The 101,937-nt window shown below is 73.0% G+C and carries 116 protein-coding genes and 1 riboswitch (1 of these 117 only partly in view); of the genes, 28 read left to right on the top strand and 88 right to left on the bottom strand.

Annotation, left to right across the window (positions count from 1 at the left end; translation table 11 throughout):
* Window positions 1-645 precede the first annotated feature (645 nt).
* Both QWY29_RS15055 and QWY29_RS15050 read right to left on the bottom strand, forming a co-directional pair.
* Window positions 646-1,959 (bottom strand): HNH endonuclease, encoded by a 1,314-nt coding sequence (locus QWY29_RS15055; RefSeq protein ID WP_300961828.1) that lies wholly within the window; start codon window positions 1,957-1,959, stop codon window positions 646-648.
* Between the two features lie 286 nt (window positions 1,960-2,245).
* Window positions 2,246-3,478, bottom strand: coding sequence for a PucR family transcriptional regulator (locus QWY29_RS15050; protein WP_300961827.1), 1,233 nt, complete (start codon window positions 3,476-3,478; stop codon window positions 2,246-2,248).
* A gap of 173 nt (window positions 3,479-3,651) precedes the next feature.
* Between QWY29_RS15050 and QWY29_RS15045 the strand changes: the two genes are divergently transcribed.
* The 5 genes from QWY29_RS15045 to QWY29_RS15025 are packed head-to-tail and all read left to right on the top strand — an operon-like array spanning window position 3,652 to window position 8,641.
* Window positions 3,652-4,464, top strand: coding sequence for an ABC transporter ATP-binding protein (locus QWY29_RS15045; RefSeq protein ID WP_300961826.1), 813 nt, complete (start codon window positions 3,652-3,654; stop codon window positions 4,462-4,464).
* Between the two features lie 12 nt (window positions 4,465-4,476).
* On the top strand, window positions 4,477-5,181 hold the full coding sequence (locus QWY29_RS15040) for an ABC transporter ATP-binding protein (RefSeq protein WP_300961851.1): 705 nt from the start codon (window positions 4,477-4,479) through the stop codon (window positions 5,179-5,181).
* A 12-nt stretch (window positions 5,182-5,193) separates the two neighbouring features.
* A complete protein-coding gene (locus tag QWY29_RS15035; protein WP_300961825.1) occupies window positions 5,194-6,072 on the top strand; it encodes a branched-chain amino acid ABC transporter permease in 879 nt (292 codons plus the stop codon).
* Window positions 6,072-7,286 (top strand): branched-chain amino acid ABC transporter permease, encoded by a 1,215-nt coding sequence (locus QWY29_RS15030; RefSeq protein ID WP_300961824.1) that lies wholly within the window; start codon window positions 6,072-6,074, stop codon window positions 7,284-7,286. Before QWY29_RS15035 ends, QWY29_RS15030 begins: the two co-directional genes overlap by 1 nt.
* Window positions 7,283-8,641, top strand: coding sequence for an ABC transporter substrate-binding protein (locus QWY29_RS15025; RefSeq protein ID WP_300961823.1), 1,359 nt, complete (start codon window positions 7,283-7,285; stop codon window positions 8,639-8,641). Before QWY29_RS15030 ends, QWY29_RS15025 begins: the two co-directional genes overlap by 4 nt.
* 84 nt (window positions 8,642-8,725) lie before the next feature.
* On the opposite strand, the gene QWY29_RS15020 is transcribed toward QWY29_RS15025, so the two are convergent.
* The 3 genes from QWY29_RS15020 to truA are packed head-to-tail and all read right to left on the bottom strand — an operon-like array spanning window position 8,726 to window position 11,187.
* Window positions 8,726-9,724 carry an exonuclease/endonuclease/phosphatase family protein gene (locus QWY29_RS15020; protein WP_300961822.1) on the bottom strand — a complete coding sequence of 333 codons (999 nt, stop codon included), beginning with the start codon at window positions 9,722-9,724 and terminating at the stop codon, window positions 8,726-8,728.
* Window positions 9,725-9,748: 24 nt separating this feature from the next.
* Window positions 9,749-10,360: a class I SAM-dependent methyltransferase gene (locus QWY29_RS15015; protein ID WP_300961821.1), complete on the bottom strand. Its 612-nt coding sequence runs from the start codon at window positions 10,358-10,360 to the stop codon at window positions 9,749-9,751.
* Window positions 10,357-11,187: a tRNA pseudouridine(38-40) synthase TruA gene (truA, locus tag QWY29_RS15010; protein ID WP_300961820.1), complete on the bottom strand. Its 831-nt coding sequence runs from the start codon at window positions 11,185-11,187 to the stop codon at window positions 10,357-10,359. Before truA ends, QWY29_RS15015 begins: the two co-directional genes overlap by 4 nt.
* Window positions 11,188-11,252: 65 nt before the next feature.
* Here truA and QWY29_RS15005 point away from each other — a divergent pair, with 65 nt between their 5' ends.
* Window positions 11,253-12,938 carry an NAD(P)/FAD-dependent oxidoreductase gene (locus tag QWY29_RS15005; protein WP_300961819.1) on the top strand — a complete coding sequence of 562 codons (1,686 nt, stop codon included), beginning with the start codon at window positions 11,253-11,255 and terminating at the stop codon, window positions 12,936-12,938.
* Here the strand turns inward: QWY29_RS15005 and QWY29_RS15000 are convergent.
* On the bottom strand, window positions 12,935-13,879 hold the full coding sequence (locus QWY29_RS15000; RefSeq protein WP_300961818.1) for a carbohydrate kinase family protein: 945 nt from the start codon (window positions 13,877-13,879) through the stop codon (window positions 12,935-12,937). The two genes, QWY29_RS15005 and QWY29_RS15000, sit on opposite strands and share 4 nt — an antisense overlap.
* Before the next feature lie 22 nt (window positions 13,880-13,901).
* Here QWY29_RS15000 and QWY29_RS14995 point away from each other — a divergent pair, with 22 nt between their 5' ends.
* Complete coding sequence (locus QWY29_RS14995; protein WP_300961817.1) at window positions 13,902-14,279, top strand: GntR family transcriptional regulator; 378 nt, start codon at window positions 13,902-13,904, stop codon at window positions 14,277-14,279.
* Window positions 14,280-14,363: 84 nt separating this feature from the next.
* On the opposite strand, the gene rplQ is transcribed toward QWY29_RS14995, so the two are convergent.
* The 41 genes from rplQ to QWY29_RS14790 form a co-directional block, all read right to left on the bottom strand.
* Complete coding sequence (rplQ, locus tag QWY29_RS14990; protein WP_300961816.1) at window positions 14,364-14,942, bottom strand: 50S ribosomal protein L17; 579 nt, start codon at window positions 14,940-14,942, stop codon at window positions 14,364-14,366.
* 254 nt (window positions 14,943-15,196) lie between these two features.
* Window positions 15,197-16,213 (bottom strand): DNA-directed RNA polymerase subunit alpha, encoded by a 1,017-nt coding sequence (locus QWY29_RS14985; RefSeq protein ID WP_300961815.1) that lies wholly within the window; start codon window positions 16,211-16,213, stop codon window positions 15,197-15,199.
* A gap of 164 nt (window positions 16,214-16,377) precedes the next feature.
* Window positions 16,378-16,986, bottom strand: coding sequence for a 30S ribosomal protein S4 (gene rpsD / locus QWY29_RS14980; RefSeq protein ID WP_186346405.1), 609 nt, complete (start codon window positions 16,984-16,986; stop codon window positions 16,378-16,380).
* 30 nt (window positions 16,987-17,016) lie between these two features.
* Entirely contained in the window at window positions 17,017-17,424 is a 408-nt protein-coding gene (gene rpsK, locus QWY29_RS14975) for a 30S ribosomal protein S11 (protein ID WP_166195653.1), read from the bottom strand.
* 95 nt (window positions 17,425-17,519) lie between these two features.
* Window positions 17,520-17,894 carry a 30S ribosomal protein S13 gene (gene rpsM, locus QWY29_RS14970; RefSeq protein ID WP_154615534.1) on the bottom strand — a complete coding sequence of 125 codons (375 nt, stop codon included), beginning with the start codon at window positions 17,892-17,894 and terminating at the stop codon, window positions 17,520-17,522.
* Window positions 17,895-18,072: 178 nt separating this feature from the next.
* Window positions 18,073-18,186 carry a 50S ribosomal protein L36 gene (gene rpmJ / locus QWY29_RS14965; RefSeq protein ID WP_056862094.1) on the bottom strand — a complete coding sequence of 38 codons (114 nt, stop codon included), beginning with the start codon at window positions 18,184-18,186 and terminating at the stop codon, window positions 18,073-18,075.
* Between the two features lie 49 nt (window positions 18,187-18,235).
* Complete coding sequence (infA, locus tag QWY29_RS14960) at window positions 18,236-18,457, bottom strand: translation initiation factor IF-1 (protein WP_011757309.1); 222 nt, start codon at window positions 18,455-18,457, stop codon at window positions 18,236-18,238.
* A 324-nt stretch (window positions 18,458-18,781) separates the two neighbouring features.
* Window positions 18,782-19,846 (bottom strand): LLM class flavin-dependent oxidoreductase, encoded by a 1,065-nt coding sequence (locus QWY29_RS14955; RefSeq protein ID WP_300961814.1) that lies wholly within the window; start codon window positions 19,844-19,846, stop codon window positions 18,782-18,784.
* Between the two features lie 48 nt (window positions 19,847-19,894).
* The gene (locus QWY29_RS14950) at window positions 19,895-20,887 is read right to left on the bottom strand and encodes a TerC family protein (protein ID WP_300961813.1); all 993 of its coding nucleotides are present in this window, start codon (window positions 20,885-20,887) and stop codon (window positions 19,895-19,897) included.
* Window positions 20,888-21,122: 235 nt separating this feature from the next.
* Window positions 21,123-21,941, bottom strand: a complete 819-nt coding sequence (gene map / locus QWY29_RS14945; RefSeq protein ID WP_439117437.1) for a type I methionyl aminopeptidase — start codon at window positions 21,939-21,941, stop codon at window positions 21,123-21,125.
* A gap of 16 nt (window positions 21,942-21,957) precedes the next feature.
* The gene (locus tag QWY29_RS14940; RefSeq protein WP_300961812.1) at window positions 21,958-22,533 is read right to left on the bottom strand and encodes an adenylate kinase; all 576 of its coding nucleotides are present in this window, start codon (window positions 22,531-22,533) and stop codon (window positions 21,958-21,960) included.
* Entirely contained in the window at window positions 22,530-23,825 is a 1,296-nt protein-coding gene (gene secY, locus QWY29_RS14935) for a preprotein translocase subunit SecY (RefSeq protein ID WP_300961811.1), read from the bottom strand. Before secY ends, QWY29_RS14940 begins: the two co-directional genes overlap by 4 nt.
* Window positions 23,826-24,025: 200 nt before the next feature.
* On the bottom strand, window positions 24,026-24,466 hold the full coding sequence (gene rplO / locus QWY29_RS14930; RefSeq protein ID WP_300961810.1) for a 50S ribosomal protein L15: 441 nt from the start codon (window positions 24,464-24,466) through the stop codon (window positions 24,026-24,028).
* A 1-nt stretch (window position 24,467) separates the two neighbouring features.
* On the bottom strand, window positions 24,468-24,650 hold the full coding sequence (gene rpmD, locus QWY29_RS14925) for a 50S ribosomal protein L30 (RefSeq protein ID WP_165228353.1): 183 nt from the start codon (window positions 24,648-24,650) through the stop codon (window positions 24,468-24,470).
* On the bottom strand, window positions 24,650-25,270 hold the full coding sequence (rpsE, locus tag QWY29_RS14920; protein WP_300961809.1) for a 30S ribosomal protein S5: 621 nt from the start codon (window positions 25,268-25,270) through the stop codon (window positions 24,650-24,652). The genes rpmD and rpsE overlap by 1 nt, the downstream gene beginning before the upstream one ends.
* A 37-nt stretch (window positions 25,271-25,307) precedes the next feature.
* A complete protein-coding gene (rplR, locus tag QWY29_RS14915) occupies window positions 25,308-25,691 on the bottom strand; it encodes a 50S ribosomal protein L18 (protein WP_300961849.1) in 384 nt (127 codons plus the stop codon).
* 2 nt (window positions 25,692-25,693) lie between these two features.
* Window positions 25,694-26,233: a 50S ribosomal protein L6 gene (rplF, locus tag QWY29_RS14910; RefSeq protein ID WP_300961808.1), complete on the bottom strand. Its 540-nt coding sequence runs from the start codon at window positions 26,231-26,233 to the stop codon at window positions 25,694-25,696.
* A gap of 30 nt (window positions 26,234-26,263) precedes the next feature.
* The gene (gene rpsH, locus QWY29_RS14905) at window positions 26,264-26,671 is read right to left on the bottom strand and encodes a 30S ribosomal protein S8 (RefSeq protein WP_166195670.1); all 408 of its coding nucleotides are present in this window, start codon (window positions 26,669-26,671) and stop codon (window positions 26,264-26,266) included.
* Between the two features lie 79 nt (window positions 26,672-26,750).
* Window positions 26,751-26,936, bottom strand: coding sequence for a type Z 30S ribosomal protein S14 (locus QWY29_RS14900; protein WP_011757321.1), 186 nt, complete (start codon window positions 26,934-26,936; stop codon window positions 26,751-26,753).
* A gap of 1 nt (window position 26,937) precedes the next feature.
* Window positions 26,938-27,507: a 50S ribosomal protein L5 gene (gene rplE, locus QWY29_RS14895; RefSeq protein ID WP_300961807.1), complete on the bottom strand. Its 570-nt coding sequence runs from the start codon at window positions 27,505-27,507 to the stop codon at window positions 26,938-26,940.
* Complete coding sequence (rplX, locus tag QWY29_RS14890) at window positions 27,507-27,866, bottom strand: 50S ribosomal protein L24 (protein WP_300961806.1); 360 nt, start codon at window positions 27,864-27,866, stop codon at window positions 27,507-27,509. Before rplX ends, rplE begins: the two co-directional genes overlap by 1 nt.
* Window positions 27,867-27,869: 3 nt before the next feature.
* On the bottom strand, window positions 27,870-28,238 hold the full coding sequence (rplN, locus tag QWY29_RS14885; protein ID WP_090849740.1) for a 50S ribosomal protein L14: 369 nt from the start codon (window positions 28,236-28,238) through the stop codon (window positions 27,870-27,872).
* 97 nt (window positions 28,239-28,335) lie between these two features.
* Window positions 28,336-28,611: a 30S ribosomal protein S17 gene (rpsQ, locus tag QWY29_RS14880; RefSeq protein ID WP_300961805.1), complete on the bottom strand. Its 276-nt coding sequence runs from the start codon at window positions 28,609-28,611 to the stop codon at window positions 28,336-28,338.
* Window positions 28,608-28,853, bottom strand: coding sequence for a 50S ribosomal protein L29 (rpmC, locus tag QWY29_RS14875; protein WP_154615509.1), 246 nt, complete (start codon window positions 28,851-28,853; stop codon window positions 28,608-28,610). Before rpmC ends, rpsQ begins: the two co-directional genes overlap by 4 nt.
* A complete protein-coding gene (gene rplP / locus QWY29_RS14870) occupies window positions 28,853-29,272 on the bottom strand; it encodes a 50S ribosomal protein L16 (RefSeq protein ID WP_166195676.1) in 420 nt (139 codons plus the stop codon). Before rplP ends, rpmC begins: the two co-directional genes overlap by 1 nt.
* A 4-nt stretch (window positions 29,273-29,276) precedes the next feature.
* Window positions 29,277-30,116, bottom strand: coding sequence for a 30S ribosomal protein S3 (gene rpsC / locus QWY29_RS14865; protein WP_300961804.1), 840 nt, complete (start codon window positions 30,114-30,116; stop codon window positions 29,277-29,279).
* Window positions 30,116-30,556, bottom strand: coding sequence for a 50S ribosomal protein L22 (gene rplV / locus QWY29_RS14860; protein ID WP_300961803.1), 441 nt, complete (start codon window positions 30,554-30,556; stop codon window positions 30,116-30,118). Before rplV ends, rpsC begins: the two co-directional genes overlap by 1 nt.
* Complete coding sequence (rpsS, locus tag QWY29_RS14855; RefSeq protein WP_110182960.1) at window positions 30,553-30,834, bottom strand: 30S ribosomal protein S19; 282 nt, start codon at window positions 30,832-30,834, stop codon at window positions 30,553-30,555. Before rpsS ends, rplV begins: the two co-directional genes overlap by 4 nt.
* Before the next feature lie 5 nt (window positions 30,835-30,839).
* Window positions 30,840-31,676, bottom strand: coding sequence for a 50S ribosomal protein L2 (gene rplB / locus QWY29_RS14850; RefSeq protein ID WP_166195682.1), 837 nt, complete (start codon window positions 31,674-31,676; stop codon window positions 30,840-30,842).
* 31 nt (window positions 31,677-31,707) lie between these two features.
* The gene (gene rplW, locus QWY29_RS14845; RefSeq protein WP_300961802.1) at window positions 31,708-32,013 is read right to left on the bottom strand and encodes a 50S ribosomal protein L23; all 306 of its coding nucleotides are present in this window, start codon (window positions 32,011-32,013) and stop codon (window positions 31,708-31,710) included.
* On the bottom strand, window positions 32,010-32,681 hold the full coding sequence (gene rplD / locus QWY29_RS14840; protein WP_300961801.1) for a 50S ribosomal protein L4, sunset domain variant: 672 nt from the start codon (window positions 32,679-32,681) through the stop codon (window positions 32,010-32,012). The genes rplW and rplD overlap by 4 nt, the downstream gene beginning before the upstream one ends.
* 2 nt (window positions 32,682-32,683) lie before the next feature.
* Window positions 32,684-33,355 (bottom strand): 50S ribosomal protein L3, encoded by a 672-nt coding sequence (gene rplC, locus QWY29_RS14835; protein WP_300961800.1) that lies wholly within the window; start codon window positions 33,353-33,355, stop codon window positions 32,684-32,686.
* An 11-nt stretch (window positions 33,356-33,366) separates the two neighbouring features.
* Window positions 33,367-33,675: a 30S ribosomal protein S10 gene (gene rpsJ / locus QWY29_RS14830; protein ID WP_154615492.1), complete on the bottom strand. Its 309-nt coding sequence runs from the start codon at window positions 33,673-33,675 to the stop codon at window positions 33,367-33,369.
* Between the two features lie 408 nt (window positions 33,676-34,083).
* Window positions 34,084-34,806, bottom strand: a complete 723-nt coding sequence (gene trmB / locus QWY29_RS14825) for a tRNA (guanosine(46)-N7)-methyltransferase TrmB (RefSeq protein ID WP_300961799.1) — start codon at window positions 34,804-34,806, stop codon at window positions 34,084-34,086.
* Between the two features lie 104 nt (window positions 34,807-34,910).
* The gene (tuf, locus tag QWY29_RS14820; RefSeq protein ID WP_300961798.1) at window positions 34,911-36,104 is read right to left on the bottom strand and encodes an elongation factor Tu; all 1,194 of its coding nucleotides are present in this window, start codon (window positions 36,102-36,104) and stop codon (window positions 34,911-34,913) included.
* Window positions 36,105-36,205: 101 nt separating this feature from the next.
* Window positions 36,206-38,317: an elongation factor G gene (gene fusA / locus QWY29_RS14815; protein WP_300961797.1), complete on the bottom strand. Its 2,112-nt coding sequence runs from the start codon at window positions 38,315-38,317 to the stop codon at window positions 36,206-36,208.
* 77 nt (window positions 38,318-38,394) lie between these two features.
* A complete protein-coding gene (rpsG, locus tag QWY29_RS14810; RefSeq protein WP_186346420.1) occupies window positions 38,395-38,865 on the bottom strand; it encodes a 30S ribosomal protein S7 in 471 nt (156 codons plus the stop codon).
* A 1-nt stretch (window position 38,866) separates the two neighbouring features.
* The gene (gene rpsL, locus QWY29_RS14805) at window positions 38,867-39,241 is read right to left on the bottom strand and encodes a 30S ribosomal protein S12 (protein WP_028636428.1); all 375 of its coding nucleotides are present in this window, start codon (window positions 39,239-39,241) and stop codon (window positions 38,867-38,869) included.
* A 192-nt stretch (window positions 39,242-39,433) separates the two neighbouring features.
* Window positions 39,434-40,738 carry an MFS transporter gene (locus QWY29_RS14800; RefSeq protein ID WP_300961796.1) on the bottom strand — a complete coding sequence of 435 codons (1,305 nt, stop codon included), beginning with the start codon at window positions 40,736-40,738 and terminating at the stop codon, window positions 39,434-39,436.
* Complete coding sequence (locus QWY29_RS14795) at window positions 40,735-41,181, bottom strand: MarR family winged helix-turn-helix transcriptional regulator (protein ID WP_300961795.1); 447 nt, start codon at window positions 41,179-41,181, stop codon at window positions 40,735-40,737. Before QWY29_RS14795 ends, QWY29_RS14800 begins: the two co-directional genes overlap by 4 nt.
* 107 nt (window positions 41,182-41,288) lie before the next feature.
* Entirely contained in the window at window positions 41,289-42,719 is a 1,431-nt protein-coding gene (locus QWY29_RS14790) for an NCS2 family permease (RefSeq protein ID WP_300961794.1), read from the bottom strand.
* A 49-nt stretch (window positions 42,720-42,768) separates the two neighbouring features.
* Between QWY29_RS14790 and QWY29_RS14785 the strand changes: the two genes are divergently transcribed.
* Both QWY29_RS14785 and QWY29_RS14780 read left to right on the top strand, forming a co-directional pair.
* Window positions 42,769-43,062 carry a DUF2530 domain-containing protein gene (locus QWY29_RS14785; RefSeq protein ID WP_300961793.1) on the top strand — a complete coding sequence of 98 codons (294 nt, stop codon included), beginning with the start codon at window positions 42,769-42,771 and terminating at the stop codon, window positions 43,060-43,062.
* Window positions 43,055-43,684: a class I SAM-dependent methyltransferase gene (locus QWY29_RS14780; protein ID WP_300961792.1), complete on the top strand. Its 630-nt coding sequence runs from the start codon at window positions 43,055-43,057 to the stop codon at window positions 43,682-43,684. The genes QWY29_RS14785 and QWY29_RS14780 overlap by 8 nt, the downstream gene beginning before the upstream one ends.
* A gap of 171 nt (window positions 43,685-43,855) precedes the next feature.
* On the opposite strand, the gene QWY29_RS14775 is transcribed toward QWY29_RS14780, so the two are convergent.
* Complete coding sequence (locus QWY29_RS14775; RefSeq protein WP_300961791.1) at window positions 43,856-44,632, bottom strand: DUF3027 domain-containing protein; 777 nt, start codon at window positions 44,630-44,632, stop codon at window positions 43,856-43,858.
* Between the two features lie 91 nt (window positions 44,633-44,723).
* Between QWY29_RS14775 and QWY29_RS14770 the strand changes: the two genes are divergently transcribed.
* Window positions 44,724-46,328 (top strand): MFS transporter, encoded by a 1,605-nt coding sequence (locus QWY29_RS14770; RefSeq protein ID WP_300961790.1) that lies wholly within the window; start codon window positions 44,724-44,726, stop codon window positions 46,326-46,328.
* 14 nt (window positions 46,329-46,342) lie between these two features.
* Here the strand turns inward: QWY29_RS14770 and QWY29_RS14765 are convergent, their stop codons facing one another.
* Both QWY29_RS14765 and QWY29_RS14760 read right to left on the bottom strand, forming a co-directional pair.
* Entirely contained in the window at window positions 46,343-46,738 is a 396-nt protein-coding gene (locus tag QWY29_RS14765) for a cold-shock protein (RefSeq protein ID WP_300961789.1), read from the bottom strand.
* Window positions 46,739-46,843: 105 nt separating this feature from the next.
* Window positions 46,844-47,479, bottom strand: a complete 636-nt coding sequence (locus tag QWY29_RS14760; protein WP_300961788.1) for an HAD family hydrolase — start codon at window positions 47,477-47,479, stop codon at window positions 46,844-46,846.
* Window positions 47,480-47,598: 119 nt separating this feature from the next.
* Here QWY29_RS14760 and QWY29_RS14755 point away from each other — a divergent pair, with 119 nt between their 5' ends.
* On the top strand, window positions 47,599-49,755 hold the full coding sequence (locus QWY29_RS14755; protein ID WP_300961787.1) for a S8 family serine peptidase: 2,157 nt from the start codon (window positions 47,599-47,601) through the stop codon (window positions 49,753-49,755).
* Window positions 49,756-49,770: 15 nt separating this feature from the next.
* On the opposite strand, the gene QWY29_RS14750 is transcribed toward QWY29_RS14755, so the two are convergent.
* From QWY29_RS14750 to QWY29_RS14730, 5 genes are read right to left on the bottom strand one after another with little or no spacing between them, the layout of a single operon-like run.
* Window positions 49,771-50,178: an SRPBCC family protein gene (locus QWY29_RS14750; RefSeq protein ID WP_300961786.1), complete on the bottom strand. Its 408-nt coding sequence runs from the start codon at window positions 50,176-50,178 to the stop codon at window positions 49,771-49,773.
* Between the two features lie 10 nt (window positions 50,179-50,188).
* The gene (locus QWY29_RS14745; RefSeq protein WP_300961785.1) at window positions 50,189-50,803 is read right to left on the bottom strand and encodes a histone deacetylase; all 615 of its coding nucleotides are present in this window, start codon (window positions 50,801-50,803) and stop codon (window positions 50,189-50,191) included.
* Between the two features lie 3 nt (window positions 50,804-50,806).
* Complete coding sequence (locus QWY29_RS14740) at window positions 50,807-52,192, bottom strand: RDD family protein (protein ID WP_300961784.1); 1,386 nt, start codon at window positions 52,190-52,192, stop codon at window positions 50,807-50,809.
* The gene (locus QWY29_RS14735; RefSeq protein WP_300961783.1) at window positions 52,192-53,427 is read right to left on the bottom strand and encodes an FHA domain-containing protein; all 1,236 of its coding nucleotides are present in this window, start codon (window positions 53,425-53,427) and stop codon (window positions 52,192-52,194) included. The genes QWY29_RS14740 and QWY29_RS14735 overlap by 1 nt, the downstream gene beginning before the upstream one ends.
* The gene (locus tag QWY29_RS14730; RefSeq protein ID WP_300961782.1) at window positions 53,424-54,245 is read right to left on the bottom strand and encodes a PP2C family protein-serine/threonine phosphatase; all 822 of its coding nucleotides are present in this window, start codon (window positions 54,243-54,245) and stop codon (window positions 53,424-53,426) included. Before QWY29_RS14730 ends, QWY29_RS14735 begins: the two co-directional genes overlap by 4 nt.
* 24 nt (window positions 54,246-54,269) lie before the next feature.
* Here QWY29_RS14730 and QWY29_RS14725 point away from each other — a divergent pair, with 24 nt between their 5' ends.
* The 5 genes from QWY29_RS14725 (at window position 54,270) to serA (ending at window position 60,725) form a co-directional block, all read left to right on the top strand.
* A complete protein-coding gene (locus QWY29_RS14725; protein WP_300961781.1) occupies window positions 54,270-56,540 on the top strand; it encodes a helicase C-terminal domain-containing protein in 2,271 nt (756 codons plus the stop codon).
* 9 nt (window positions 56,541-56,549) lie between these two features.
* Window positions 56,550-57,074, top strand: a complete 525-nt coding sequence (locus tag QWY29_RS14720) for a CGNR zinc finger domain-containing protein (protein WP_300961780.1) — start codon at window positions 56,550-56,552, stop codon at window positions 57,072-57,074.
* Entirely contained in the window at window positions 57,071-58,711 is a 1,641-nt protein-coding gene (locus QWY29_RS14715) for a DNA repair helicase XPB (protein WP_300961779.1), read from the top strand. The genes QWY29_RS14720 and QWY29_RS14715 overlap by 4 nt, the downstream gene beginning before the upstream one ends.
* Window positions 58,712-58,840: 129 nt before the next feature.
* A complete protein-coding gene (locus QWY29_RS14710) occupies window positions 58,841-59,113 on the top strand; it encodes a hypothetical protein (protein WP_300961778.1) in 273 nt (90 codons plus the stop codon).
* A gap of 412 nt (window positions 59,114-59,525) precedes the next feature.
* Window positions 59,526-60,725 (top strand): phosphoglycerate dehydrogenase, encoded by a 1,200-nt coding sequence (serA, locus tag QWY29_RS14705; RefSeq protein WP_300961777.1) that lies wholly within the window; start codon window positions 59,526-59,528, stop codon window positions 60,723-60,725.
* A 96-nt stretch (window positions 60,726-60,821) separates the two neighbouring features.
* Here serA and QWY29_RS14700 read toward each other — a convergent pair whose 3' ends face one another.
* Window positions 60,822-61,715: an aldo/keto reductase gene (locus tag QWY29_RS14700; protein WP_300961776.1), complete on the bottom strand. Its 894-nt coding sequence runs from the start codon at window positions 61,713-61,715 to the stop codon at window positions 60,822-60,824.
* Between the two features lie 63 nt (window positions 61,716-61,778).
* On the opposite strand from QWY29_RS14700, the gene QWY29_RS14695 reads away from it, so the two are divergent.
* From QWY29_RS14695 to QWY29_RS14685, 3 genes are all read left to right on the top strand, one after another.
* Entirely contained in the window at window positions 61,779-62,948 is a 1,170-nt protein-coding gene (locus QWY29_RS14695) for an RtcB family protein (protein WP_300961775.1), read from the top strand.
* Window positions 62,949-62,973: 25 nt separating this feature from the next.
* Complete coding sequence (locus QWY29_RS14690) at window positions 62,974-63,840, top strand: oxygenase MpaB family protein (RefSeq protein ID WP_300961774.1); 867 nt, start codon at window positions 62,974-62,976, stop codon at window positions 63,838-63,840.
* A gap of 114 nt (window positions 63,841-63,954) precedes the next feature.
* A complete protein-coding gene (locus QWY29_RS14685; protein ID WP_300961773.1) occupies window positions 63,955-65,199 on the top strand; it encodes an MSCRAMM family protein in 1,245 nt (414 codons plus the stop codon).
* A 50-nt stretch (window positions 65,200-65,249) separates the two neighbouring features.
* On the opposite strand, the gene QWY29_RS14680 is transcribed toward QWY29_RS14685, so the two are convergent.
* A complete protein-coding gene (locus QWY29_RS14680) occupies window positions 65,250-65,624 on the bottom strand; it encodes a nuclear transport factor 2 family protein (RefSeq protein WP_300961772.1) in 375 nt (124 codons plus the stop codon).
* Between the two features lie 34 nt (window positions 65,625-65,658).
* On the opposite strand from QWY29_RS14680, the gene QWY29_RS14675 reads away from it, so the two are divergent.
* Entirely contained in the window at window positions 65,659-66,318 is a 660-nt protein-coding gene (locus QWY29_RS14675) for an HD domain-containing protein (RefSeq protein ID WP_300961771.1), read from the top strand.
* Here QWY29_RS14675 and QWY29_RS14670 read toward each other — a convergent pair.
* The 5 genes from QWY29_RS14670 to QWY29_RS14650 are packed head-to-tail and all read right to left on the bottom strand — an operon-like array spanning window position 66,315 to window position 68,591.
* Entirely contained in the window at window positions 66,315-66,575 is a 261-nt protein-coding gene (locus QWY29_RS14670) for a DUF4031 domain-containing protein (protein WP_300961770.1), read from the bottom strand. The two genes, QWY29_RS14675 and QWY29_RS14670, sit on opposite strands and share 4 nt — an antisense overlap.
* Before the next feature lie 17 nt (window positions 66,576-66,592).
* Window positions 66,593-67,288 carry a copper homeostasis protein CutC gene (locus QWY29_RS14665; RefSeq protein WP_300961769.1) on the bottom strand — a complete coding sequence of 232 codons (696 nt, stop codon included), beginning with the start codon at window positions 67,286-67,288 and terminating at the stop codon, window positions 66,593-66,595.
* A 9-nt stretch (window positions 67,289-67,297) separates the two neighbouring features.
* Entirely contained in the window at window positions 67,298-67,531 is a 234-nt protein-coding gene (locus QWY29_RS14660; RefSeq protein WP_300961768.1) for a hypothetical protein, read from the bottom strand.
* Complete coding sequence (locus QWY29_RS14655; RefSeq protein ID WP_300961767.1) at window positions 67,528-68,247, bottom strand: hypothetical protein; 720 nt, start codon at window positions 68,245-68,247, stop codon at window positions 67,528-67,530. Before QWY29_RS14655 ends, QWY29_RS14660 begins: the two co-directional genes overlap by 4 nt.
* Window positions 68,247-68,591, bottom strand: coding sequence for a hypothetical protein (locus QWY29_RS14650; protein WP_300961766.1), 345 nt, complete (start codon window positions 68,589-68,591; stop codon window positions 68,247-68,249). The genes QWY29_RS14655 and QWY29_RS14650 overlap by 1 nt, the downstream gene beginning before the upstream one ends.
* 95 nt (window positions 68,592-68,686) lie before the next feature.
* Here QWY29_RS14650 and QWY29_RS14645 point away from each other — a divergent pair, with 95 nt between their 5' ends.
* Window positions 68,687-69,031: a DUF8819 family protein gene (locus QWY29_RS14645; RefSeq protein ID WP_300961765.1), complete on the top strand. Its 345-nt coding sequence runs from the start codon at window positions 68,687-68,689 to the stop codon at window positions 69,029-69,031.
* Between the two features lie 194 nt (window positions 69,032-69,225).
* On the opposite strand, the gene QWY29_RS14640 is transcribed toward QWY29_RS14645, so the two are convergent.
* The 3 genes from QWY29_RS14640 to QWY29_RS14630 form a co-directional block, all read right to left on the bottom strand.
* The gene (locus tag QWY29_RS14640) at window positions 69,226-69,885 is read right to left on the bottom strand and encodes a GntR family transcriptional regulator (RefSeq protein WP_300961848.1); all 660 of its coding nucleotides are present in this window, start codon (window positions 69,883-69,885) and stop codon (window positions 69,226-69,228) included.
* A gap of 165 nt (window positions 69,886-70,050) precedes the next feature.
* On the bottom strand, window positions 70,051-72,594 hold the full coding sequence (locus QWY29_RS14635; RefSeq protein WP_300961764.1) for an ABC transporter permease: 2,544 nt from the start codon (window positions 72,592-72,594) through the stop codon (window positions 70,051-70,053).
* A complete protein-coding gene (locus QWY29_RS14630) occupies window positions 72,591-73,340 on the bottom strand; it encodes an ABC transporter ATP-binding protein (protein WP_300961763.1) in 750 nt (249 codons plus the stop codon). Before QWY29_RS14630 ends, QWY29_RS14635 begins: the two co-directional genes overlap by 4 nt.
* 151 nt (window positions 73,341-73,491) lie before the next feature.
* On the opposite strand from QWY29_RS14630, the gene QWY29_RS14625 reads away from it, so the two are divergent.
* The 3 genes from QWY29_RS14625 to QWY29_RS14615 all read left to right on the top strand — a co-directional run bounded on the left by QWY29_RS14625 (window position 73,492) and on the right by QWY29_RS14615 (window position 77,120).
* The gene (locus tag QWY29_RS14625) at window positions 73,492-74,133 is read left to right on the top strand and encodes an alpha-ketoglutarate-dependent dioxygenase AlkB (RefSeq protein ID WP_300961762.1); all 642 of its coding nucleotides are present in this window, start codon (window positions 73,492-73,494) and stop codon (window positions 74,131-74,133) included.
* A 73-nt stretch (window positions 74,134-74,206) separates the two neighbouring features.
* Window positions 74,207-75,679 (top strand): NADP-dependent phosphogluconate dehydrogenase, encoded by a 1,473-nt coding sequence (gnd, locus tag QWY29_RS14620; protein ID WP_300961761.1) that lies wholly within the window; start codon window positions 74,207-74,209, stop codon window positions 75,677-75,679.
* A gap of 49 nt (window positions 75,680-75,728) precedes the next feature.
* Window positions 75,729-77,120 (top strand): MFS transporter, encoded by a 1,392-nt coding sequence (locus QWY29_RS14615; RefSeq protein ID WP_300961760.1) that lies wholly within the window; start codon window positions 75,729-75,731, stop codon window positions 77,118-77,120.
* On the opposite strand, the gene QWY29_RS14610 is transcribed toward QWY29_RS14615, so the two are convergent.
* Genes QWY29_RS14610 through QWY29_RS14595 form a run of 4 tightly spaced genes read right to left on the bottom strand, consistent with a single transcriptional unit; the run spans window position 77,098 to window position 81,663 of the window.
* A complete protein-coding gene (locus QWY29_RS14610) occupies window positions 77,098-77,844 on the bottom strand; it encodes an SRPBCC family protein (RefSeq protein WP_300961759.1) in 747 nt (248 codons plus the stop codon). The genes QWY29_RS14615 and QWY29_RS14610 overlap by 23 nt on opposite strands.
* Window positions 77,844-78,704, bottom strand: a complete 861-nt coding sequence (locus tag QWY29_RS14605; RefSeq protein ID WP_300961758.1) for an FAD binding domain-containing protein — start codon at window positions 78,702-78,704, stop codon at window positions 77,844-77,846. Before QWY29_RS14605 ends, QWY29_RS14610 begins: the two co-directional genes overlap by 1 nt.
* Window positions 78,701-81,190 (bottom strand): xanthine dehydrogenase family protein molybdopterin-binding subunit, encoded by a 2,490-nt coding sequence (locus QWY29_RS14600; RefSeq protein WP_300961757.1) that lies wholly within the window; start codon window positions 81,188-81,190, stop codon window positions 78,701-78,703. Before QWY29_RS14600 ends, QWY29_RS14605 begins: the two co-directional genes overlap by 4 nt.
* Window positions 81,187-81,663: a (2Fe-2S)-binding protein gene (locus QWY29_RS14595; RefSeq protein WP_300961756.1), complete on the bottom strand. Its 477-nt coding sequence runs from the start codon at window positions 81,661-81,663 to the stop codon at window positions 81,187-81,189. The genes QWY29_RS14600 and QWY29_RS14595 overlap by 4 nt, the downstream gene beginning before the upstream one ends.
* Before the next feature lie 359 nt (window positions 81,664-82,022).
* On the opposite strand from QWY29_RS14595, the gene QWY29_RS14590 reads away from it, so the two are divergent.
* Entirely contained in the window at window positions 82,023-83,291 is a 1,269-nt protein-coding gene (locus QWY29_RS14590; protein ID WP_300961755.1) for an HNH endonuclease signature motif containing protein, read from the top strand.
* Window positions 83,292-83,573: 282 nt separating this feature from the next.
* Window positions 83,574-84,092 (top strand): nuclear transport factor 2 family protein, encoded by a 519-nt coding sequence (locus QWY29_RS14585; RefSeq protein ID WP_300961754.1) that lies wholly within the window; start codon window positions 83,574-83,576, stop codon window positions 84,090-84,092.
* On the opposite strand, the gene QWY29_RS14580 is transcribed toward QWY29_RS14585, so the two are convergent.
* The 6 genes from QWY29_RS14580 to QWY29_RS14555 all read right to left on the bottom strand — a co-directional run bounded on the left by QWY29_RS14580 (window position 84,089) and on the right by QWY29_RS14555 (window position 90,644).
* Complete coding sequence (locus QWY29_RS14580; RefSeq protein WP_300961753.1) at window positions 84,089-85,105, bottom strand: alpha/beta hydrolase; 1,017 nt, start codon at window positions 85,103-85,105, stop codon at window positions 84,089-84,091. The genes QWY29_RS14585 and QWY29_RS14580 overlap by 4 nt on opposite strands.
* A 21-nt stretch (window positions 85,106-85,126) precedes the next feature.
* Complete coding sequence (locus tag QWY29_RS14575; protein WP_300961752.1) at window positions 85,127-86,347, bottom strand: sigma-54-dependent transcriptional regulator family protein; 1,221 nt, start codon at window positions 86,345-86,347, stop codon at window positions 85,127-85,129.
* Window positions 86,348-86,422: 75 nt separating this feature from the next.
* Window positions 86,423-87,511, bottom strand: a complete 1,089-nt coding sequence (locus QWY29_RS14570) for an alpha/beta hydrolase family protein (RefSeq protein ID WP_300961751.1) — start codon at window positions 87,509-87,511, stop codon at window positions 86,423-86,425.
* 10 nt (window positions 87,512-87,521) lie between these two features.
* Window positions 87,522-88,640 (bottom strand): XdhC family protein, encoded by a 1,119-nt coding sequence (locus QWY29_RS14565; protein WP_300961750.1) that lies wholly within the window; start codon window positions 88,638-88,640, stop codon window positions 87,522-87,524.
* On the bottom strand, window positions 88,633-89,760 hold the full coding sequence (locus QWY29_RS14560) for a vWA domain-containing protein (RefSeq protein WP_300961749.1): 1,128 nt from the start codon (window positions 89,758-89,760) through the stop codon (window positions 88,633-88,635). Before QWY29_RS14560 ends, QWY29_RS14565 begins: the two co-directional genes overlap by 8 nt.
* The gene (locus tag QWY29_RS14555) at window positions 89,757-90,644 is read right to left on the bottom strand and encodes an AAA family ATPase (RefSeq protein WP_300961748.1); all 888 of its coding nucleotides are present in this window, start codon (window positions 90,642-90,644) and stop codon (window positions 89,757-89,759) included. The genes QWY29_RS14560 and QWY29_RS14555 overlap by 4 nt, the downstream gene beginning before the upstream one ends.
* A gap of 51 nt (window positions 90,645-90,695) precedes the next feature.
* Here QWY29_RS14555 and QWY29_RS14550 point away from each other — a divergent pair, with 51 nt between their 5' ends.
* Window positions 90,696-90,992, top strand: coding sequence for a DUF3253 domain-containing protein (locus QWY29_RS14550; protein WP_300961747.1), 297 nt, complete (start codon window positions 90,696-90,698; stop codon window positions 90,990-90,992).
* Here QWY29_RS14550 and QWY29_RS14545 read toward each other — a convergent pair.
* The 13 genes from QWY29_RS14545 to QWY29_RS14485 form a co-directional block, all read right to left on the bottom strand.
* Window positions 90,983-91,531 (bottom strand): nucleotidyltransferase family protein, encoded by a 549-nt coding sequence (locus QWY29_RS14545; RefSeq protein ID WP_300961746.1) that lies wholly within the window; start codon window positions 91,529-91,531, stop codon window positions 90,983-90,985. The two genes, QWY29_RS14550 and QWY29_RS14545, sit on opposite strands and share 10 nt — an antisense overlap.
* A complete protein-coding gene (locus QWY29_RS14540; protein ID WP_300961745.1) occupies window positions 91,532-92,224 on the bottom strand; it encodes a hypothetical protein in 693 nt (230 codons plus the stop codon).
* On the bottom strand, window positions 92,221-92,778 hold the full coding sequence (locus QWY29_RS14535) for an RNA polymerase sigma factor (protein ID WP_300961744.1): 558 nt from the start codon (window positions 92,776-92,778) through the stop codon (window positions 92,221-92,223). Before QWY29_RS14535 ends, QWY29_RS14540 begins: the two co-directional genes overlap by 4 nt.
* A 119-nt stretch (window positions 92,779-92,897) precedes the next feature.
* Window positions 92,898-93,290, bottom strand: coding sequence for a RidA family protein (locus QWY29_RS14530; protein WP_300961743.1), 393 nt, complete (start codon window positions 93,288-93,290; stop codon window positions 92,898-92,900).
* Window positions 93,291-93,520: 230 nt separating this feature from the next.
* Window positions 93,521-95,152 (bottom strand): chaperonin GroEL, encoded by a 1,632-nt coding sequence (groL, locus tag QWY29_RS14525; RefSeq protein WP_186346846.1) that lies wholly within the window; start codon window positions 95,150-95,152, stop codon window positions 93,521-93,523.
* A gap of 196 nt (window positions 95,153-95,348) precedes the next feature.
* Window positions 95,349-96,203 carry an ATP-grasp domain-containing protein gene (locus QWY29_RS14520; protein ID WP_300961742.1) on the bottom strand — a complete coding sequence of 285 codons (855 nt, stop codon included), beginning with the start codon at window positions 96,201-96,203 and terminating at the stop codon, window positions 95,349-95,351.
* Window positions 96,200-96,529, bottom strand: coding sequence for a hypothetical protein (locus tag QWY29_RS14515; protein ID WP_300961741.1), 330 nt, complete (start codon window positions 96,527-96,529; stop codon window positions 96,200-96,202). The genes QWY29_RS14520 and QWY29_RS14515 overlap by 4 nt, the downstream gene beginning before the upstream one ends.
* Window positions 96,526-97,347, bottom strand: coding sequence for a TylF/MycF family methyltransferase (locus tag QWY29_RS14510; RefSeq protein ID WP_300961740.1), 822 nt, complete (start codon window positions 97,345-97,347; stop codon window positions 96,526-96,528). The genes QWY29_RS14515 and QWY29_RS14510 overlap by 4 nt, the downstream gene beginning before the upstream one ends.
* 193 nt (window positions 97,348-97,540) lie before the next feature.
* Window positions 97,541-97,819 carry a MoaD/ThiS family protein gene (locus QWY29_RS14505; protein ID WP_300961739.1) on the bottom strand — a complete coding sequence of 93 codons (279 nt, stop codon included), beginning with the start codon at window positions 97,817-97,819 and terminating at the stop codon, window positions 97,541-97,543.
* A gap of 30 nt (window positions 97,820-97,849) precedes the next feature.
* Window positions 97,850-99,148, bottom strand: a complete 1,299-nt coding sequence (gene thrC, locus QWY29_RS14500) for a threonine synthase (RefSeq protein WP_300961738.1) — start codon at window positions 99,146-99,148, stop codon at window positions 97,850-97,852.
* Between the two features lie 11 nt (window positions 99,149-99,159).
* Window positions 99,160-99,304: riboswitch (SAM riboswitch) on the bottom strand.
* Window positions 99,305-99,541: 237 nt separating this feature from the next.
* On the bottom strand, window positions 99,542-100,384 hold the full coding sequence (gene otsB / locus QWY29_RS14495) for a trehalose-phosphatase (RefSeq protein WP_300961737.1): 843 nt from the start codon (window positions 100,382-100,384) through the stop codon (window positions 99,542-99,544).
* Window positions 100,385-100,460: 76 nt separating this feature from the next.
* Window positions 100,461-100,973 (bottom strand): LytR C-terminal domain-containing protein, encoded by a 513-nt coding sequence (locus tag QWY29_RS14490; protein ID WP_300961736.1) that lies wholly within the window; start codon window positions 100,971-100,973, stop codon window positions 100,461-100,463.
* A 5-nt stretch (window positions 100,974-100,978) separates the two neighbouring features.
* On the bottom strand, window positions 100,979-101,275 hold the full coding sequence (locus QWY29_RS14485) for a DUF3263 domain-containing protein (RefSeq protein WP_166192651.1): 297 nt from the start codon (window positions 101,273-101,275) through the stop codon (window positions 100,979-100,981).
* A 149-nt stretch (window positions 101,276-101,424) separates the two neighbouring features.
* Between QWY29_RS14485 and QWY29_RS14480 the strand changes: the two genes are divergently transcribed.
* Window positions 101,425-101,937: the 5' portion of a Gfo/Idh/MocA family protein gene (locus tag QWY29_RS14480; RefSeq protein ID WP_300961735.1), read on the top strand. It continues 495 nt past the right edge of the window; the window shows 513 of its 1,008 coding nt (coding positions 1-513); it begins with the start codon at window positions 101,425-101,427; the stop codon falls past the right edge of the window.

Here is a 101,937-nt window from a genome sequence, read left to right as displayed (position 1 = left end):
CGAGAGACGCAGGGCGGCGGGGACGGTCACCGGGTCTCGTCGACGCTCGCTTGCGCTCGCTGCTCGACCAGCGGTGGCGGTCTCGTCGACGCTCGGTTTCGAGACAGGCGCCAGCGCGCCTTCCTCAACCCACCGGCCTGGCTCACTGCTCCACCAGCGGTGTCCCCCGTTGGTCGAGCAGGGAGGGCCGCAAGGCCCGACCGTTGTCGAGACCCGGCGAGAGACGCAGGGCGCCGGGGACGGTCACCGGGTCTCGTCGACGCTCGCTTGCGCTCGCTGCTCGACCAGCGGTGGCGGTCTCGTCGACGCTCGGTTTCGAGACAGGCGCCAGCGCGCCTGCCTCAACCCACCGGCCTGGCTCGCTGCTCCACCAGCGGTATCCCCCGTTGGTCGAGCAGGGAGGGCCGCAAGGCCCGACCGTTGTCGAGACCTGGCGAGGGGCGCAGGGCGCCGGGGACGGTCACCGGGTCTCGTCGGCGCTCGCTGCTCGACCAGCGGTGGTGGTCTCGTCGACGCTCGGTTTCGAGACAGGCGCAGCGCGTCTTCCTCAACCCACCGGCTGGCGCTCGCTGCTCGACAAACGGGGTCGCGGACGTGCCTGTGCCCCGCCGACCTGGTGGTTCGGCGGGGTGTGGGGCGGGGTGATCAGCCGGGACTGAGGAGCGGCGCTGGACCGGTGTCGTGGTCGAAGGTGCCGTGATGGTCGACGGTGTACGTCGTCCCGCAGGGGCTGGTCCACCGGTAGGAGCCGGGACCGGGTGAGGTCTGGTGCCAGCCGCCGTGGGTCTTGGCTCGGTGGTGCCTGCGACAGAGGGGCCCGATGTTGTCGGTCGCGGTGGGTCCGCCGCGGCTGTGGGGGATGACGTGGTCGTCGTCGACCTGGGAGTGCTGGAACGCGGGGCGGGTGCACCAGGGGAAGACGCAGTGGTGGTCACGGAGCCGGGTCTGCCGGCTGAGGCGGTCGGGGACCTCGTAGGCCTCGACGTGGATGTGTTCGGCGAGGTCGATGACCGGCTTGATGGTGATCTTGCCGGTGGGGCTGGTGGTGGCGCGGGTGCACCAGTCGGCGAGCTGGCCGGCCAGGACGAACCCGCGGGTGTTCTCCACCCGCACGACCTGGTCGACGGTGCCATCCGGGGTCTGGTGGACGTGGACGACCAGCGGCTTGGGGTCGGCGTCGAACTCCAGGACGAGCTGGCGGCGGGCCATGTCGCCGAGCGCGGTCGCCCGACGTGACCCTTCGGCTTCGAGGGAGCCGAGGGCGGCGAGGCGGTCGGCTCCCTTGGCGAGGGCGTCCTCGAGGTCGAGGGCGTCGGCGAGGTCGAGGGTGGCCCAGCAGTCGACCTGGCCGTCGAAGGAGACCTGGCGGGTCTGGATCGTGACGTGGCGGGTCTCGGTGCGCTCGAACCGGATGCGTTCGGCTTCGTCGGGGTCGAACCGCACGAGCGCTTCCTCCACGACGCGTTCGAGGGCGGCGGGGCCGATGGAGGCGGCGCAGTGGTGGACGTGGGTGTCCACGAACGCCGCGCCCTTCTCGGGGAGGTGGAGGGTGCGGCGGGCGATGGAGCGGGCCTTCCACGCCGGCAGGACCCCGCTGGTCAGGGCGGTCCAGGTCTGGGGGAGGCGGTAGCGCAGCTCGAGCGCCTCGGCCAGGTAGGCACGGCCTGCTTCGAGGGACTTGCCGAGGGCGGCGGCGAGCTCGACGACGGCGAACTCGGTGACCATCGGCGCCCCGTCACCGGCCAGCGGGACGGGCTTGTCGCCGTACCCACGCAGCGTCGACCACGCGGCTGCGTCGTCCAGCGACTCCGCCGGGTGCATCACGCACCACTGCACCGCAGCCAGGAGCACGCGGACCTCTGCGGCGTCGGCCTCGCGCTGGCTGGCCCGCGCGGCAGCGAGGACCTCGGCTGGGTCGTCCAGCGGGGTCTCGGGTGTCGCGAGGTGGGCCAGGCTCATGGCCTCATTCTACTCGAACACGTGTTCGTATGGAAGGTCGCGGCCCGCGTCTGTGGAGGGTTGGCCGGTGGGTTTCGAGACGCTTGCCAGCGCAAGCTCCTCAACCAGCCGATGGATAGCCGAGCCAGCCGAGGTGGCGGCCAGCGAGCCGGGCGCAGACCGCGACCACGCCGTACCTGACCCTCATAACTGCCTCCACCGCAACCACCGACGGCCCGCAGGCCGAAGTCCGGCTGCCAGGGGTCTCGTCGACGCTCGCAAGGGCGCTGCTCGACCAACGAGCGGCTCAGCCGGCGGAGCCGCAGGCCATGAGCGCGAGCTCGAGGAGGAGCTTGTCGCGGGGGTCGGCGAGGGAGCGGCCGGTGAGCTGCTCGATCTGCTTGAGGCGGTAGATGACGGTGTTGCGGTGGCAGTAGAGCTCCTCGGCGGCGTGGGTCGGCGAGCCGCCGTGGCGCAGGAGCGCGGCGAGGGTGTCGAGGAGTGTGCGGGCCTGGGTCTCGGGCTGGTTGAGGATGGGGCCGAGCGTGCGGGCGAGCAGGAGCGGGGCGACCTGGGGACTGCCGGCGAGCAGCACCTCGGGCAGCCGTTCGGTGACCGGCACGACGCCGCGGCCCGACCGCGGGAGCGTCTCGGCGGCGCGGCAGGCCAGCTGGAACGCCGTCGCGAAGCCCGCGAGCCCGTCGGGTGCGGCGGCCACGCCCATCCGGCCGGCGGCGTACGGCTCGAAGAGCTCGGCGATCCCCGGCTCGTCGGGCAGCGGGCCGGCGAGCAGCCCGAAGTAGATCCCGGCCCGCACGTGCCAGCGGGCGACGACGCCGAGCCGGTCGAGGCGGTCCTCGGCGGGGCCGAGGGAGTCGGGCGGGTCGTCGTAGAGCGCGACGACGCAGGCGACGGCGTCCTCGGCGCCGAGGTCGAGCACCGAGCGGGCCTCCTCGGCGAAGTCGGGGTCGGCGCCGCGGCCCTCGAGCAGCCCGTCGAGCACCGACTGCTGGCGCTGCAGGTCGTGTCGCTGCAGGCGGGCGGCCTCGCGGCGGTAGGCCTCGATGAGGACGGCGTTCTGCACGTCGAGGTTGGACCAGACCGTGCCGCCGGCCGCGAGCAGCACGCGGTCGTCGACGAGGCCCTCCGGAGCCGTGGCCGACCGCGCGATGAGCGCCTCCCACAGCACCCGGGCGCCCAGCATGTAGGCGTTGAGCACCAGCTCCAGCGGGACGCCCTGGCGCGCACGCCGGCGTCCGGTCTCGCGCCAGACGTCGATGGCGGTCGGGTTGCCCGAGGTGCGCTGGCCCGACAGCACCTCGAGGCCACGGCGGATGTGCACCCGCGTGCTCTCGCGGACGTCGACCCGCAGCTCGGGGCCGATCCGCTCGTAGATCTGCGCGTCCCGCTCGAAGAGCGCCAGCGTGATGCTGTCGGCGATCGTGTCCGACTGGTCCAGCAGCAGCGCCCACGCCCGTGCCGCGGCGTCGACGGCAGGTGCGGCCGGCGTCGCGCCGGCGGCGGGGTGGGCGGAGCGCATGAAGGCACGTTCGCACTCCGTGCACAAAGAACACCACCCCCGGCGGCGGTTCGGGGCGAGGGGACCAACCGAATCTGTGCACTGCGCCTAGTGCACATCCTGTGCGCGCGCACCAAGGTGGTCCAGGTCACACACCTCGGGGACCAGCCTCGGGGCGACCCCGGGGAGGTCCGTTGCCGCCGTCCACGAGCACCGCCGCCACGCCCGCCGCGACCGGCGGGACCGCCCTCGCGCTGCGCGGGGTCTCGGTGAGCTTCGGCGGCGTGCACGCGCTCACCGGCGTCGACCTCGCCGTCGCCCCCGGCACCGTGCACGGCGTCATCGGCCCCAACGGCGCCGGCAAGACCACGCTGTTCAACGTCGCCTGCGGCTTCGTCGTCCCCGACGAGGGCACCATCGAGCGCCGCGGCGAGCAGCTGACCCGGCTGCGGCCGCACGACCTCGCCGGCCTCGGCATGGCCCGCACGCTCCAGGGGCTCGGCCTCTTCGACCGGGTGACGGTGCTCGAGAACGTCCTCGTCGGCGCCGACCGCCACGCCCGCACCGGATTCCTCACCGCCCTGCTCGGCCTCCCCCGCGCCGCCCGCGAGGAGCGCGCCCTCCGCGACCGGGCGATGGCAGTGCTCGAACGCCTCGACGTCGCGTCGTACGCCGCCCGCTACCCCGCCAGCCTGCCGTACCCGGTCCGCAAGCGGGTCGCGCTGGCCCGCGCGCTCGCGGCCGAGCCCGACCTGCTGCTGCTCGACGAGCCGGCGAGCGGCCTGGGCGCCGACGACATGACCGAGCTGGGCGACCTGGTGCAGTCGCTGTCGCGGGACGAGGGCGTCTCGGTGCTGCTCGTCGAGCACCACATGGACCTGGTGATGCGGGTGTGCGACGAGATCACCGTGCTCGACTTCGGCCGCCGCATCGCCTCCGGCACGCCCGCCCAGGTGCGCGACGACCCGGCCGTCCTGGCGGCGTACCTCGGCGAGCAGGTGGGCTGAGGCGTGCCCGCGATGCTCACGGTCACCGACCTCACCGCCGGCTACGGGCCGGTCCGCGCGCTCGACGGCGTCTCGTTCACCGCCGAGCGCGGCCAGGTGACCGCCGTGCTCGGGGCCAACGGCGCCGGCAAGACGACCCTGCTGCGCACGATCAGCGGCCTGCACCGCGCCGAGCGGGGTTCGGTCGACCTGGACGGGGAGCGGCTCGACCGGGTCGCCGCCGACCGGATGCCGGCGCGCGGCCTCGCGCACGTCCCCGAGGGCCGCGGCGTGATCACCGAGCTCACCGTGGAGGAGAACCTCCGCCTCGGCGCGCTCGGCCGCACCGGCCGGCTCGACCCCGCCGACCTCGAGCGCGTCTACGGCCTCTTCCCCGTCCTCGCCGACCGGCGCGCGGCGACCGCGCACGTGCTCTCCGGCGGCGAGCGGCAGATGCTCGTCGTGGGCCGAGCGCTGATGGCGCGGCCGACGACGCTGCTGCTCGACGAGCCGTCGCTGGGGCTCGCGCCGCGCATCGTCGCGCAGATCTTCGAGCTGCTCCGGGGCCTGGTCGAGTCCGAGTCGCTCACCGTGCTGCTCGTCGAGCAGAACGCCCGCAGCGCGCTCTCGATCGCCCACCACGGCGTCGTGCTCAACCTCGGCCGGGTCGTCGCCGACGACGACGCCGACGCGCTCGCCGCCGACGACCAGCTCCGTCACGCCTACCTCGGATTCTGAGCGGGAGACCTCGTGCAACAGCTCCTCAACACCGCCCTCGGCGGCCTGACGCTCGGCATGGTGTACGCCGCGTTCGCGCTCGCCCTGGTCCTCATCTGGCGCTCGACGCGGGTGGTGAACTTCGCGCAGGCGCCGATGGCGATGGTGACCACGTTCATCGCGTTGGTGATCGTCGACGCCGGCCACTCCTACTGGTTGGCCTTCGCCGCGGCGCTGGCCAGCGGGCTGGTGCTGGGCGCGGTCGTCGAGCGCGTGGTGATCCGACCGGTCGAGGGCGGCCCGGAGATCAACGCGGTCATCCTGACCCTCGGCCTCTTCATCGTGCTGCACGCCCTGGCCGCGGTGGTCTTCGGCAACCGCTACCGCAGCTTCCCGGCGCCGTTCGGGGTCCGCGGCATCGAGGTCGGCGGGACGACGATCGCACTGACCGGGTTCGGCATCTTCACGATCCTCGCGGTGCTGGCGACGATGGGGCTGCTGCTCCTGCTGTTCCAGCGCACCGACATCGGGCTGCGGATGCGCGCCTCGGCGTTCAACCCCGAGGTGGCGCGCCTGCTGGGCGTCCGCGTCGGCCGGATGCTGACGCTCGGCTGGGCGCTGGCCTCGCTGGTGGGCTCGCTCGCCGGCCTGCTCATCGCCGGCGGCAGCCTGGTGCACCCCGGCTACATGGACTCCGTCGTCGTCTACGGCTTCGTCGCGGCCGTGCTCGGCGGGCTGGACAGCCCGTTCGGCGCGGTCGTCGGCGGGCTGCTGCTCGGCCTCGCGCTCTCCTTCGTCAGCGGGTACGTCGGGTCGCAGCTGGTCGCGCTCGCCGCGTTGGTGATCCTCATGCTCGTCCTGGTCCTCCGGCCGGGCGGCCTGTTCGCGCAGACCGCCGCGAGGAGGGTCTGATGGCCGCGCTGCGCACCCGGGCCGCAGGCTGGTGGTCGGGCTCGATCCTGGGCCGCCACCTGCTCGTCGCGCTCCTCGGGCTCGTGGTCGTGGTCGCCGTCTCCGAGAGCGTGAGCGACTTCCGCAACCTCCAGCTCGCCTCGATGGCCTACCTCGGCATCGCCGCCGGCGGCCTCACCGTGCTGACCGGGCTGAACGGCCAGATCTCGCTGGGCCACGGCGCGCTGATGGCGATCGGCGCCTACACCACCGCCCTGCTCCTCGACGACCGCGAGGCGAGCACCCCGCTGCCCCTCGTCGTCCTCGCCGCGGTGGTCGTCACCCTCGTCGTCGGCATCGCGGTCGGCGCGGCCGCCGCCCGGCTGCACGGGCCCTACCTCGCGGGCGCGACCCTCGCCCTGGCCGTCGCCGTCCCGGGCATCGCGCTCTACTTCAAGGAGCAGCTCGGTGGTGAGCAGGGCCTGCGCGTGGTCGTGCCGGACATCCCCACGTGGGCGCTCGACCTGGCGTACTTCGTCACCGGCCAGGACCTCACCCGCAGCCGGTACGTCGCCTACCTGGCCTGGTTCACGCTGATCGTCACCTTCGTCCTCCTCGCGAACCTCTCCCGCAGCCGGGTCGGCCGCCGCTGGCGCGCGGTCCGCGACGACGAGGTGGCCGCGGAGCTGGCCGGCGTGCGCCTGGGCCGGTCCCGGGTGTCGGCGTTCGTCGTGAGCGCGGCCGCCGCCGGCGCGGCCGGCGCGATGATGGCGGTGACCGTGCGGCTCGCCGCGCCCAGCGGCTTCACGCTCACCCTCAGCCTCACGCTGCTCAGCGCCGTGGTCCTCGGCGGGCTCGGCAGCCTCGCCGGCGCCCTCATCGGCGCCGCGCTGCTGACCTTCCTGCCCCAGGTCGTCACCGACCTCGGCGTCGACGCCGGCCTCTCCGACATCCGCGCCGCCGAGCTCGCACCCCTCGTCTACGGCGTGGTGATGGTCCTCGTCGTCCTGCTCGCCCCCGCCGGGATCGTCGGCACCGTCCGCGGCGCCGTGCTCCGCCGGCGCGGCCGCAGCGCCCCGCCCGCGGCCACCACCACCGGCGCCGCCGCCGACCCGACCACCAGCACCAGCACCAGCACCAGCACCGACGCAGGCCCAGACCCAGGAGCCAGCCCCGGCACGAGCACCGACCCGGACAGCACCGCCACCACCACCTCGAAGGGAAGCACGACATGAGACGACGGCTCCACAGGTCAGCCACCCTCGTCGCCGCCGCCACGGCCGGCGCCCTGCTGCTGGGCGCCTGCGGCGCCGGCGGCCGCGACGACGACGGAGGCGACGGTGACGGCGGCGGGGGCGACGGCGGCGGCGCCAGCGCCCCGGGCGTCACCGAGGACTCCATCAAGATCGGCGCGCACTTCCCGCTCACCGGCGTCGCGGCGCCCGGCTACAGCGAGATCCCCACCGGCGCCAAGGCGTACTTCGACTACGTCAACGCCCAGGGCGGGATCTACGGCCGCCAGATCGAGTACGTCGTCCGCGACGACGGCTACAACCCCACCAACACCAGCTCGGTGACCAACGAGCTGGTCCTGGAGGAGGAGATCTTCGCGATGGTCGGCGGCCTCGGCACGCCCACCCACAGCGCGGTCGTGGACTTCCTCAACGACGAGGGCGTCCCGGACTTCTTCGTCTCCTCCGGCTCCCTGCAGTGGGGCGACGACCCGAGCGCCTACCCCTACACGTTCGGCTGGCAGACCGACTACGAGATCGAGGGCAAGATCATCGGTCAGTACGTCGCGGAGAACATGCCCGACGCCAAGGTCGGCCTGTTCCTGCAGGACGACGACTTCGGCGACGACGCCGAGAAGGGCGTGCGCCAGTTCCTCGACGACCAGGTCGTCGCGGCCGAGCGCTACACCTCCGGCAACACCGACGTCGGCCCGCAGATCGCCAAGCTCCAGGCCTCGGGCGCGGACATGGTGCTGTCGTTCAACACCCCGTCGTACACCGCGCTCAGCCAGCTGGTCGCGCTCAAGCTCGGCTACGAGCCGCAGTGGTTCTACACCAATGTCGGCTCCGACGCCGACCTCGTCGGGTCGCTGCTCTCGCGCTTCTCCGAGGGCGCGGTCGAGGGCGGGTCCAGCTCGCTGGACGGCGTGCTCACCACCGAGTACATCCCCGGCGTCGACCAGCCCGACGACCCGTGGGTCCAGCTGTGGCAGAAGGTCTGGGACGAGCACGGCGAGAAGGGCGAGCTGACCAACTACCGGGTCTACGGCATGTCCCACGCCTACGCGTTCGTCCAGGCGCTGCAGGCCGCCGGCGAGGACCTCACCCGTGACGGCATCGTCGAGGCGATGGAGGAGATCGGCGCCGACCTCGAGGGGCCGCAGCTCGCGCCGTTCCGCTACTCCGGCGACAGCCACCTCGGCATCTCCGGCATGCGCATCGTGGAGATCAAGGACGGCGCCGGCGAGGACCTCACGCCGGTGCTCGTGACCGACATCGGCGACGCCGAGATCACCGAGGACGACTCCGGCCAGGACGGCGACGCCCCGCCGGAGAGCGGCGTGCCCGAGGCGCCCTGACCGGCGCCGTGACCGACACTGGACAGCTGAGCGCCTGACGCGCTGGAGAGACGCCCACCCGGGTCCGCCCGGGTGGGCGTCCTGTCATCGGTAGACGCGGATCCGGGCGAGCAGCGGCGCGTGGTCGGAGGCGTAGCCGCCGAGCACCCGGTGCCGGGCGATCTGGGCGGTGCCCGACCTGCTTCCAGCCGCCGCCCCTGCCGTCCGCAGGGACCGGTCGGCGACGAAGACGTAGTCGATCCACCGGGTGTTGCGGGTCGGCCGCAGGCCGTCCAGGCCGAGCAGCTGGTAGGTCGAGCTGGCGCGGCCGCGGAAGGCCCGGGTGATCCCGCCGGCGGGCCTCGCGCGGGCGTCGTCGGCGAAGTCGAAGTTGTAGTCCCCCGTGCCGAGCACGACCGAGCCGGGCGCGGTGTCCCACATCCGCGCGAGCCTGGCCAGGTGCTGCTTCGCGCGTTCGGCGTTGAGGTTGCGCTCGAAGCGCTGCCCGGTCTCGATGTGCTGGTTGACGTGGGTGTTCAGCAGGGTGACCGTGCGTCCGGTCGCGCGGTGCCGCAGCTGCGCGGTCACCACCCACCGCGCCGGGAACGGGTCGGTCGTCTCCCGCGGGAAGCCGCCCCGGTGCATCCGCCGGAACGACACGTCCAGCAGCTCGAACGTCGCCGTCCGCCACGAGACCGCCAGCGAGATCGGCCCGTCGGGGTCGGGCCAGTGCCAGGTCTCCCAGCCGCGGGCGCGGTACTGCGGGTACAGCTCGCGGAACGCCGGCGACTTCGACTCCTGCCAACCGATCAGGTCGACGTCGTCGCGCCCGGTGAGCCGGTCCCAGTCGCGCCGGGCCCGCTCGAGCGGCAGGTGCCGCAGCGCGTTGTAGGACACCACCCCGATGGTGGTCAGCACCTCCCCCGGCAGCCGCGGCGCCACCCGCGCCCGACCCTCGGCGACCGCGCGCCGCTGCCCCGGGTCGTCCGCGTCCGGATCGTCCCGGCCGTCGCGCACCACGGTCACCACCGCCACCAGGACGACCGCGACCGCGACCAGCGCGGCGAGCACGCGGAGCGAGGTGCGGAGGGAGGCGCGGAGCATGGCGAGCAGGCTACGTCCGGGCCGTCAGCCGCGCCGCGACTCCAGCACGCGGAAGCCCTTCGCCGAGGCGAGCCGCGTCGTCGGGAACCCCTGCTCCCCCAGCCACCGCTGCAGCGAGTCCGCGCCGAGGTTCTTGCCGACCACCATCACCGCGCGGCCGCCCGGCGCGAGCCGCGGGAGCCAGGTGAGCAGCAGCTCGTGGAGCGCCTGCTTGCCGATGCGGATGGGCGGGTTCGACCAGATCTCGTCGTACGCCGCGTGGGGGTCGACGGCGTCCGGGGTGGCGGCGCGGTAGCGGTCGGTGACGCCGAGGGCCGCGGCGTTCTCGTTGGCGAGGAGGACCGCGCGCTCGTTGACGTCGACGGCGGTGACCGTGGCGTCGGGTGCGCTGACCGCGACCGCGAGGCCGATGACGCCGTAGCCGCAGCCGAGGTCGAGCACGCGGCCGCCGGTCGGCGGGTCGGTCTCGCGGAAGAGCACCGACGTGCCGATGTCGACGCGGCCCTGGGCGAAGACGCCGGAGCCGCTCACGAGCGGCAGCGTCCGGCCCCACACCTCGGCGGTGATCGGTGCGCGCTTGAACGCCACCGTCGGGTCGGCGGTGAAGTAGTGGTCCTCGGCCGGTCCCTCGCTCATGCCTTCTCCCTCCGTGCCCGGGTCAGCTCGACCCGCGCGCCGAGCTCGGCGTCGGGCGGGTAGGCGACCTCCTCCAGGGTCAGCCCGTGGGCGTGCACGACCGCCACCGAGGCGTCGCGCCGCTCCGCGGCCAGCACGTCGCCGGCCCAGGAGACCGGTCGGCGGCCCTCGCCGACGGCGAGCAGGCAGCCGACCAGCGAGCGGACCATGCTGTGGCAGAACGCGTCGGCGCGCACGGTCGCCTCGACCACGCCCGACGGCAGCCGCTGCCACGACAGCTCCTGCAGCACGCGGATCGTCGTCGCGCCCTCGCGCTGCTTGCAGAAGGACGCGAAGTCGTGCTGGCCCATGAGCAGCACCGACGCCTGGTTCATCAGGTCGACGTCGAGCGGGCGCGGCCAGGCGAGCACGTGCCCGCGCACCAGCGGGTCGACCGCCTCGGGGGCGTCGGCGACGCGGTAGGCGTAGCGGCGCCACAGCGCGGAGAAGCGGGCGTCGAACCCGTCCGCGGCCTCGACCGCGCGGCGTACCCGCACGTCGGCGGGGAGGATCCCGTTGAGCCGGCGCACCAGCGCGACCAGCGGCGGGTCCGGTGAGCGGCCGGCCGAGCGGGCGAGCGCCTCGGGCTCGACGTCGAGGTGGACGACCTGCCCGCGGGCGTGGACGCCGGTGTCGGTGCGGCCCGCGCAGACCAGGTGGACCGACGGCACCCGCAGCGCCGTCGCCGCCGCGGCGGACAGCTCGCCCTGGACCGTCCGCAGCCCGGGCTGGGCCGCCCAGCCGTGGAAGCCGCCGCCGTCGTAGGCGAGGTCGATCCGGATCCGCACCCGCGCATCCTCTCAGCCCGGCCGGACCCCTCCCGCACCCGTCCTCCTGGGCCTAGCCTCGGCCCATGGACGCCCGACCCGTGATCGTCCTCGTCTCGGAGACGAGGACCACCTTCCTGCTCGACGAGTTCGGGCGCTACGCACGCGACTACGACCTGCGCGCCACGACCACCGTCGCCGACGCGGAGAAGGTCGCGCGCGACGTGCTCGCCGAGGGTGGCCGCGTCGCGCTCTTCGTCGCCGAGTCCCAGCTGCCCGACGCGGGCGTCTACGAGGCGTTCAGCCGCTGGCGCGCGGTCGTGCCCACCGCCCGGCGCATGGTCGCCGCGCACCACGAGCGCTTCCTGACCGACGCGCCGGGGCTGCGGGTCGGGCTGGCCAAGGGCAAGTACGACGCCTACCTGCTCATGCCGCGTGGCGCGCGGGACGAGGAGTTCCACGGCGTCGTGTGCGAGCTGCTCTCGGACTGGGGCGCCACCGCCGTCGAGCCGGTCGTCGAGACCGTCCGCGTGGTCGCGCCCGACGGGGACCCGCTGCTGCCGGCGCTGCGCGACTTCCTCGACCGGATGGGGCTGTCCCACCGCGTGCACCACCCCGACGGCCCGGTCGGGCAGGAGCTGCTCGCCCGCTGGGCCGGCGCGGCGACGTACCCCCTCGTCGAGCTCTTCGACCGCCCGCCGTTCGCGCCGCGCACCGTCCGCGAGGCCGCGGTCGCGATCTTCGGCCGGCCCGAGGCCGTCGACGTCGAAGAGGTGGTCGACGTCTGCATCGTCGGCGCCGGGCCGGCGGGCCTCGCCGCCGCGGTGTACGCCGCGTCCGAGGGCCTCTCGACGGTCGTCGTCGAGGCGGAGGCGGTCGGCGGGCAGGCCGGGACGAGCTCGATGATCCGCAACTACCTGGGCTTCCCGCGCGGCATCTCCGGCATGCGGCTGGCGCAGCGGGCGCGCAACCAGGCGCTGCGCTTCGGCACCCGCTTCTGCACCGGCTGGGAGGTCCTCGCGATCGACCCGGACCCCGAGGGCCACTGCGTCCGCACCGACGGCGGCGACCTGCGGGCGCGCTCGGTCGTGCTGGCCACCGGCGTGGCCTACCGCAAGCTCGGCGTCCCGGCCGTCGAGGAGCTCGTCGGGCGCGGGGTCTTCTACGGCAGCGCGATGACGGCCGCCCGGGAGCTGGAGGGCGCGGACGCGGTCGTCGTCGGCGGCGGGAACTCCGCCGGCCAGGCGGCGATCCACCTGGCGAAGTTCGCCCGCTCGGTGACGATCATGGTCCGCCGCGACTCGCTCGCGGCCACCATGTCGGACTACCTCCTCGGCGAGATCGCCTTCAACCCGCGCATCACCGTCGAGACCTGCTGCGAGATCGCCGACGGCGGCAGCGACGGCGCCGACGGTGCCGACCAGCGGCTCGCGTGGCTCGACGTGCGCGACGTCCGGGACGGGTCGGTGACCCGGCGCGAGGTCCAGGGGCTGTTCCTGCTGCTCGGCGCCGACCCGCAGTCGGACTGGCTGCCGGGCGGCCTTGCCCGCGACCCGCGGGGGTTCGTGCTGACCGGCCGCGACGTGCCCCGCGACCGCTGGGTCGGGCTGCCGCCGGAGAGCCTCGCCACGACCGTGCCCGGCGTCTTCGCCGTCGGCGACATCCGCGCGAGCTCGATGAAGCGGGTCGCGGCCGCCAGCGGCGAGGGCGCCTCCGTGGTCCCGCTGGTCCACCAGTGGCTGGCCGCGCAGGCGGCGCAGGCGGTCGGCTAGCCCTGCAGCTCGGAGCGGTACGGCGGGTCCGCGCCCGGCCGCGACACCGTCACCGCGGCCGCGCGGGCGGCGTGCTCGAGCAGCTCGGCCACCTCGTGCTCGGCGAGCCCCGCCAGCTCGTCGCGGTGCTCCGCGCCGAGCCGGCCGCGCTCCCACAGCCCGTCGACCAGGGCCGCGCCGAACGTGTCGCCGGCCCCGATCGTGTCAGCCACCTCGACCGGCAGCGAGGCCACCTCGACCACGCACCGCCGGCTCGTCCAGCTCGCGCCCTCCCCGCCGCGGGTCACGACGACGGCGGCCGGTCCGAGCGCCAGCAGGCGCGCGACCGCCGCGGGCTCGTCCAGGTCCGGCCACAGCGCGGCGAGGTCCTCGTCGCTGGCCTTGACCAGGTCGGCGAGCGCGACGACCCGCTCGACGCGGGCGACCACCTCCGCGCCGGTGCCGGTGACCGCAGGCCGCGCGTTGACGTCGTAGGTCACCGTGGCCCGGCCGCGCAGCCGCTCCAGCAGCGCCACCACGTCGTCGGCACCCGGCGGCAGGACCGCCCCGAGCGAGCAGGTGTGGACGACCAGCGGGGCCGGCTCGTCGGGGACCGGGCCGAGCTCCCAGGCCAGGTCGAAGTCGTACGTCGCGGCGCCGTCCGCCCCGATCGTCGCCCGCGCCGTCGAGGTCCGCGCGACCGTCGCGGGGTCGGTCGCGAGCGCCACCCCGGCCGTGGCGAGGTGGTCGGCCACCGTGCGGCCGCGGTCGTCGGCGGCGTACGCCGTGGCGAACCGGACGGGCCGGCCCAGCCGCGCGAGCGCGACCGCGACGTTGGCGGCGCTGCCGCCGGGGTGCTCGCGGGTCGTCCCGTCGGCGGCGTGGACCACGTCGACGAGCGACTCCCCCACGACCAGCACGTCGCGGCCGTCCTGCTGCTCCTGGGTGGGGTCCGGCTCCATGCCGCCACCCTAGGGTGGGGCCGTGCAGGTGCAGCCGCTGGATGACCAGGACCCCACGCCCCCGTTCGAGCAGCTGCGCGCCCAGGTCGCGCGACGGGCCGCCGCCGGTGAGCTGCCGGCCGGCACCCGCCTGCCGACCGTGCGGGCCACCGCGGCCGAGCTGGGGCTCGCGGTCAACACCGTCGCCAAGGCCTACCGCGCGCTCGAGGCGGACGGCGTCGTGGTCACCGAGGGCCGGCGTGGCACGTTCATCGCCTCGGACGACGCCGCCCCCGGCCGGCCGGGCGCGGGTCGCGCCGACGCCGCGCTGGACGAGGCGGCCGCGGCGTACGTCGCCGCCGCCCGACGTGCCGGGCTCACCCTCCCCGAGGCGCTGCGGCGGGTCGAGCGCGGCTGGTGAGGCCGGCGGGCTGGCCGAAATGACACCGACCCGCCCGGGTGTCCCGGGCGGGTCGGTGGGTGGTGCAGGTGCTGCGGGGCCGGATCAGGCCTTCGGCTCGTCCTCGGTGGACTCGGCCTCGGCGGCCTCGTCCGAGACGGGCTCGGTGACCTCGGTCTCCTCCTCGGCGACGACGCTCTCCTCGGGCGACGCCTCCTCGGCGAGCTCGGTCGGGCCGGCCTCGGTGGTCTCCTCGGCGGGAGCCTCCTCGACCGGAGCAGCGGCGGCGGCCGGGGCGGCCTTCGTCTTCGGGGCCGAGGGGGTGTAGGCCTCGGTCACGAGCTCGATGACGGCCATGGGGGCGTTGTCGCCCTTGCGGGGGCCGATCTTGGTGATCCGGGTGTAGCCGCCCGGACGCTCGGAGAAGGTCGGCGCGATCTCGGTGAAGAGCGTGTGGACGACACCCTTGTCACGGATGGTCTTGAGGACCTCGCGACGGTTGTGGAGGTCGCCCTTCTTCGCCTTGGTGATCAGCTTCTCCGCGTGCGGACGCAGGGCGCGGGCCTTCGCCTCGGTCGTGGTGATCCGGCCGTGCTCGAAGAGCTGGGTGGCCAGGTTCGCCAGGATGAGGCGCTGGTGGGCCGGGCCGCCGCCGAGGCGGGGACCCTTGGTGGGCTTCGGCATGTCTCTCTCGTTCCTCCCCGGCCGTACCAGGTACCGGGGTAGTAGGCCGGCGGCGGGATTCGCCCCCGGTCAGTTCAGGTGGTGCAGGTGAAGCAGTGCCGCTGAGCCGCTCCGGTCAGCCCAGGTGGCGGCCGGAAAGCCGCCAGCGAAGCTGCACCGAAGCGAACGTCAACAGCGAAAGCGCGGCAGCGTGTCGCCGGCCGCGAAGCGGCATGGAGCGAAGCTCCATAGGCGACACGCTCGCGCACATCAACTCAGTACTGCTCGTCCTCGACGAACGCGTCGTCGTCGTCGTCGCCGTAGGCGGCAAGGGCGGCGGACGGGTCGAAGCCGGGAGCGCTGTCCTTGAGGGACAGGCCCATCTCGACCAGCTTGGCCTTGACCTCGTCGATCGACTTGGCGCCGAAGTTGCGGATGTCGAGCAGGTCCTGCTCCGAGCGGCTGATGAGCTCACCCACGGTGTGGATGCCCTCGCGCTTGAGGCAGTTGTAGGACCGGACGGTCAGCTGCAGGTCCTCGACCGGGAGGGCGAGGTCGGCGGCGAGCTGCTCGTCGACCGGCGAGGGGCCGATGTCGATGCCCTCGGCCTCGACGTTGAGCTCACGGGCGAGGCCGAAGAGCTCGACGAGGGTCTTGCCGGCCGAGGCGATCGCGTCGCGGGGACGGATCGAGGGCTTGGTCTCGACGTCGATGACGAGCTTGTCGAAGTCGGTGCGCTGCTCGACTCGGGTGGCCTCGACCTTGTAGGTCACCTTCAGCACGGGGCTGTAGATCGAGTCGACCGGCATGCGGCCGATCTCGTTGTCGGCACCCTTGTTCTGCACGGCGGAGACGTAGCCGCGGCCGCGCTCGACGACGAGCTCCATCTCGAGCTTGCCGTTGTCGGACAGGGTGGCGAGCTTCAGCTCGGGGTTGTGCACCTCGACACCGGCCGGCGGAGCGATGTCCGCGGCGGTGACGTCACCGGCACCCGACTTGCGCAGGTACATGGTGACCGGCTCGTCGTGCTCGGAGGAGACGACGAGGCCCTTGAGGTTGAGGATGATCTCGGTGACGTCCTCCTTGACGCCCTCGATGGTCGAGAACTCGTGGAGGACGCTGTCGACCTTGATGCTCGTGACCGAGGCACCGGGGATCGACGACAGGAGGGTGCGGCGCAGGGAGTTGCCGAGGGTGTAGCCGAAGCCGGGCTCCAGCGGCTCGATCACGAACCGCGAGCGGAACTCGTCGACGGTCTCTTCCGACAGGGTGGGGCGCTGTGCGATCAGCACTGGTGTTTTCCTTTCCGGGCCCACCCGCTATATGACGGGCCCGAACTGCAGGTTGGCGGAAGGCGGTGGTGCTGCCCCTCCGGAGGAACCCCGGCCCCCAGACCCGGGGGTCTGGGGGCGGAGCCCCCAGTGGGGGGTCGAAGGGGGGCGAAGCCCCCCTTCTGTTACTTCTTGGAGTAGTACTCGACGATCAGCTGCTCCTGGACCGGGATGTCGATCTGGGCCCGGACCGGCAGCTGGTGGACGAGGATCCGCATGCGGTTCGGCAGCGCCTCGAGCCAGGCGGGGACGACGCGCTCGCCGTGGGTCTCGCGAGCCACGATGAACGGGGTCATCTCCAGGGACTTCTCGCGGACGTCGATGACGTCGTGCGCGGAGACCTGGTAGGAGGGGATGTCGACCTTCTTGCCGTTGACCTTGAAGTGGCCGTGCACGACGAGCTGGCGGGCGTGGCGGCGGGTCCGGGCGAAGCCGGCGCGGTACACCACGTTGTCGAGGCGGCACTCCAGCAGCTGGAGCAGGTTGTCACCGGTCTTGCCGGCGCGACGCGAGGCCTCGGTGTAGTAGTTGGCGAACTGCTTCTCCATCACGCCGTACGTGAAGCGGGCCTTCTGCTTCTCGTGCAGCTGGAGGCGGTACTCGCTCTCCTTGATGCGCGCGCGGCCGTGCTGGCCGGGGGGGTAGGGACGACGCTCGAACGCGCCGTCACCGCCGACGAGGTCGACGCCGAGACGGCGCGACTTCCGGGTCATGGGGCCGGTGTAACGGGCCATTTCTCAAAGTCTCCTGTTCTCAGCGGGCGATCAGACGCGGCGGCGCTTGGGCGGGCGGCAGCCGTTGTGCGGAGCGGGCGTGACGTCCTGGATGGTGCCGACCTCGAGGCCGATCGCACCCAGCGAACGGATCGCCGTCTCTCGGCCCGAGCCCGGGCCCTTCACGAAGACGTCGATCTTCTTCATGCCGTGCTCCATCGCCCGACGACCGGCGGCCTCAGCGGCCATCTGCGCGGCGAACGGGGTGGACTTGCGCGAGCCCTTGAAGCCGACGGTGCCGGCCGAGGCCCACGAGATCACCGCGCCGGTGGGGTCGGTGATGGTGACGATCGTGTTGTTGAACGTGCTCTTGATGTGGGCTTCGCCCTGGGCGACGTTCTTCTTCTCCTTGCGGCGCACCTTCTTGGCGCCGGCCGCGGTGCGGCTCTTGGGAGGCATGCAGTATCTCCTGAGTTAGCTGGTCTGTGAGGGGGAAGGCAGCGAGTGCCGCAGGTCGAGGCGGTCGCGGTGCGACCGGGTCGGGACCTGTCGGGTCACTTGGCCTTCTTCTTGCCGGCAACCGTGCGCTTCGGCCCCTTGCGGGTGCGAGCGTTGGTCTTGGTGCGCTGACCGCGGACCGGGAGGCCCATGCGGTGGCGGCGACCCTGGTAGCTGCCGATCTCGATCTTGCGACGGATGTCTGCCTGGACCTCGCGACGGAGGTCACCCTCGATCTTGAAGTTCGACTCGATCTCGTCGCGGAGCTTGACCAGCTCCTCGTCCCCCAGCTCGTGGACGCGCGTGTTCGGGTTGACCCCGGTGGCCGCGAGCAGCTGCTGGGAGCGGGTACGGCCGATGCCGTAGATGTAGGTGAGTGCGATCTCGATGCGCTTGTCGCGCGGGAGGTCCACACCAACGAGGCGTGCCATGTGGCGTTCCTTTGCAGTTCCGCAGAGGTGTCGGTCGTGTCGCGCCCTGGTCCGTCGTGGACCAGGCTCCGGCCTCTGCACCGGAGGTGGGTGACCCGTCTGCTGACGGGCGAGCGATCACGTTGTGGTGTTCAGTTGTGCGCGGCCACGAGGGCCGGGCAGCGGGTGAGCGGTTCGCTCAGCCCTGGCGCTGCTTGTGACGCGGGTTCTCGCAGATGACCATGACGCGGCCGTGGCGACGGATCACCTGGCACTTGTCGCAGATCTTCTTGACGCTGGGGTTGACCTTCACGGGGAGGTCCCTTCGGTTCGGCTGGCTGACGGCGGGCCCGCGGGCTCGCTCACTTGTAGCGGTAGACGATGCGACCCCGCGTGAGGTCGTACGGCGAGAGCTCCACCACGACCCGGTCCTCGGGGAGGATCCGGATGTAGTGCTGACGCATCTTGCCGCTGATGTGGGCGAGAACCTTGTGGCCGTTGCTCAGCTCGACGCGGAACATGGCGTTGGGCAGGGCCTCCACGACGGTGCCCTCGATCTCGATCACGCCTTCTTTCTTCGGCATGTCCTCCACAATCTGTTGTTCGGTCGGTCGTCCACCGGTGTCGTGCTCCGCCGGCGGCGCGGACCGCCTGCGGGTGGCCCGGGAACCTCCGGCTCGCCGTCTCCAGCGGGCCGGTGGACCTCGTGCGGCCGCTCGGTGGACCTCATCCCGGACGCACGGACGATCGCTCCGGGGAGCGGGACGTCACGTGTGCTCGGGCAGCCGCGAGGCGCCACGAAGCAGACCCACGTTGGGCCGACGTTGCAGTCTATGCCCACCCGGTCCCATAACACGAATCCGTACCGGGTGCCGGGTGGTCCCCCCGGCGTGCCGCGTCGGGCACGGTCAGCCGGCGAGCAGCTCGAGCGTGCGCTCGCGCGCCGGGCTCGCGTCCGGGTCGGTGCCGACGTACGCCGCCGCGACCGGCGAGACCATCACCTCGTCGACGTCGTACGTCGCCGCGAGCTCGGCCAGGCGCGCCCGGGACTCCGCGGGCCCGCCGATGATCCACGTGGCGGCCATCTTCTCGACCAGCTCGCGGTGCGCGGGCGGCATCTCGGCCTGGACCTTCTCGGCCTCCTCGACGAGCCGACCTGGGCCGAGCGGCTGGCCGGTGCGCAGCTCGAGCATCATCTGCAGCTGGGGCAGCGCGAGCCGGCGTGCCTCCTCGGCGTCGTCGGCCACGACGGCGTTGACGGTGAGGAAGGTGCGCGGCTCGGCCATGTCGGGCCCGAGGTCGGGCGACGCGCGGAACGTGCTGCGGTAGAGCTCGAGCGCCTCGGCGGTGCCCTGCCCGGAGAAGTGGTGGGCGAAGACGTAGGGCAGGCCCTTCTCCGCGGCGAGCCGGGCGGAGTAGTCCGAGGACCCGAGCAGCCAGGGCGTGGGCAGCGAGCTCGCCGCCGGGGTCGCCTTGAGCGCGTGGGTGCGGCCCTGCACCGAGATGCCGACGCCGGCGGTGTCCATCATCGCCAGCACGTTGTCGACGTACTCCGGGAACCGGCTGACCGCCTCGTCGCTCACGCCGCCGGCGCCGTGGCGCAGCGCCCAGCTGGTCACCGGGTCGGTGCCGGGTGCGCGGCCGATGCCGAGGTCGATGCGGCCGGGGAAGGCCGCCTCGAGCAGCGCGAACTGCTCCGCGACCACGAGCGGCGCGTGGTTGGGCAGCATCACGCCGCCCGACCCGACGCGGATCCGCTCGGTGGCGGCGGCCAGCATGCCGATGAGCACCGGCGGGTTGGTCGCGGCGACGGCGGCCATGTTGTGGTGCTCGGCGACCCAGTAGCGGCGGTACCCGAGCCGGTCGGCCGTGCGGGCCAGCGCCGTCGAGGCCCGCAGAGCGTCGGTGGTCGTCTGGTCCCCGCGGACGGGGACGAGGTCCAGCACGGACAGGGCGGGGCTGTGGTCGGTCATCCCCGGAGGAACATCCGCACAGCCCCGCCCTATTCCGGACGCGGCCGGTCAGTCGGCCGGCTTGGGCGCCGGCGGGTTGGAGTCGGTCATCTCGGCCCGCTCGTCGCGGCGGGTCTTGGCCAGGCTCAGCCAGGCGGTCAGGCCCAGCGTCACGATGATGACGCCGAGGCTGGCGAGGGTCGGCACCTCGAAGCCGATCACGCCGCCCTCGTGCATGGCGTGGATGATCAGCTTCACGCCGATCCAGGCCAGGATGAACGCCAGGCCCAGCGAGAGGTACACCAGCCGCTGGAGCAGGCCGCCGAGCAGGAAGTACAGCTGGCGCAGGCCCATCAGCGCGAAGACGTTGGCCGTGAAGACGAGGTACGGCTCCTGGGTGATGCCGAAGATCGCCGGGATCGAGTCGAGCGCGAACATGATGTCGGTGGCACCGAGCGCCAGGATGACGATCAGCATCGGGGAGACGACGCGCGCGCCGTTCTCCTTCCACCACAGCGTGAGGCCGCGGTACTCCTCGCCCACGTTGAGCCGGCGCTGGGCGAACATCACCAGGCGGTTCTCCTCGGGGTGCTCCTCCTCGCCGCCGCGGTAGCTGCGGACCAGGCTGACGGCGGTGTAGAGCAGGAAGACGCCGAAGATGTAGAAGACCCAGGAGAAGTTCTCCACCAGCTGGTAGCCGACCGCGATGAAGATCGCGCGGAAGATCAGCGCCAGGATGATGCCCACCATCAGGGCTTCCTGCTGGTACTTGCGCGGCACGGCGAGCGCCGACATCAGCACGATGAAGACGAACAGGTTGTCGACGGACAGCGAGTACTCCACCAGCCAGCCGGTGTAGAACTCGATGCCGAAGTCGTGGCCGTGGAACAGCCAGACCCAGGCGCCGAAGATCACGGCTGCGCCGACGTAGACGCTCAGGTAGACCGTGCACTCGCGCAGTGACGGCTCGTGCGGTCGTCGGGCGATGACGACGACGTCGAAGAGCAGCACGGCGACGGTGACAGCGATCGTGATGCCCCACTCGAGGGCGGAGACTTCCACAGGGTTCCTCCTGGTCAGGCGGACGACGGAACGTCAGAGGTCTCTCCCGCCGCGGCGCGACCCACGGCCCCGGACCGGTACATGGCTACCGGACGTGCTGACGAGACCGCGGCGAAGGAATACTCCCCCCTGCCCGCACATCCTCGCACGGGCACGGGGTCCCGTTACCCATCCGCGCTCCGGGCGACCCACGGCGGACGTCGGCAGTGGGTCAGGGGCTGGGTCGGGCGCTCGGTCAGCGGCCGCCGAAGGGGACGCCGAGCGCGGTCAGCGCGGCCTCTCCCCCGTCGAGCGCGGTCAGCACCCAGGCGCCGCGCTCGGTCAGCGTGAACGTGTGCTCGAAGTGCGCGGCGTGGCTGCCGTCGTCGGTGACGACCGTCCAGTCGTCCTCGAGGGTGGAGACGTCCTTGCCACCGAGGGTCACCATCGGCTCGACCGCGAGCGCGAGCCCGCGCACGAGCTTGGGTCCGCGCCCGGGACGCCCGTAGTTCGGCACGTCCGGCGGCTGGTGCATGGCCGAACCGATGCCGTGACCCGTGTAGTCCTCGAGGATCCCGTAGGCGCCCTGCGCGCGGACGTGCCGCTCGACGGCGGCGGAGATGTCGGTGACCCGGCCGCCGAGGCGCGCGGCGGCGATCCCGCGCCACATCGACTCCTCGGTGACCCGCATCAGCTCGGTGACCTCGTCGGGCACCTGCCCGACGGCGACGGTGATCGCCGCGTCGCCGTGCCAACCGTCGACGATCGCGCCGCAGTCGATGGAGACGACGTCGCCCTCGGCGAGGACCCGGTCCCCCGGGATCCCGTGGACGACCTCGTCGTTGACCGAGGCGCAGATCGACCCGGGGAAACCGTGGTAGCCGAGGAAGGACGGCGTCGCGCCGGAGGAGCGGATGTTGTCCTCGGCGATCGCGTCGAGCTCACGCGTGGAGACGCCGGCGCGGACGTGCCCGCGCAGCAGCTCGAGGGTCTCCCCCACCACGAGCCCGGCGCGACGCATCGTCGCGATCTGCTTGGGTGACTTGATCTCGACGCCCCGGTCACGCAGCCCCATCAGCTGGTCGGGCCCGTCAGGACTGCTGGACGTCGTCGAGGGCGGCGAAGATGCGCGAGGTGACCTCGTCGACCTCGCCCATGCCGTCGACCTCGATGAGGATCCCGCGGCCGCGGTAGACCTCGATGAGCGGCTCGGTCTGCTCGGCGTAGACCTCCTGCCGGCGACGGATGACGTCCTCGGTGTCGTCGGCCCGGCCCTCGACCTGCGCGCGCTGGAGCAGGCGCTGGACGATCTCGTCGGCGTCGACGGTGAGGCAGACGACCGCGTCGAGCGAGTGACCGGTGAAGCCGATCATCCCGTCGAGCTCCTCGACCTGGGCGAGGGTGCGCGGGTAGCCGTCGAGGAGGAAGCCGGGCTTGGCGTCGTCCTCGTCGATCCGGTTGCGCACCATCTTGTTGGTGACCTCGTCGGGGACGTACTCCCCCGCGTCCATGAAGCGCTTGGCCTCGACGCCGAGCTCGGTGCCCTCGGAGACGTTCGCGCGGAAGATGTCGCCGGTCGAGATGGCCGGGATGCCGAAGTGCTCGGCGACGAACTTCGCCTGGGTGCCTTTGCCAGCGCCCGGGGGACCCATCAAGATCAACCTCAACGGAGGAACCCTTCGTAGTTGCGCTGCTGCAGCTGGCTCTCGATCTGCTTCACCGTGTCCAGGGCGACGCCGACCATGATGAGGATCGACGTGCCGCCGAAGGGGAAGTTCTGGTTCGCGTTGATGAGCACCAGGGCGATCAGCGGGATCAGTGCGACCAGGCCGAGGTAGATCGACCCGGGGAACGTGATGCGGGACAGGACGTAGGACAGGTAGTCCTCGGTCGGCTTGCCCGCCCGGATCCCGGGGATGAAGCCGCCGTACTTCTTCATGTTGTCGGCCACCTCGTTGGGGTTGAAGGTGATCGACACGTAGAAGTAGGTGAAGAAGACGATGAGCAGGAAGAAGACCGCCATGTAGAGCGGGTTGTCACCGCTCACGAAGTACTTGTTGATCCACCGGATGACCGACGAGTCCGCGTTCTGGTTGAACTGGACCGCCATGGCCGGCAGGTAGAGCAGCGAGGAGGCGAAGATGACCGGGATGATGCCGGCCTGGTTGACCTTCAGCGGGATGTAGGTCGAGCTCCCGCCGAACATCTTGCGGCCGACCATCCGGCGTGCGTACTGCACGGGGATCCGCCGCTGTGCCTGCTCGATGAAGATGACCGCGGCCACGATGACCAGACCGACGACCATCACGATGCCGAAGGTCCACCAGCCCTGCTGCTTCTGGACGTCCCACATCGAGGCCGGGAAGGTCGCGACGACCTGCGTGAAGATCAGGATCGACATGCCGTTGCCGACGCCGCGCTCGGTGATGAGCTCGCCGAGCCACATGATCACGGCCGTGCCGGCGGTCATGGTGACGACGAGGACCAGGAAGGTGCCCGTGCCGTCGCTGTGCAGCAGCTGCTCGGTGCAGCCCTGCAGCAGGTTGCCCGAGCGGGCGAGCGCGACGATGCCGGTGGCCTGGAGGACCGCGAGGCCCAGCGTCAGGTACCGGGTGTACTGGGTGATCTTGGTCTGGCCCGCCTGGCCCTCCTTCTTCAGCGCCTCGAGCCGTGGGATGACCACGACGAGCAGCTGCAGGATGATGCTGGCGGTGATGTAGGGCATGATCCCCAGCGCGAAGATCGTCAGCTGGAGGAGCGCCCCGCCCGAGAACAGGTTGATCAGGTTGTAGACGCTGTTGTCCTCGACCTGCTCGATGCAGGACTGGACGTTGGCGACGTTGACCCCCGGGGCGGGGATCTGCGACCCGAGCCTGAAGATCGCCACGATCATCAGGACGAAGAGCAGCTTGCGCCGCAGGTCCGGAGTCCGGAATGCGTTCACGAACGCGCTGAGCACGAAGTTCCTCTTTTCCCTGCTGGAGCCGCCTCCCGGCGGCCGGCGAGCCCCGGAAGCCTAACAGGCAGGTGACGCCGACACGGTCCCGGCCGGGGTGCACGGGACGTGGTGGTGGAGCGGGTGGTGCTGGTGAAGCGCGAGAGGGGCGCGGTGCGCATGCTGAGCTCAGCAGTCGCGCCGCGCCCCTCCCGGGACAACGATCACAGGACGGTGGTGGTGCCGCCTGCAGCCTCGATCTTCTGCTTGGCCGAGGCCGAGAACGCGTTCGCGCTCACGTCGACCTTGACCGAGATGTCGCCCTGGCCGAGGACCTTGACCGGGTGGCCGTCGCGCACCGCGCCACGGGCCACGAGGGTCTCGACGGTGACCTGGCCACCCTCGGGGAAGAGCTCGTTCAGGCGGTCGAGGTTGACGACCTGGAACTCCACCTTGAAGGGGTTCTTGAAGCCCTTGAGCTTCGGCAGCCGCATGTGCAGCGGCATCTGGCCACCCTCGAAGGCCGAGGGGACCTGGTAGCGAGCCTTGGTGCCCTTGGTACCGCGGCCCGCGGTCTTGCCCTTGGAGCCCTCACCGCGACCCACGCGGGTCTTGGCGGTCTTGGCGCCCGGGGCGGGACGCAGGTGGTGCAGCTTGAGCGTCATGTCAGTCGACCTCCTCGACCGTCACCAGGTGACGGACGGTGTGGACCATGCCCCGGATCTCCGGGCGGTCCTCCTTGACGACCACGTCACCGATGCGCTTGAGACCGAGCGTGCGCAGGGTCTCGCGCTGGTTGGCCTTGCAGCCGATCGTGGACTTCTTCTGCTGGACCTTGAGCTGTGCCATCAGGAGGAGACCTCCTCGGACACGCCGGCCGGGACCTCGGTGCGGGCCCGCAGGAGCGCCGCCGGGGCGACGTCCTCGACCCGGAGGCCACGACGAGCCGCGACGGCCTCGGGCTGCTCGAGCATCTTCAGGGCCTCCACCGTCGCGTGGACGATGTTGATCTGGTTCGACGACCCGAGCGACTTGCTCAGGATGTCGTGGATGCCGGCGGCCTCGAGGACGGCACGCACCGGGCCACCGGCGATGACGCCGGTACCAGGCGCGGCCGGACGCAGCATGACCACGCCGGCAGCCTTCTCGCCCTGGACGGGGTGCGGGATCGTGCCCTGGATGCGGGGGACGCGGAAGAAGTTCTTCTTCGCCTCCTCGACACCCTTGGCGATCGCCGCGGGCACCTCCTTGGCCTTTCCGTAGCCGACACCGACCAGACCCTCGCCGTCACCGACGATGACCAGGGCGGTGAAGCTGAAGCGACGACCACCCTTCACGACCTTGGCGACACGGTTGATCGCAACGACGCGCTCGATGTAGGCGGTCTTGTCAGCAGCCTGGCCACCGCGACGGTCGTCGCGGTTGCCTCGGCGCTCGCCACCGCGCTGACTGCGCTGGGCTCCGCTCATGAGACTGTTCCTCTTCTCTCTCTTGCAGCTCTTGCGATCAGAAGGTCAGGCCGCCCTCGCGGGCGCCGTCGGCCAGGGCCGCGACGCGACCGTGGTACTTGTTCCCGGCGCGGTCGAAGACGACGCCGTCGATCCCGGCCGCCTTGGCCCGCTCGGCGACGAGCTCGCCGACGCGCTTGGCCTTGGCGGTCTTGTCACCGTCGAACCCGCGCAGGTCCGTCTCCATGGAGGAGGCGTACGCGAGGGTGCGGCCGACGTTGTCGTCCACGACCTGCACGGTGATGTGCTTCGAGGACCGGGTGACCACGAGGCGGGGACGCTCGGCGGAGCCGGCGACCTTCTTGCGGCCACGGGCCTGGCGACGCAGGCGCGACTTGACCCGGGCAGCGGTGTGCTTGTTGTTCTTGAGCGAGATGGCCATGGTCACTTACCAGCCTTTCCGACCTTGCGGCGGATCTGCTCGCCGGCGTAACGGACGCCCTTGCCCTTGTAGGGCTCGGGCTTGCGCAGCTTGCGGATCTTTGCGGCGGTCTCGCCGACGAGCTGCTTGTCGATGCCCTGGACGCCCAGCTTGGTGGGGCCCTCGACGGTGAACGTGATGCCCTCGGGGGCGTCGAACACGATCGAGTGCGAGTAGCCGAGCTGGAACTCCAGCTGCGTCGGACCCTTGGACAGCACGCGGTAGCCGACGCCGACGATCTCGAGCTTCTTCTCGTAACCATCGGTGACGCCGACGACCATGTTGTTGACCAGGGTGCGGGTCAGGCCGTGCAGGGACTTGCTGATGCGCTCGTCGTCGGGGCGCTTGACGTCGAGGACGCCCTCGCCCTGCTCGACCGTGATCGGCGCGGCGACAGTGTGGGTCAGGGTGCCCTTGGGGCCCTTGACCGTCACCACCGGACCGTCGATCGCCACGTCGACGCCGGACGGGACCGCGACGGGGAGCTTGCCAATACGCGACATGCTTCTAGTTCTCCTTCGCTGATCTCGTCGTCACCAGACGTAGGCGAGGACTTCCCCACCCACGCCCTTCTGGTTGGCCTGGCGGTCGGTCAGCAGGCCCTGGCTCGTCGAGATGATCGCGACGCCCAGTCCGCCGAGCACCTTCGGGAGACCCGTGTGCTTGGCGTAGACCCGGAGGCCGGGCTTGCTGATGCGGCGGACGCCCGCGATGGAGCGCTCGCGGTTGCGGCCGTACTTGAGGGTGATGGTCAGCGTCTTGCCGACCTCGCCCTCGGTCGGCTCCTTCACCTCGAAGGAGGTGATGTAACCCTCCTGCTGGAGGATCTCCGCGACGCCCTGCTTGAGCTTGCTGTACGGCATGGACACCGCGTCGTGGTACGCCTGGTTGGCGTTGCGCAGACGAGTAAGCATGTCTGCGATCGGGTCAGTCATCGTCATGGCCGTGAGGCCCTTTCTCCACCGTGGTTTCGCACCTGCATCTCAGGTGCGACCTGCAGCGATCGTTGTAGAGGGTTGATTACCAGGAGGACTTGGTCACGCCGGGCAGCTCGCCACGGTGTGCCATCTCGCGCAGGCAGATCCGGCACAGGCCGAACTTGCGGTAGACGGCCTTCGGGCGGCCGCAGCGCTGGCAGCGGGTGTAGCCGCGCACCGCGAACTTCGGCTTGCGGGCGGCCTTGACCTTGAGGGCGGTCTTCGCCATGTCAGTTCTCCTTGAACGGGAAGCCGAGCTGCTTGAGCAGCGCCCGACCCTGGTCGTCGTTGGTGGCCGTGGTCACGATCGTGATGTCCATGCCGCGCGACCGGTCGATCCGGTCCTGGTCGATCTCGTGGAACATGACCTGCTCGGTGAGACCGAAGGTGTAGTTGCCACGACCGTCGAACTGCTTCGGCGACAGGCCGCGGAAGTCGCGGATGCGGGGCAGCGCGATCGAGAGCAGGCGGTCCAGGAACTCCCACATGCGGTCGCCGCGCAGCGTGGTGTGCGCACCGATCGGCATGCCCTCGCGCAGCTTGAACTGCGCGATGGACTTGCGGGCCTTGGTCACCAGCGGCTTCTGGCCGGTGATCGCGGTGAGGTCCTTGACCGCACCCTCGATCAGCTTGGAGTCACGAGCAGCCTCGCCGACACCCATGTTGACCACGATCTTCACCAGACCGGGGACCTGCATGACGTTGCCGATCTCGAACTCGCTCTGCAGCGCCGGGAGGATCTCCTCGCGGTACCGCGTCTTCAGCCGCGGGGTCGCGGCGGAGGTCTGGGTCTCGGTCATCAGATTTCCTTGCCGGTCTTGCGCGAGATGCGGACGCTGCGCTCAGCCTCGTACGTCGAGCCGTCGGGGCGGCGCTTGGTGACCTGGTCACGGCGGAAGCCGATGCGGGTCACCCCGTCACCCTCGACCAGCATCACGTTGGAGACGTGGATGGGGGCCTCGGCGGTGATGATCCCGCCGGTCGTGCTGGTGCCACCGGAGTTGACGGCCTTGGTGTGCCGCTTCATCCGGTTGACGCCCTCGACGATCACCCGGTCCTCCTCGCGGAGCACCTGGATGACCTTGCCCTCGGCACCCTTGTCCTTGCCGGCGATCACCTTGACGGTGTCGCCCTTCTTGATGTTCATGTTCTTGGCCATGGCTCAGAGCACCTCCGGCGCGAGCGAGATGATCTTCATGAACTTCTTCTCGCGCAGCTCGCGGCCCACGGGGCCGAAGATGCGCGTGCCTCGCGGCTCGCCGTCGTTCTTGAGGATCACGGCGGCGTTCTCGTCGAAGCGGATGTACGAGCCGTCGGCACGGCGGCGCTCCTTGACGGTGCGCACGATGACGGCCTTGACGACGTCACCCTTCTTGACGTTGCCACCGGGGATCGCGTCCTTCACGGTGGCGACGATGACGTCGCCGATACCGGCGTAGCGCCGACCCGAGCCACCGAGAACACGGATGCAGAGGATCTCCTTCGCACCGGTGTTGTCGGCGACCTTGAGTCGCGACTCCTGCTGGATCATCAGTTTCTCCTGGTTGTCGTGCCGGTTCTCGACGACTCACGGTCGACGAGCCTGGCCGAACTTGTCGTGGACCTCCCGCCGGCGGGCGGGGAGGGTGCTACTTGGCCTTCTCGAGGATCTGGACGACGCGCCAGCGCTTGGTCGCGGACAGCGGGCGGGTCTCCATGAGGAGCACGCGGTCGCCGATGCCGCACTCGTTGGCCTCGTCGTGCGCCTTGAGCTTGCTCGTGCGGCGCAGGACCTTGCCGTACAGCGCGTGCTTGACGCGGTCCTCGACGGACACGACCACGGTCTTGTCCATCTTGTCGCTGACGACCAGGCCCTCGCGGACCTTGCGGGAGCTGCGCTCCGCGGTCGGGGTCTGCTCGCTCATGCGGCACCATCCTCGTTGTCGGTCCCGGGCGCGGTGCGGATGCCGAGCTCGCGCTCGCGCACCACGGTGTAGATCCGGGCGATGTCCTTCTTGACCGTGCGGAGCCGGCCGTGGCTCTCCAGCTGGCCGGTGGCCGCCTGGAATCGGAGGTTGAACAGCTCCTCCTTGGCCTCGCGCAGCTTCGCCTCGAGGTCGACGTCGTTGAGCTCGTCGAGCTCGTGGGCCTTGGTGCTGTTGGCCATCAGAATTCACCCGCCTCTCGCGAGATGAACCGGCACTTCATCGGGAGCTTGTGCATCGCGCGGCGCATGGCCTCGCGGGCGACGTCCTCGGTGACACCGGAGAGTTCGAACATGACGCGGCCGGGCTTGACGTTCGCCACCCACCACTCGGGGGAGCCCTTGCCGGAACCCATGCGGGTCTCGGCCGGCTTCTTGGTCAGCGGGCGGTCGGGGTAGATGTTGATCCACACCTTGCCGCCACGCTTGATGTGGCGCGTCATCGCGATACGCGCCGACTCGATCTGGCGGTTGGTCACGTAGTGACCCTCGATCGCCTGGATGCCGAACTCACCGAACGCGAGCGTGGTGCCACCCTTGGCCATACCGGTCCGCTTGGGGTGGTGCTGCTTGCGGTGCTTGACACGACGGGGCATCAGCATGAGGTCAGCCCTCCTGGGTCTCGGCCGGGGTCGTGGCCTGGGCGGTGTCGCCGCCGGCCGGCGCCTCGGTCACGGCCGGGGCGTCGCCGCCACGGTCGGAACGGGTGGGACGGTCACCGCGCGAGCCACGGCTCGGGCGGTCGCCGCCACGGGTCGGACGGCCGCCGCGGCCGGGGACACCGGCGCGGGCTGCGGCCTGGGCCTGGCGCTCGGCACGGGTGCCGGCGACCTCGCCCTTGTAGATCCAGACCTTCACGCCGATGCGGCCGAAGGTCGTGCGGGCCTCGTAGAAGCCGTAGTCGATGTCGGCGCGGAGGGTGTGCAGGGGCACGCGGCCCTCGCGGTAGAACTCCGTGCGCGACATCTCGGCGCCGTTGAGCCGGCCCGAGCACTGGATCCGGATGCCCTTGGCACCCGAGCGCATCGTGGTCTGCATCGCCTTGCGCATGGCACGACGGAACTGCACACGACCGGAGAGCTGCTCGGCGACGCCCTGGGCGACCAGCTGCGCGTCGACCTCGGGGCTCTTGACCTCGAGGATGTTGAGCTGGACCTGCTTGCCGGTCAGCTTCTCGAGCTCGCCGCGGATGCGGTCGGCCTCGGCGCCGCGGCGGCCGATGACGATGCCGGGACGCGCGGTGTGGATGTCCACCCGGACGCGGTCACGCGTGCGCTCGATCTCGACCTTGGAGATGCCGGCCCGCTCCATGCCCTTGGAGAGCAGCTTGCGGATCGCGACGTCCTCGCCGACGTAGGACTTGTACAGCTTGTCGGCGTACCACCGCGACTTGTGGTCGGTGGAGATGCCGAGGCGGAAGCCGTTCGGGTTGATCTTCTGGCCCATCAGGCACTCTTTCCGTTCTTCCGGGCGGTCTTCTTCTCCGCGACCACGGCAGCCGGCTGGACGACCAGCGTGATGTGGCTCGTGCGCTTGTTGATGCGCGTCGCACGACCCTGGGCGCGGGGGCGCCACCGCTTCATGGTCGGACCCTCGTCCACCAGGGCGACCGAGACGACCAGGTCGGCCCGGTCGAGGCCCTCGGTGGTCTCGGCGTTGGCGACGGCGCTCTCGAGGACCTTGTAGACGGTCTCCGAGGCGGCCTGCGGCGCGAACTGCAGGAGGGCCAGGGCCTCGTCGACGGCCATGCCGCGGACCATGTCCACGACGCGGCGGGCCTTCATCGGCGTGATCCGCGTGAAGCGGGCGCTGGCGAAGGCGCCCGGCTGGTCGCCGAGGAGCGACTCGCGGCGCGCGCTCGTGCGCTGACGTTCGGTGACACTCATCGACGGCGTCCCTTCCGGTCTTCCTTGACGTGCCCGCGGTAGGTGCGGGTGGGAGCGAACTCCCCGAGCTTGTGGCCGACCATCGAGTCGGTCACGAAGACCGGCACGTGCTTGCGACCGTCGTGGACGGCGATCGTGTGACCGATCATCGCCGGGACGATCATCGAGCGGCGCGACCAGGTCTTGATGACGTTGTGGCTGCCCTTGTCGTTCTCGGCGTCCACCTTCTTCATCAGGTGGTCGTCGACGAAGGGGCCCTTCTTCAGGCTGCGAGGCATGTCAGTTACTTCCTACCCTTGCCGGACTTGCGGCGACGAATGATCTGGGAGTCGGAGGCCTTGCGCTTGCGCGTGCGGCCCTCGGGCTTGCCCCAGGGGGACACCGGGTGACGACCACCCGAGGTCTTGCCCTCGCCACCACCGTGCGGGTGGTCGACCGGGTTCATCACGACACCGCGGACGGTCGGGCGCTTGCCCTTCCAGCGCATGCGGCCGGCCTTGCCCCAGTTGATGTTCGACTGCTCGGCGTTGCCGACCTCGCCGACCGTCGCGCGGCAGCGCACGTCGACGAAGCGCATCTCGCCCGAGGGCATGCGCAGCGTGGCGCGGCTGCCCTCACGGGCGACCAGCTGGGCGCTGTTGCCGGCGGAGCGGGCGATCTTCGCGCCGCCGCCGGGGCGGAGCTCGACGCAGTGGATCGTCGAGCCGACCGGGATGTTGCGCAGGGGCAGGTTGTTGCCGGGCTTGATGTCGGCGTTCGGGCCGGACTCGACCGCGGTGCCCTGCGTCAGGCCCTTCGGCGCGATGATGTAGCGCTTCTCGCCGTCGGCGTAGTGCAGCAGCGCGATGCGCGCGGTGCGGTTCGGGTCGTACTCGATGTGCGCGACCTTGGCGGGCACGCCGTCCTTGTCGTAGCGACGGAAGTCGATGATCCGGTAGGCACGCTTGTGACCGCCGCCCTGGTGCCGGGTGGTGATCCGGCCCTGGTTGTTGCGGCCGCCCTTCTTGGGCAGCGGCCGCGTCAGCGACTTCTCCGGCGTGGTCCGGGTGATCTCGACGAAGTCGGCGACCGACGAGCCACGACGGCCCGGGGTGGTCGGCTTGTACTTGCGGATAGCCATTTAGCTCAGTCCTCTAGTCCTGGGTGCCCGGTCAGGAGACCGGACCTCCGAAGATGTCGATGCGGTGGCCCTCGGCGAGGCTGACGATCGCGCGCTTGGTGTCCTTGCGCTTGCCAAGGCCCGTGCGGGTGCGGCGCGTCTTGCCGGGGCGGTTGATCGTGTTCACGGAGGTGACCTTGACGCCGAAGATCTTCTCGACCGCGATCTTGATCTCGGTCTTGTTGGCGTCGGGGCGCACCAGGAACGTGTACTTGTTCGCGTCGAGGAGCCCGTAGCTCTTCTCCGAGACGACCGGCGCGAGCAGGACGTCGCGGTGGTCCTTGTGCAGGGTGCTCACTTGGAGGCCTCCTCGTTCTGCGCGTCGACGGCCGGGGCCTCGACGATGGTGGCCTTGCGCTCGGAGGCGCGGGCGGCACCGGTGACGAACGCGTCGTACGCGCCCTGGGTGAAGACCACGTCGTCGGAGGCCAGCACGTCGTACGTGTTGAGCTGGTCGACGGCGACGATGTGCACCTCGGGGGCGTTGCGCAGCGACAGCCAGGTGACGGTGTCGGTGCGCTCGAGGACCACGAGGAAGCGGGTGCGGTCGGCGAGGCCGCCCAGCGCGGCGATGGCGGCCTTGGTCGAGGGCGTGGTGCCCTCGACGAGACCGTCGACCACGTGGATGCGGCCGTTGCGCGCCCGGTCGGAGAGGGCACCGCGCAGGGCGGCGGCCTTCATCTTCTTGGGGGTGCGCTGGTCGTAGCTGCGCGGCTGCGGGCCGTGGACGGTGCCACCGCCGGCGAACTGCGGCGCGCGGGTCGAGCCCTGGCGGGCGCGACCGGTGCCCTTCTGCTTGTAGGGCTTGCGGCCACCACCGCGGACCTCCCCACGGGTCTTGGTGGCGTGCGTGCCCTGACGGGCGGCAGCCTGCTGGGCGACGACGACCTGGTGGATCAGCGGGACGTTGACGGCAACGTCGAAGATCTCGGCAGGAAGGTCGACCTTCACGGTCTTGGCGGGCATGCTCACGCCTCCTTGCCAGTAGTGACGGTGCTCTTGGCGGCCGAGCGGACGAGCACGAGGCCGCCCTTGGGGCCGGGGACGGCGCCCTTGAGCAGGATCAGGCCCTTCTCGGCGTCGACCGCGTGGACGGTCATGCCCTGGGTCGTGACGGTGTCGTTGCCCATGCGGCCCGACATCCGCGTGCCCTTGAAGACGTGGCCCGGCGTCGCGCAGGCGCCGATGGAGCCCGGCTTGCGGTGGTTGCGGTGCGCGCCGTGCGAGGCGGAGACACCGGAGAAGCCGTGGCGCTTCATCGTGCCGGCGAAGCCCTTGCCCTTGCTGGTGCCCGTCACGTCGACCTCGTCGCCCGCGGCGAAGGTGTCGACGGAGAGCTCCTGGCCCACGGTGTACGACGTGGCGTCGGCCGTGCGGATCTCCAGCAGGTGGCGGCGGGGGGTGGTGCCGGCCTTGGCGAAGTGCCCGGCCTGCGGCTTGGTGACCTTGCGGCCCTCGATCTCGCCGAACCCGACCTGGACGGCGTTGTAGCCGTCGGTCTCGGGGGTGCGGACCTGGGTGACGACGTTGGTGGTCGCGGCGACCACGGTCACCGGGACGACGCGGTTGTTCTCGTCCCAGAGCTGGGTCATGCCGAGCTTGGTGCCCAGCAGGCCCTTCACGTTGCGTTCGATAGTCATCTCGTCAGACCTCAGAGCTTGATCTCGATGTCGACGCCGGCCGGGAGGTCGAGACGCATGAGCGAGTCGACGGTCTTCGGCGTGGGGTCGATGATGTCGATGAGGCGCTTGTGGGTGCGCATCTCGAAGTGCTCGCGGGAGTCCTTGTACTTGTGCGGCGAGCGGATGACGACGAAGACGTTCTTCTCCGTCGGCAGCGGCACCGGGCCGGCCACGCGGGCGCCCGTGCGGGTCACCGTGTCAACGATCTTCCGCGCCGAGGTGTCGATCACCTCGTGGTCATAGGCCTTGAGCCTGATGCGGATCTTCTGTCCCGCCATAGGTCTCTCTCGTCCTTACTTCTCATCTGCCGCGTGCATGTCCCGGGACGTCCCCCGGTTTGGGTCTGTCCCGCCCTGGCCCCACCACTCCGACCCCGGCCCCCGCGGTCGGGCGTGTCGCGACCTCTGGACGTGACACAGGACCGGGATCCTGCTGGGTTCTGGTGCTGGCACCCGACGGTTCGTCGGGCTGATCGGGTCTCCTGATCCGGTGCGGCGCACGACCGACACCCGAACTCGTTCCCAGCCCGGCGGACCGGGGGTGAGGAGACGCGATTCAGAAGTCAAGATGTGCCGCACCCCGGCGACCCGCCGGAGCAACCGGACCATCTTGGCAGAGAACACGGACGGGACCAAATTCCTGGGCACTACCCCGCCCGTGGGCCGCCCGGTGGTCCGACACGCCGCTCAGGCGCGTCGGTAGCACAGGTCGGTGATGGTGCGGCCGGCCTCGACGCCCTTGCGCTCGAAGCGGGTCACCGGGCGCTCGGCCCAGCGCTCGACCACGCCGCCCTCGAGCGCCGGCTCGGCGTCGAGCACCTCCAGCATCTGCTCGGCGTAGTCGGCCCAGTCGGTGGCCAGCCGCCAGGCCGCGCCCGGGCGCAGCCGGCTCGCCGCGAGCCGCGCGAAGTCGGGCGAGACCAGCCGGCGCTTGTGGTGGCGGGTCTTGCGCCAGGGGTCGGGGAAGAACGTCCACAGCTCCTCGACGCTCCCCTCCCCCAGCAGGTGCTCCATCGACCACACCGCGTCGACGCCGCACAGCCGCACGTTGTCGGCGCCGGCCTCGTCGAGCTTCCACAGCGTGTCGGCGATGCCGGGACGCCAGACCTCGAAGGCCAGCACGTCGTACGCCGGGCGGGCGGCGGCGAGCGGGGCGGTCGCCTCGCCGACCCCGGAGCCGATCTCGACGACCAGCGGGGCGCGCCGCCCGAACCAGTGCTCGAGGGTGAAGTCGGGCTTGTCGACGGCCTCGTCGGGGATGACCCACCGCTCCTGGTGGGCGGCCCACGCCTCGGCCTGGCGGGGGGTGAACCGGCTCCCGCGACGCGAGTAGCTGAGCACCTCCCGCATCCGCCGACCGTCCTCGGTCAGCTTGTGGTGCGGGCGGGCGGGGGTGACGGGGCGCTCCATGCTTCCTTCCGGGGCCGTGCTGCGGGTGGAGAAACAGATCGGCCCCGGACCACGAGGGTCCGGGACCGATCTGGTGTGTCAGGTGCGGTCAGCGACCGCGGGGATCACTTGGTGATCTTGGTGACCCGGCCGGCGCCGACGGTGCGGCCACCCTCACGGATCGCGAACCGCAGGCCCTCGTCCATCGCGATGGGCTGGATGAGCTCCACGGCCATCTCGGTGTTGTCGCCCGGCATGACCATCTCGGTGCCCTCGGGGAGGGTCACGACGCCGGTCACGTCCGTGGTGCGGAAGTAGAACTGCGGGCGGTAGTTGTTGAAGAACGGCGTGTGGCGGCCGCCCTCCTCCTTCGAGAGGATGTAGACCGAGGCCTCGAAGTTGGTGTGCGGGGTCGTGGTGCCCGGCTTGATGACGACCATGCCGCGCTCGACGTCCTCGCGCTTGGTGCCACGAAGCAGCAGACCGACGTTCTCACCGGCCTGGCCCTCGTCGAGCAGCTTGCGGAACATCTCGACACCGGTGACGGTGCTCTTCTGCGAGCCCTCGCGGATGCCGACGATCTCGACGTCCTCGCCGACCTTGACGATGCCGCGCTCGATGCGACCGGTGATGACGGTGCCACGACCGGTGATCGTGAAGACGTCCTCGACGGGCATGAGGAACGGCTTGTCGGTCTCACGCTCGGGGGTCGGGATGTAGTCGTCGACCGCCTGCATCAGCTCGGCGATCGAGTCGCCCCACTTCGCGTCGCCCTGGAGCGCCGGGAAGGCGGCCACGCGCACGACCGGGATGTCGTCGCCCGGGAACTCGTACTCGCTGAGGAGCTCGCGCACCTCCATCTCGACGAGCTCGATGAGCTCCTCGTCGTCGACCATGTCGCACTTGTTGAGCGCGACCACCAGGGCCGGCACGCCGACCTGGCGCGCGAGCAGCACGTGCTCGCGGGTCTGCGGCATCGGACCGTCGGTGGCGGCGACCACGAGGATCGCGCCGTCCATCTGGGCCGCGCCGGTGATCATGTTCTTGATGTAGTCAGCGTGACCCGGGCAGTCGACGTGCGCGTAGTGACGCGACTCCGTCTGGTACTCGACGTGCGCGATCGAGATCGTGATGCCGCGCTGACGCTCCTCGGGAGCCTTGTCGATGTCCTCGAACGCCGAGGCGGCGTTGAGGTCCGGGTGCTTGTCGTGCAGCACCTTGGTGATGGCAGCGGTCAGCGTCGTCTTGCCGTGGTCGATGTGACCAATGGTGCCGATGTTGACGTGCGGCTTGGTCCGCTCGAACTTCGCCTTAGCCACGGTGGGCTCCTCCTGGTGTGGTTGTTACTTGACTCGTACTAGCTGGGTGGTGCCGAGGTCCGGCTCCCCGGGCACCGCGGTGCCCGGGGAACCGGCGAGGATCACTCGCCGCGGACCTTCTTGATGATCTCGTCGGCGATGTTCGTGGGAACCTCGGCGTACGAGTCGAACTCCATCGAGTACGACGCCTGGCCGGAGGTCTTGGACCTCAGGTCGCCAACGTACCCGAACATCTCGGAGAGCGGCACGAGGGCGTTGACGACGATGTCGCCGTGACGCTCCTCCTGCGCTCGGATCTGGCCCCGTCGGCTGTTGATGTCGCCGATGACCGTGCCGAGGAACGTCTCCGGCGTGGTCACCTCCACGGCGAACATCGGCTCGAGCAGGACCGGCTTCGCCATGCGGGCGGCCTCCTTGAAGGCCTGGTTGCCGGCGATCTTGAAGGCCAGCTCGGAGGAGTCGACGTCGTGGTAAGCGCCGTCCTCGAGCGTGAACTTCACGTCGACCATCGGGAAGCCGGCGAGGACACCGAACTCCATGCCCTCCTGGCCACCCTGGTCGACCGAGGGGATGTACTCCTTCGGCACGCGTCCACCGGACACGTTGTTGACGAACTCGTAGCCCGCACCGGTACCGGTCTCGGGGTCGATGTTCGGGCCGAGGGAGACGACGACCTTCGCGAACTGACCCGAACCACCGGTCTGCTTCTTGTGCGTGTAGCTGTGGTTCGTGACCTCCTTGCGGAGGGTCTCGCGGTAGGCCACCTGCGGCTTGCCGACGGTCGCCTCGACGCGGAACTCGCGCTTCATCCGGTCGACGAGGATCTCCAGGTGGAGCTCGCCCATGCCGGCGATGATCGTCTGGCCGGTCTCCTCGTCGGTCTTGACCGTGAAGGTCGGGTCCTCGTCGGAGAGGCGCTGGATCGCGAGACCCAGCTTCTCCTGGTCGGACTTGGTCTTGGGCTCGATCGCGACCTCGATCACCGGGGCCGGGAAGGTCATCGACTCGAGCACGACCTGGTTCTGCGGGTCGCTGAGGGTGTGCCCGGTCTTGGTGTCCTTCAGGCCCATGACGGCGACGATCTGGCCGGCGCCGACCGACGCGATCTCCTCACGCTTGTTCGCGTGCATCTGGTAGACCTTGCCGATCCGCTCCTTCTTGCCGTTGACCGAGTTGACCACGGTCGAGCCGGCCTCGAGCTTGCCCGAGTAGACGCGGACGTAGATCAGCTTGCCCAGGTGCGGGTCGGAGGCGATCTTGTAGGCCAGGCCGGAGAACGGCTCGTCGTCGGAGGGCTTCCGCGCGATCTCGACGGCCTCGTCCTTCGGCGAGTGGCCGATGATCGCCTCGATGTCGAGCGGCGAGGGCAGGTACTTCACGACCGCGTCGAGCAGGGGCTGGACGCCCTTGTTCTTGAACGCGGTGCCGCAGAGGACCGGGTTGACCTTGTCGGCAAGCGTGGCGCGACGGATCGCGGCCTCGAGCTCCTCGACCGAGAGGTCCTCGCCCTCGAGGTACTTCTCCATGATGGCGTCGTCGGCCTCGGAGAGGGTCTCGAGGAACTTCTCGCGGTACTCGGCGGCCTGCTCGGCCATGTCCGCGGGGATCTCCTCGACCTCGTAGTCCTCGCCCATCTTGGTCTCGCCGCGCCAGGTGAGGGCGCGCATGCCGACCAGGTCGACGACACCGAGGAAGTCGCTCTCGGCGCCGATCGGGAGCTGGAGGACCAGCGGGGTGGAGTTGAGGCGCTCGACCATCATGTCGACGCAGCGGAAGAAGTCCGCACCGGTGCGGTCGAGCTTGTTGACGAAGCACATGCGCGGCACGGAGTACTTGTTGGCCTGGCGCCACACCGTCATCGTCTGGGGCTCGACACCGGCGACGCCGTCGAAGACCGCGACCGCGCCGTCGAGGACGCGCAGCGAGCGCTCGACCTCGGCGGTGAAGTCGACGTGACCCGGGGTGTCGATGATGTTGATCTGGTGGTCCTTCCACCAGCAGGTCGTCGCGGCCGACGTGATCGTGATGCCGCGCTCCTGCTCCTGCTCCATCCAGTCCATCGTGGCCCCACCCTCGTGGACCTCACCGATCTTGTAGGTGATACCGGTGTAGAACAGGATGCGCTCGGTGGTGGTGGTCTTGCCGGCGTCGATGTGCGCCATGATGCCGATGTTGCGGACCTTGTTGAGGTCCGTGGTGATGTCGACTGCCACGTTGGTTCAGCGTCCCTTGAGAGAAGTTTGGTGGTCGCAGGTGGAGCGGGAGCGGCCCGAGCCGCCCCCGCTCGAGGTCACCAGCGGTAGTGCGCGAAGGCCTTGTTGGACTCGGCCATCTTGTGGGTGTCCTCGCGCTTCTTCACCGCGGCACCGAGGCCGTTGGACGCATCGAGGATCTCGTTCATCAGGCGCTCGGACATCGTCTTCTCACGACGGTCCTGCGCGTAGCCGACGAGCCAGCGCAGCGCGAGCGTGGTGCCGCGCGTGCCCTTGACCTCGATCGGGACCTGGTAGGTCGCGCCGCCGACGCGGCGGGACTTGACCTCGATGGCCGGCTTGACGTTGTCCATCGCACGCTTGAGCGTGACGACGGGGTCGGTACCGGTCTTCTCGCGGCAGCCCTCGAGCGCGGAGTAGACGATGCGCTGCGCGACCTGCTTCTTGCCGTCGATCAGCACCTTGGAGACGAGCTGGGAGACCAGCTGCGACCCGTAGACCGGGTCGACGTCGATCGGCCGCTTCGGGGCCGGACCCTTGCGCGGCATGTCAGCTCTTCTCCTTCTTCGCGCCGTAACGGCTGCGGGCCTGCTTGCGGTTCTTCACGCCCTGGGTGTCGAGCGTGCCGCGGATGATCTTGTAGCGGACACCGGGGAGGTCCTTCACCCGGCCGCCGCGCACGAGCACGATCGAGTGCTCCTGCAGGTTGTGGCCCACGCCCGGGATGTACGCCGTGACCTCGACGCCGCTCGACAGGCGCACGCGGGCGACCTTGCGGAGGGCGGAGTTCGGCTTCTTCGGGGTCGTGGTGTAGACGCGCGTGCAGACGCCTCGGCGCTGCGGCGAGCCCTTCAGGGCAGGCGTCTTGTTCTTCGACACCTTGTCCTGGCGGCCCTTGCGGACCAGCTGATTGATGGTGGGCACCGGGTGGTTCCCCTTCTTGTCGACTCTCAGTGCGCGGCACGGTGCTGCGCACGGTGTGATGCTGGTGTGCCGGGTGGTGCTCCCAACCGGCGCTGCTCGCCCCCGAGGTCGGGCGTGTCGCCCGGCACGGCGCCACCACCGAGGCGGTGGCGGGGCTTTGCGTGCCTGATGTCGACGGTCCGTTCCCGCCGACTACTTCTGAGCACGCGCAACGGCCTGGTTGTCCCAGACACGAGGAACGAGGCTACCCGGCGCCCCGACCGGGGTCAAAACGCGCGCGAGGCCCCCGGAGCGGGTGACGTACCACAGGATCGCGAGGCCCACGCCGACCAGCGTGATGCCCCCTCCCCCGACCAGGGTCCAGCGGGCCCCGAAGGTCTCCCCGACCCAGCCGACGACCGGCGCACCGAGCGGCGTGCCGCCCATGAAGATCATCAGGTAGAGCGCCATCACCCGGCCGCGCAGCTCGGGCGCGGTCGCCACCTGCATCAGGGTGTTGGCGGCCGTGATCATCGTCAGCGCCGAGAGCCCGAGGACCGGCATCCACACCGCGAAGACGAGGTACGTCGGCAGCAGGCCGGCCACGACCTCGGCGAGCCCGAAGAGGACCGCCGCGCCGACCACCAGCCGCAGCCGCACGACCGGGCGACGGGCGGCGAGCAGGGCGCCGGTGAGCGAGCCGACGGCCATGAAGGTGCCGAGCAGGCCGTACTCGGTCGCGCCCTTGCCGAACACGTCGGTGGCCATCAGCGCCGAGGTCATCTGGAAGTTCAGGCCGAAGGTGCCGACGACGAAGACCACGACCAGCACGAGCACCAGGTCCGGCCGCCCGGCGACGTACCGCACCCCCTCGCGGACCATGCCGGGCGTGCGGCTCTGCGTGGGGGCCGAGCGCAGGCGGGAGGGGTCCATGCCGCGCAGCGCGAGCACCGGCGCGAGGTAGGTGACCGCGTTGGCCATGATCACCCAGCCGGTCGCCTGGGTGCCGCCGCCCAGCGCGCCGATGAGCACGCCGGCGATCGCCGGACCGACGATGCGCGCGGCGTTGAAGGACGCGGAGTTGAGGCCCACGGCGTTGGTGAGGTCCTCGTCGGTGACGATCTCGCTCACGAACGACTGGCGCGCAGGGGCGTCCATCGCGGTGCCGATGCCGAAGACCAGCGTCAGCACGTAGACGTGCCAGACCTCGGCGACGCCGGTGACCGCGAGCAGGCCGAGGAGGAAGGCCGGCACGGCCATCATCACCTGGGTGATCTGCAGCAGCTTGCGCTTGGGGAAGCGGTCGGCGACGACGCCGGCGAAGGGCGAGAGGAGCAGGGCGGGCAGGAACTGCAGACCGGTCGTGATGCCGACGGCGGTGCCGCCGTTCACGGCCAGGTGCAGCACCAACCAGTCCTGGGCCACGCGCTGCATCCAGGTGCCGGTGTTGGAGACGACGGCGCCGGTGGCGTAGAGGCGGTAGTTGGGGTTCGCGAGGGAGCGGAAGGTGGGGCTCAAGCGTTGGCCAGTCTTTCCAGGATCGGGGCGGCCCGGCGCAGGACCGCGCGTTCGTCGGGGGTCAGGTCGCGCAACCGGCGGGCCAGCCACTCGTCGCGGCGGCGGCGGTCGGCGAGCACGATCGTGCGGCCCTTGTCGGAGAGCTCGACGACGACCAGCCGGCCGTCGGACTCGTGCGGGCGGCGGGTGACGTAGCCGCGCTCCTCGAGGCCGTTGACCGTGCGGGTCATGCTCGGCGGCTGCACCCGCTCCGCGGCCGCGAGCTCGCCGATGGTGAGCCCGTCGGTGCGGTAGAGGCAGCCCAGGACGCCCATGTGGGCGATCGAGAGCTCGTTGTCGGGGTGGCGCTCGCTGGCGAGCCGGCGACGCAGGCGCATCACCGACAGCCGCAGCTCCGACGCCAGGCCGGCGTCGGTGCGGGCGATCTTCTCCACGGTAGGCATGTCGTGAGCATAACTCATTACCCTTGCTAACTATTCCGACGAGGAGAGGCCCTCCCCGGTCGTGCTGGGGAGGGCCTCTCGAGTGGTCGTGGGACGGGACGGACGGCTCAGGTGAGCCAGTCGGTCAGCGGGTCGATGGCGAAGTAGAGGACGAACATCAGCCCCACGACCGCCATCAGCGGGTGGATCTCGCGGGTCTTGCCGACGACCACCTTGATGAGCAGGAACGCCAGGAAGCCCGCGCCGATGCCGGCGGTGATGGAGTAGGTGAACGGCATCAGCACGATCGTCAGGAACGCGGGGATCGCGATCTCCGGGTCCGACCAGCTGATGTCGGTGACCTGCTGCATCATCAGGAAGCCCACGAGCACCAGCGCCGGGACGGCCGCCTCGGAGGGGATCGCCTCCACGACCGGGGTGAAGAGCGTCGCCAGCAGGAAGAGCGCGCCGGTGACGATCGAGGAGAGCCCGGTGCGGGCGCCCTCGCCGACGCCCGAGGCCGACTCGATGTAGGAGGTGTTGGACGAGACGCCGCCCGCGCCGCCGGCGATCGCGGCGAGCGAGTCGACGACGAGGATCCGCTGGGTGTGCGGCGGCACGCCCTCCTCGTCGTTGAGACCGGCCTCCGCGCCGATCGCGGTCATCGTGCCCATGGTGTCGAAGAAGTCGGCGAGCATCAGCGAGAAGACCAGCAGCAGCGCGGCGATCACGCCGATCGAGGAGAACGCCCCGAACAGCGAGAACTCGCCGAGGGTCCCGAAGTCCGGCACGTCGACGAAACCGTCGAAGGAGGGCACCGTCAGCGACCAGCCGCCGAGGTTGTCCGCGGCGCGCCCACCCAGGTCGAGCGCCGCCTCCAGGGCGACCGCGACGACCGTGGCGAGCACGATCGAGATGAGGATCGCGCCCTTCACGCGGCGTACCCACAGCGCGATGAGCAGCAGCAGGCCGCCGGCGAAGACCAGCACCGGCCAGCCCTCGAGCTGACCGGTCGTACCCAGCTGCACCGGGACGGTGCTGTTGTTGGCGTCGGGGATGCGGGAGACGAAGCCGGCGTCCACGAAGCCGATGAGCGCGATGAACAGGCCGATGCCGACCGAGATCGCGACCTTGAGCTGGGTCGGCACCGCGTGGAAGACCGCGCGGCGGAAGCCGGTCAGCACGAGCACCAGGATCACGATGCCCTCGAGCACGACCAGGCCCATCGCGTCGGCCCAGGTCGACTGGGTCGCGACGGTGAAGGCGACGAAGGCGTTGAGGCCGAGACCGGCGGCGAGCGCGAGCGGGAAGTTCGCGACCGCGCCCATCAGGATCGTCAGCACGCCCGCGACGAGCGCCGTGCCGGCGGCGATGGCCGGGAGGTTCGGCTCGGCGCCGCCACCGAGGTAGTTGCCCTCGGAGTCCTGGACGTAGCCGAGGATCAGGGGGTTCAGGACGATGATGTAGGCCATCGTCAGGAAGGTCACGACACCGCCGCGGACCTCCTGACCGACGGTCGAACCACGTTCGTGGATGCGGAAGTAGGAGTCGATGCTCACGGGCGGTCAGCATGTCAGAACCCGCGCCCTCCGGAGTACGTTGTCTCGCGTGGAGCTCCGAGACGACCAGCCGACGCAGCACGAGGTCGGCGGCCGGACGTTCCTCGTCGCCGACGTCCAGCCGCTCGACGTCGACGGCGTGCGCACCGTCGGGGTCGGCGTCGGGCTGTGGCTGCTCGGCTTCCTGCTCCTGCTCCCCTTCTACGGCCGGCTCGCCGACGAGGGCCGCACCTGGTGGCTGTGGACGTGCCTGGCCGGCTTCGGCCTCGGGCTGTTCGGCCTGGAGTACTGCCGCCGCCGGCGGCAGGCGCGCGAGGCGCGCGACGAGCAGCTGGATGGCTGAGGCGCCGCCGCCCACGAGGTGGGCCCTCGCCGGGCCCATGCGCGGTGGGTACGGCGAGAACTTCGCGCGGCTGGTCGCCTCCGGCGCCGACGTCGACGGCGAGGCCCGGCTGGCCGACGCGCTCCTCCCCCGCGGGGCGCGGGTGCTGGACGTCGGCTCCGGGATGGGCCGGGTCGCGGCCGCGCTCGTCGCGCGGGGCCACGACGTCACGGCCGTCGAGCCGGACGCCGAGCTCGTGGCCCAGTCCCGGCGTACCTATCCCGACCTGGCGGTCGTCGAGGCCGACGTGCTCGCCGTCTCCCCCGACGACGTCGGCACCTTCGACCTCGTCGTGTGCGTCGGCAACGTGCTGGTCTTCCTGGCCGAGGGCACCGAGCGGCGCGTGCTCGCGCACCTGCGGTCGCTGCTCGCCCCGGGCGGGCGCGTGCTCGCCGGCTTCCACCTGCGCGGCGGGCCGGCCGCCGCCCGGCGCTACCCGCCGGAGGAGCTGGTCGCGGACGCCGGGGCCGCCGGGCTGCGGGTCGACCTGCGCGCCGGCAGCTACGAGCTGCACCCCGCCAACGAGGAGTACGCCGTGTGGCTGCTCTCGGCGGACCCGGCCGCGGCCCACCCGGCTGGTTGAGGAAGGCCGGCACGGCCGACCCGGCTGGTTGAGGAAGGCCGGCACGGCCAACCCGGCTGGTTGAGGAAGGCCGGCACGGCCTGTCTCGAAACCCCCGCCGCTGTCTCGGGCGGCTTCGCGACAGTTCCTGGCGGAACTTCCTCCACTCCCCGAGCGGGGGTGGGGCGACGGTCAGAAGGTCTCGATGTCGTCGGGGTTGATGGTGTCGATGACCGGCTCGGGCAGCGGCTGGGGCTCGTGCTTCTTGGCGAGGCGGACCTCGGAGTGGGCGCCGCAGCCGTGGTCGAAGGAGACCACCCGACCGTCGTCGTTGGCGTCGCCGTTGGCGCAGACACCGAACATCTCCGAGAGCGGGCCGTTGATCCGCATGAGGAACCCGCAGGTCGTGCAGGAGTCCGGCGCGGCCTGGGCCAGCGGCGAGGCCGGGCCCTGGTCGCCGTCGTACCACCGCTGCGCGGCGAGCTCGCGGCCCTCCGGGGAGAGCGTGCGGACCCGGCCGAGGCCGAGGTCCTGGGCGACGCGGCGCACCTGGGCGCGGTCGTCGGCGTCGAGCGGGTCGTCGCCGTAGGAGTAGGTCGGGACGAGCCGGGGGTCGTCGTCCTCGACGGGCAGCAGGTCGCCGGGGCCGAGGTCGCCGGGCTTGATCCGCTCGCGGTAGGGGACCCACGGCGGCGCGACGATCGCCTCGTCGCCGGGGACGAGCACGACCTCGTCGACGGTCACCTGCTTCTGGCGGGGCGCCCGGGCGACGGTCACTGACCAGCGCCACCCGCGGTAGCCCGCGCGCTCGCAGGCGAACAGGTGGGTGACCACGCGCTCGCCCTCGACCAGGTGGCCGAGGTGCTCGCCGACGTCGGCGGACCCGACCTCCTCGACCAGGGCGGCGCGAGCCACGTCGACGGCCGCGACGGCGGCGGAGTCGGGCTTGGCGCGCACGAGAGTCGTCACGCCCCGCAGTGTGACTGATGACCCGCCCGCGTGCCATCTCGGGGCGGGTGTCGCCGCCGGCGGCCCGGGCCCCGCACGGCAGGATGGGGCCATGACGTCCGACCGTCCCGAGCCCGACCCGGAGGGGTCGGCAGGCCGCACCATCGGGGCCGGCCTCGGGTCGGGCGCCCGGGCGACCGCCCGGGGCGTGGCCGCCGCGGGCCGGGCCACCGGCCGGGCCAGCCGGTACCTCGGCCGCCAGGCGACGCGTGCGGCCAACGCCGAGGGCGCCGGCGAGTCGGGCCTGGCCCGGCTCATCCAGATGCACTTCTTCAACACCGCTGGTGACGCGGCGGTGGCGATCTCGCTGGCGGGCTCGCTGTTCTTCCAGGTCCCCTCGGGCGAGGCGCGCGGGCAGGTGGCGCTGTTCCTCGGCCTGACGATGCTGCCGTTCGCGGTGGTCGCGCCGCTGATCGGGCCGTTCCTCGACCGCTTCGCGCACGGGCGCCGGTGGGCGATCGGCACGACGATGGCGATGCGGGCGTTCCTGTGCTGGGCGCTCGCGACGTCGGTGACCGGCGACTCCCCCTGGCTGTTCGCCGCTGCGCTCGGCGTGCTCGTCTCCTCCAAGGCGTACGGCGTCACGCGGGCCGCCGCGGTCCCGCGTCTGCTCCCGGCCGGCTTCACGCTGGTCAAGGCCAACGGGCGGGTCAGCCTGTCGGGCATCGTGGGCGCGGCCGTCTCCGCGCCGCTGGCGGGCCTCGCCTCGCTGGCCGGGCCGGAGTGGAGCCTGCGCTACGCGTTCCTGCTGTTCGTGCTGGCGACCGTGTGCGCGATCCGGTTGCCGGCCGCCGTCGACTCCAGCGCCGGCGAGGGCGACCTGGTGCTGACCGGCGACAGCGACACCGGCAGCGACGCCGCGCCGGGGCGGCGGACCCGCACGCGCATCCCGACCGCGGTGGCGTTCGCGCTGCGGGCCAACTGCGGACCGCGGTTCCTCTCCGGCTTCCTGCTGATGTTCATGGCGTTCCTGCTCCGCGAGAACCCACCGGACACGTCGCTGTCGGCCGAGGTGATGATCGGCGTCGTGGTCGGCGCCGCCGGCCTCGGCAACACCGCGGGCGTCGCCGCGGCCTCGCTGCTGCGCAAGATCAACCCCGCCGTCACCGTCGTCCTCGCGCTGGTGGCCGACCTCGTCGCCGTGCTGCTCGCGACGCTCTTCTACGGCGTGCTGTGGTTGGCCGTGCTCGGCCTGACCGCCGGCCTCGCGCAGTCGCTGGCGAAGTTCTGCCTGGACTCCACCATCCAGCGCGACATCCCCTCCCGCGTGCAGGCCAGCGCGTTCGCGCGCAGCGACACCACGCTGCAGCTGGCCTGGGTCGTCGGCGGGTTCATCGGCATCGCGCTGCCGCTCGAGCCCGCGCGGCTGGGCCTCGGGGTGGCCGTCGCGGTGCTGGGTGCGTGGACGGCGTACGTCCTGCTGGGCCGGCGGGCGTCGGTCACCGGCACCCGGGCCGCGCGGCCGCAGGACGACGGCGCGGACACCACCCCCGGCCCGGCGCACGACGACATCGCCCACGACGACGCGGCCCACCCCGACACCGCCCACGACGACCCGCCGCACGCCGAGGCGGCGCAGGACCGTCCGACGTACGACGACCTGGGCGACACCCAGCCGATGCCGCGGCTGCGGCGGGACGGCCCGGCGCAGCCCTAGCCGTCGCTAGCGGGTCAGAGCTCGAGCTCGTCGGCGAGCGCGCGGAGCAGCTTCGCGACGGGGGCGGCCGTGCGCGCGTCGGGGTGGCGGCCGTGGCGGTAGCCCTCGCCGACTCCGTCGAGCAGACGGATGAGGTCCTCGACGATGGGGGCCATCTCCTCGGGCCGGCGGCGACGGGCCGCGGACTGGCCCCGGGCGACGGAGGCCGGGCGGTCGAGCACGCGCACCTGGAGCGCCTGGTCGCCGCGGCGGCCCTGCGCGATGCCGAACTCCACGCGGGTGCCCGGCTTGATCGTGGTCATCCCCTCGGGCAGGGCGTCGGCGTGGACGTAGACGTCCGGCCCCTCCTCCTGGGACAGGAAGCCGAACCCCTTGCCGGCGTCGAACCACTTCACCTTGCCAGTGGGCACGGTCGCAACCTCTTCTGCTCGCTGCGCGCCGGCGACCTGCCGGGCGACGGCACAGCCTACGAGGGACGCCAAGGCTCCCTCCACCGATTCCCGAGAGGCGTCCGGTCAGGTCGTCGCGAGGTGCCCGTCGAGCCAGGCGGGGAAGTCGGTGAGGCTCTCGAGCACCACGTGCGTGCCGGCCTCGAGCAGCTCCTCGCGGGTGCAGCCGCCGGTGAGCACCGAGACGCTCAGGGCGTCGGCGGCCAGCGCGCCCTCGACGTCGTGGACGTGGTCGCCGACGTAGACCGAGGCGCCCTCGCGGACCAGCACGTCGGCCTTGCCGACGCCCCACACCCAGCCCTCGAGGTGGTCGACCTCGAGGCCGAGGTGGTCGAGGTGGAGCCGGGCGTTGTCGGGGAACTTGCCGGTGACGACGATCGTGCGACCACCCCGGCTCCGCACGGCGTGCAGCGCCTCGCGCGCGCCCTCGAGCAGCGGCACCGAGACGATCGCGTGGTCGGGGTAGAGCGCGCGGAACCGGTCGCCCGCGGCGGGGATCGCCTCGGCGGGCAGGTAGGGCTCGAGCAGCAGGTCCAGCGGCGGGCCGAGCCGGGCCGTCATCGTCTCGACCGGGAAGTCCACGCCCAGCTCGGCACCCAGCGCCCGGAGCACCGAGCCGAAGCCCGGCGTGGTGTCGATGAGCGTCATGTCGAGGTCGAAGCCGACCACGAGCGGGGCGGCGGCGGGCTGGTCGGCGGGCACGCGGCGAGGGTAGCCGGGGTCCGTCCCGTCCCCAGGACGGACCGTTCGCGCCCGCGGCCTCGCCCGGTGGTCCACAATGGACGACTTCGAGACGACTGCTGGGACGGGAGGGACGCACGATGCGGGTACGACGCCTGCTGGCCGCGGCCGTGGCCCTGCCCGCCCTGGTGGCGGCCGGCCTGGTGCCCGCCGCGCTGACCACGCCCGCGTCCGCCGACGACCTGGCCTTCGAGGCCGCGGCCGCTCCCCCGCTGCACCTGGTGACGCTGACCGGCCCGGGCGTGGCCGGCTACCGCGGCCCGCTCCCCGACTCCTCCGTGCGCGTCGCGATGCTCCGCCAGCAGGACGCCCTGCTCGCGGCGGCCGGCGCCGACGACCCGACGTACCGCTGGACGACGACGCTCAACGGCTTCGCCGCCCGGCTCACCCCCGCCCAGGCCGCCGTGCTGCGCGCCGACCCCGACGTGGCGACGGTCGAGCGCGACCGGGTGCGCCCGCTGGCGGCCCGGACGGCGCTGGCGCGGACGGCCGCGACCGGCTCCCCCGACCTCGGCCGCGCCGGTCGTCGAGGCGGCGCCGGGGTCGTCATCGGCATGGTCGACTCCGGGCTGGCGCCCGAGAGCCCCGTCTTCTCCGGTTCCCACCGGCTGGGGCGGGCGGCGAAGGACTTCCGCGGCGCCTGCTCGGTCGCCGACGCCTGGCCGCGCGAGCGGTGCGACCGCAAGGTCGTCGGCGCGCACTGGTTCGTCCGCGGTTTCGGGGCGGACGCCGTGCGCTCGGGCGCCTCGCTGAGCCCGCGCGACGACAGCGGCCACGGCACCCGGCTCGCCTCGATCGCCGCCGGCAACAGCGACGTCACGGTGCGGGTGGGCCGCCGCGAGGTGGGCCGGTTCGGCGGCGTCGCGCCGCAGGCCCGGCTCGCCGTCTACAAGGCCTGCTGGACCGCGCCGGACCCTCGTGACGACGGCTGCGCGACCTCCGACCTGGTGGCCGCGGTCGACCGGGCCGTCTCCGAGGGGGTCGACGTGCTCAGCCTCGCGGTCGGGGGCGACGACCGCTTCGACACCCTGGAGCGCGCGCTGCTCGGGGCCGCCGAGGCCGACGTGGTGGTCGTGGCCGCCGCGGGCAACGACGCCGCGACGTCGTACGCCGCGCACCCCGGCCCGTGGGTCACCACCGTCGGTGGGGCGGCCGGCCCGCAGCGACGCGGCCGGGTCGTCGCCGACGGCGGACCGGTGCTGACCGGAGCCACCTCCACGCCCCGCGCGGTCGGGCCCACCCGGGTCGTGCGCGCCATCGACGTCGCTGCCCCCTCGGCCGGCCCTGGCCGGGCGCGCGTGTGCGCCCCCGGCAGCCTGGACGCCGCTGCGGTGGCCGGCCGGGTCGTCGTGTGCGAGCGGGGCGGGCGGGTCGCCCGCGTCGAGAAGTCCCGCGCCGTCGAGCTCGCCGACGGCGCCGGCATGGTGCTGGTCAACGTGCGCCGCGGCTCGACCGACGCCGACTTCCACGCCGTGCCCACCGTCCACCTCGACCGCCGCGACGGCCGCGCCCTGCGCCGCTGGCTCACCGCGAACCCGGAGGGCCGCGTCGCGCTGCGCCCGTCCGGCACCGCCCCGGCCCCGGACCGGGTCGTGCCGTGGTCGGCCGGGGGCGACCCGTCCGGCGGCCTGGTCAAGCCCGACGTCGTCGCCCCGGGCAGCGGCGTGCTGTCGGCGGTCCCCGCGAACAGCCGGGCCGCGGCCTGGGACCTGACCTCGGGCACGTCGGCCGCGACGGCGTACGTCGCCGGGCTGGCCGCCGTGCTGCGCCACCGCCACCCCACCTGGAGCGAGGCCGCGGTGCGCTCGGCGATCGCGACGACCGCCGCGCGGCTCGACGCACCCGTGCTGCGCGCGGGCGCCGGCCGGGTGCAGCCCGACCGGGCGGGCCGCCCGGGCCTGGTGCACCTGGTGCGGCCGGGCGACTACCGCGCCTGGTTGGACAGCGAGCTCGACGGCGAGCTCAACACGCCCTCGGTCCTGCTCGGCCCCGGCGCCACCACCGCGACCCGCACGGTCACGAACGTGACCGGCCGCGCGCGCTACTTCTCCTCCCGGGCGGTCGGCTTCGCCGGCCGGGTGCAGGTGCGGCCGGCGGCGGTCCGGCTCGGCCCGGGTGCGAGCGCGACCTACACCGTGACGGTGCTGGGACCGCGCCGCCCCGACGACGGGTACGTCGTGTGGCGCGGTGGGTCCGGCACGACCACCCGGGTGCCGGTGGCGGTCAGCGGACGGTGACGTCCCGCCGAGGGGTCAGCGCCCCTCGGCCATCGCGGTCAGGCGCTCGAGCGCGACCGGGGCGTCCCGGGTGACCATCGGGCCGATGTCGCCGGCGCCGGGACCGGTGATCGTCGTCGAGACCGTGACCACCGCCCCATCGCCCTCGGCGCGGACCTCGTGGTCGATGGCGATGACCAGCTCGCCCATCGTGAGCCGGTCGAGGTAGCGCGCGCCGGGCTCGACGACGTCGAGGACGAACGGCACGTCGATGCCGCCGGCCAGCCGCATCGTCCCGGCCGCCCCCTCGGCGAAGTGGCCCTCCAGCGCCACCGCCTCGACCGCCGGGTCCCACGTCGACCAGCTGCCGACGTCGGACCACAGCGCCCAGACGGCGGCGGGCGGGGCGGCGCAGGTCGCGGACTCCTGGTGCTCGAAGCTCATGGGGGCGAATCTAGGGGTTCAGGGCCGCCCGTGGGTCGAGCCCGGGCTGGAGGGAGGCGAGGTACGCCGCCACCTCGTCGGCGGACCAGCCGCGGGACTCGCGCAGCCCGGTGGCCATCACCGCGAGGTAGGCGTCCGCGGGCCGGGTGTGCTCGACCGCGTCGGCACCGTGCGGGGCGGTGAAGGTCAGCAGCGGGTGCCCGTCGGCCTCCCCCACCTCGACGAGGGTCTCGTAGTGCCCCGGACCGACCTCGTGGCGCCCGCCGTCGAGCGGGTCGAGAACGAGCTGCTCGATCGGGTCGCCGTCGGCCGGGACGCGGTACATCTCCTGCGCGGCGATGTCGGCGAGCTGGGCCGCGGTCACCAGGTAGGCGCGGGCGGCGGTGCGCCCGGGCGTCGCGTGGTCGTAGAACGCGACACCCCCACCCCACTGCGGCGAGCGGCCGGCGAAGTACGTCGTGCCGGGCAGGTCCACCGCCCTGCTGCGCAGCGGCGGGGTGGTGTCGCGGGCGCCCGGGTTGCGCCGGCTGCCGCCCGGCGGGCAGCCGCCCTCGAGGTAGCAGGCGAGCCGGTCGGCGGCCATGTTGGACCCGTACGAGACGTACCAGACCAGGCCGTCGGCCACCGCTCAGCCCTCCTTGGCGACCGTCATCTGCCGGTCGCCGAAGCGGACGAGGTCACCGGGCAGCAGCGTCGCCGGCTTGCCGGCCGACAGCGCGCGCGAGACGCCCTGGCGCACCAGCACCGAGCCGTTGGTCGAGCCGCGGTCCATGACGACCAGGACCCCGTCGGCCGCGACCTGCAGCTGGGCGTGGGTCTTGGACAGCGACATGTCGGAGGAGCGCAGCGGCACCAGGTGGCGCACCGGCTCGCCCGGACGCGCCTCGGGTCGGCGACCGACCAGCAGGAGGCCCTCGACCACGAACGACTCGCCGCTGTCGAAGGCGACCCGCCAGCGGGCCGGGCCGTCCCCGGCCGCGCGGATCACCGTGCGCTCGGCGGTGGTGTGGCCGCCCGTCGCTGGCGTCGGGGTCGGTGTCTGGGCCGGGGCCGGCGTCACGGCCGGGGCGGGCGTGGTGCCCGAGGCGTCGTCGGCGTGCGTCGGCGCCGCGTGGGCCGGGGCGGGGGTGTGCTGGCCGATCGTGCCGACCTCCTCCGCCGAGGGGGCGGGCGCGTCGACCAGCGGCGGGCCGAGCTTGCGGCGCTTGGCCGGCGGCGGGGGCGGCGGGCCGGTGGGCGCTCCCGCGGCGGGGGCCGCCGGGGACGCGGCGGACGCCGGACCTGCCGGGGGCGGGCTCGCGGGCGGGGGCGTGCTCGGCGTGGCCGTGCCGCGAGCGGGGGTGGCCGGCGCGGGGACGGGCGCGGAGCGGGGGGCGGGCGTGGCCGGGACGACCGGGTGCGGGGCGACGGACGGCTGCGGGGCGGCCGGTCGCGGCGTGCGCGGCGGCGCGGCCGGCGTGGTGACGCCGGGGGGCGGCGCGGGAACGAGCCGCATGGCGGTCAGGTTGACGACCTGCCGGGGCGAGGCGGCGACCTCCTCGACGACCACCGGCGCGGGGCGGACGTCGACGACGACGGCGTGGGTCAGCCGGTCGTGCGCGCCGCGGCGCCGGCCGGTGCCGTCCATGACCGCGGTCCACGCGAGCATCCCCAGCCCGAACCCGAAGGTCGGCAGCGCGGCGACACCGAGGACGAGCGAGCGCAGCATGGCGGCCGGCACGCCGATCGGCGTGCCCGTGGCGTCGTGGACGACCCGCAGGCCGAGCAGGGCGCGCCCCGGCGAGGTGCCGCGCAGGCCGAGCAGGAGGGAGAAGACGAGGGAGACCAGCACGACGGTGCCGACGATGACGCCGATGCCCGCGCCGGTGCGTCCGCGGTCGAGGAGGAACCACCACGCGGCGAGCGCCGCGACGGCGTACGCGCCCCACGCGACGAGGCGGTCGACGGTGAAGGCGTAGAACCGCCGGTCGAGCTCGGCTGCGGGGTACGTCGTCGCAGCGTCCGGGGCGGCCATCAGGGCTTGGCGACCTGGATGGTGACCCCGTCACCCAGGTCGATGACCGCGCCGGGGATGAGCTGGACCGCGACGCCCGCCTGGAGGTCCTCGGGGCCGAGACCGGGCTGGACGAGCACGGTGCCGTTGGTCGAGCCGAGGTCGGTGACGACCGCGAGGCCGTGGTCGGCGCCGGAGCCGGGACGCACCTCGAGGTGGGTCGAGGAGATCTCCTGCTGCGGGCTGGGCACGGTCACCAGGCGCGGCTGCTCGGTGGAGGTGAACCGCCGGGCCTCCGGTGCGCGACCGACCAGCACCGCGCGGTCGACGTCGACGGTCTCGCCGTGGGAGATGACCAGCCGCGCCACCGGGCGCGAGGTCACCGCCGGCGCCTGAGGCTGGCCGGGGATGCCGGAGGGGCGCCGCTCGAACGGCGTCGGGTCCAGCGCGCCGATCTGCGTCTCGCCGTCGTGGTCGGCGTCGGCCTTGGGGTCGTCCTCGGCGGGGCGGGCCGGCGGGGGCGGCGGCACCGGGGGTCCGGCCGGCGGGGGCGGCGGGACGGCAGCCACGGACGGGGGCGCCGAGGGCCGTGCGGGCGGGGCCGCCGGCGGCGGGCCGGGCGGGGGCGGCGGGAGGTCGGCGGGGGGCGCGGCCGGCGGGGCGGGCGGCGCGGGGGGCGGCGGCACGACGGGGACGTCCGTCGTCGGCGGCTCGTCGTCCTCGTCGTCGTCGACCTCGCCCAGCTCGGTCTCGTGCTCGGGGCCAAAGTCGTCGGGCTCGTCGGCCGTCGCGGCCACAGCGGGCCCGGTGCCGACCGCCTCGGCCGGCTCCTGGAGGCGGGAGACCCGCACCAGGCCGGTGGTGGCCAGCAGGTCCGGCCCGGACGGGCGCTCGTCGAGGACCACCGAGAGCGCCGAGACACGCACCCAGGACCGCTCGACCCAGGTGGTCGCCGACGCGCCGTCGACCTCGACCGTCTCGTCATCCGCGACGACGCTCACGCGCACCCGGCCACGCACGAGGAGGCGGGTGGCGCCGTCGTCGGCGGTGGTGGCGAGCACGAAGGCCGGCAGCGCCGCGAGCCCGCCGGAGATCAGCGCGTCGACGAGGTCGTCGGCCGGGGTGCCGGCGTCGACCAGCGCCCACAGCGCGGCCGCGCGGGACCGTTCCTCGGGCGGGAGGAGGAGGACGGTGCGGTCGCCCAGCACGCCGTACCACTCTCCCGGCCGGTAGGACCGGGTCGTCTGCTCGCTCACGGCAGGGCCCCCAATTTCTGCTCGAGACTCACCCGTTGGGCGTCGGAGTCGTAGGAGAACTCGCTGACCAATCCCACCACATCGACGACGACGACGGTCGCGTTGTCCTTGCCCCCGCCCGCGAGCGCGGCGCCGACGAGCTGGTCGGCCGCGTCACGGGGGTCGTCGGCGGCGGCCAGGATCTCGGCGATGTGCGCGTCGTCGACCATGCCGGTGATGCCGTCGGAGCACAGCACGAGCCGCTCGACCGAGGCCAGCGGCAGCAGGAAGTAGTCGGCCTCGGCGGCGTCCGGACCACCGAGGGCGCGGGTGATCACGTGCCGCTCGGGGTGGACCGCGGCGTCGTCCTCGGTGATCGCGCCGGCCTCGACGAGCTCCTGCACGACGCTGTGGTCGACGCTGACCTGCTCGAGGCGGCCCTCGGTGAAGCGGTAGATGCGGGAGTCGCCGAGGTTGGCCAGCAGCCACTTCGGCTCGCCCTGGTCCTCGACCAGCAGCGCGACCACGGCGGTCGTGCCGGCGTGGAAGCGCGAGGCGCCTCGGGCGCGCTGCGCCGCGCCGTACTCGGCGATCCGCTGCTGGCAGTCGCGCAGCGTCCCCGCGATGACCTCGGTGCCGTGCGCGGGGTCGTAGCCCGCGTCCGCGAGGCGGCCGAACTCCTCGACCACGATCGCGCTCGCGACGTCGCCGCCCTCGTGGCCGCCCATCCCGTCGGCGACGACGAAGACCGGCGGGGCGGCGAGGTAGGAGTCCTCGTTGACCTCGCGCACCAGCCCGACGTCGGTGGCCGCCCCGTGGTGGAGCTCGACGGCCTTCACGGGCGGCTCGCTAGCGTTGGGGGGATGCCCGGACACCGCTCGCTCGCCGACCAGCTGCGCAGCTGGTCCGACGAGCGCCTGTCCCGGCTCCTGCGCGAACGTCCCGATCTCGCCACTCCTGCCCCTCATGACTCCGGCCAGCTGGCGTCCCGCGCGGCCACTCGCTCGTCCTTGATGCGTGCGCTCGACGGCCTCACGAGGCTCGAGCTATGTGTGCTTGATGCCCTGGTCGTCGCAGGTCAAACCACACCAGAGGAACTCGCGACCCTCGTGCACGCCGCGCCGGAGTCCACCTCGACGGCGCTCGACCGGCTGCTCGACCTCGCGCTCGCGTGGGAGTCCACCGGCGGGGTCCGCGCGCTGACCGGGGTCGCCGAGGCGATGGCCGGGGTGCGCAACGGCGGCACCAGCGGCCTGCACCCCCGCTCGTCCGACGCCCCGCCGCCCGCCGAGGTCGAGCGGCGCATCGGCGAGCTCTCCCCTGCCGCCCGCACCCTGCTCGAGCACGTCGACGAGCAGGGTGGCGAGGCGACCACCGGCAGCTCGCGCCACCACGTCAGCGTCGCCGACGCCGCGACCCCGGCCGAGGAGCTGCTCGCCCGGCGCCTGCTCGTGCCCCGCACCGCCGGCGCCGTCGTGCTCCCCGGCGAGGTCGGCCTCGCGCTGCGCGGCGGCCGCACCACCCGCGAGCCGGTCGACGAGGTCCCCGAGGTCGCCACCTCCGAGCGCTCGGCGTCGCTGGTGGACCGGGCGGCAGCCGGCGCGGCCTTCGAGGTCGTGCGCCGGGTGGAGCTGCTGCTCGACCACTGGGGCACCGCCCCGCCGACCGCGCTGCGCAGCGGCGGGCTCGGCGTGCGCGACCTCAAGGCGACCGCGGCGCTGCTGCACGTCGACGAGCCGACGGCGGCGCTGCTGGTGGAGACCGCGTACGCCGCCGGGCTGCTCGCGACCGCGGCCGACCGCGACGGCAACCCGGCGTGGGTGCCCACCGACCTCGTCGACACCTGGTCGGCCCGCGAGGCCGCCGACCGGTGGGCCCACCTCGCCCGCGCCTGGCTCGACACCTCCCGGCTGCCGAGCCTCGTCGGGCAGCGCGACCCGCAGGGCAAGGCCTGGAACGCGCTCCAGCCCGAGCTCTCCTCCGGCCTCGCCGCCGAGACCCGGCGGATGGCCCTCGAGGTGCTCGCCGGGCTGCCGGCCGGGCAGGTCGTCGCCACCGGCACCGGCCCGCCCTCGGTCGTCGCGTGCGTCGCCTGGCGGCGCCCGCGACGACCCCGCACGCGGGCCGAGCAGGTCGCGGCGGCACTCGTCGAGGCCGCGGCGCTCGGGGTGTGCGGGCTCGGCGGGCTGGCGGCGTACGCACGGGTGCTGCTGGACGGCGAGGACCCCGCCCCCGCGCTGGCCGGGCTGCTGCCCGAGCCGGTCGACCACGTGCTGCTCCAGGCCGACCTGACCGCGGTCGCGCCCGGCCCGCTGGAGTCGTCGCTGGCGCGCCGGCTGCAGCTGGTGGCCGACGTGGAGTCGCGCGGCGGGGCGACCGTCTACCGGTTCACGCCCGGGTCGGTGCGCCGCGCGCTGGACTCGGGGTGGACGGCGGTGGAGCTGCACGAGTTCGTCGGATCGGTGTCGCGCACGCCGGTGCCCCAGCCGCTGACGTACCTCGTCGACGACACCGCCCGCACCTACGGCGCCGTGCGCGTGGGCGCGGTCGAGGCGTTCCTGCGCTCCGACGACGAGTCGGCCCTGACCGAGCTCGAGCACCACCCCCGGGCGGCCGGGCTCGGGCTGCGGCGGATCGCGCCGACCGTGCTGGTCTCCACCACCCCGCTCGACGTGCTGCTCCCCCGGCTGCGCGAGCTCGGCGGCTCGCCGGTCGTCGAGGCGCCCGACGGCACCGTCCACGTCGCGCGGCCCGACGTGCTGCGCGCCCGCACCCCGAAGGACCGCCGCACCGCGTCCGCGGCCGGCGCCCGCACCGCCGCCCACCGCGCCGCCGCGGCGAGCTCCGTCGTCACCGCGATCCGCGCCGGTGACCGCGCCGCGAGCGCCCGCCCCGCCGGCGCGGCCACCCTGTCCCCCAGCGGGTCGCTCGCCGCGCTCCGCGAGGCCGTCGAGACCCGCACGTCGGTCGTCATCTCCTACGTCGACAACCACGGCACCTCCACCGAGCGGGTCGTCCACCCGGTCTCGGTCGAGGGCGGGCAGCTGACCGCCCACGACCAGCGCAGCGACGACGTCCGCACCTTCGCCGTGCACCGGATCACGTCGGTCGGGCCCGTTGCGGCTTCTCCGTAGACTCGTGCGGTGGACTTCCTGAGGTACGCCGAGCAGTCGGCCGCGCTGCTCAACGCCGACCTCCACGACGTCGACGCGCTCCAGGCCCACCTCGCCGACCGCCCCTGGCTCTCCGAGCAGGCCACCGACCGCGACTGCATGCTGCTGCGCAAGCTCCAGCGCGAGCTCCGGCCGGTCTTCGAGGCCTCCGAGGCCGGCGACACCACCGGCGTGGTCGCGGGGCTCAACGAGCTGATGGCCCGCCACCCGGTCAGCCCGCGCATCACCGACCACGACGGCACCCTGCACGTCCACGTCGCCAGCCGCGGTGCCTCCGTCGCCGAGCTGCTCGTCGGGGAGGCGTTGCTGGGCCTGATGACGCTGGTCTGCGACCTCGGACCGAGCCGCCTCGGCGTGTGCGCGGCCGCCCCGTGCACGCAGGTCTACGTCGACACCTCCCCCAACAAGTCGCGCCGCTACTGCTCGGAGCGCTGCTCCTCGCGGGCCAACGTGGCGGCGTACCGAGCCCGGCAGAAGGCAGTCGCCACGCTATGAACGACGGACCGCTCATCGTCCAGTCCGACAAGACCCTCCTCCTCGAGATCGACCACGAGCGCGCGGCCGACTGCCGCAAGGCGATCGCGCCGTTCGCCGAGCTCGAGCGGTCGCCGGAGCACGTGCACACCTACCGACTGACGCCGCTGGGGCTGTGGAACGCCCGCGCCGCCGGCCACGACGCCGAGCAGGTCGTCGACACGCTGCTGGAGTACAGCCGCTACGCCGTCCCGCACGCCCTGCTGGTCGACGTCGCCGAGACCATGGCCCGCTACGGCCGGCTGCGGCTCGACAAGCACCCCACCCACGGGCTGGTGCTCACCTCGACCGACCGGCCGGTGCTCGAGGAGGTGCTCCGCGCCAAGAAGGTGCAGGGCATGCTCGGCGACCGCATCGACGACGACACCGTGGTCGTCCACGCCTCCGAGCGCGGCAACCTCAAGCAGGCGCTGCTCAAGATCGGCTGGCCGGCCGAGGACTTCGCCGGGTACGTCGACGGCGAGGCCCACCCGATCTCGCTCGACGAGTCCGACTGGCAGCTGCGCGACTACCAGCGCGACGCGGCCGAGTCGTTCTGGCACGGCGGGTCCGGGGTCGTCGTGCTCCCGTGCGGCGCCGGCAAGACGCTGGTCGGCGCCTCCGCGATGGCCCACGCGCAGGCGACCACGCTGATCCTGGTCACCAACACCGTCTCCGCGCGCCAGTGGAAGGACGAGCTGGTGCGGCGTACCTCCCTCACCGAGGACGAGATCGGCGAGTACTCCGGCTCGGTCAAGGAGGTGCGGCCGGTCACCATCGCGACGTACCAGGTGCTGACGACCAAGCGGAAGGGCGTCTACCCCCACCTCGAGCTGCTCGACGCCCGCGACTGGGGACTCATCGTCTACGACGAGGTGCACCTGCTGCCCGCCCCGATCTTCCGGATGACCGCCAACCTCCAGGCGCGGCGGCGCATCGGGCTGACCGCGACGCTGGTGCGCGAGGACGGCCGCGAGGGCGACGTCTTCTCCCTCATCGGGCCCAAGCGCTACGACGCGCCGTGGAAGGACATCGAGGCGCAGGGGTGGATCGCGCCCGCCGACTGCGTCGAGGTGCGGGTGACGCTGCCGACCGACGAACGACTCGTGTACGCCGTCGCCGAGCCGGAGGAGCGCTACCGGCTCGCCTCGTGCACCGCGGAGAAGACCCGCGTCGTGCGCGACATCGTCGCCTCCCACCCCGGCCAACCGACGCTGGTGATCGGGCAGTACATCGAGCAGCTCGACGAGCTCGCCGCCTCCCTCGACGCCCCCGTCATCAAGGGCGACACCCCCGTGAAGGAGCGGCAGCGGCTCTTCGAGGCCTTCCGCTCCGGCGAGGTGGGGCTGCTGGTCGTCTCGAAGGTCGCGAACTTCTCCATCGACCTGCCCTCTGCCGAGGTCGCCATCCAGGTCTCCGGCTCGTTCGGCTCCCGCCAGGAGGAGGCCCAGCGGCTCGGCCGGCTCCTGCGCCCCAAGTCCGAGGGCAAGACCGCGCACTTCTACACGATCGTCTCCCGCGACACCGTCGACGCCGACTTCGCCGCCAACCGGCAGCGGTTCCTCGCCGAGCAGGGGTACGCCTACCGGATCCTCGACGCCGAGGACCTGCCTGCCTGAGGGTTGTCCGGCGCCGGGCCGGGCGTTGAGGTCAGGTTCGGGACCGGGGTCGACTGGTCGACGTGGTCACTTCGAGCCATCTCTTTACCTTCCAACTCGTTGACGACGACAACTTCCTACCGTCGCCGCATGAAGCTCCGCACCCTGCTCGCGACCTCCGTCGTTGCCGCCATGACCCTCGTCGGCGGCCCGACCGCCGCGGCGCGCGCACCCGTCCACGTCGCCGACGCCTCGTCGTACGTCGTCGCCAAGAAGCCCTGCACCAAGACCTCCAGCGGCACCTGCATCAAGGGCGGCCAGTTCTGCCCGCAGAAGTCGTACGGCAAGTCCGGCTGGGACGCCAAGGGTGTCCGCTGGGTCTGCAAGGGCGACAAGGTCCGCCCGCACTGGCTGCGCCCCTGACGGTCTCCGCCCGGTCGTCGAGTCGCGGCGGGCCAGGGTGCAGGCGTACCACCAATTGGTGGGATGCCTGCAGGGGTGTTGGGCCTCCGCACCACCTTCTGGGGCGTTGCATCGGCCCAGGAGGTCAGGCGTACCACCTATAGGTGGGATGCCTGCAGGGGTGGGGCCTCCACAACACCCGACCCGCCCCCAGGCGCCCCAGCCGGCGCGGATCCGGGGCCACTCCGCGGCCACTTCTCACGCTCCGCGGCCGATGCAGTGGCCGCGAAGCGTGAACATCCCAGGTTCACTTGGGATGCACGCCACTCCGCGGCCATCCCACGCACGCACACCCGGAGGACAGGGCGCGCCGCCGTCTCACCGGCCCGCGGGGAATCGGGTGCGGGGGCCGGGCGGTCCTAGGGTCGGAGGCGTGAAGGCACTGCTGCTGGAGAACATCCACCAGGTGGCCGTCGAGTCGCTCGAGGCCAAGGGGTACGACGTCGAGCTGCTGAGCCGCTCGCTGTCGGAGGACGAGCTGGTCGAGGCGCTGCCCGGGGTCTCGCTGCTCGGAATCCGCTCCAACACCACCGTCACCGCGAAGGTGCTCGACAGCGCGCCGGACCTGCTGGCGGTCGGCTGCTTCTGCATCGGCACCAACCAGGTCGACCTGGCGGCGGCGACCGAGCGCGGGGTGGCGGTGTTCAACGCGCCGTACTCCAACACGCGCAGCGTCGTCGAGCTGGTCATCGGCGAGATCATCGCGCTGGCGCGCCGGCTGCCGGAGAAGATCGAGAAGATGCACGCCGGCGTCTGGGACAAGTCGGCCAAGGGCAGCCACGAGGTGCGCGGGCGGACGCTCGGCATCGTCGGCTACGGCAACATCGGCACCCAGCTGTCCACGGTGGCCGAGGCGCTCGGCATGCGGGTGGTCTTCTTCGACACCGCCGACCGGCCGGCCCACGGCAACGCGCGGCGGATGTCGACCCTCGACGAGCTGCTCGCGATCTCCGACGTGGTCAGCCTGCACATCGACGGGCGGCCGGGCAACGCGGGCCTCTTCGGGCACGAGCAGTTCTCGAAGATGAAGCCGCGCGCGATGTTCGTCAACGCCGCCCGCGGCATGGTCGTGGACACCGAGTCGCTGCGCGAGCACATCCTCTCCGGCCACATCGCCGGCGCCGCGATGGACGTCTTCCCCGTCGAGCCCAAGGCCCAGGGCGACCCGTTCGAGTCGCCGCTGCGCGGCCTGGACAACGTCATCCTCACCCCGCACGTGGGCGGGTCCACGCAGGAGGCGCAGGAGGAGATCGGGTGGTTCGTCTCCGGCAAGCTGGCGGCGTACGCCCTCCACGGCAGCACCGCGCTGTCGGTCAACCTGCCCGACGTCAACGTCCCCGAGCTGCGCAGCGGCCACCGCCTCGGCTTCCTGCACCGCAACGTGCCCGGCGTGCTGGCCCGGCTCAACGAGATGCTGGCCGAGCAGGGCGACAACGTGGTCCAGCAGCAGCTCGCGACGCGCGGTGAGGTGGGGTACGTCGTCACCGACGCCGCCGCTCCGCTCTCCGCGGGCTCGCTGGAGCGGCTCGCGGCCTCCGAGAACGGGCTCTGGGTCCGCACCTGGTCGGCCTGAGCGCCGGGTCCGCCGGGAGCGGGCAGCGAACGACGACGAGGGGCCGCCCCACCACGGGCAACCCCTCGTCCTCACCGTCCACCACCACAGGGACGTCTAGGGGGCCTCGTCGGCGTCGAGGCGGACGAGCTCTTCGGCGGTGAGCTCGAGATCGGCGGCCGCGGCGGAGTCGGTGATCGACTGCGGCCGCTTCGCGCCGGGGATGGGGATGACGACCGGGGACTGCGCGAGCTCCCAGGCCAGGGCGACCTGCTGGGCGCTGACGCCGCGGGCCTCGGCGATCTCGGCGAAGGCCGGGTGCTTCTCGGCGAGCGACTTGGCGTCGCCGAGGCCACCGAGCGGGCTCCACGGCAGGAACGCGAGCCCGAGCTCCTCGCACACGTCGATCTCGGGTCGGCTGGACCGGAACGCCGGGGAGAACTGGTTCTGCACGCTCACCAGCGCCCCGCCGAGCACCGCGTGGGCGGCGCGGATCTGGTCGGGGTCGGCGTTCGAGAGGCCGACCATCGCGACCTTGCCGCTGTCGGCAATCTCCTTGAGCGTGCCGATGACCTCGTCGTAGGGGACCTCCGGGTCGGGCCGGTGGTGCTGCCACAGCGCGATCTGCTCGACGCCGAGCCGCTGGAGGCTGGCGTCGACGGCCGCCCGCAGGTGCGCGGGCGAGCTGTCGGTGTCCCAGCCGCCGCCCTCGGTGCGGACGTGGCCGCCCTTGGTCGCGAGCAGCACCCGGTCGCGGACGCCGAGCTCGTCGAGCAGGCCCGCGATGAGCAGCTCGTTGGCGCCCTGGGCGTCGGCGCCCTTCTCCTCGCCGGGCCCGTAGGCGTCGGCGGTGTCGAGGAGCGTCACCCCCGCGTCGAGCGCGGCCCGCACCGTGTCGGCGAGCTGCTCGCGCGGCTGGCTGCCGGACTGGTCGAAGGTCATCAGCCCCAGGCCGATGGCGCCCACCTCGACGCGGCCGACCTGGTCGTTCCCGATCACTCGTGTCCTCACCGCGGCTCGGTGCCCAGGGCGTCGACGTCGAAACCCGGCGGACAACGGGGTACGGGCGCAGACGTGGAACGGATCAGCCCCACCCTGCTCAGCTGGGCGTCGGTGCTCGGGGAGGGCACCCGCGCCCAGGCCGTGACGACCGCGTCGATGCCCTTCATCCACCCGCACGTCGCGCTGATGCCCGACGCCCACCTCGGCCTCGGCGCGACCGTCGGGTCGGTGATCCCGACCAGGGGCGCGATCATCCCGGCCGCGGTCGGCGTGGACATCGGCTGCGGGATGATCGCGGTCCGCACCCAGCACTCCGCCGCCGACCTCCCCGGCGACCGACGGCGGCTCCGCGAGGCGGTCGAGCGGGCGGTGCCCCTGTCGGCGGGCGCTCACAACGACGCGGTGACCCGCGACTACACCCGGGAGCGGCTGGCCGTGCTGCGCCGCGAGGCCGAGGAGATCGGCCTGGACCCCGCGTCGTACAGCAGGCACTGGGAGCTCCAGCTCGGCACCCTCGGCAGCGGCAACCACTTCATCGAGGTCAGCATCGACGAGGAGGACCGGGTCTGGCTGTTCCTGCACTCCGGCTCCCGTGGCGTCGGCAACAAGATCGCGCAGAAGCACATCGCGGTCGCCCGCAAGCGGTGCGAGCGCGAGGGCATCGACCTGCCCGACCGCGACCTCGCCTGGCTGGCGGAGGGCACCGGCTCGTTCGACGCCTACATCCGCGAGATGCAGTGGGCGCAGCACTACGCGCTCCTCAACCGCGAGGAGATGATGGACCGCCTCGTCACCGAGGTCGAGCGGTGGACCGGCGGACCCGTCGAGCGCACCGAGGAGATCAACTGCCACCACAACTACACCGAGCGCGAGGAGCACTTCGGCGAGGACGTGTGGCTCTCCCGCAAGGGTGCGATCAACGCCGAGGCGGGCCGGCCCAGCCTCATCCCCGGCTCGATGGGGACGGCGTCGTACGTCGTCGTCGGCCGCGGCGACGAGGACTCGCTCCGCTCAGCGCCGCACGGGGCGGGGCGGAGCTTCTCGCGCACGCGGGCGCGCAAGACGTTCTCCCAGGACGACCTGCGGGCGGCGATGGCGGGCATCGAGTACCGCGACACCTCCGCCTTCATCGACGAGATCCCCGCCGCCTACAAGGACATCGACGTCGTCATGGCCGACGCCCGCGACCTGGTCGAGGTCCGGCACGTGCTGCGGCAGATCGTGAACGTCAAGGGCGACTGACCGGCTGCTCCGTAGGCTCGATCGCGTGACCACGGTGCGCGAACGACTCGGCGAGGCACTCTTCCTGCGGGTGGCGGGGCCGGACGGCGCCAAGCAGGCGGCGCGCATCCACGGCCGCCCCGGCCCGCGCTGGTTCGAGCCCGACAGCCCGATCGCGCGGGTGCACGGCGACGCCTCGATGTTCGTCGGCGGCATCCGGGCGCTGCTGCTCCAGACGCTCCACCCGGCCGCGATGCGGGCGGTCTCGGAGCACTCCGGCTTCCGCGGCGACATGTGGGGCCGGCTGGCCCGCACCAGCACGTTCCTGGCGGTCACGACCTTCGGGCACGCCGACGACGCGCAGCAGGCGGTCGACATGGTGCGCCGCATCCACGACCGGATCACCGGCACGATGCCGGACGGGTCGACGTACGCCGCCAGCGACCCGCACCTGCTGAGGTGGGTCCACGTCGCGGAGGTCGACAGCTTCCTGCTGGCCCACACGACGTACGGCGCGGAGCCGCTCGACCAGGCCGGGCGCGACGAGTACGTCGCCCAGGTCGGCGAGGTCGCCCGCCGGCTCGGCGTCGTCGACCCGCCGAGGGACGAGGCCGAGCTGCGCGAGGCGCTGGCGGCGTACCGCCCCGAGCTCCGCGGCACCCCCGAGGCCCGCGAGGCCGTGCGCTACCTGCTCTTCAAGCCGCCGCTGCCGCTCCCGGCCCGCGCGCCGTACGGCGTGCTCGTGGCGGCCGCGGTCGGGCTGATGCCGGCCTGGACGCGCCGCCACCTGCTGCTGCCGTGGCTGCCGGTCTCCGAGCGGACCGTCGTGCGGGTGCTCGGCTCCTTCGCGGTCGGCACGATCCGCTGGGCGATGACCGCCGGTGGCCCGGCCGCGCGCCGCGAGGCCTCCTGAGCCTGCCGGGAGCACCCGGGGGCCACCCGGCAACGACCCCGTGTGACGGGATCTTGAGGCAACGCTGAGCCGATCTTGCACGCGGACGGGGACCACCTTCCTAGGCTGGGCCCCATGGGGAACCGCACCGCCCGCCGTCGTGCCTCGGCGCTCGCTCTCGTCATCGGCCTGCTGGCCTCGCTGCTGGCGCTGGTGGCGACGGCCACGCCCGCCCAGGCGGCCAACGGCACGGTCCGCGGCCAGGTGATCAACCCGCAGGGCGGGAAGGTCAACCTCAAGATGCTGTGGTTCGCCAAGGACTGGCGCTTCCTCGGCGAGCGCCGGGTCACCTCCGACATCTACTCGCTCTCGCTGCCGCCCGGCACCTACCACCTGCAGTTCGTCGACCAGCGTCCGTCCTACGACGTCACCAAGTACGCCCCGGCCGACGTCACCGTGCGGCTCGACTCGGGCCAGCGCGTGCAGAAGGACGTCCGGCTCAAGCGCGGCGCCGCGATCACCGGCACCGTCCGCGCCGGCGGCAGGCCGGCGGCCGGCGCCCGCGTGGTGGCCGCCAACACCTTCCGGCAGTCCTACGAGACCAAGGCCAACAGCAAGGGCCAGTTCGCGATCGGCGGCCTGCCGGGCAGCAGCTACTCGGTGTGGGGCTACGACCGCACCGCCCAGTTCGTCGGGCCGAGCGTCTACCTGCGCGGTCTCAAGCGCGGCAAGGTCGCCAACACCAAGGTCGCGCTCGGCAAGCGCGGCGGCAGCCTCCTGGTCGACCTGCAGAAGCCGGACGGCAGCCGGATGAAGGGCACCTTCTTCGTCACGGTCAGCAGCAAGCGCACCGGCCAGTTCTGGACCGCCAAGGCCAAGGGCGGGACGGCGACCTTCCAGGGCCTCTTCCCCGGCAAGTACGTCATGGACGCGCCCGGCGTCGGCATCTACCTCGCCCGCCGCGGCAACGTCTCCGGTGCCTTCGTCAAGGCCGGCCGTGCCGACCTCGCGAGCACCTTCCGCTGGACCAAGCGCGGCGCCTGGGTCACCGGCACCGTCGTCGACGAGACCGAGCCCGACGTCGCGCTCGGCGGGGCGCAGGTCCTGCTCTTCGACAAGTCCGGTGCCAAGGTCGCGACCGCGACGACCAACGCCTCCGGGCGGTTCACCCTCAGCGGCGCGATCCTGACCCAGAAGGGCATGACGATCGTCGCCTCGCCCGGCCCCTACACCGACTACCTCGGCCCCGGCGACGCCGGCAAGTGCCGCTTCGGCCGCACCGAGCTCGGCGGGATCTCGGTGCGCACCAGCGAGCAGACCGACGTCGGCGACGTGCTGCTGCCGCGCAAGCCCGGCCAGAGCGGCGAGTGCGCGGCCTGAGCCGGGCCTGAGCGGCGGGGCCTGACGGGTCTCTCGGGAGAGCGGCTGGGTCAGGCGACCGTCATGTCGGCGTCGCCCCAGTAGGCCCGCATCGTGGTGATCCGCGCGTCGTCGTCGAAGGTCATCACGTCGAAGGGCGCCAGCACGTAGGTCTGGTCGCCCGCCCTCGTCCGCACCTCGAAGGCGAAGACCGCCTCCCCCGCCACCACGCGCGCGTCGACCAGCCGGGTCTCCTGCTCGAGCCCCTCGAGGGTCGCGTAGAAGGCGTGGATCGCCTCGCGGGTCGTCAGCGGCTCGCTGCCGACCGGGTCCTCGACGGTCGCCCCGTCGGCGTACAGCTCGACGATCTGGTCGGCGGTCCCGGTCGCGACGAGCTCGACGTACCTCTCGACGACGGCGCGGACGGCTTCGTTGCTGGCTGGCATGGCCCGCAACCTAGCGGTTTGCCAGACTGGGCGGGTGGACGTCGACCATCTGCTCACCTCCTGGCCGCTGACCACCGGCGAGGAGGTGCGCGACCAGCTGCTCGCGGCGTACGCCGCCCCCGACCGCGACTACCACGACACCCGGCACCTCGCCGAGGTGCTCGACCGGCTCGACGAGCTCGCCGGGCACGGAGCCGCCTTCGACCGACTGCCGGTGGTGCTCGCGGCGTGGTTCCACGACGGGGTCTACGACGGGGAGCGCGACGCCGAGGAGCGCTCGGCCGCGTGGGCCGAGGAGGCCCTGCGCGGGCTGGCCGACCCCGCCCTCGACGAGGCCGCCGTCGCCGAGGTCGTGCGGCTCGTGCGGCTGACCGAGACCCACCGCCCAGAGGACGACGACGCCCACGGCTGCGCGCTCTCCGACGCCGACCTGGCGATCCTGGCGGCGCCGCGGGAGCGGTACGACGAGTACGTCGCCGCCGTGCGCCGCGAGTTCGCCCACCTCGACGAGGACACCTTCCGCGAGGGCCGCACCCAGGTGCTCCTCTCGCTCGCCGAGAAGGAGCACCTCTTCCACACCGCGTGGGCCCGCGAGCACTGGGAGGGCCCGGCCCGCGCCAACCTGGCTCGCGAGCTCGACGAGCTGGCCGCGCCGGCTCAGTCGGCTGGATCGGCCGGGGTCGCGTCGGCCTAGGCGCCGCGCTTGCGCCGCCGGAGACCGGCCGCGACCAGGCGGGCGACCAGCTCGCGCGAGCTGACCGGGGCCGCTCCGGAGGCGACGACCCGCTCGTACCACTCCGACGGCACGTCGTAGTGGTCGCGGTCGAAGCCGCGCTCGGGGATGCCGAGCCCGCGCGCGAACGCGTGCAGCTCCTCGAAGGAGGAGTCGCTGGCCAGGTGCGACCACAGCCGGCCGTGCCCGGGGGCGTTCGGCGGGTCGACGAGGATCACGGCAGGGCTCCGGCCCCTCAGTCGAGCAGCCGGCGCCACGAGCGCACGTGGCCGGCCTCGACGTAGGAGCGGGCCGACGCACCCGGGCGGACCTGGGTGTCGACGGCGAGCTGGCGGACGCCGGCCCGGAGCAGCCACGGGACCTGCTCGGCCTGCAGGCCACCGCCCGCGACGACCAGCCGCGCGACGGCGGGGTCGGCGGCGACGGCCAGCAGGTCGTCGTACCCCACGGCCATGCCCTGCGGGGACCCGGCCGACCGCACGCCGGCGAGGCCGGGCAGGCCCAGCACGCGGCGCCACGACCGGCGTGGGTCGAGGGTGGCGTCGAAGGCCTCGGAGAAGACCCAGGGCAGCCCGTCGGGCAGCTGCTCGGCGAGCGAGGTGCAGACCGCGACGTCGACCTCCAGGTCGGCGTCGAGGAAGCCGACGGTGTAGCCGGCGGCGCCGCACGCGGCGTAGTCCGCGGCCAGGCCGACCAGCCGAGCGAGCTCCGCGCCGGTGGTGGTCCAGGAGTCGGTGAGCCGCAGGTCGACGAGCACCGGCAGGGACGACTCGCGGCAGACGGCCGAGACCAGCGCCGGCTCCGGCGACCGGCCGCCCGGCGTGGCCAGCCGCAGCCGGTCGGCTCCGCCCTCGGCGGCGCCGGGCACGTCGCGCTCGTGCGCGACCGCCACCTCCAGCACCGTCGCCCGCGCCGCTCCGCCCGTGTCCACGGGCCCAGGCTAGGGCGCGTGGCCGCCCGCCGGGGCCCACCGCCGCGCCACGTCGGCCAGCACGCGGCCGACCAGCGCCGGCGGCGGGTGCTCCCACACCTCGTCCCACGACGTCCGGCCGGTGCCGACGCGGGCCGCGAGGGCCTGCAGCTCGACCGGCGCGTCCGGCCCGCAGGCGGCTGCGAGCGACTGGCGCATCCCGGCGTCGAGCGGCTCGGCCGCGGTCGTGCGGTCCGCGCTCACGCGGCCAGCTCCGCGAACGCCGCGAGCCGGTCGCGCTGGGTGTCGGCCCAGTCCGCGACGTCGCGCTGCAGGGCGAGCACGGCCTCGACCAGCTCCACCACGCGGCGTACGTCGTCGACGATGTCGGTGACCGCGTCGAGCCCGCGCAGCGCGAGCTCCGCGCCGAACGCCGCCCAGCCGGCCGGCCCACCGACCCGGGCGAGCAGCCGGCGGGCCAGGCGGGCGATCGCCTTGCCGAGCTCGACGAGCAGCGACTCGACCTGCCGGCCGAGCCGTTCGGAGAAGTCGGCGACCTCGTCGAAGAGCAGCCAGCCGCTGCGCACCACCCCCGCGAGCGCCCGCGCCGAGACCGCCTGCGCGCCGAGGTGCAGGTCGAACGCGGTGCCGGCCAGGCCGTCCCACCGGCGGTCGACGGTGGTGGCGACGAGGGCGAGGTTGTCCGACCAGGTGGCGAGCGCGTCGGCGACCTGGCGACACGCGGTGGCGTTCTGCCGGATCGCGCCGTAGTCACCGGTCAGCGGGAGGACCAGCAGCTCCTCCAGCGAGCCCTCCGGCAGCAGCGGCAGGCCCGCCCCCACCTGGTTGAGCGCGCGGATGCCGGTGTTGACGACGTCGCGCAGCGCCGAGATCGAGGCGTCCCAGGCCTCGAAGGTCGCGTCGTGGCGCAGCTCGGCCCGCCCCGGTGCTGGGTCGTGCAGGTGCAGGTCGACGAGCATCACGCCGCCTCCGGGTGCGGCACGGGCAGCTCGGGCACGCGTGGCAGGCAGCCCGGGACGGCCGCGTCGGACGCCTCCAGCTCGCGGGTGGCGACCTCGACGCCGTGGCGCAGGTCGGCGAGCGCGTCGACCGCCGTACGTCCCGCCGACTCGAACGCCGCCCGCACCACCCCCATCGCCTCCGCCAGCGGGCGCAGCAGGCACACCGGGCTCGGCTCGAAGCCGTCCGGGCGCGCCACCCACCGCACGGCGTGGGCCGTGATGTCCGCGGCCTGGCCGGCCGTCTCGTCGAGGATCCCGGGCAGCCGCCGCAGGTCGTCCCAGTCCGTCACCGCTAGGTCCATCTCTCCACCTCCCGAGCCACCGGCCGCGACGTGCGGCCGGTGCTCCCGGGTTGCCCGGCGGACGCCCGGCTTGAAACGCGAGCGACCATGGACCTGTGGACAACGCGCTGCTGATGAACGCCCGGGCCCGGGTGCTGGCCGACCTCGAGGCACGTCGCCACGCCACCCCCGCCGCCGTCTCCGCCCTCGAGGACGCTTGCTCCGCCCGCCAGTGGTGGGCCGAGCAGTGGCCCCAGGGCGAGGTGTACGTCGCCGGGCTGGTCGCCCAGGACGTCCAGGACGCCCTGCTGGAGACCGCCGGCCGGTGGCCGCTGTGCCTCGGCTGCGGCGCCGACGCCCCCGAGCACGCGCTCTACATCCAGCCCGACCTCGGCGGCCCCGACCCGGTGTGGGTGTGCGAGGAGTCCGGGCAGGCCGTCGCGCCGCTCGGTGGGCTCTGACCGGGGTCTGACCGGGGTCTGACCGGGCGGTCACCCGGCGCGCGGGCCTGCCGGGTCCGCCGTACGTCTGGGCCGTCCAGAGCCTCTCGGGCGCGGACATCTCAGGGGAGTCCTGCACTTATCGGGGCAGATCTGCCCCGATATGTGCAGGGGTCACCGGTTAACCGGTGACTCCTGCAGGCCGGTGATCCGGCTCAGCCCTCCTGGCCGAGCTGGACCCAGAGGGTGAACCGGTCGGCGCGGTAGACGGTGCGGGAGACCTCGACGACCTTCTCGCCGGCGATGGCGCGGCGTGAGTGCCGCAGCACCGAGGCGCCGGGCTCGACCTCGAGGAGGGTGGCCTCCTCGGGGGTGGCCTTGTCGGCGGTGATGGAGTCCTCGGCCCAGGTCGGGCGCAGGCCACGCGACTCGAGGGCGTCGTACAGACTGGTGGGCATGCCGCTCTGCAGGAAGCCGGGCAGGAGCACCTCGTTGAGGTAGGCGTCCTCCAGGCACATCGGCTTGGCGTCGGCGCGGCGCAGGCGGCGCCAGTGGATGACGGCGTCACCCTCGCTGAGGCTCAGCGCCCGGGCCACGCCGGGGCCGGCCTGCTCGCGGCGGGCGAGGAGGGTCTGCGACTCGGCCAGCAGGCCGCGACGGTTCATCTCCTCGGTGTAGCCGGTGATCTTGCTGGCCGTGCGACGCGGGCGGGCGACGAACGTGCCGCGGCCCGGGATGCGCTCGAGCAGCCCCTCGACGACCAGGGCGTCCATGGCCTGGCGCACGGTCATCCGCGCGACACCGAAACGGTGGACCAGCTCTCGCTCCGAGGGAGCGGGCGATCCGGGAGCGCACCCAGTGACCAGGGAACGCACGTACTCGCGCACCTGGACGTGCTTGAGCGCACGCCCGTCAGTCACCAGCACTTCGTCCACGGACCTGAGACTAGGCGGACCAGACCACCGCTGTCCCGGGATTGGTGAAGAACCGCCCGCGGAATTCGCCCCGCCCGACGACGCGCGGCGCGTCCGACCCCCGGCTCAGTCGGTGGCGATGGCGCGGAGCACGTCGAGCCGGGCGGCGCGCCGGGCGGGCAGCACGGCGGCGAGCACGCCGACGACGACCGCGACGGCGAGGAACGCAGCCAGCTGGCCGACCGGGACGCTGACGACGTCGAGCCCCTCGTCGCGGAGCGCCCGCATCAGGGCGACGCCGAAGAACGTGCCGAGCACGGTGCCGAGCACCGCCCCCAGCACGGCGATGACGACCGACTCGAGGGTGATCATCAGCCGCAGCTGCGCGCGGCTGAGCCCGATCGCGCGGAGCAGGCCGACCTCGCGGGTCCGCTCGATCACCGACAGCGCCAGGGTGTTGACGATGCCGAGCACCGCGATGACCAGCGCCAGCCCGAGCAGCGCGAAGATCATCAGCACCAGCTGGTCGATCGGCTCGCGCTGCTCCGCGGCGAAGCCGGCCTCGTCCTTGACCGTCACCACCGGGCTGTCGGCGACGACCTCCTCGAGCCGCTCCTGCAGCCCCGCCCCGCGAGCGCCGTCCTCGGCGTCGACCACCACGTAGTTGTCGCGGTCGGCGAAGCCGGCGTCCAGCAGCGTGTCGACGGTGGTGAGCAGCGGGAAGAACACGATCGGGTTGTCCTCGAAGAGGCCGACCACCTCCCACCGCGCCTCGCCGGTCGGCAGGTCGAGGGTGACGGTGTCGCCGACCGTGAGCCCTTCGTCCTCGGCCCACGACTCCTCCACGACCACGGTGCCGTCGCGCAGCGGGTCCGCGGTGCCCTCGACGAGGGTGAGCCCGAGGTCGTCCACGGTGTCCGGATCGGTCGCGGAGACGCCCTGGCCGTCGCCGTCGCGCTCGCCGAACGCGAAGCGTTCGCGCAGCACCGACGCCACCCCGTCGACCTCGGCCATCCGGTCGGCGATGGCCGGGGAGAACTCGCCGCCGAAGGCGCTGCTGACGACGTAGTCGCCGACGAAGCTCTCCGCCACCGAGCGGTCGACGGTCGCCTTCGCGGAGTCGCCGACGATCGCCATCGTGCAGGCCAGCGTCAGCCCGATCATCAGCGCCGAGGCGGTGGCCGTGGTGCGGCGCGGGTTGCGCAGGCCGTTCTGCCCGGCGAGGTTGCCGACCGCCCCGAAGACCCGTGCGTACGCCGCCCGCGCGGCGCTCAGGAACGGCCGGCTCACCACCGGGCTGGCCGCGGCCACCCCCAGCAGCACCGCCAGCACGCCGAGGCCGACCCACCAGCCGGCGCGGGGCACGTCGGCGAACAGGCCGGCCGCCAGCGCGGCCAGCCCACCGACGACCAGCGCGAGGCCGGCCCACAGCCGACGGCGCATCGAGCCCTCGGGGAGCGCCACGTCGTCGCGCAGCGCCTGGACCGGGGCGATCCGCGCGGTGCGGCGGGCCGGCAGCCATGCCGCAGCCATCGTGACGAGCACGCCGACGGCGTACGCGGCCAGCACGGTGCGCGGCTCGAACACCAGCCCCTGGCCGGTGAGGTCGAGGCCGAAGGAGGAGGTGACCGCACGGATGCCCTGGGCGAGCAGCACCCCGAGCCCCAGCCCGACGGTGGAGCCGACCAGGCCGAGCACGAGCGCCTCGAGCTGGACCGACCAGGTGACCTGTCGCGTGGAGGCGCCGAGCGCGCGGAGCAGCGCGAGCTCGCGGCTGCGCTGGGCGACCAGGATCGAGAAGGTGTTGACGATGAGGAAGGAGCCGACCACCAGCGAGATGCCGGCGAAGATCAGCAGGAAGGTCGTCAGGAACGACACCGCCTCCAGCAGGTCCGAGGCGCTCTCGTCCGCAGCGTCGTCGCCGGTCACGGCCTCCACGCCCTCGGGCAGCACCTCGCGCACCCGCGCGGCCAGCTCCTCCTGGGAGACACCGTCCTCGGCGGTGACCCAGGCGTCGTTGAAGACGTCGCGCCCCTCGAGGAAGAGCTCCTGCGCGGTCACGGTGTCGAACTGCGCGAGCGTCGCGCCGTTGAGCGACCCGCCCTCGGCGAACTCCGCGACGCCGACCAGCTCGGCCTCGAGGTTGAGCCGGTCGGTGGAGGTGACGAAGGGGATCGTGTCGCCGACGTCGTACCCACCCCGCTCGGCGGTGCGCTCGTCGAGCACCACCTCCCCCTCGCGCCGGGGCTCGCGGCCCTCCTGCACGACCAGGCCGGAGAGGCCGTGGCCGGCGGGCGCGTCGTTCCAGTTGCCGCCGAGCGCGGGCGGGCCGAGGCCGCCGACGACCTTGCCGTCGGTGTCGACGACGAAGACCCCGACGGCGGTGACGTTGCCGTCGGCGCGGGCCGCGCCCGGCACCTCCGCGAGCTCGTCGACGAGCGCGGCGGGCAGCGTCTGCGTCGACGGCGAGCCCTGCGTGGTGGTGCCGCCGACCGGGCGCACGACGACGTCGCCGACGGTGGAGGCGAAGAGCGCGGTGAAGCTGCGGCCGAGCGTGTCGGAGAAGACGAGCGAGCCGGTCACGAACGCCACGCCGAGCACGATCGCGAAGGTGCTCATCAGCAGGCGCAGCTTGCGCCCCAGCAGGCTCTTCAGCGCGGCGCGGATCATGCCGGCGCGCTCATCCTCGCCATGACCTCGAGCACCTGCTCGCGGTCGGGATGGCGCAGCTCGTCGACGACGCGGCCGTCGGCGAGGAAGACGACGCGGTCGGTGTACGCCGCCGCGACCGGGTCGTGGGTGACCATCACGACCGTCTGGCCGCCGCCCTCCTCGGGCGGAGCGCTCACGCTGCGGCGCAGCAGCTCGAGCACCTCCGCGCCCGCCCGGGAGTCGAGGTTGCCCGTGGGCTCGTCGGCGAAGACGATCCGCGGCCGGCTCACCAGGGCCCGCGCCACGGCGACCCGCTGCTGCTGGCCGCCGGAGAGCTCGTTCGGCTTGTGGTGCAGCCGGTCGCGCAGGCCCACGGTGTCGACCACGACGTCGTACCACCGCCGGTCCGGGCGACGGCCGGCGATCGACAGCGGGAGCACGATGTTCTCGCCCGCGGTCAGCGTCGGGACCAGGTTGAAGGACTGGAAGACGAAGCCGATCTCGTCGCGCCGCAGCCGGGTGAGCGCCTTGTCGCCCATCGTCGTGAGGTCCTGCTCCCCCACCAGCACCTGGCCGGAGTCGGCGGTGTCCAGGCCGGCGCAGCAGTGCATCAGCGTGGACTTGCCCGACCCGCTGGGACCCATGACCGCCGTGAACTCCCCGGCGAGCAGGTCCACGCTCACGTCGTCGAGCGCCCGCACGAGTGCCTGGCCGCTCCCGTAGGTCTTCGTCAGGTTCCGCACGCGCGCGGCCGGCTCGGTCATGGGGGACACGATCCCGCGGACCACCGACGGTGCGCCACCGGGATCACCCCGACCCGACCCCGACGCCACCGCCCACCTCCGCTCACCCCTGCCGGCCTCCCACCCGTCGAGGTGGTTGTCGCTCGAACACGCGTTCGATACCCTGGGGCGCGTGGACTTCCAGACCTCGCTCTTCGCCGCGGAGGCCCCGGCCGAGGAGTCGCGGCGGGCCGTGATGTCCACGGCGCTGGCCGCGCACGTCGAGCGCCGGCCGCTCTCCCACGGCGCCTGGGTCGACGTCTGCCGCACCTGGCTGCCGCAGCCCGACGACGTCTTCGCGACCCTCGTCTCGGAGGTGCCGTGGCGGGCCGACAAGCGGCAGATGTACGACCGGCTCGTCGACGTGCCGCGCCTGCTGCACACCTACATGATCGGCGAGGAGCTGCCGCACCCCGTGCTGACCGACGCCCGCGAGGCGCTCAGCGACCACTACCGGCCCGAGCTCGGCGAGCCGTTCCGCACCGCCGGCTGCTGCTGGTACCGCGACGGCCGCGACAGCGTCGCCTGGCACGGCGACACCATCGGCCGCGGGTCGTCCCGCGACACGATGGTCGCGATCGTCTCGGTCGGCGACCCGCGCCGGCTCCAGCTGCGCCCCCGCGGCGGCGGGGAGTCGATCTCGATCGAGATGGGCCACGGCGACCTGCTCGTCATGGGTGGCTCCTGCCAGCGCACCTGGGAGCACGCGGTGCCCAAGGTCGCCTCCGCCGGCCCGCGCGTCTCGGTGCAGTTCCGCCCGTTCAACGTGTTCTGACCCCCGACCCCGGCGGCACGGACACCCCACCCCCGGGCACCCCGGCTTGGACGGGTGGGGTTCGCTGGAGGACATGGCTGACCCCACCTCCGGCCCCACCCCCACCGCCACCCCCACCGCGACGATCGGGCTCACCGGGCTCGCGGTCATGGGCCGCAACCTGGCCCGCAACATCGCTCGGCACGGCCACACGATCGCCGTGCACAACCGCACCGCGGCCCGGACGACCTCGCTGCTCGAGGAGCACGGCGACGAGGGCTCCTTGGTCGCGACCGGCTCGTTGGAGGAGCTGGTCGCCGCGGTCGAGCAGCCGCGCGTGCTCATCGTGATGGTCAAGGCGGGCGAGCCGACCGACGCCGTCGTCGACGCGCTGGTGCCGCTGCTCGACGAGGGCGACATCGTCGTCGACGCCGGCAACGCCCACCCCGACGACACGACCCGGCGCCAGCAGCAGCTCGAGGAGCACGGCCTGCACTTCGTCGGCATGGGCGTCTCCGGCGGCGAGGAGGGCGCGCTCCACGGCCCGTCGATCATGGTCGGCGGCTCCGACCACGCCTACGACCGGCTCGGCCCGGTCGTGGAGTCGATCGCCGCGCAGGTCGACGGCGAGCCGTGCGCGACCCACGTCGGGCCGGGCGCGGCCGGGCACTTCGTGAAGATGGTGCACAACGGCATCGAGTACGCCGACATGCAGCTGATCGCGGAGTCCTACGACCTGCTGCGCAGCGTCCTGGGCATCTCGCCTGCCGAGGTGGCCGACATCTTCGAGGAGTGGAACGGCGGCGACCTGGAGTCGTTCCTCATCGAGCTGACCGCCGACGTGCTGCGCCACACCGACCGCACGTCCGGCACCCCGTTCGTCGACGTCGTGGCCGACGCGGCCGAGCAGAAGGGCACCGGCCGCTGGACCGTGCAGAGCGCGCTCGACCTCGGCGTACCCGTCACCGGCATCGCCGAGGCGACCTTCGCGCGCAGCCTCTCGGGGCACCGCGAGCAGCGCGACGCCGCGCGGAAGGTCTTCGACACCGACCCCGACCCCGTGGAGGTCGACCGCGACCGGTTCGTCGACGACGTCCGCGCCGCGCTCTACGCCTCGAAGGTCGTCGCCTACGCCCAGGGGTTCGACCAGATCGCGGCCGGCGCGGAGGCGAACGGCTGGGACATCGACCTCGGCGCGGTCGCCACGATCTGGCGCGGCGGCTGCATCATCCGCGCCCAGTTCCTCGACCGGATCCGCGAGGCGTACGCCGACGAGCCGGACCTCACCACGCTGCTGACCACGCCGTACTTCGCGCAGGCCGTCCTCGACGGCGTCCACTCCTGGCGGCGGGTGGTCGCGACCGCGGCGCAGTCCGGCGTGCCGGTGCCGGCGTTCGGGTCGTCGCTGTCCTACTTCGACGGCCTGCGTCGCGAGCGGCTCCCCGCGGCGGTCATCCAGCTGCTGCGCGACAGCTTCGGCGCGCACAGCTACCAGCGCACCGACCGCCCCGGGACCTTCCACACGGCGTGGGCCGGCGACCTCGCCGAGGTCGAGATCGAGGCCTGAGCTCCCGATCCGTGGAACGTCGGGGGCGGGTGCCAGAATCGCGCCCCTGATGAGCAGCACCGAACCATCGGGCGCGCCCGACCGCGCCTCCTCCGCGCCGCCCCGCCTGACCCTCTCCTCCTTCTGGCACGACCTCCCCCGCGCCGGCAAGCTGCTGTTGTCGGTGGTGGTGCTGGAGTTCCTCGGCACCGGCCTGGTGCTGCCCTTCCACGTCGTCTACCTCAACGAGGTCCGCGGCATCGCGCTCAGCGACGTGGGCCTGCTGCTGGCCGTGCCGCCGCTGGGCGGGCTGCTCGTGGTCGGGCCGAGCGGCACCGCCATCGACCGGTTCGGGGCGCGCCGCATCCTCATGGGCACGCTGGTGCTGCTGGGCGTCGGCAACGTGCTTCTGGCGGCGGCCACCACACCGCTGGCGGCCGGCGTCGCGCTGGCGCTGACGGGCATCGCGGCCGGCGTCTCGTGGCCGGCGTCGCAGAGCCTCATCGCGGCCGTCGTGCCGCGCGAGCTGCGGCAGCGGTACTTCGGGGTCAACTTCACCCTGCTCAACCTCGGCATCGGCATCGGCGGCGTCGTGGGCGGCGTGGTGGTCGACGTGGACCACGCGGCCACCTTCCAGGCGATCTACCTCGCCGACGCGGCCAGCTACCTGCCGGCGCTGGTGCTGCTCGCGGTGCCGCTGCGCCACGTCGCGGGCCGCCCCGAGCGCGAGCCGGGCGCGGCGCAGGAGCCGTCGTCGTACGCCGCGGTGCTGCGTCGCCCGGCCGTGGCCTCGCTGATGCTGCTCGGCTTCAGCGCGTCGTTCGTCGGCTACGCCCAGCTCAACGCCGGCATGCCCGCCTACGCCCGCGCGGTCGGCGAGGTGTCCACGCAGGGGCTCGGCATCGCGTTCGCCGCCAACACGCTCGTGATCGTCGTCCTCCAGCTGGCCGTGCTGCAACGGATCGAGGGACGCCGGCGCACCCGCGTCATCGCGGTGATGGCGCTGATCTGGGCCGGGGCCTGGCTGCTGCTGGGCGGCTCGGGGCTGGTGCCGGGCACGGTCGGCGCGACCGTGCTGGTCGCCGCCTGCGCCTCGGTCTTCGCGCTGGGCGAGACGCTGCTGCAGCCGACGATCCCCGCGCTGGTCAACGACCTGGCGCCCGACCACCTGCGCGGCCGCTACAACGCGCTGAGCTCGGCGGCGTTCCAGTCCGCCCAGGTCATCGCGCCGCCGGTGGCGGGCTTCCTGGTCGGCCACTCGCTGGGGGACGCGTACGTCGGCCTGCTGGTGGCCGGCTGCCTCGCCGTGGCCGTGCTGTCGGTGGTGCGCGTGGAGCGGCAGCTGCCGCCGGGGGTGAACGGCGTACGGGCGCCGGCTCCCCTGGAGGAGACGGCGCCCGCACTGGCGGATGCGACCGGCGAGCCGTTCGCCGGGCCGGTCAGCGGCTCCGGCGGCGCCTGAGCAGCACGAGCAGCACCACCACGAGCAGCCCGATGCCGGCCTGCTTGCCGTAGGACTTCAGCAGCACCGGCAGCACCGACGCCCCCAGGTCGAGCGCGTCGTCGGCGGGACCCGGCCCGGCCGCCGGCGCCGGCGCCGGGCGGGGCGCGGCCGGCGGCGGCCCGGCGTCCGCGACGACCGGCGCCACCTCGTCGGCGGCGACCTGCTGGGCCGCCGACGCCTCGACCGGGGTCGGGGCGTCGACCGCGGCGGGGGGCTCGGGCTCCGGGTCCGGCTGGGCGGTGAGCCGCTGCTCGAGGCAGGCGACGAACTGGCCGAGCAGCTTGTCGGAGACGTCCTGCATGACGCCGCGGCCGAACTGGGCCGGCTTGCCGGTGATCGACAGGTCGGTCACGACCACCACGTCGGTCGCGCTGCTCTCCCCCGAGGGAGCCATCGTCAGCGTGACCGTCGCGCCCGCGGTGCCGTTGCCCCGCTTGTCCTTGCCCTTGGCCTCGACCACGAACGAGTGCGCGGCCTCGTCCTTCTCGACGAACGTGCCGGTGCCGCCGTACACGAGCGCGATCGGCCCCAGCTTGACCTTCACCGTGCCGGTGAAGGTGTCGCCCTCGATCGAGGTGACGACTGCGCCGGGGAAGCACTCCGCGACCGACGCGATGTCGTTGAAGTGCGCCCAGGTCTCCTCGACGCTGGTCGGGACGGTGAACTCGTGACGGAGGTCCATCAGCCGGTTGCTCCTGCCGCGGTCAGGACGGCCCGCCGGGTGAGGACCGTCGCGAGGTGGCGACGGTAGTCGGCGTCCCCGTTGAGGTCCGAGGGCGGGTTGGTGCCCTCGGCCGCCCGCGAGGCGGCCTCGCGCACCCCGTCGGCCGTCGCCGGCTGCCCGACCAGGGCCTGCTCCACGGCGTGGGCGCGCATCGGCGTGCTGCCCATGTTGGTCAGCCCGATCCGCGCCTCGGCGATCGTGCCCCCCTCGACGCGCACCGCCGCGGCGACCGCGACGATCGGCCACTGGTGGGCGACCCGCACGAACTTCTCGTAGTGCGCGCCCCAGCCGGTGTGCTTGGGCAGCCGGACCGCCACGAGGATCTCGTCCTCGCCGATCGCGGTCTCGAAGAGGTCGACGAAGAACTCGTCGGCCGGCACGGTCCGGGTGCCGCTCGGCCCCTGCACGACGAACTGCGCGCCCAGCGCCAGCGTCGGCGCCCCGAGGTCGCCGGCCGGATCGGCGTGGGCCAGCGCCCCGCCGAAGGTCCCGCGGTGGCGGATCTGGGCGTCGGCGAGGTGCTCGACGGCCTTGCTCACCAGCGCGGCGTGCTCGGCGACGAGAGGGTCGGAGCCGACCACGGAGTGCTGGGTCATCGCGCCGACGACGATCGCGTCGCCGTCGTCGCGCACCCCGCGCAGCGAGGTGATCTTCCCGAGGTCGATCACCATCTCGGGGGCGTTGAGCCGCATCCGGAGCACCGGCAGCAGGCTCTGCCCGCCGGCCAGGATCTTCGCCTCGTCGCCGTGCTGGGCGAGGGCCGCGAGCGCCTCCTCGACGGTGGTCGGGGCGAGGTAGTCGAACTGTGCGGGGATCACTGGGCGTCTCCTGCGGTCCGGTCGACGGTGCCTTCCATGCCCGTCGAGGCGTCGAAGTGCGGGGCGGCCGCACCCGTGGTGGGCTCCTGCCCGGAGCCGGCGTCCTGGATGGCGCGCCAGACCCGCTCGGGGGTGCAGGGCATCCGGATGTCGGTGATGCCGAGGTGGCGCACCGCGTCGACGACGGCGTTGACGACCGCCGGGGTCGAGGCGATGGTGCCGGCCTCGCCGACGCCCTTGGTGCCCAGGGTGTTGGTCAGCGACGGGGTCGTCGTGTGGTCGACCTCGAAGCTGATCGTGTCCGCCGCGGTCGGCAGCAGGTAGTCGACGAACGAGCCGGACACCAGCGTGCCGGAGTCGTCGTACACCGCCTCCTCCCACAGCGCCTGCGCGATGCCCTGCACCAGCCCGCCGTGCACCTGACCGGACACGATGAGGGGGTTGATGACGTTGCCGATGTCGTCGACGCAGACGTACTTGCGCATCGTCAGCTCGCCGGTCTCGGTGTCGACCTCCATCGCGCACAGGTGGGTGCCGTGCGGGTAGTTGAAGTTGACGGGGTCGTACGTCGCGTCGGAGTCCAGCGACGGCTCCATCCCGTCGGGCAGGTTGTGCGCCGCGAAGACCGCGCCCGCGATCTCCTGGATCGCGAGCCCCTGGTCGGTGCCGCGCACGCTGAACCGGCCACCGCTGAAGTCCAGGTCGTCCGCGGACGCCTCGAGCAGGTGCGCCGCGACCGCCTTGGCCTTCTCGACCACCTTGTCGGTGGCCTTGACCAGCGCCTCCCCGCCGACGACCAGCGAGCGCGAGCCGTAGGTGTCGAGCCCCTTGGCCGAGACCTGCGTGTCGCCGTGGAGCACCTCGACGTCCTCGAAGGGCACCCCGAGCCGGTCGGCGACGATCTGGCTGAACGCCGTCTCGTGGCCCTGGCCGTGGGCGCTGACACCGGTGACCACCTCGACCTTGCCGGTGGCCAGCATCCGCACGCTCGCGTGCTCCCAGCCGCCGGCGCCGTAGTCGAGCTGGCCGAGCACGCGGCTCGGCGCCAGCCCGCACATCTCGGTGAACGTCGAGACGCCGAGGCCGAGCTGGACGGGGTCGCCGGACTCACGGCGGCGGCGCTGCTCGGCCCGCAGCTCGTCGTACCCGAAGAGCTCCTTGGCGCGGGCGGTGGCCGCCTCGTAGTTGCCCGAGTCGTACTCCAGGCCCGCCACCGTGGTGAACGGGAACTCCTCGTGCTTGATCCAGTTGTGCTCGCGGATCTCCAGCGGGTCGACGCCGACCTCGGCGGCGAGCTCGTCCATGATCCGCTCGATGGCGAAGGTCGCCTCGGGCCGGCCGGCGCCGCGGTAGGCGTCGGTCCAGGTCTTGTTGGTCAGCACCGTCTGGACCGCGAAGTGGTAGGCCGGGAACTTGTAGATCGCGTTGAACATGAACGCGCCGAGCACCGGCACGCCGCCGCCCACCAGCGAGACGTAGGCGCCGAGGTCGGCCAGCAGCTCGACCTTGAGGCCGGTCACGTTGCCCTCGCGGTCGGCCGAGAGCGTCAGCTTCTGCCATTGGTCGCGGCCGTGGTGGGCGGCCATCAGCGACTCGCTGCGGGTCTCGGTGTACTTCACCGGCTTGCCCGTGCGGCGGGCCAGCGCGACGGTGATCCACTCCTCCGGCGTCGTCTGCAGCTTGCCGCCGAAGCCGCCGCCGACGTCGGGGGCGATGACGCGGAGCTTGGACTCGGGGATGCCGGTGGTCGCGGCGAGCGCGAAGCGCAGGATGTGCGGGATCTGGGTCGCCGACCACACCGTCAGCTGCTCCCCGGTCGGGTCGACCACCGTGGAGCGCGGCTCCATGAAGGCCGGGATCAGGCGCTGCTGGCGGTACTCCCGCTCCAGCACGATCCCCCCGTCGCGGGCCTGGGTGATCGCGTCCTCGACGTTGCTGCCGGTGCCGGCCTCGGCGGAGTCGAAGACCCAGTACGCCGACTTGTTGCTGCCGAGGTCCGGGTGCGCCAGCACCGTGTCCGCCGCCGCGTCCTTGAGGTCCAGCGCGGCCGGGAGCTCCTCGTAGTCGACGTCGACCAGCTCGGCGGCGTCGCGCGCCTCGGCCGCGCTGCGGGCGACCACGACCGCGACCACCTCGCCGGCGAAGGCGACCCGGTCGATCGCCACCGGCAGGTGGGTCGGCGTCTTCTGGTCGGGGGTGATCGGCCAGGCGTTGATGAGCACGCCCTGGGTCTCGGCCAGGTCCTGGCCGGTGACGACGTCGACGACGTTGGGGCTCTGCTTGGCCTCGCTCGTGTCGATGGCCGTGATCCGGGCGTGGGCGAACGGGCTGCGCACCATCGCCAGGTGCAGCATCCCGGGCAGCTGGATGTTGTCGGTCCAGCGCGTGCGGCCGGTGATCAGCCGTTGGTCCTCCTTGCGCCGCCGGTCCTTGCCGATCTCGCGCTCCGGCGCCTCCGACTCCGGTCGGGCCTCGGTGGCGGTCATGCCTGCACCGCCTCCCCCTGGCCGGCGGCGTGCTGCACGGCCTTGACGATGTTGTGGTAGCCCGTGCAGCGGCACAGGTTGCCCTCGAGCCCGAGCCGGATCTCATCCTCCGAGGGGTGCGGGTTCTCCTTGAGGAGGTCCACGCTCTGCATGATCATCCCCGGCGTGCAGTAGCCGCACTGGAGTCCGTGGCACTCGCGGAAGGCCTCCTGCACCGGGTGCAGCTGACCGTCCTTCGCCAGGCCCTCGATCGTCGTCACCTCGCCGCCGTCGGCCTGGACCGCCAGCACGTTGCACGACTTCACGCTGGTGCCGTCGAGGTGGACGGTGCAGGCCCCGCAGTTGCTGGTGTCGCAGCCCACCACCGTGCCGGTCTTGCCGAGCTTCTCGCGGAGGTAGTGGACGAGCAGCATGCGCGGCTCGACGTCGTCGGCGACCTTCGCGCCGTCGACGGTGAGGTTGATCCGGACCATGACTCTCCTCGGGTTGTGCGCCGGGTGTGACCCGGCTCACGCTAGGCCCGCACGGTTGGGGGATCGTTGGTCGCGTCGCGAGCCTTGGTGGGCGGTGATCGGACCCCGGGTAGCCGACCTTCGGCCTGCGGGCCGTGAGTGGTCGGGGCGGAGGCAGTTATGGGGACGAGGTACGCCGTGGGTCGCGCGCCGCCGCCGGCCTTCGGCTGGGCTGCCGGCTGCTGTCTCCGGCTGGTTGAGGAGGGCCGCCAGGCCCGTCTCGAAACCCGCCGAGAACTCGTTGAAGTTGTCGTCCGAGTAGTGGTCTGACCTGGGGAAACAGCCCCGCCACTGTCGGTGCTCGCTGCTTGAGTAGACCCATGACCAAGGACTCCCGACCCACCGCGCACCCGGTGTGCCGCGCGGTCGCGAAGTCCCACAAGAAGGTCGCCGCGACAGCCGAGGCACGGTTGTGGTCGATGTCGGACACCGAGGTCTCCGAGGCGCTGGTCGAAGCCACGCGCCTCCGTGCACGCGTCGAGGCCCTCGAGCTCCGCCTGGCCGCCGAGGCCGACCGCCGCGCAGTGGGCGACAAGGTCGGCGCGACCGACACCGCGTCCTGGTGGTCCCACGAGACCCGCCAGGACCGGCCGGCCGCGAAGCGCCGCATGCGGCTGGCCGAATCCCTCGACCGCCACGCACCCACGTCCGCCGCACTGGCGGAAGGCGCGATCAGCGTCGACCACGCCAGGGTCATCACCGAATGCGTCGACAAGCTCCCCAACGACCTGGCCGACTCGACCATCCCCGAGCGCGCAGAGAAGCACCTCCTCAACGAGGCACTCGACCGCGACCCCACGTCGCTCGCCATCCTCGCCAAGCACGTCCTGACCGTCGTCGCCCCTGAGATCGGCGAGGAACGAGACGCCCGCGCCCTCGAGCGCGAGGAACGCGAAGCCCGCGCCAACGCCTGGCTCACGATGTGTCCCGACGGCAAGGGCTCGGTGCGCGGCAAGTTCTCCCTCCCCACCCTGCACGGCGAGATGCTCAAGAAGATGCTCCTCGCCTTCGCCGCACCGAAGCACCAGGCAGCCAACAAGCAGGATGACCAGCACCAGTCTGAGGTCGTGGAGCGGAGGCCGTCACCAGAGCGGATGGGCGACGCGTTCTGTGAGCTCCTCGAACGACTCCCCGCCAACACGCTCCCCCAGCTCGGCGGCCTGAACGCGTCGGTCGTCGTCCTCATCGACTACACCGACCTCACCAGCGACGTCGGACGCGCGACCCTCGAGTCCGGCGAACCGATCTCCGCCTCCCTCGCCCGGCGGATGGCCTGCGAGGCCGGCCTCCTCCCGGCGGTGCTGGGTTCGAGGTCCGAGCTGCTCGACCTCGGCCGCACCTCCCGGTTGTTCTCCGGCGCCCAGCGCCGCGGGCTCGCGATCACCCATCAGACCTGCACCGCGGTCGGGTGCGACTGGCCGGCGCATCTGTGCCACGCCCACCACGACGACAGCTGGCTGCGTGGTGGCAAGACAGATTTCGCCAACGCCCGGCTGCTCTGCCCCAGACATCACGCCCGCATCCACGACCCCCACTTCGAGACCACCCGCCATCCGAATGGCGGTGTCTCGTTCCACAGGCGGACATAGGCCTGCCGCGTTCTTGATCGGACGTTCGACCGAGAACGCGAACCACGCCCGCACCCGCGCAGGGCAGCAACCACCCGACGGCCGGACGACAGTTGCAGCGCCCTGCGCACCTCACCAGGTCTCGTCGACGCTCGCCAGCGCTCGCTGCTCGACCAACGGTCGGGTCTCGTCGACGCTCGGTTTCGAGACGGCGCTGGCGCGCCTCCTCAACCCACCGGCCAGGGCTCGCTGCTCGACCAGCGGTTGGCGCTGCTCGGCCGGCGGGTGCGCCAGGGTGGGGGCGTGACGAGCGAGCGGGACGACCGGGCGGAGATCTACGACCTGGTGTGCTCCTACTGCCGGGCGGTGGACCGGAGGGACCTCGCGGGGGTGCGGGCGTTGTACGCGCGCGACGGCGTGGACCACCACACGGGGTTCGACGGTTCCGCGGACGAGTACGTCGCGTGGCTGGCCAAGATGCTGCCCGCGCTCGACGGGACGATGCACCTGCTCGGGAACCACCTGGTGGAGCTCGCCGGCGACGAGGCGGTGGCCGAGACCTACGGCCAGGCCGTCCACTGGGGGACGCCGGCCGACGAGCCGGCACTGAACTTCACGACCGGGTTCCGCTACGTCGACCACCTCGTCCGCGAGGACGGTGCGTGGCGGATCCGCGAGCGGTGGGCGGTGCGGGAGTGGATCCGGTCCGACGCCGGCCGCCTGCTGCCCGGCACGGGCTCGGGGCCACGAGCCGGCCGCCACGGCAACGACCCGTGGGACCTCGCCGTGGGCCGGCTGCCGGACCGGCCAAGGGCCGACTAAGCAGGGGCGGGCTGGCCGATCGCGGCGCGCAGGGCGGCACGGGCGGCGGCGCGGAAGCGGGCGGTGCCGGGGGCGGCGTCGCCGAGGAAGGCGTCGGCGGCGTGGTACATCCCCGGCTCGACGTGGACGTCGCAGGCGACGCCGGCGGCGCGGAGGCGGGCGGCGTACTCCAGGTCCTCGTCGTGGAAGAGGTCGAGGTCGCCGACGCCGATCCAGGCCGGCGGCAGGCCGGCGAGGTCGGTGCGACGGGCGGGGACGGCGTACGGCCGGTCCTCGCCGTCGTCGGCGAGCTCGTGGCCGAGGTAGGAGGTCCAGCCGAAGCGGTTGGAGGCCGGCGTCCACAGGAACCGGCCGCGGCCGCCGTGGTCGGCACGCAGGTTGGTCCGGTCGTCGAGCATCGGGTAGACGAGCAGCTGGAAGGCGACCGGCTCCCCCTCGTCGGCGGTCCGCTGGGCCAGGGCGGCGGCGAGCAGACCGCCGGCGCTGGCGCCGCCGACGGCGATCCGCTCCGGGTCGACACCGAGCTCGTCGGCGGACGCACGCAGCCAGGCGAGCGCGGCGGCGCAGTCGTCGAGCGGCGTGGGGAACGGGTTCTCGGGCGCGAGCCGGTAGTCGACGCTCACCACGACGACGCCGACGTCGCGGGCCAGCTCGCTGCACAGCAGGTCGTCCTGGGCGGCGCTGCCCATGACGGTGCCGCCGCCGTGCACCCAGAGCAGGGCGCCGCTCGGCCGCGTGCGACCGACGGGTTCGTGCACGCGGACGGCCGCGCCGCCGGGCAGGCCGCGCACGGTCACCTCCACGCCGTCGACCGGGGCCGTCGCGACGCCGTACACGCGGCGGGCCAGGGCCAGCACGGCTGGGTTGCTGATCGCGAGCGGCGCCCACAGCGCGGCGATCCGCATCGTGCGCGGCACCTCGCGGACCGCGCGGGCCCGGGCGAGGACCGCGCCACCGGCGGCGGCACCCAGGGTGATCGGGGCGAGCGGCAGCAGGCGCAGGCGCGACGTCATCTGGCCGACGCTAGCGACCGCTCAACCGCGGGCGACGGCCAGCCTCCCCTTGAGCAGCGGCGCGGCCGGGTGGGTGGTGCCGGCGAGGCGGGCCAGGCAGGTCTCGAGCACCTCGGCGTCGTACGGCGCGAGCTCGCTGTAGCGCACGACGGCGTCGGGCTGCGGGTCGGCGAGGAGCGCCTCGCGCAGCGCGACGGCGACGTAGTCCGCCAGCTCGTGGAGCGCCGGGCTGTTGGTGCCCGGCAGCAGGTCACCGCCGTAGGCGTCGACCGCTGCGGCGACCTCGCCCCGCCGCAGCAGCGCGAGCACGTGCTCGACGTCGGTGGCGACCGGCATGAGCAGCCGGTAGGGCCGCGAGGACAGCTGCCCGCCGAGGGCGGCCCGCAGGTGGGAGACCTCGGCCTTGAGGGTGGAGAACGTGACGGCCTGGTCGCCGTAGACCAGCGCGTGCAGCTGCTCGAGCGAGAGGCCCTCGGGGTGCATGGCGAGCAGCGCGAGCACCTCGGTCTGCCGGCGGTTGAGCAGCAGCCGCTGGCCGTCGAGACGGGTCTCCGCGGTGCCGAGCAGGGTCATCACCAGGCCGGGGTCGTGCGTCTCCTCCAGGCCGGGGTGGGTGCGCGAGCGCGGCATCGCCTGCTCGATGAGCCGGGCCATCACCCGGGCGGTCGCGAGGCCGATGGGGTGGGTGCGTTCCCAGGTGGTCGACAGGTCGAGCACGCCGAGCTGGGCGCCGGTGACGGGGTCGTGCACGGGCGCCGCCCAGCAGACCCAGTTGTGCACGATCGGCGCGTAGTGCTCGGCGCTGAAGACCATCGACGGCTTGCCGAGCCGGTTGGCGAGGTCGAGGGCGTTGGTGCCGACCGAGCGGTCGTCCCAGCGGCCACCCGCCACGAAGTTGACGGTCTCGGCCTTGCGGCGCATCACGCGCCCGCCGTAGGTCCACAGGATGCGGGTGTCGGGGTCGGTCACGGCGACGACGAGGTCGCCGTCCTCGGCGGTACGCCGCAGCTCGGACTCGACCCGCTCGACGGCCACCTGGAGGGGCGACCCGCGCCAGCGGTCGGCCGTCTCGCCCTCGTCGGCCAGCGGCGCCTCGGTGACGTCGGTGCCGACCGCGGTCGAGCGGCCCCAGCTGCTGAGGATCTCGGGGCGCACGACGCCGCCGGCGTCGCCGTGCTCGACGAACGACGCCCACGCGCGGACCGCCTCGCGCCGGCGGCCCTCGAGCTCCCCCACCGTCATGCCCGGGACCGTAGCACCGTCGCGTGACCGGGGTCACAGGTCCGAAGTCACCCGCCCAGGGTCATCAGTCCTGGGTCACCGGTCGAGCCGCTCCTCCAGGAACCGGACGGTGCGCCGCATCGAGTCGGCGAACCGCGGCCCGAACGCGTGCCCCTCCCCCGCGTAGACCTCCAGCTCGGCGTCCGCACCGGCCCGGCGCAGCAGGCGGTGCGTCGCCTGCGACCAGCCCGGCGGGCAGGTGTCGTCGGCGGTGCCGTGCAGCAGGAGCACCGGCTCGGTGACCCGGTCGAAGAAGGTCCGCGAGGACAGGTCGCGGTAGAAGCGCGGGTTGTCCTGGGGCGTGCCGAAGCGGTCGTGGTAGCGCGCCAGCTCCTGGGGCCGGTTGGGCTCGGTGAACTGGCGGAGGTTGTCGACGAAGCGCGAGCTGACCGAGGCGAAGACCACCGCGGCGTCGACCAGCCCCGGCTCGGCGACCAGGGCGTTGAGCGTGACGCCGCCGCCCATCGAACGACCGAGCATGGCGAGCCGGTCGGTGTCGACGTACGGCTCCTGCTCCAGGGTGCGCACCGCCCCGATCGCGTCGCGGGTGTAGGCCAGCCGGGTCTCGCGGTCGACGTCGCCGACCGGGTCGGACCCGGCGTGGCCGCGGTAGTCGGTGTGCAGCACGACGAACCCGGCCGCCGCCAGCCACTCCTGCTCGCGCGAGAGCCCGCGGCCGAGGGTGTAGATCGCGGGGTCGATGTAGCCGTGGTTGAGCACGACCGCGGGGAACGGGCCCTTCCCGCGCGGGACGAGCAGCTCGCCGGAGACGGTGGCGCCGTCGACGGTGTACGTCGCCGCCCAGCTGCGCCAGCGCGCGGTGCTCGCCAGCGGCTCGGTGCGCCGCAGCCGGCCGGCCTCGACCTCCTCGCGCATGAGCGCCGGCAGGGAGACCCGGTGCCGCACGGGCGGGAGCGCCGCGGGGTCGGTGCCGACGTCGGGCCCGGCGTTCGGCTCGGGACTGCCCGTGCCGCTCGGCGCGGGCGCGCTCGACGACGGCACGGGCGTCGCGGGCGGCGTCGTCTCGGTCGGCCCGCCGCCGGGGTCGTGCACCGGCTCGTCGCTGCACGCGGCCAGCGGGACCGTGAGCACGGCCGCCAGCGCGAGGGCGACGAGCCGCCGCATCAGGCCCTGCTCACCGGTGGATCCGGCCCGAGGTCCGCGCGAGCGGCTCGCCCGAGCCGCCCCAGCGGCCGGCGATGATCTCCGCGGCGATGCTGACCGCGGTCTCCTCCGGCGTGCGGGCCCCGAGGTCGAGGCCGATCGGGCTGCGCAGGTGCTCGAGCTCGGCCTCGGTGACGCCGGCCTCGCGGAGCCGCTCGAGCCGGTCGTCGTGGGTGCGCCGCGAGCCCATCGCGCCGACGTAGGCGACCTCGGGCAGCCGCAGGGCGACCTCGAGCAGCGGCACGTCGAACTTCGGGTCGTGGGTCAGCACGGTGATCACCGTCCGCCCGTCGATCCGCCCGGCCTGCTGCTCGCCGCGCAGGTAGCGGTGTGGCCAGTCGACGACGACCTCGTCGGCCTCGGGGAAGCGGGTCGCGGTGGCGAAGACGGGCCGGGCGTCGCACACGGTGACGTGGTAGCCGAGGAACGCCCCGACCCGCGCCACGGCGGCGGCGAAGTCGATGGCGCCGAAGACCAGCATCCGCGGCTTCGGCGCGAAGGCCCAGACGAAGACCCGCATGCCCTCGCCGCGCCGCTCGCCGTCGGGGCCGTAGGTCAGCACGCCGCTGTGGCCGGCGGCGAGCAGGCCCAGCGCGTCGTCGCGGACCGCGTCGTCGGCGCGGGGCGAGCCCAGCGAGTCGCTCGTCTCGGCGTCGGGCCGGATGAGCACCCGGCGGCCCACCCAGGCGGCGTCGGGGTGGTCGATGACCGTCGCGACCGCCACCGGCCGGCCGGCCTCGAGGTGGTCACGGACCTCGGCGAGCTCGGGGAACGTCTCGCGCGAGACCTTCTCGACGTACACGTCGAGGATGCCGCCGCAGGTCAGCCCGACGGCGAACGCGTCGTCGTCGGAGACGCCGTAGCGCTCCAGCACCGGCTCGCCGGACTCCACCACCGACTGGGCCAGCTCGTAGACCGCGCCCTCGACGCACCCGCCCGAGACCGACCCGACGGCCGTGCCGTCCGGCCCGACCAGCATCGACGCTCCGGGCGGCCGCGGGGCGGAGCGGAAGGTCGCGACGACCGTGCCGACGCCGACCTCCTCGCCCGACTCCCACCACGCCATCAGCTCCGGCAGCACCTCACGCACGAGCGACCACCTCCACGACCTCGGCGTACGTCGCCAGCGAGTGCCCGGCGACGAAGTCGTCCACGTGCGGCAGCACCGCGACGACCCCCTGCTGGACCGGCTCGTAGCCGGCCTTCCCGCGGTGCGGGTTGACCCAGACCAGCCGGTGCGCGACGCGGCCGAGCGCCTCGGCCTGCTGGGCCAGCAGCGTGCAGTCGCCGCGCTCCCAGCCGTCGCTGAAGACCACGACCACGGCGCCGCGGGCCATGCCGCGGCGTCCCCAGCGGGTGAGGAACGACTGGAGGTTCTCCCCCAGCCGCGTCCCGCCGGACCAGTCCGGCACGGTCTCGCCGGCCGCGACGATCGCCCGCTCGGGGTCGCGCAGCCGCAGCGCGCGGGTCAGGTGGGTGAGCCGGGTGCCGAGGGTGAACGTCTCGACCGAGCCCGGCGCGGCCTGGGTGAAGCGGTGCGCGAGGCGCAGCAACGCGTCGGCGTACCCGCCCATCGAGCCGGACACGTCGATGAGCAGCACCACGCGACGCGGGCGGGTGGCCCGGCGGCGGTGCACCACCTCGGCGGGCTCGCCCATCCGGCGCAGGCTGGCGCGCAGGGTGCGGGCGGCGTCGACGTCGCCGCGGTGCCAGACGCGCTGGCGGGCGCTGCGCCGGTGCGGGGCGCGCGGGCGCAGGGTCGCGAAGAGCGCGGTGAGCCGGGCCCGCTCGGCCGGCGACAGGCCGGCGACGTCGCGGTGGCGGAGCACCTCCGCGTCGCTGGCCATCGCGCGCACGACGTCGGGCTCCTCGGGGCCCTCGGCGGCGCCGGTCGCCTCGGTCAGCGGCATCGCGGCGTACGACGTCGTGGCCGGTGCGGCGGGCCGCGGCCGCGGCAGGCCGGTGCGGTGGTCGAAGTACGCCGCGAACACCTGCTCGTGCCGGGCCAGGTCGTCGGGGCCGGCGCACAGCGTGGCGCGGCCGGCGGAGCGGGTGCCCTCCTCGGTGGGGCCGAGGAGGGCGACGGCGGCGAGGTACTGCTGGGCGCGGTCGGAGGTCACGCCCACCCCGGCGGCGCGGAGCGCGCGGGTGAAGCCGAGGAGCACCTCGTCGGCCTCGTGGCGCGTCCCCGGCTCGAGGACCGCTGTCACGGCGTCAGCACCCGGTCGAGGGCGGTGCGGACGCGGTCGGCGTCCTCGCGGTACTTCACCAGCGCGCCGAGGCTCGCCGCGGCGGTCGCCAGGTCCAGCTCGGTCGTGCCGAGGTGGTGCAGCGCGCGGGCCCAGTCGAGGGTCTCCGCGACGCCGGGCGGCTTGACCAGGCCGGTGTCGGCGCGCAGGCCCTGCACGACCTCGACGACCTGGCGGGCCAGCGACTCGGCCACCTCGGGGGCGCGGGAGCGGACGATCGCGACCTCGCGCTCGAGCGCCGGGTGGTCGATCCAGTGGTAGAGGCAGCGCCGCTTGAGCGCGTCGTGCAGCTCGCGGGTGCGGTTGGAGGTCAGCACGACGATCGGCGGGGTCGCGGCCCGCACCGTGCCGAGCTCCGGGATCGTGACCTGGTAGGTGGAGAGCACCTCGAGCAGGAACGCCTCGAACTCGTCGTCGGCGCGGTCGACCTCGTCGACGAGCAGCACCGCCGGGCTCTGCTTCAGCGCGGCCAGCACCGGGCGCGCGAGCAGGAACCGCTCGTCGTACAGGCTCTTCTCGGCCTCCTCCGCGCCCGCGCCGCCGGCGGCCTCGAGCGCCCGCAGGTGCAGCACCTGGCGCGGGAAGTCCCAGTCGTAGAGCGCCTGGGTGGCGTCGATCCCCTCGTAGCACTGCAGCCGCAGCAGCGGCAGGTCCAGCGACTCCGCGATCGCCTCGGCCAGCGCGGTCTTGCCGGTGCCGGGCTCCCCCTCCAGCAGCAGCGGTCGGCCCATCCGCAGGGCGAGGAAGGTGACCGTGGCCAGGTCGGGGTCGATGAGGTAACCGGTCGCCGCGAGCCGCTCCGCGACGTCGCCGACCTCGAGGCCTGCGGGGGTGACGCCTGTCATGCCTCGAGGCTACGACGGGCCTGTTGGGGGCCGGTTGGTTGACTGCCTGGTGTGAGCGGTCCGGACGGGAGTGGTAGTGGCGACGCCGACGACGTCGGCACCCGCCTCGAGCGGACCATCCTCGACCTGCTCGCGCAGCGCGACGAGGGGAGGACGATCTGCCCCTCCGACGCCGCCCGCGCCGTCGGCACCGCGGACGGCTGGCGCGACCTGATGGAGCCCGCCCGGCAGGCCGCCCAGCGGCTCGTCGAGGCCGGCGAGGTCGAGGTCACCCAGCGCGGCGAGGTCGTCGACCTGCCCACCGCCCGCGGGCCGGTGCGGATCCGGCGGCGGTCGCCTCAGCGCTGATCGACGTCAGCGCCGGTGGCGAGGTCGCCGCACTCGACCAGCGCGACGTCGTGGGTCGCCAGGTAGCCCTTCGCACCCCGGTCGCCCGCGGTCTCGGCCAGCACGCCGGCCCAGTGGTCGCGGCCGAGCAGCACCGGGTGGCCGGGGACGCCGTCGTACGCCGCCCGCGCCAGCGTCCCCGCCGCGGCGTGCTCCGCCACCCGGCGGACCACGCCGGGCACCAGGTCGGGGAGGTCGACGAGCGTCACCAGCGCGGCGTCGGCGTCCGGGCCGACCGCGGCGAGCCCCGCGCGCAGCGAGGCCGACTGGCCGTCCGCCCAGTCCTGCGCCACGACGTACGCCGCGCCCCGCGGCAGCAGGCCGAGCGCGTCGTCCGCGCGGGCGCCGAGGACGGCCGTGACCCGGTCGCAGCCACCCTCGGTCAGCACGTGGACGGCGCGGGCCAGCCAGTCGTCGACGAGCGCCTTGGGGGTGCCCATCCGAGTGCCCGCGCCCGCGGCCAGGACGATCCCGTGCAGCACTCCGCCCCTGGGGTCCACTCAGCCCCCGAACGCCTCGGCGTAGAGGTTCTGCAGCTCGCCGGTCGCCGGGCCGCTCAGCCCGCAGACGGCGACCTCGCCGCCGGTGGCGGAGACGAGGTACTGCTCGCCCTCGCGGAAGTCGACCGATCCGACGAGCAGCTCCATCCGGTCGGCCGGGGACTCGACGCGGACCTCGTCGGCCTCCTCGCCGGCGTACTGCTCGTCGACGGCCAGCAGCACCGTGTCGGCGCCGAGCTCCTCGACCGTGCCGAGGAACGCGACGTCCTGGCCGGCCAGCACGTCGGCGTTCGGCATCATGCAGCGCGCGCCGGCGCCCTGCTCGGCCGGCGCCGCGAGGGTCAGCACGCTCGGGGCCGGGTCGCCGCCCGCGGTCGGGGGCGTCTCGTCGTCGCCGCCGGTGGTCGCGGCGAACGCCACGCCGCCGATCACCAGCACGGCGGCCACGCCAGCGATCCGGGCGAACGGGCGGCGGGTCGTCCCGGTGTCCCTGTGCTGCGTCGTGTCGTGCTGGCCGATGTCGTGCTGGCCCGTGTCGTGGGTGGTGTCGCGGTCGGGGGTGCTCATCGTCGCCTCCAGGAGTCGGGCCACCCGGTCGGGGTCGGCCGGGGCGAGGGAGGCTGCGGGGTCGACGGCGCGCAGCCGCTCGCGCAGCTGCGGGTCGTCGTCGAACGACGCGTCGGGTCCACTCATGACCTGCTCCTCCCTCTCGACCCCTCATGTCCGGCAGCGGCCTCGATCTTTCGCAGCTCCTCGCGCAGCTTCTGCCGGGCGCGGTGCAGGCGGATGCTGACCGCGTTCGGGGTCAGGTCCAGCACGATCGCGATCTCGCTCGGGCCCAGCTGCTCCCAGGCCCACAGGCGCAGCAGCTCGGCCTCGTCGGCGCGGAGGGCGGCGAGCGCCTCGTCGAGGGGTACGTCGCCGGGCGGGCCGTCGTCCGGCGCGGCTGCGGCCTCGGGCGGCGGGTCGAGGGTGGCCACCTTCGCCGCGACCCGACGCTGCCGGCGGGCGCCGCGCTCGGCGTTCGCGAGGGCGTGGCGAGCCACGGCGTAGGCCCACGGCAGCGGCTCGTCCGGCACCTCGTCCAGCCGCCGCCAGCAGACCAGGAGCGTCTCGGAGAGGACGTCGTCGGCGGTCGCGTGGTCGGTGCGCCGCACCAGGAACCGCCGCAGCGGCTCGACGAGCCCGGGCGCCATCGCCTCGAACCGCGCCCTGCGGTCCTGCTCCCCCGCGTCCACCTCGGCCACGGCCCCACCCTCGCACGCGCACCGCGGGGTCGTGTGCCCCAGGACGCGCCCGCCCGCGTCCTCGGGCACACGACCCCGTCCGGCAGCCGGGATACGGGGTCCGGGATCACGGGCCCCGATCATGGACGCAGCGCGACCGCCTCGACCTCGACCAGCTGGCCGGGGTAGCCGAGGCAGGCGACGCCGAGCAGCGTGCTGGGTGCGTCGTGGTCGCCGAACGCCGCGCGGACGACGTCCCAGGCGGCGACGAGGTCGGCGCGGTCGGCGGAGGCGACGTACACCGTCGACTTCGCGACGTCGGCCAGCCCGCAGCCGGCGGCCTCGAGCGCGACGACCAGGTTGGCCATCACCTGCGCGGCCTGGCCGGCCACGTCGCCGGGGCACACCACCGCGCCGGCCTCGTCGAGCGGGCACGCGCCCGCGGTGAGGACCAGGTCACCGGCCACCGCGGCGTACGCGTAGGGGACGGACCCGTCCAACGACGGTGCTCGGACCAGCTCGACGCGGCTCATGGGGCCAGTCTCCCGCCATCCGGACACGAGAGCCGGACACGACAGCAGGGCCCCCGCCGGAGCGGGGGCCCTGCTGGTGCTGCTGGTGCTGCTGGTGCTGCGTGGTCCTGATCTGCCAGGCGACTGGGTTTCGAGACGCGTCGCGCGTTCCTCGCTTCGCTCGGTCCGCGCCGACGCTCCTCAACCTGCCCGCCCGGTCGCTCCTCTCGCTTCGCTCGAGGAGCGGGCGGTCAGAAGTCCATGCCGCCCATGCCGCCGGTCGGGTCGCCACCCATGGGGGCGGCCTTCTCCGGCTTGTCGGCGACGACGGCCTCGGTGGTGAGGAACAGCGCCGCGATGGACGCAGCGTTCTGCAGCGCCGAGCGGGTGACCTTGGCCGGGTCGATGATGCCCTCGGCGATCATGTCGACGTACTCACCGTTCGCGGCGTTGAGGCCGTGACCCGGGGTCAGGTTCGCGACCTTCTCCGCCACGACGCCGCCCTCGAGGCCGGCGTTGATCGCGATCTGCTTGAGCGGGGCCGAGGTGGCGACGCGGACGATGTTGACGCCCGTGGCCTCGTCACCGGTGAGGTCCAGCTTGTCGAACGCCGTGGCCGAGGCCTGGACGAGCGCCACGCCACCGCCGGCGACGATGCCCTCCTCGACGGCCGCCTTCGCGTTGCGGACGGCGTCCTCGATGCGGTGCTTGCGCTCCTTGAGCTCGACCTCGGTGGCCGCGCCGACCTTGATGACCGCGACGCCGCCGGCCAGCTTGGCCAGGCGCTCCTGCAGCTTCTCGCGGTCGTAGTCGGAGTCGGACTTCTCGATCTCGGCGCGGATCTGGTTGACGCGACCGGCGATCTGGTCGGCGTCGCCCGAGCCCTCGACGATGGTGGTCTCGTCCTTGGTGATGACGACCTTGCGGGCCTGGCCGAGGAGCTCGATGCCGGTGGTCTCGAGCTTGAGGCCGACCTCCTCGGAGATGACCTGGCCGCCGGTCAGGATCGCGATGTCCTGCAGCATGGCCTTGCGGCGGTCGCCGAAGCCCGGGGCCTTGACGGCGACGGACTTGAAGGTGCCGCGGATCTTGTTGACGACCAGGGTCGAGAGCGCCTCGCCGTCGACGTCCTCGGCGAGGATGACGAGCGGCTTGCCCGACTGCATGACCTTCTCGAGGATCGGCAGCAGGTCCTTGACGTTCGAGATCTTCTGGTTCGCGATGAGGATGTAGGGGTCCTCGAGGACCGTCTCCATCCGCTCGGGGTCGGTCACGAAGTACGCCGAGATGTAGCCCTTGTCGAAGCGCATGCCCTCGGTGAGCTCGAGGTCGATGCCGAAGGTGTTCGACTCCTCGACCGTGATCACGCCCTCCTTGCCGACCTTGTCCATCGCCTCGGCGATGGCGTCGCCGACGGTGGTGTCGCCACCGGCGGAGATGGTGGCCGTGGCCGCGATCTGCTCGCGGGTCTCGACCTCCTTGGCCATGCTGTGGAGCTGCTCGGACACGGCCTCGACGGCCGCCTCGATGCCGCGCTTGAGACCCATCGGGTTCGCGCCGGCCGCGACGTTGCGCAGGCCCTCGCGGACCATCGCCTGGGCCAGGACGGTCGCCGTCGTCGTGCCGTCACCGGCGACGTCGTCGGTCTTCTTCGCGACCTCCTTGACCAGCTCGGCGCCGATCTTCTCGTAGGGGTCCTCGAGCTCGATCTCCTTGGCGATGCTGACACCGTCGTTGGTGATCGTGGGGGCGCCCCACTTCTTCTCGAGGACGACGTTGCGACCCTTGGGGCCGAGCGTGACCTTGACGGCGTCGGCGAGCGTGTTCATGCCACGCTCCAGGCCGCGCCGGGCCTCCTCGTTGAATGCAATCAGCTTGGGCATGTTCCTGCGGTTCCTCACGCTGGAAGTTGCGGACCCGGCTCGATGGGCTGCCCGCGACGGACGGTCCTCGCGTCCCGGCGAACCCTTTCTCGCCGGTGCGAACGGACCTCAGCTGGCACCGATCCGGTTTGTCACTCTCATGGCGAGAGTGCCAACCCCATGTTTAGCACTCGCCCCAGGCGAGTGCAAGAAGCACTCAGCCGTCGAGGGTGGACCGGACGAGGTCGGCGAACGGCTCGGCCAGCCCCGGCGCGAGGTCGAGGAAGAGACCCGGCTCGATCAGCTCCAGCTCGCTCACCGCCCAGCCCTCGTCGAGCAGCACCAGGTCGACCCGGGCGTACGCCGGCGCCGAGCCCAGCAGCCGCCCGCCTGCGGCCACGGCCGCCCGGGCCACCTCCGCGCGGGCCGGGTCGACGGGCACGGCGACCGAGCTGCCGCCGTACACCTCGTGCACGCGCACCTCCTCGCCCGCCGGGCGCTTGTCGACCTGCCCCACGATCTCGCCGTCGAGCACCCACACCGACGACTCCCCCGCCGTCCGCACCGACTGCACCAGCGGCTGGACGACCCACGGGCCGGCGACGAGCCCCTCCAGGCGGAGGTCGTCGGTGGTGGCGGCGACCACGACGCCCACGCCACCGGCGCCCGTCCGCGGCTTGACCACGACGGTCCCCCAGCGGTCGATCGCCGCCTGCAGGTCCGGCACGAGGCCGCGGTCGGCCAGCAGCGCGGTGGGGACGACCGGGACGTGCTCGGCGAGCTCGAGCAGGTAGGCCTTGTCGGCGTTCCACGCGACGACGTCGGCGCCGTGCAGCAGCCGCGTCACCTGCTCGACGCCGCGCGCCCAGGCCAGGAACTCGTCGTACCGCCGCTGGTAGTCCCACGTCGACCGCAGGACGACGAGGTCCGCGGCGGCCCAGTCGACCTCCGGGTCGTCCCAGACGACCCACCGCGCCTCGACGCCGCGGGCGGCCAACGCCGCGACGAGCAGGTCGCCGCCCGGCTCGCCGTCGGGCAGCAGGCAGAACGTCGCGAGGAGGGCCGACCTCACCGGCCGGTCAGCCGCTTGAGCCGGGCGGGCACGGCGACGACCGCGCGGCCGGCGCGCCAGGTGGTGCTCGAGCGGACCTCGGCCAGCTCGCGCTCGAGCCGGCGGGCCCGGCGCTCGGCGCGGGCGGCGCGGGCCTCGGCCTCCGCGGCGCGTCGCTCGGCCCGGCGCGCTCGTCGCTCCGCGGCCTCGAGGTCGGCCGCGACCGCGGCATGCATCTGCCGGGTGGCGCGCGCACCGAAGCGCCGCGCCGCCCTCAGCTCGGTCTCGAGCCGCTTGAGGCCGGCGTCCACGGCCGCCGGGCCCTGCTCGACGGGCTGGTCGCTCACGACTTCCTCCAGAAGACCCCGGCCCAGTCGATGGTCTCGATCGGGTCGTCGATGCCGCGGGCGTCGCGGAAGTCGTGGATCGCCTGCGCGCAGGCCGGCACGGCGCCGTAGTCGTCGACGATGACGTAGCCGCCGGGCGAGACCTTGTCGTAGAGGGCGTCGAGGGCGTCCATCGTCGAGGAGTACATGTCGCCGTCGAGACGCAGCACCGCCAGCCGCTCGATCGGGGCGGTCGGCAGCGTGTCGCTGAACCAGCCCTGGAGGAACTTCACCTGCCCGTCGAGCAGGTCGTAGCGGCGGAAGTTGTCCTGCACCTGCTCGACCGAGATCGCCAGCTCGTCGCGGGTGTGGTGCTGGTCGCCGGCGTCGGCCTCGAAGCGGCCGTCCGGCGCGGGCAGGCCCTCGAAGGAGTCGGCCACCCACACCGTGCGCGAGGTGTCGCCGTGCGCCTTGAGCACCGCCCGCATGTAGATGCACGAGCCGCCGCGCCAGGCACCGGTCTCGATGAGGTCCCCTGGCACGTCGTCGGCGATCACGCTCTCCACGCAGGCGCGGACGTTGGCCAGCCGCTTCATGCCGATCATGGTCTCGGCGTCGGCCGGCCAGTCGCGGCCCTCCTCGCGGCGGGCGGCGTCGAACTCGCCGGCCTCCACCATCCGCACGTCGCGCCCCTTCAGGGCGCGGCGCACGAGGTCCCACAGGTAGGACTCGTAGGAGCGCGAGGGCAGCTTCACCGTCACGTTGCGTCCCTCGAACCCGTAGCGGGCCAGCATCTTGGCCATCAGGTCGAGGTAGAGGTCGGCGGCGGGGTTCGTCACGGCGCCGACCCTAGGGGACGCCGGCGGCGCCGGAGGTGAGGTCCACGCCCGGCCCGTCGGGGTAGTCCGTGACGTCCCGCAGGTGATCCGGCCCGATCCGCCTGCCGAACGTCACGGACTACGCCGCCAGCCGCCGCCGGCCTGTGGACGACGGGGGTCGGGGCGCGGCGGACGGCGGGCCGATGCCTGGGGGTCAGCAGCCCCCGGCGACGGCGGGGATCACCGAGACCTGGCTGCCGTCGGGCGTCGGCGTCGCGAGCTCGTCGAGGAACCGGACGTCCTCGTTGCCGACGTACACGTTGACGAAGCGGCGGAGCGCCCCGTTGTCGTCGAGGATCCGCGCCTTGATGCCGGCGTGGTTCGCCTCGAGGTCGTCGAGGACCTCGGCGAGCGTGCCGCCGGTGGCGGTCACCTCGGACGCGCCGTCGGTGTAGGTGCGCAGGATGGTCGGGATGCGGACGGAGACGCTCATCGGGGCTCCTGGGTCTCGGGCGGGTGCGGATCAGGCCAGGCCGGTGGCGGCGAAGGCGGCGTACGACGGGGGGATCGTCGCGACGGGGCCGACCGAGCCGGCGACCGCGTCGAGGGTCTTCAGGCCGTGGCCGGTGTTGATGACGACCGTCTCGAGCTCGGGGTCCAGCTGGCCGGACTCGACGAGCTTCTTCAGCACGCCGACCGTGGTGCCGCCGGCGGTCTCGGTGAAGATCCCCTCGGTGCGGGCGAGCAGCACGATCGCCTCGCGGACCTCGTCGTCGGTGACGTCCTCGACCGCGCCGCCGGTCTGCCGGCAGACGTCGAGCACGTAGATGCCGTCGGCGGGGTTGCCGATCGCCAGGCTCTTGGCGATGGTATCGGGCTTGACCGGACGGATCGCGTCGACGCCGGCCTTGTAGGCGACCGAGACCGGCGAGCAGCCGGCCGCCTGCGCGCCGTACACCTTGTAGGGCTTCTCCTCGACCAGGCCGAGCGCGATCAGCTCCTGGAAGGCCTTGTGCACCTTGGTCAGCTGCGACCCGCTCGCGACCGGGATGACGACCTGGTCGGGCAGCCGCCAGCCGAGCTGCTCGGCGATCTCGTAGCCGAGGGTCTTGGAGCCCTCGGCGTAGTAGGGACGGACGTTGACGTTGACGAACGCCCAGCCGTCCTCCTCGCCCGCGATCTCCGAGGCGAGCTTGTTGACGTCGTCGTAGTTGCCCTCCACCGCGACCAGCGAGTCGGTGAAGACCGCGGAGTTGACCTGCTTGGGCTGCTCGAGGTTGCTGGGGATGAAGACGACGGTCTTCATGCCGGCACGGGCGCCCGCCGCGGCGACCGCGTTGGCGAGGTTGCCGGTGCTCGGACACGCGAACACCTTCGCGCCGAGCTCGCGGGCCGCGCTCAGCGCGCAGGCGACCACCCGGTCCTTGAAGGAGTTGGTGGGATTGGTCGAGTCGTCCTTGACCCACAGCTTCGCCAGGCCCAGCTCGGCGGCGAGGTTGTTCGCCTGCAGCAGCCGGGTGAATCCGGGCTCGGTGTTGGGGCTGGTCTCGATGTCGGTCGGCACCGGCAGCAGCGCCTTGTAGCGCCAGATGTTGCGCGGACCGGCCTCGATCTCCTCGCGGGTGACCTGCGGGAAGTCGTAGGCGATCTCCAACGGGCCGAAGCACTCGCTGCAGGCGTAGTGGGGGCCCAGCTCGACCTCGTGGCCGCACTCGCGACACGAGAGGGCCCGGGCATTGCCGAACGCTCCCTCGCGGGCCTTGCCCTGGTTCCCCTGGTTCTCCGGGGACTGCTGGGACTTCTCGACAACGGCAGCGCTCATGCCCGACCTCCTTCTCATCTTCCCCGGGTCACGACGGTCGTGCCGGGCGGAATTGGCACCGTTACCGACGACCGTCCCGGACTGACCGGGGGCGGAGGCACGTTGGCGGTTGCCGGGACTTCACAGGGCCGTTCCCTCTGTCCCTCTGGATGAGCTGTCGTGAACAGTACGTCGACCGTCCCACTCCGTGAAACCCGGTCCCGCCATCTGGACTTCCGGCGCTCGCCGAGTCGGCACCTGTGGCATGCCGAGTCGGCACTTCGTGCGCGCCGAGTCGCCAGTTCTGGTGTCGTACGCCGGTTCTGCCGACTCGGCCGGTCACAAGTGAGGACTCGGCCGACCAGAAGTGCCCACTCGGCCGGCCAGAAGTACCGACTCGGCGGAACGGGTGGGTCAGCGGGTGGCGCGGGCGTCGGCGGTGAGGGTGCGGAGGAGGTCGAGGACGCCGTCGGGGCCGTGGACGACGACGTCGGCGCGGTCGACCAGCGCGCTGACCTCGTCGGAGGCCGAGCAGACGAGCAGGGTCGGCAGGCCGTCCTTGCCGAGGGCGGAGACGGCGTCGAAGGCCTCGAGGTCGCCCAGGTCGTCGCCGGCGAAGAGGAACGCACCCGCGTCGACCTCGGCGGCGAGCGCGTCGACGGCCTTGCCCTTGTCCATGCCGGGGGCGCGGACCTCGATGACGTTGCGGCCCGGCTCGAGCACCAGGCCGTTGCGGCCGGCGAGGTCGCGCAGCACCGGGAGCAGCCGCTCGAAGGCGCCGGCGGGGTCGGGCAGCCGGCGGGTGTGGACGGCGTGGGCGAGCCCCTTGTCCTCGACCCAGGCGTCGGCGGCGTCGGCCTGGCGCAGCGCGCGGGGCAGGTCGCGCAGGAACGTCGCCAGCCCGTGCGGCGGGCGCGGGGAGACGATCCGGCGGCGGGTGGAGGACCAGCGCTCGTTGCCGTACTGCCCGAAGAGGTAGAGCTCCTTGCCGGCGTCCCCGATCGCGTTGCCGACCGCCTCGAGGCCGCCGAGGTCGAGCGCCTGGCGGGCCGGGCGGCCGGTCACGACCGCGACCGCGGCCACGACCTCGGCGAGGTCGACCAGCACCTCGCCGGCATCGGGGTGGATGTGCGCCCGGGTGGGGTCGTCGACGATCGGCGACAGGGTGCCGTCGAAGTCCAGGCCGATGACGGCCCGGTCCGCGGCGCGCACCAGCGCGGCGTACTTCTGCTCCCCCTCGGGCGAGGTGAACTCCATGCCCCTCAGGTTCCCAGACCGGGGCGCCCGGCACACGTGCGTCCGGCCACGCGGACGCACGAGGGCGCGGGAGGGGTCAGTCGAGCGGCCCGGTCAGGATGACCGTGAGCCGGTCCAGCCGCATGGGGTCGACGGCGGGCATGGTGCGCTCGACGCCGAGGTCGAGGGCGAGGACCTTCGCGGCCCGCTCGAGCCGCGGCGGGAAGTAGACGGTGGAGGCCGGGATGGTGCCGACCCAGTTGTCGGAGCCGACGACCTGCCAGCCGGCCTGGCCGGCGCGGTCGGCCACGGTGCCGGCGAGACCGGTGATCCCGGAGTTGTTGTAGACCTCGACGTAGACCTTCGCGCGCTGGACGGGCGGCTTGGCGGGCTTGGGCTTGCCGGTCGGGGACGCCGAGGCGGTCGGGCTGGGGCTCGCGGACTCCTCGACCGAGATGGTCGTGATCTCGCGCTCGGTCGGCTCCCCGCCGCGGGTGGCGACGAAGGCGATCGCGGCCATCGCGACCGCGACGATGCTGAGCATCACCACGGGCGAGGGGAAGACGAAGCCCCGCTGGTCGCGGTGGCGGGCGGTGCGCGGGGCGGCCACGGCGCTCAGACCTCGAAGCCGAGACGGCGGGCCGAGCGCTGGCGCTGGCGCTGGGATCGCAGCCGGCGCAGGCGACGGACGAGCAGCGGGTCGGCCTCGAGGGCCTCGGGACGGTCGATGAGGGCGTTGAGGACCTGGTAGTAGCGCGTCGAGCTCATGTCGAACTTCTCGCGGACCGCGGTCTCCTTCGCGCCGGCGTACTTCCACCACTGGCGCTCGAACTCGAGGATCTCTCGGTCGCGGTCGCTCAGGGTCGGCGTGGCCCCGGCCTCGTGGCCGTCGAGGGCGTTCGCGGCGTCCATGCGCAGTCTCCCGGGAGCTGGTGGTGACAGGTGTCCGGAGGCAACTGTAGGCGACGAACGACACCGGTGTCATTCGCATCGCCGCAGCACCTGCGGGCGCGTCGCGGCGACCGGCAGACGGGTCGGCGCGGTGTGGAAGGCTTCGCGGCGTGACCGCACCGACCCGCTGGGGCATCCTCGCCACCGGCAAGATCGCCCACACCTTCGCCCGCGACCTCGCGCTGGTCCCCGACGCCGAGCTGGTCGCCGTCGGCTCGCGCCGCGGCGAGGCGGCCGAGGCGTTCGCGGCCGAGCACGGCGGGCGGCCGCACGCGTCGTACGAGGCGCTCGTCGCCGACCCCGACGTCGAGGTCGTGTACGTCGCCAGCCCGCACGCCCTGCACCTCGAGCACGCCCGGCTGGCCTTCGAGGCCGGCAAGCACGTGCTCTGCGAGAAGCCGCTGACCCTCACCACCGCCGACGCCGAGGAGATGGTGCGGCTGGCCGCCGAGCACGACCGCTTCCTCATGGAGGCGATGTGGACCGCGTGCCACCCGCTGGTCCGCGCGATCGTCGACCAGGTCCGCGCGGGCCGCTTCGGCACGCCGCGTCACCTGCACGCGGAGCTCGGCTTCCGCGTCGACGCCGGCCCCGACGACCGGATGCTCGACCCGGCGCTCGGC

The organism is Nocardioides abyssi, assembly GCF_030412915.1.
Taxonomy (GTDB): Bacteria; Actinomycetota; Actinomycetes; order Propionibacteriales; family Nocardioidaceae; genus Nocardioides; species Nocardioides abyssi.
Note: the sequence above shows the minus strand (reverse complement) of the source record. Positions and strands in the feature narration are given on the sequence as shown.

Bases quoted from the DNA above. Each gene is read 5' to 3' on its own strand.
- QWY29_RS15055 (WP_300961828.1), bottom strand. From the start codon at position 1,959: ATGAGCCTGGCCCACCTCGCGACACCCGAGACCCCGCTGGACGACCCA.
- QWY29_RS15050 (WP_300961827.1), bottom strand. From the start codon at position 3,478: ATGCGCTCCGCCCACCCCGCCGCCGGCGCGACGCCGGCCGCACCTGCC.
- QWY29_RS15040 (WP_300961851.1), top strand. From the start codon at position 4,477: ATGCTCACGGTCACCGACCTCACCGCCGGCTACGGGCCGGTCCGCGCG.
- QWY29_RS15030 (WP_300961824.1), top strand. From the start codon at position 6,072: ATGGCCGCGCTGCGCACCCGGGCCGCAGGCTGGTGGTCGGGCTCGATC.
- QWY29_RS15025 (WP_300961823.1), top strand. From the start codon at position 7,283: ATGAGACGACGGCTCCACAGGTCAGCCACCCTCGTCGCCGCCGCCACG.
- QWY29_RS15020 (WP_300961822.1), bottom strand. From the start codon at position 9,724: ATGCTCCGCGCCTCCCTCCGCACCTCGCTCCGCGTGCTCGCCGCGCTG.
- QWY29_RS15015 (WP_300961821.1), bottom strand. From the start codon at position 10,360: ATGAGCGAGGGACCGGCCGAGGACCACTACTTCACCGCCGACCCGACG.
- QWY29_RS15005 (WP_300961819.1), top strand. From the start codon at position 11,253: ATGGACGCCCGACCCGTGATCGTCCTCGTCTCGGAGACGAGGACCACC.
- QWY29_RS15000 (WP_300961818.1), bottom strand. From the start codon at position 13,879: ATGGAGCCGGACCCCACCCAGGAGCAGCAGGACGGCCGCGACGTGCTG.
- rplQ (WP_300961816.1), bottom strand. From the start codon at position 14,942: ATGCCGAAGCCCACCAAGGGTCCCCGCCTCGGCGGCGGCCCGGCCCAC.
- rpsD (WP_186346405.1), bottom strand. From the start codon at position 16,986: ATGGCCCGTTACACCGGCCCCATGACCCGGAAGTCGCGCCGTCTCGGC.
- rpsK (WP_166195653.1), bottom strand. From the start codon at position 17,424: ATGCCTCCCAAGAGCCGCACCGCGGCCGGCGCCAAGAAGGTGCGCCGC.
- rpsM (WP_154615534.1), bottom strand. From the start codon at position 17,894: ATGGCACGCCTCGTTGGTGTGGACCTCCCGCGCGACAAGCGCATCGAG.
- infA (WP_011757309.1), bottom strand. From the start codon at position 18,457: ATGCCGAAGAAAGAAGGCGTGATCGAGATCGAGGGCACCGTCGTGGAG.
- QWY29_RS14955 (WP_300961814.1), bottom strand. From the start codon at position 19,846: ATGACCGACCACAGCCCCGCCCTGTCCGTGCTGGACCTCGTCCCCGTC.
- map (WP_439117437.1), bottom strand. From the start codon at position 21,941: ATGGGGCTGCGTGACCGGGGCGTCGAGATCAAGTCACCCAAGCAGATC.
- rplO (WP_300961810.1), bottom strand. From the start codon at position 24,466: ATGACGCTCAAGCTGCACCACCTGCGTCCCGCCCCGGGCGCCAAGACC.
- rpmD (WP_165228353.1), bottom strand. From the start codon at position 24,650: ATGGCACAGCTCAAGGTCCAGCAGAAGAAGTCCACGATCGGCTGCAAG.
- rpsE (WP_300961809.1), bottom strand. From the start codon at position 25,270: ATGAGCGGAGCCCAGCGCAGTCAGCGCGGTGGCGAGCGCCGAGGCAAC.
- rplR (WP_300961849.1), bottom strand. From the start codon at position 25,691: ATGGCCATCTCGCTCAAGAACAACAAGCACACCGCTGCCCGGGTCAAG.
- rplF (WP_300961808.1), bottom strand. From the start codon at position 26,233: ATGTCGCGTATTGGCAAGCTCCCCGTCGCGGTCCCGTCCGGCGTCGAC.
- rpsH (WP_166195670.1), bottom strand. From the start codon at position 26,671: ATGACGATGACTGACCCGATCGCAGACATGCTTACTCGTCTGCGCAAC.
- QWY29_RS14900 (WP_011757321.1), bottom strand. From the start codon at position 26,936: ATGGCGAAGACCGCCCTCAAGGTCAAGGCCGCCCGCAAGCCGAAGTTC.
- rplE (WP_300961807.1), bottom strand. From the start codon at position 27,507: ATGACCGAGACCCAGACCTCCGCCGCGACCCCGCGGCTGAAGACGCGG.
- rplX (WP_300961806.1), bottom strand. From the start codon at position 27,866: ATGGCCAAGAACATGAACATCAAGAAGGGCGACACCGTCAAGGTGATC.
- rplN (WP_090849740.1), bottom strand. From the start codon at position 28,238: ATGATCCAGCAGGAGTCGCGACTCAAGGTCGCCGACAACACCGGTGCG.
- rpsQ (WP_300961805.1), bottom strand. From the start codon at position 28,611: ATGAGCGAGCAGACCCCGACCGCGGAGCGCAGCTCCCGCAAGGTCCGC.
- rpmC (WP_154615509.1), bottom strand. From the start codon at position 28,853: ATGGCCAACAGCACCAAGGCCCACGAGCTCGACGAGCTCAACGACGTC.
- rplP (WP_166195676.1), bottom strand. From the start codon at position 29,272: ATGCTGATGCCCCGTCGTGTCAAGCACCGCAAGCAGCACCACCCCAAG.
- rpsC (WP_300961804.1), bottom strand. From the start codon at position 30,116: ATGGGCCAGAAGATCAACCCGAACGGCTTCCGCCTCGGCATCTCCACC.
- rplV (WP_300961803.1), bottom strand. From the start codon at position 30,556: ATGAGTGTCACCGAACGTCAGCGCACGAGCGCGCGCCGCGAGTCGCTC.
- rpsS (WP_110182960.1), bottom strand. From the start codon at position 30,834: ATGCCTCGCAGCCTGAAGAAGGGCCCCTTCGTCGACGACCACCTGATG.
- rplB (WP_166195682.1), bottom strand. From the start codon at position 31,676: ATGGCTATCCGCAAGTACAAGCCGACCACCCCGGGCCGTCGTGGCTCG.
- rplD (WP_300961801.1), bottom strand. From the start codon at position 32,681: ATGCCCGCCAAGACCGTGAAGGTCGACCTTCCTGCCGAGATCTTCGAC.
- rplC (WP_300961800.1), bottom strand. From the start codon at position 33,355: ATGACTATCGAACGCAACGTGAAGGGCCTGCTGGGCACCAAGCTCGGC.
- rpsJ (WP_154615492.1), bottom strand. From the start codon at position 33,675: ATGGCGGGACAGAAGATCCGCATCAGGCTCAAGGCCTATGACCACGAG.
- trmB (WP_300961799.1), bottom strand. From the start codon at position 34,806: ATGGAGCGCCCCGTCACCCCCGCCCGCCCGCACCACAAGCTGACCGAG.
- rpsG (WP_186346420.1), bottom strand. From the start codon at position 38,865: ATGCCGCGCAAGGGTCCGGCCCCGAAGCGGCCGATCGACGTCGACCCG.
- QWY29_RS14795 (WP_300961795.1), bottom strand. From the start codon at position 41,181: ATGCCTACCGTGGAGAAGATCGCCCGCACCGACGCCGGCCTGGCGTCG.
- QWY29_RS14780 (WP_300961792.1), top strand. From the start codon at position 43,055: ATGGCTGAGGCGCCGCCGCCCACGAGGTGGGCCCTCGCCGGGCCCATG.
- QWY29_RS14770 (WP_300961790.1), top strand. From the start codon at position 44,724: ATGACGTCCGACCGTCCCGAGCCCGACCCGGAGGGGTCGGCAGGCCGC.
- QWY29_RS14755 (WP_300961787.1), top strand. From the start codon at position 47,599: ATGCGGGTACGACGCCTGCTGGCCGCGGCCGTGGCCCTGCCCGCCCTG.
- QWY29_RS14750 (WP_300961786.1), bottom strand. From the start codon at position 50,178: ATGAGCTTCGAGCACCAGGAGTCCGCGACCTGCGCCGCCCCGCCCGCC.
- QWY29_RS14740 (WP_300961784.1), bottom strand. From the start codon at position 52,192: ATGGCCGCCCCGGACGCTGCGACGACGTACCCCGCAGCCGAGCTCGAC.
- QWY29_RS14725 (WP_300961781.1), top strand. From the start codon at position 54,270: ATGCCCGGACACCGCTCGCTCGCCGACCAGCTGCGCAGCTGGTCCGAC.
- QWY29_RS14715 (WP_300961779.1), top strand. From the start codon at position 57,071: ATGAACGACGGACCGCTCATCGTCCAGTCCGACAAGACCCTCCTCCTC.
- QWY29_RS14710 (WP_300961778.1), top strand. From the start codon at position 58,841: ATGAAGCTCCGCACCCTGCTCGCGACCTCCGTCGTTGCCGCCATGACC.
- QWY29_RS14685 (WP_300961773.1), top strand. From the start codon at position 63,955: ATGGGGAACCGCACCGCCCGCCGTCGTGCCTCGGCGCTCGCTCTCGTC.
- QWY29_RS14680 (WP_300961772.1), bottom strand. From the start codon at position 65,624: ATGCCAGCCAGCAACGAAGCCGTCCGCGCCGTCGTCGAGAGGTACGTC.
- QWY29_RS14655 (WP_300961767.1), bottom strand. From the start codon at position 68,247: ATGCTCGTCGACCTGCACCTGCACGACCCAGCACCGGGGCGGGCCGAG.
- QWY29_RS14650 (WP_300961766.1), bottom strand. From the start codon at position 68,591: ATGGACCTAGCGGTGACGGACTGGGACGACCTGCGGCGGCTGCCCGGG.
- QWY29_RS14635 (WP_300961764.1), bottom strand. From the start codon at position 72,594: ATGATCCGCGCCGCGCTGAAGAGCCTGCTGGGGCGCAAGCTGCGCCTG.
- QWY29_RS14630 (WP_300961763.1), bottom strand. From the start codon at position 73,340: ATGACCGAGCCGGCCGCGCGCGTGCGGAACCTGACGAAGACCTACGGG.
- gnd (WP_300961761.1), top strand. From the start codon at position 74,207: ATGGCTGACCCCACCTCCGGCCCCACCCCCACCGCCACCCCCACCGCG.
- QWY29_RS14615 (WP_300961760.1), top strand. From the start codon at position 75,729: ATGAGCAGCACCGAACCATCGGGCGCGCCCGACCGCGCCTCCTCCGCG.
- QWY29_RS14610 (WP_300961759.1), bottom strand. From the start codon at position 77,844: ATGGACCTCCGTCACGAGTTCACCGTCCCGACCAGCGTCGAGGAGACC.
- QWY29_RS14600 (WP_300961757.1), bottom strand. From the start codon at position 81,190: ATGACCGCCACCGAGGCCCGACCGGAGTCGGAGGCGCCGGAGCGCGAG.
- QWY29_RS14595 (WP_300961756.1), bottom strand. From the start codon at position 81,663: ATGGTCCGGATCAACCTCACCGTCGACGGCGCGAAGGTCGCCGACGAC.
- QWY29_RS14590 (WP_300961755.1), top strand. From the start codon at position 82,023: ATGACCAAGGACTCCCGACCCACCGCGCACCCGGTGTGCCGCGCGGTC.
- QWY29_RS14580 (WP_300961753.1), bottom strand. From the start codon at position 85,105: ATGACGTCGCGCCTGCGCCTGCTGCCGCTCGCCCCGATCACCCTGGGT.
- QWY29_RS14575 (WP_300961752.1), bottom strand. From the start codon at position 86,347: ATGACGGTGGGGGAGCTCGAGGGCCGCCGGCGCGAGGCGGTCCGCGCG.
- QWY29_RS14570 (WP_300961751.1), bottom strand. From the start codon at position 87,511: ATGCGGCGGCTCGTCGCCCTCGCGCTGGCGGCCGTGCTCACGGTCCCG.
- QWY29_RS14555 (WP_300961748.1), bottom strand. From the start codon at position 90,644: ATGACAGGCGTCACCCCCGCAGGCCTCGAGGTCGGCGACGTCGCGGAG.
- QWY29_RS14540 (WP_300961745.1), bottom strand. From the start codon at position 92,224: ATGAGTGGACCCGACGCGTCGTTCGACGACGACCCGCAGCTGCGCGAG.
- QWY29_RS14530 (WP_300961743.1), bottom strand. From the start codon at position 93,290: ATGAGCCGCGTCGAGCTGGTCCGAGCACCGTCGTTGGACGGGTCCGTC.
- groL (WP_186346846.1), bottom strand. From the start codon at position 95,152: ATGCCCAAGCTGATTGCATTCAACGAGGAGGCCCGGCGCGGCCTGGAG.
- QWY29_RS14505 (WP_300961739.1), bottom strand. From the start codon at position 97,819: ATGAGCGTCTCCGTCCGCATCCCGACCATCCTGCGCACCTACACCGAC.
- thrC (WP_300961738.1), bottom strand. From the start codon at position 99,148: ATGAGCGCTGCCGTTGTCGAGAAGTCCCAGCAGTCCCCGGAGAACCAG.
- otsB (WP_300961737.1), bottom strand. From the start codon at position 100,384: ATGGAGTTCACCTCGCCCGAGGGGGAGCAGAAGTACGCCGCGCTGGTG.
- QWY29_RS14485 (WP_166192651.1), bottom strand. From the start codon at position 101,275: ATGGACGCCGCGAACGCCCTCGACGGCCACGAGGCCGGGGCCACGCCG.